We start from the raw sequence: 115,343 nt of genomic DNA on the forward strand, positions 1-115,343 counted from the left end.
CATAAAGCGAATATAATTGTTTTTATCAAACAAAGTTTCCTAGAGGAAACTTTAACAGGTAATCGAAAAAAATGGAGGTTGCAAACATCATGGCTAATTCGAAGGGACTGACAAAATCCGCTTCTCATTTATTAAGAGGAGATACTAAAGGAATGAAACGATTGCTGCCTTTTTTAGGACCGGCTTTCATTGCTGCTGTCGCATATATTGACCCTGGTAATTACGCTACAAATATAGCAGCCGGTTCGAAATATGGATACACATTGCTATGGGTCATTTTTGCTTCTAATTTAATGGCTGCACTAATCCAAACGATGTCAGCTAAATTAGGAATAGCGACAGGAAAAAATCTTGCTGAGGTATCCCGTGAGCGATTTTCAAAAAAGACCTCGATCTTATTATGGATACAAGCAGAGATTGTTATTATGGCTACAGACTTAGCTGAATTTATCGGCGCTGCTCTCGGCCTATATTTACTATTTGATCTTCCACTTATAATGTCTGCAATTATTGCTGCTATAGGTTCATTTGCTATTTTAGAAATTCAAAGAAGAGGCGTACGTACATTAGAGGCAGTTATTACAGGAATGATATTGGTTGTTGTGATTGCTTTTGGTATTCAAGTGTTCTTTGCACAACCTGATAGTACCGCTATTCTATCTGGACTTTTTACGCCTAAATTTGAAAATGTAGACAGTATATTAATTTCTGCTGGAATGCTTGGGGCAACCGTTATGCCACATGCTATTTATTTACATTCTGCTTTAACACAAAATAGAATTGTCGGGAAAAACGATGTAGAACGGAAGAAAATTTTTCGTTTTGAGTTAGTTGATGTCATGATAGCAATGCTCATTGCTGGTGCAATTAATGCTAGTATGTTAATCGTAGCTGCTGCTCTTTTTCATAAAAATGGTTTATATGTCGAGGATTTAGATGTGGCATTTAACCAATTTAGCGTATTACTCGGTCCTTCTATCGCGGTATTTTTCGGTATTGGATTATTATCGGCAGGACTTTCAAGTTCTTCTGTTGGTACAATGACAGGTGATGTCGTTATGCAAGGTTTTATCAAAAGGAGAATTCCAATTTACTTAAGACGAATTATTACGATGATTCCGCCGTTAGCCATTATTATGATGGGGGTTAACCCATCTAAAGCTCTAGTAATGAGCCAAGTGGTTCTTTCGTTTGGAATCGCATTTGCTTTAGTACCGTTAATTATGTTTACGAGCAATAAAAAAATTATGGGGAATCTTACAAACTATAGATTGACGACGATAATTGCTTGGATTGTGGCAATATTAATTATTTGTCTAAATTTATTCTTGCTTTACTCTACTGTGATTGGATAATTATTATAGCAATGACCTTATCTAAATTGAAACCGTCCATGCCACGTCAAAAGAGCAGTTTCCAAAATTATTTGGGATCTGCTCTTTTTAATTTGACGCATAATTACATTTTTAGTTTCAGAGTAAATCCCTAAAAAAACAGCAGCATTCTATCAAGAAATGCTGCTACGCGCTTACATTATTTTAAACCATGAATAAATTCTGCCATTGCATCAATACTACCCTCTGGAATTAATCCACCTGGCATTGGGCCTTTACCATTTTTAATGATGTCTTTGACTTCATCCACTGATAAATGTTCGCCTACCCCAGCTAATTTTGGACCCACTCCACCTTCATAGTTTCCTCCGTGGCAACCGATGCAACTTTTGGTTTTATACAGTTCCTCTGGTGAAGCAGCAACTTGCTCCCCTGTCTTTTCGCCGCCGCCTTCTTTTTCCTTAGCAATGTTTTTTGCATCACCAAGCCCCTTGAAAGAAAGCATGAACATCAAGCCAATTCCAAGAACCATAATAAGAATAAATGGAATAACTGGATTGCGTTTCATACAATTACCTCCCTATGTATTACTATTCTGTCCATATTAAATAAATATACAAGCATCTTTAGTTTACTAGAAAAAAGAAATAAGGAAAAGACCTAATCAAGAATAACTTATATAATTTCTTATTTTAGTCAAAATTATCCTGCCTTTCGTTAAATATTTGTAAACTTTTAGAAAAAAAAGCTTTGTTGAATATATTTTCTTTTTAAAAAATACTGTATAATTTAGCTATGAAGTAAATAATGGTTGTTAATCCCAAAAATCCCGAAACTAGGAAATAAATCAAATTTAGCTTTTTACCTAAAACAAGCCAAATTAAACAATTTACAATTAATAGGATATATAGAACGATTACTTGTTCAGAAGCTATGAAGTCGGCTGTTCGAATTGTTGCTAACAATAAAACAATTGCAGAACCAATGAGCGGAAAATGATAATAAAATTTCTTCTTATAAAAAAATATAGTACAGCTAATGAGAGCAAAAAGTAAAAAATAGGTCAGACCCATTTGCAAACCAACCGCCAATTGAGTAAAATAATTCAAAAATAGAGTTAAAAGTAAAAGGAGTCCGACGATACTATACAGATAATTTGTTGTTTTCGTTAGGTTGGTACAAGACTTCACTTCTTCACCACCGCTGTAAAGAGCTAATAAATAATCACAGTATTGATCTGGAAGCAGTCTATTCTTTTTCCAGTAAATAATTTCTTGTATAATAACTTTCTTTCGCATCTCGTTCATGGATCCACATCCTAAAACAATCGTTTATTTGCTATATCGTCAAAATGAATTCATTCTTTAGCGCCTTTATATACTAGAAGACAAAAAATAGGGCCAGACCCTCTATCTATTATATATCGTTTAGATGATACATTAAACGGTATAAATAGTGTTAGGTCAGACCCTAGGTTTTAAAAAATCTACTTGAAGGGATATCTTATTCTAAGAAATCTTTCAAACGTTTGCTTCGACTTGGGTGTCGTAGTTTACGTAGCGCCTTAGCTTCAATTTGACGAATACGTTCTCGCGTAACGCCAAATACTTTACCAACTTCTTCAAGTGTGCGTGTACGGCCATCATCAAGACCAAAACGAAGTCGTAATACATTTTCTTCACGGTCTGTGAGTGTATCAAGAACATCCTCAAGTTGTTCTTTCAATAACTCATAGGCAGCATGCTCAGAAGGAGATGTAGCATCTTGATCTTCAATGAAGTCGCCTAAATGTGAGTCGTCTTCCTCACCAATTGGCGTTTCTAGTGATACTGGTTCTTGCGCTATTTTTAAGATTTCACGAACTTTCTCAGGAGTCAAATCCATATCTTCAGCAATTTCTTCAGGAGAAGGTTCGCGACCAAGATCTTGAAGCAATTGTCTTTGAACTCGAATTAACTTATTGATCGTCTCGACCATATGCACAGGAATCCGAATCGTACGAGCTTGGTCAGCAATGGCACGAGTAATCGCTTGACGGATCCACCAAGTTGCATATGTACTAAATTTGAATCCTTTACGGTAATCAAATTTCTCAACGGCTTTTATCAGACCCATGTTTCCTTCTTGAATAAGGTCTAGGAACAGCATTCCTCGGCCTACATAGCGTTTAGCAATACTTACAACAAGTCGGAGGTTAGCTTCAGCTAAACGACGTTTCGCTTCTTCATCGCCTTCCTCGATACGCTCGGCAAGGGAAACTTCTTCTTCCGCAGATAACAAATCCACTCGGCCGATTTCTTTCAAATACATCCGGACCGGGTCGTTTATTTTCACTCCAGGAGGTACACTTAGATCATTTAAATCAAACTCTTCTTCTTTTTCCAATTCTTGAACATTTGGATCGTCCTCGTCTTCTTCCTCACCATCAGTAAGTATTTCGACGCCATGCTCACCTAAAAATTCGTAGAACTCATCCATATGATCTGAATCTAGTTCAAAGCTTCCGAGTCGTGCTGCAATCTTCTCAAGGGATAAAGACCCTTTCTTCTTACCTAACTCAAGCAGTTGTTCTTTCACCTGATCAAGATTCAAGTCATTATTGTCAACCTCTTTGGAACGTGCTGATTTTTCAGCCATTTGTTCCCCTCCTTCCAAGACTTACACCCGTAACCAACTATAATAATTTTCGTAATTGAATAATTTCCATACCAATCTCTGCCGCTTTAAGATAGTCACTACGGCGTTCTGCTTCTTTTCGCTCTGCTTCTTTTTCTTTTATCATTAACATCTTTTCATATTTCAACACTTGATTTAGATAATCTGTCAGTTCTTTATCGGTAACTTCCTCATTCACTGGCATCATTTCTATTTCAGAAACAATTCTTCTCAAGTTTTGATCAGGCAAGTATGTTAAGAAAAAACTCGCATCTGGCTCGTGCCCATCTTCATAAAATGCATATAAATACGTAATGATCGCTTGATGTTCATCCACATGAAAAACGGTTGTTCCGAGCAGTGCTTGAATTTTTGCTGTGACTTCCCTGCTTTTTAACATATGGGCAATCATCATTCGTTCAGCGTTATAATGAGCGGGTCTAAGCTTTCGCTCATATTGTAAAGAATTCATTTTAGGAGGAGCAGGCGAAGTGATATTCCCTTTCTTTTTCTCCGAGAAAAAAACTTGCCTTTGCTGCTGCTCTAACGCATCTAGTGATAAGGAGAATTCAGAAGATAGTTGACGCAAATAATGATCTCTTTCAACCGGATTTGCAAGCCGTGAAATCTCCTGTAATATATCTTCAATATATTGAATGCGATCTCCTTCATAATTTAAGTTTTTTCCTTTACGGAGGAAAAGCATTTTAAAAGCCATATGTGTCAAACTGGCCCCTATTACTTCAGAATTAAAGCTTTTTTCGCCATATTTCTTTATGTAGTCATCGGGGTCGAGTTGATCTGGCATGACCGCTACCTTCACTTGAAATCCACTTTGAAGAAGCATATTTAGTGACCTGTTTGCCGCGTTCATTCCAGCTGCGTCTGAATCATAGCATATCAAAACATGGTCCGTATTCCGCTTAAGCATTTGAATATGCTGTTCAGTCAAGGAAGTTCCCATTGTTGCTACCGATTGTTCAACACCTGCACGGACAGCAGAGATACAATCAGCAAAACCTTCAAATATGACAACTTGTTCTTTCTTCCGAATATGTGGCCTTGCAGCATGAAAATTATACAAAACCTGGCTTTTATTAAATACCGGTGTTTCGGGACTATTTAAATATTTCGGCTCATCAGACCCGAGGGCTCTCCCTGAAAATGCAACCGTATTACTTTGATGATCCATGATCGGAAACATGATTCGATTCCGAAAACGATCAAAGTAGGTGCCATCTCTTTCTCTTAAAATGGTTAAACCTGCTTTTTCTAAAAGCTCCGGCTCATATCCCCTTTTCGTAAGGAATTTATAAACAAAGTCCCACGAATCCAAAGAATAGCCTATTTGGAATTTATCAATGGTTTCTTCCGTAAATCCCCGTTGAAGTAAATATTCTAATGCGTCTTGCCCTTCTTTTGTATTAACAAGGAGATGATGATAGAATTTTTTCAAAAGATCATGTGCTTCAATAATCTGTTTAGATTCAACAGGCATTTGAGGACGGGATGATTCTTGGTTTATTTCGACATCTAACGGGATATTTCCTTTTTCAGCAACCTTTTTGGCGGCTTCGATAAAGCTATAGCCTTCGATATCCATTAAAAAGGTAAATACATTGCCGCCTGCCCCACAGCCAAAGCAATGAAAGATTTGCTTATCTTGTGATACTGAAAAGGAAGGGGTGCTTTCACCATGAAACGGACAAAGGCCGAAATAATTTCGCCCTTGTTTTTTTAGCTGGACGTATTCGCCAATTAAATCGACGATATCCACAGCTTCTCGGATTTGATTTAATTTTTCATCTTCTATTCGGGCATTCGCCATATTTTCACCTTACAATTCGGTGATTGTTCTTAATTCGACATGGATCCGTTAATTCCTGCAAGGTTCGACAAAATCCCCATAAGTTTTTCAACGTATGCTTTTCTGTCTTCCTTTGTAAACGATTTAGGTCCTTTTGTATGCTTACCTTGCCTGCGAAGCTTGGCAGATTGATAACGCATATCAAGAAGTGACATAATTTTATCTTCTGTATATTCCTTCCCACGAGGAGATAATACATAAACTCGTTTAGCGAGCAGAGTTCCGGCTAATCCAATATCAGCAGTAATCACAATATCACCTTTTTTTACGGAATTTGCAATTTGAAGATCTGCTGCTTCTTTGTCTGCATCTACATAGATCCATTCGCCTTCAGGATCATTCATCATATTTTTATATGAAGCGACAAAAACAACTGATACATCGAAAGTTTTAGCACAATGCAATGTTTCAGTTTTTACGGGACATGCGTCAGCATCTACATAAATGATTGGTTTTTCTTTCACCATAGTATTAATTCTACATCTTTCTGCATAATCCTTTTTTTCTCCTTCGATTCTTTGCTGAAAAAGCACATCTGTCGAATTTTATCATGATGAAATCCTTGACATTCTAATATTTATAGTTTATTCCGTATTAATTAACTCTAAACCTAAAAATTCGTTTTTCTCACAATTTTTTATTATAGTACAATTGTTAAAAAGATGCTACCATTTCACCTTAAAATGCTTGGAATCACACAATTGAAATCTTTTTCGAATGGTTAAAATCCGATGTAGGAATAATCGGTGTCAAAATCCTCTTTGTATTCATTACTTTTTTGCAAAAAAAAATTCGCAAACCATAAAAAGGAGCCGCCATTTGACATAGCGGCAAACATATATTTCACTTATTTGCGATTATTTATTATATTAATGATCGTGTTAGCTGTTTCTTCCACCGCTTTATCTGTCACATCAATGATTGGACATTTCAATTTAGAAACGATGCTATCAAAATTCTTAAGCTCTTCTTTAATCCGTTCTATATTGGCATAAATTGCATGATCACCTAACCCTAACGATTTTAAACGTTCTTTACGAATGGTGTTCAGCTTTTCAGGACTGATTTTTAGACCGAAACATCGTTCTGGTGGAACGAGATACAATTCTTCCGGTGGATCAACTTCCGGAACAATTGGCACATTTGCAACTTTAAATCGCTTAAGCGCTAAATATTGTGATAATGGTGTTTTCGATGTTCTTGAGACACCAACAAGGACAATATCGGCTCGAAGAATGCCACGTGGATCACGTCCATCATCATATTTTACCGCAAATTCAATCGCTTCTACTTTTTTGAAGTAGTTGTCATCAAGTCTGCGTACAATCCCCGGCTCATTGAGGGGCGATGTTTCTGCTCTTTGCTGAAGCATGTCCATAAGTGGTCCAATGATATCATATGCTAATACGCTTTCCATTTCAGCCTGTTCTTTCATATATGCCCGAATATCTGGTTTTATGAGTGTATACGCAATAATTGCTTGATTTAATTTAGCAAGGGCAATCACTTCATCCACACCTTGTTCATCTTCAATATACGGAATTCGCTTTATTGAGAAATGATTAGCGGAAAACTGACTGGCTGCTGCTTTGGTGACAAGCTCTGCCGTTTCACCAATTGAATCGGAAACTACAAAAATTATCGAACCTTTCATTTCTAATTATTCCCCCTAAAGTCTCTAATAGCTTTCTTCAGCTAACGAAACGAATGCCTTAGCTATATTCGTTTTCGAGATTCTCCCTACCACTTCTACTCCACTTTCCACTTCTTTTACGACTGGGAGCGCATCAATCTGCTTTTCAATCAATTTCTTAGCAACATCGAACATTAAATCTTCCTTTGTACACATCGTTATGTTCGGCATTCTTGTCATAATAATATTGACAGGTATCGTTGATAATTCTTGCTTTCCGATGCTCGCCCTTAACAAATCTTTACGCGAAAGAACGCCGACAAGTAAAGCATGCTTATCGACAACGAATACCGTACCAACATCTTCAAGAAACATGGTTACAATCGCGTCATAGACCGATATGCTTTCATCAATAACGACTGGAATCGATTGATATTCTTTCACATAAATATTATTTAAACTATCCGTTAGGAGCTGTGTGCTAGATTTACCTGTATAAAAATAACCGACCCTTGGCCTTGCATCGAGAAATCCAGCCATTGTTAATATGGCTAAATCTGGCCTTAATGTAGCTCGCGTCAAATTGAGCCTTTCTGCAATATGTTCCCCAGTAATCGGCCCATTTTCTTTTACAATTTCAACAATCAATTCTTGACGTTTATTTAATTCGATTTTAATCACCACCCTACTGTTTAGCAGAGAAACGTATTAGGCTATACTATTAGTCTTTATTATAACCTATTTAGATGAAAAGAGCACAGAAAACACTATGTAATAAGGGTTAAACATCAAGTCAAGTTTACCAAGCTAGATCAGTTCCGTTTCTTTTCCAGTAAAGTGATACTTCAATCAGTAAGGGTTTAATACGGAATATAAAGATCCAAAATGCCCTTATATCCAAATTAAACCTGTTCCAAAAACAAAGGGTCAGACCCCGCAACAACTACATACTGATTTAGCGTGCGAGGTAAGACCCTTATAAGACATCCTCATTTTTTCGTTTTTATAAGGATAACATTTTATTCATGCTCGCAAAACTTTCTGCTAGCTCACTAATTCCCTTCATGAGCGACAAGCGATTTTCGCGAATAGAATCTTGCTCTGCCATGACCATTGTATGTTCAAAGTATTGATCAATTTCCGGCTGAAGAGACACGAGTAATTGAAAGCGAGTTTCCTCATCAACTGTTTCACCGTATTTAGTAGCAACCGTTTGGTATTTTTCAAATAATGCTGCTTCTTCATTGTTTTCAAATAGCGATGGATCGATCGTTTGTTTCTGTTCACATTTACTTGCGATATTCATTACCCGGCTTATCGCTTCGATATTCTTTTTAAATTCCAAACTGTCTTTTTCTTTTTCTAGCACAAAAGCACGGTTTATTAGAGCTGATACGTTGCCAATCTCGTTTGTCAAAAGTGCATCAATCAAATCATAACGAATGCCTTTTTCAGTTAATAAATGCTTCACACGTGCTTTAAAGAATTGCAACAGATCCGCTAAAATTTCAGCGCTGTCTCGTTTAACAAGTCCGTTTGCTTCCATTTCATCTAAAGCGTATGTGAGTATTTTCTCTAGTGACACCGACCACTTTTTCTCTAATAAAATTTGAACAACACCGCTAGCTTGCCTGCGTAATGCATATGGATCTTGGGAGCCCGTTGGAATGACGCCAATCGCAAAGAACGAAACGATTGTATCAATCTTTTCAGCGACACTTAATACTGCTCCAATTGACGATGGAGGAACGCTGTCCTCTGCATGTCTAGGCATATAATGCTCATTAATTGCAGCCGCTACTTCTTTTGGTTCTCCTTTTAATAATGCATATTTCTCGCCCATATAGCCTTGTAATTCAGGAAATTCGTAAACCATGTTACTCACTAAATCAAATTTGGCAATTTCCGCTGCACGTAAGGCAAGTTCTTTCTGATCGAAAAGTTCTACCTGATCGACAAGTATTCCTGTGAGCTTCTGAACACGAGCAGTTTTTTCAGCCAATGTGCCAATTTCTTCATGGTATACTATTGATTTCAATTTTTCTAAAGCAGTTGCAATCTCTTTTTTCTTATCTTCGCGATAGAAGAAATCTGCATCAGATAAACGTGCACGCAAGACTTTTTCATTCCCCTTTGAAACATTGTCAAGATGGTCTGCGTTTCCATTACGAACGGTCACGAAATGGGGCAGCAATTTGCCGTCTTTACTTTTAACAGGGAAATAGCGTTGATGTTCTTTCATCGAAGTAATCAACACTTCTTGTGGAAGCTCCAAGAATTCTTCTTCAAAATTCCCGAATAAAGCAGTAGGATACTCCACTAAGTTATTAACCTCTTCAAGTAGGTCTGCGTCAACAGGGATTTGCCAACCGTTCCCTTCTTCAAGCTTTTGAATTTGATCGAGAATCAACTGCTTCCGTTTTTTCGGTTCAGCAATGACAAATTGTTGTTCTAGTACTTTTTCATATTGATCAGGTGTGATGACTTCTACAGTTTCTCCAAGAAAACGATGTCCTTTTGTCACGCGGCCTGTTTCTACTCCCGCAATATCAAATGGGATTACTTCACCACCGAACAGTGCTACCAGCCATTTAATCGGACGAACAAAGCGAAGTTCTTGATCTGCCCAACGCATATTTTTAGGAAATGAAAGACTGGTGATGATCTCCTTCAATTCTGTTAATAATTGAAGAGTCGGTTGTCCTTTAATAAACTTATTAACATGAACATACTCCACACCATTAATCTCTTTAAAATAAATATCATCGACCGTCATTCCTTGACCTTTTGTAAATCCAATTGCTGCCTTTGACCAATTTCCTTCTGCATCTTGGGCAATTTTCTTAGCAGGACCTTTTGCTTCTTCCTCAATATCGGCTTGAGCCGTTGCCACATCTTGGATGTAAAAGGCTAAACGACGAGGTGTTGAGAATATAGAGACCTCTCCAAAAGGAATCGCTTTTTTTGTTAACCATTTTTGCACTTTATCAGACAATTGTTCCATCGACGCTGTAACAAATCTTGCAGGCATTTCTTCTAATCCAATTTCCACTAATAAATCTTGCTTACTCATGGCTTAGTTCTCTCCTTTCTGCTTTAAAATTGGGAAACCTAATTTTTCACGTTCATCATAGAAGGTTTTCGCGACTTTACGAGCTAAATTTCGACAGCGTGCAATATAACCCGTTCTTTCTGTAACAGAAATAGCTCCTTTGGCATCGAGCAAATTAAACACATGAGAACATTTCAATACATAATCATAAGCCGGGTGTACAAGTCCTGCTTCCATTTGCGCGTGTGCTTCTTTTTCATACATCGTAAATAATTGGAAAAGCATTTCAAGATTAGACGTTTCAAATGTATATTTGGAATGTTCATATTCCGGCTGACCGTATATATCACGAACGGTAAAGCCGTTTGTCCATTCAAGATCAAAGACATTTTCTTTTTCTTGAATATAAGATGCCAATCGTTCAATTCCATATGTGATTTCGACAGAAACCGGTTTGCATTCTAATCCACCGACTTGCTGGAAATAAGTAAATTGAGTGATTTCCATGCCATCCAACCAAACTTCCCAGCCTAATCCGGCACAGCCGAGTGATGGATTTTCCCAGTTATCTTCTACAAATCGAATATCATGCTGAAGTGGATCAATTCCAAGTGCTTTTAGGGAATCTAAATACAACTCTTGAATATTATCTGGTGATGGTTTCATGATCACTTGAAATTGGTGATGCTGATAAAGACGGTTAGGATTCTCACCATAGCGTCCATCTGCAGGACGTCTTGATGGCTCCACGTAAGCCACATTCCACGGCTCAGGCCCGATTGCCCGCAGGAATGTGTATGGGCTCATCGTCCCCGCCCCTTTCTCGACATCGTATGCTTGCATTAAAATACAGCCTTGCTCTGACCAATGCTTTTGCAGCGTTAAAATCATATTTTGGATATTCATACTGCTCCTCCATTTACATATTATTTTTTAACAAAACTCTTATGGTGTTAAATCTAAAAACCGTTTACTTTGAAGGTTCCATCCTGTAGCACGCTAACTCGCCTAATCAAAAAGGTGGCGGTGCGGAGCTGGATTTTGGACTACTTTCTTAATAAAGGAAGTGTATCTACATTAGTAGACTGGCTGTTTCAGAAGTCGCGAAGCCTAAGTCCACATGTCCTTCATACATAAATACAAAAAACTCCCGTCTCTATGCCTATAGCATAGGGACGAGAGTTTACCCGCGGTTCCACCCTAATTGCCGTGTACATACACGACCTCTTTTATCTGCAAATGCAGCTAATATGCTCAGAAACGCCTTCCTTGAAAGTCCATAGCCTGGCTCACACCGTCCCAGGTTCGCTTTTTTTAGGTTGTTCAAAAGTCTGATAAAAAGCTTGTGAATTTCTCAGCTCTCTTTATCCTCCTATTTGAACTCACACTTATATGGAGAAAATCAAGTACTCCTTTTCTTCAACGCATTAAATTCGATTATGTTTTGAATTTTAACGAAGAGTTGCTCGGTTGTCAATATTTCTAAAATAGTTCTTTCATCGAATCCATCTGTTTTAAAAACTTCTTCGACTTTAAATGCAATCCAGAATATTCATCATAATATGCATCTATGATCGTCTGCAATTCTTTCTTCGTCTCTTGCTTAACAGATATATTCCCAAGTCGTGATAAATCGAAAAAATAAAATAAGCGCAGCAATTTAACAGTTGCAGCCGAAATTTTCATATGAAACGGATCTTTTCCGACACAGCGGTGACAAAGAAATCCCCCTTCTCGTATCGAAAAAGAGAATTCACCTTCACTATTGCCGCAACTGGCACATTGATTGAGTGTAGGACTAAGTCCATTCACTTGCAACATCTTCATTTCGAAAATGAATTTGAGAATTTCAGCATCATAGCCTTCATTTATGTAGTGTAGCGATTGATAGAGCAGTTCAAATAGAAACGGATTAGCCTTACGATCATCCACGCTTCGATCCAATAATTCTACCATATAAGATGCATAAGCTGTTGCGAAGATATCCTCTCTTATTTGCCGCATCGAATCGATTGTCTCACCTTGCTGAAGGCTCCCAAGACCACTCGAAGGAGTAAACACAAAATACCCATAATAAAAAAGCTGGGTGGCGGCAGCGAGTCTGTTATTAGGCTTTTTGGCTCCTCTTGCCATTACGCCTATCTTACCGAATTCCCGAGTGTATAGGGTAATAATTTTATTATTCTCGCCATAATCTGTCCGCCGTATAACAATGCCTTCACATTTTTGTATCAAGCAATGCTCACCACCTTTCATACAAACCTGTATGGCATTATACGCCACCATTTACCATGAAGGATCAATCTATACCTAATCACATCAGTGACGGTGCGGAGCCTTTAAAATAAGTATACCCTCTAGGTAGGTTGGCTATATTAATAAATCTCGAAGCCCTGACAAAGAGCGTTGGCATACCGCAATTTATCCGTAATGCTTTTTACATTACCAAAAAAGCGCAAAGAACGCCTGACTCCCACGAGCCATGGCGCCTTTAGCTATTGAACATGTATATTTAGAATGCAAGACAAACATCAGGTAACAGGAAAATCAATTTCAGCTATCTCTTCGTCATCCTCGGCTCGACTGCGTTTTTCCACCTCTAATTCTTTAAAAAGAAGATAGGTATCAATATTACCGGTTTGACTAAACATTCCCCAGGTAAATTCTAACATCGTAAAGCCCACCTTTCGTGAGTAGCATGATTCTTTTTTTCTGACCTATTTATATCTTGACCCTTTAATCCATTTTCATAAGACGTAAATATTGTTAATTAATATTCATCTTCGTTAAATCCATAATCACGTAGTTGGGACATTTTATTGCGCCAATCTTTTTGAACTTTCACCCATAGTTCTAAGAACACTTTGGAACCTAACAGATTTTCAATATCAACACGCGCACGACTGCCTACTTCTTTCAGCATTTTCCCTTGCTTGCCAATGACGATCCCTTTTTGTGAGTCTCGTTCAACAACAATCGTTGCCATAACATTTATCGTTTCACTATTATCCATCTTTTTGATCGAATCAATTACAACGGCAACAGAATGCGGAATTTCTTCTCGTGTTAAGTGAAGTACTTTTTCACGAATTAATTCAGAAATGATAAAGCGCTCAGGATGATCCGTCACTTGATCTGCTGGATAAAATTGCGGACCTTCTGGCAAATGTTTCTTAATCTGTTCGAGTAATGTTTCGACGTTATTTCCTTCTAAGGCAGAAATCGGCACAACGCCTGTGAATGGGTATAGCGCTTGATATTTTTCAATCAGTGGCAACAGCTCATCCGGATGCAGTTGATCGATTTTATTTACAACTAGAAATACCGGCGTTTTAACATTTTTTAATTTCTCAATAATAAATTCATCGCCGCGGCCATATCCTTCAACAGCATTAATCATGAAAAGGATTAAGTCCACTTCCTTCAGCGTGTTCGTTGCAACCTTCATCATAAAGTCGCCTAACTTATGCTTCGGTTTATGAATACCAGGTGTATCGATGAAAATCATTTGTGAATCATTTTGCGTTAAAACACCTTGAACTTTATTTCTAGTCGTTTGCGGCTTATCGCTCATAATGGCAATCTTTTGTCCGATTACTCGGTTTAGGAACGTACTCTTCCCTACATTTGGTCTGCCGATGATTGAAATAAAGCCTGATTTATACCCTTTTTCTTGCGTATCTTCAAATAATTTATCCATTCAAATCCTCCGGTGTAAATGCTCCTGGCAGCAATTCTTCTACTGTTAGTTCTTGTATATCCCCATTTAGGTTCGTTAAAACCACTTTCATATCTTTTGGACATAATTCAGCAATCACTTGTCTGCATGCCCCACATGGTGGCACAGGTCTTTTAGTGTCTGCCACAACTGCAATCGCAGCGAACTTCGTATCTCCTTCTGAAACGGCTTTAAAAATAGCTGTACGTTCGGCACAGTTGGTCATGGAGTAAGCAGCATTTTCAATATTACAACCATGATACACTTTACCATCCGTAGTCAGCAATGCCGCACCTACATTAAATTTGGAATACGGTGTGTACGCTTTTTCCCTTGCTAATTTCGCTTCAGTGATTAGTTGAGAAGTTTTCATTTATAGTCTTCCTTTCAAACATGGAGTCATTTATTCAATACATAAAAGTAGCTCGATTTTTAAGCGACTATTTTCGGCAAAAAGATGATGATTCCTATAATGACAGAGAATATAGCATATATCAAAACGGCCCCTGCTGCAAAATCTTTTGCTTCTTTTGCCAATGGATGAATTTGATCTGTAGCCAAATCGATGGCCCTTTCAATGCTTGAATTCACCATTTCTAACGTAATCGTGCCGGAAATCGCGAGCAAGATGAACAGCCATTCGATTCCAGACAAAGAAAAGTAAAAGCCAAAACAGATGACAATAAGAGCAGTAACTACATGAATCTTCATATTACGTTCTGATTTAATCGCTTGAATAATACCGGAAAAAGCGTAACCAAAACTCTTATTCAATGGTGACTTTGGCTTAGTCTCTTTTAAGCCCATATGCTTCTAGAATGTCCGTTTGACGCGAGAACATTTCCTTTTCGTCTTCTTCGTTCATATGGTCATAGCCTAACAAATGCAAAAAACCATGCAACGCAAGAAACCCAAGCTCCCTATCGAAAGAATGACCATACTCCAAAGCTTGTTCTTTTGTTTTTTCAATCGAGATGATGATATCGCCTAGTACTCTTGGTAGATTGTCACCGACGATTTCCACCTCATCTTCCCCCATCTCTTCAAGCGCAAAGGAAATCACATCTGTAGCGTAATCTTTATTACGATATTCAGAATTGATTTCACGAATCCTTTCGTTACTTACAAATGTAACAGATAATTCGCTACCTACTTCAATTCCTTCTTTGCTTGCAGCAAATTGAATCACTTTCCCAACAAGTTCAACTGCCGCTTCGCTCACTTCATTTGTCTCATCCAAAAAATCGATGTCAATTGTCATACATTCACCTTCTGTTCAGTTTTATTCATTTCGGGATATTCTATTCTTGAGTGAAAGATACCGTGTAAAGACTCACAAAGAGCCTCTCTCACTACATTTAATTCGCGCATTGTAATATTACATTCATCAAATTGATTGTCATTCAAACGATCGGTAATGATCGCACGAACGAGCGCTTCTATTTTCTCCTGAGTCGGATGATTCATCGATCTGACTGCAGCTTCTACGCTATCGGCAATGCCGATGATGGCAACCTCTTTAGATTGTGATTTTGGACCTGGATATCGATAGGTTTCCTCAAGTGTTGACTCGTCTTCTTTTAGGGCCTTGTGATAAAAAAATTTCAGCAATGTCGTGCCATGATGTTGTTCTGCTATATCAATAATTTCCTGGGGAAACTTATGCTTCCTAAGCATCGCTGCTCCATCGACAGCATGGGCAATGATGATATTCTTACTCGTCTCAGGCGGCAACCTATCGTGCGGATTCTCACTATTCATTTGATTTTCGATGAAAAAATGCGGCCGTTTCGTTTTCCCAATATCATGATAATAACATCCTACTCTTGCAAGCAACCCATTTGCCCCAATCGCTTCACAAGCCGACTCTGCCAAATTCGCAACCATCACACTATGATGATATGTACCTGGTGCTTCCGTCAATATTTTCCGTATTAGAGGATGATTTGGATTAGCAAGTTCAAGTAATTTAATAGACGATAATATGCCAAAACCAGCTTCAAAAAATGGCAGTAAACCAATTGTTAATACAGCTGATCCTAAAGCAGATACGATGGCAGCTAGCGAATAAATCATAAACTCCATCTTCGTATAGTTGCCATTTGTAATAGACGTAATCGCAAACACGAGCATAATATTAATGACCGACGAAACGAGCCCAGCCTGTAAAATTTTCATTTGGAAGTTTTTTCGAGACATGATAACGATTGCGGCAATGCCACTAAATAATATGTATAACCCAACTGTATAATTCAGATTACCAGGAGTATCTGCATTAAATATAATCGAGCCAAACGCGCCAAGCATAATCATAATCGCTGCGGCAAATCGCTCATTTAGCAAGATTTTCAATAGCATAGCTGCCAGGGCAGCCGGAAAGAAATAGCCGATTTCCCCGTACTTTAGATCACCAAGCAAACTGAATATTTTCATCGTTCCGATACTCAAAATAAACACAAGGGCAAAAATCAACATTTGATTGGTTTTGCTTATCTCAAGATTATTGGAATGATAAAAATAATAATAAAATCCCGCTAGAGAAATGAACACAAGAAGAAATAATCCAGCAAACGGATAAATCGTATTTTCATTATTAAGAAAACCTGCTAGTTCAAGTTGTCGATATACTTCCCGATCTACAAGTTGTCCTTCTTCAACAATGATTTGTCCTTGCAGAATTTTTACAGGTTCAACGGTTTCGACTGCCTTCCGTCGTTGATCCTCCGTTTTATCTCTATCAAAGAAATAGTTCTGGATAATTGCATTTCGTGCTAAAGAAACGGATGCAGACTTTAGCTCTGAACTAATACTAGCATATCTTAGCTCTTCTTCAGCCCTTTTCTTCGCGTTTTCAACATCATTTGCGGCAATTTTTGCACTCATGACATTGTTAACCGCGGTAATTGTCAAGTCCTTCGTAATATTCAACTCATCTTCGTCGGCATTGACAAGCGAACTCAGCACGCTGTCACCAATTTCACGACTCACATCTTCTGTTAGTTTTTCCTTAAGTAAGGCTAATTGGTCCTCTACGGTAACCGGATTCGGTTTTCCAGTTTCACTTTTTCCGATCGGTTCTTCTGCTTCTTTTTTTACTTCTAAAGCAGAATCGAAAATAGATGAAATTAAATCTACTTTATTTTGGGCATATTCCTTTTTTAACGTATATACATCTGATACTTGCTTTGTTGCTTCATCTTTTTCTTGTTCAGTTTTATATGTATCTTCAACGGTTTTTGTGGCTCGGATCGTTTGTTCAGATGGCTGAAACAATTGGATATTAATCTTTTCAGGTTTTACATTTGAAAACATAATAAAGCAGCAATACACACCGATTAGTACAAACAACAAAACCCGGACAAATCTATTGCCTAATAGTTCTCTTAATTTACGCACATAGTCTTGAACTCGTTTCAAAAATCGCCCCTCCTATTTTGTTTTTCATCCTAATTATATACACCTAAGAATTGGCAGTTGCTATTATGTAAAATCATAACAGTTTTCATTCTTCATTTCATCCACTTCTCATTGATTACGTCAGAAAATTGATCTTTTTTCCTTTTACCAGTATCGGTTATTGACAAAGAGTTAAACTCCTTTTAAAAATTTAACGCGAATAAATGTACGAGAGTCTTGAGCGATCTTAAGCTAGGTCTTTAGATGATCTGAGACACAAAGAAGAGTCAGACCTCGTATCACCTATACATAGTAAATCGTATAGATTGTACAAGTTCTAACCCTCATGTAATCCTTATTTATCCCGCTAACGGGCAGTAACCCCCACTGATTAAAGTTTCTACTTTACTCTTCAACCGTATCATAGGCGGAGATAATTTTCGCAACTAGTGGATGACGGACTACGTCACTCTGTTCAAGATAGATGAAAGAAAGACCCTTCACATCCTTCAATATCCCTACTACTGAAATTAAGCCGGACTTCACTCCTTTTGGGAGATCAATCTGTGACCTGTCCCCCGTTATGACCATTTTTGACCCAAAGCCAAGTCTAGTTAAGAACATTTTCATTTGTGCCTGAGTCGTGTTTTGAGCCTCATCAAGAATGACAAATGCATCATCTAGAGTTCTCCCCCTCATATAGGCAAGTGGGGCAATCTCGATTGTACCGCGTTCCATCATTCTTTGCGTCTGTTCCACGCCAAGCATATCATGGAGAGCGTCATACAATGGCCTTAAGTATGGGTCAACCTTTTCCTTCAAGTCGCCGGGAAGAAAACCTAAGCTTTCGCCAGCTTCAACTGCAGGACGAGTTAAAACAATTCGCTTTACCTTCCCGTTTTTCAATGCATTGATGGCCATCACAACAGCTAAGTATGTTTTACCGGTACCCGCAGGACCAATCCCGAAAACAAGATCATGTTTCTTAATCGAATGGATGTAATGACGCTGTCCAAGCGTTTTAACACGGATGGATTTTCCTTTCGCATTTTTGCCAACTTCTTCTTCATATAAATCGGCGAAGTATTCAAGTGTTCCTTTTTTGGCAAGCTCGAGTGCATAGATTACATCTCGTCCACTTATATGAATGCCTTTTCGAATAATAACAAGTAGAGATCGTAAAACGTCTTCACAAAGCACAGCACGGTCAAGTTCGCCTGCAATCGTAATACCTTCACCACGTGTAATCACGGAAACTTGCAGTTCTTCTTCAAGTATCTTAATATGTACATCCCCATTACCAAACAGCGCTTGCGCTTCATGGGGAGATTCAAGCCTTACGTTAATCGCTTTTATATCTTCTGACATTCGTTAGTCTCCTTGAATAATTGGTTTCCCAATCGCAATGTTTTCGATAACTTGATAATGTATTGATAGTTTTACTTTACCATTGTCTATGCCTAGGTGCAAAACTTTTTCGCCAATGATTTCTCCATCTTCTGGGAGTTCTTTTTCTAAGCTTACTTTTGCCATTTTTTTCGCTTCTTTCATAGCTTCACTCTTTGTATATTCCCGAATCAAATCTTCTTTACTTCTTAACGTTTCCGTTTTATAGGATATTGGTAATTTCCATTGTAAAAAAAGGAAAGGCCTTGATGTTGTTTCGGTTTCGTATGCTGGATAATCCGGGTTCTTAAATCCCCAAATAGGGATAGAAAGATCGCCGATAGAAATATAGTGTTTTGTTGATTCATCGCCATTAAAAACAGAAAAATTCGTTTTTAGAGGAACTTCGACTGTTGCCTTATACCAAGTTTCCCCGAAAACTTCTCCAATTGCGGGTACCAATTGTGGCTGATCCTCTTTGCCAATTAGACCTGATACGAGTAACTGCCCTTTTGTAACATAATCATTAATACTAACAATAGGCTTCCCTTTTTCAACGAGCATTTTCTTAATAACGGCTTTTTTCTTCGCAACCAAATGCTGTGGCGAATATGTTTTCACTTCTTCCGGTGTCTCTTTCTCAACGACCCGGAAGTGATAGGTTGTACCTTTTAAATCTACACCTACCCACGTTAACACGTCTATTTTATCTCCTAACCGGCGCTGAATCTCATCCACGTCAAGCAGTAAGAACTGCAGCTTTCCTTTTTTTATCCCCATCTTATCTAATTCTTTACGAATCGCATGCTCTGTATCTGGACTTGCTTCGTGCACTTCTATTCCCCAAACCATATTAGATAATACGAAAATCGTAATCAGAAAAGCCAAAAATCCGATGACGAAGCCGCTATTTTTGATCAGTCTTTTAAGAAAAAAGGGACCTCCGCTTCCTTTTATAAAAGTAACTTTACATTCATTTTTTCGAACGGCTTTCCGCAGATTCGAAATCTCCTTTACATCCATACAAAAGATAAGAATACCAGGAGCAGTTCTCCTGATATCCCATACCGAAACCCCTTGTCTAATCAGTTCATTTATTAACCGCTCCGTTCCTTTCCCACTCGCTTTAACCTCTACAAATCCTGTGTACAAGTTTGTCCATTGATTCTTCATGGTTCTCCTCCCAAGCTTACTCGTTAATATACGAAACCTGATCAATTTTACCTTCTAGCATAATTTCTTCGGGCAAAATCGTTTTGATCACAAATGAACGTCCTTTAACGAGTAGCTGCCCATTTTTTAAAAGAAGCCGGACTTCTGTATCTGTAAAGTTTAGTAAGCCTCTATGATTTTCAATATAAATATGTAATTGACCAATCATCGTAATTCTTGGCAGGTCCATCATGACATCTTGCGGCAGATCCATTGTTTTAACAAGAAGTCTTCTAAATCGCTGCCCCCATTTTTGTGCCATAAAAAAGAACCCCCTTTCATCTCAATGTATGAAATGAATGGGGGTTCTAGCACCATTATTTTACACTCCTATATACTTACTTACGTCGTCCCAAACGACGTCTATTCTTAGCTCTTGGAGGACCAAGCACTTCAGCCATAATAATGCCATCAAGTACCTTCTGCTGACTAATGGTAAAGTTCGTTTGGTAAACTGGGCTGCTATCATCAGAAATCTCTTTCCTCACGGCTAAATCCTCTTTAAGTTGAATTTGTCGCTTTCGCTCAGCTTCCTGTTGTTTAAGCTCTTGCTCTTTTAGCCAGACTTCTGCATTTGGCTTTGTATCAGTTTCAATTTCAAGAGTATCAGGGCGCGATGGCTCCATCGCCTTCTTAGCTTCCTCATAAAATTGGCGAATCGTTTTCGACTGATCATGCTTAGGCAGATTTTGTTCACGCACCGGCTTCTGGTTAATAGGTGTAGTAGGTGTTCCCGTACTCTTAGGGTCACGCTGGGTTGCTTTCTTTTTACTAAACATACTAGAAATTATCCCAAAAATAATGGCGATAACCCAGATGTTCCCAAAGATCCAATCAAAGAGGGATTCCATAGTAAGCCTCCCTTCCCAATGTCTTACTTGTCATTATCCTTAGGTCCTTTAGACATTTTGCCAATGGAACCACGCATACCTGTATCTGCTTCAATATTTTGGATGTTCATGTAATCCATCACACCAAGATTGCCTGACTTCAATGCATCAGCCATTGCCAATGGAACTTCTGCCTCCGCTTCAACAACCTTCGCTCTCATTTCTTGTACGCGAGCAACCATTTCTTGTTCTTCTGCAACAGCCATCGCACGACGTTCTTCTGCTTTTGCTTGTGCGATTTTCTTATCTGCTTCCGCTTGGTCTGTTTGCAAAATCGCTCCAATGTTTTTCCCGATATCCACATCCATAATATCAATCGAGAGAATTTCAAATGCAGTACCAGCATCTAACCCTTTTGATAATACGGTACGGGAGATCAAATCAGGATTTTCAAGTACATCTGTATGGCTTTTGGAGCTACCAATCGTTGCGACAATCCCTTCACCGACACGAGCGATGATCGTTTCTTCACCAGCTCCCCCGACAAGACGTTCAATATTTGCACGCACTGTGATTCTTGCTTTCGCTTTTACTTCGATCCCGTTGATCGCTACACCTGAAATATAAGGAGTTTCAATCACCTTTGGATTAACGCTCATTTGTACTGCTTCTAATACATCACGGCCGGCTAGATCAATCGCCGCGCCTCTTTCAAAAGGAAGAGTAATGTTCGCTCGTTCTGCTGCAATTAACGCATTCACAACACGATCGACGTTCCCTCCTGCTAAGTAGTGACTTTCCAGTTGGTTCGTCTGTACGCTGAGGCCTGCTTTATGTGCTTTAATTAGTGGATTGACCACACGACTTGGAATAACTCGGCGTAACCTCATCCCAATTAATGTAAATATGCTGACTCTTACCCCAGCAGCTAATGCTGAAATCCAAAGTGTAACAGGGACAAATGTAAAAAATACTGACAGTACGATAATAATCGCTATCGCAGCCAAAATAATAAAAATAATATTTGCGTCCAAACTATTCATCCTTTCAAAAATAAAATGACAATCATTTAAATTTCACGAACGACAATTCGTGATCCTTCTGCTTTTACAACTTTAACTTTAGAGTTTTTAGAAATAAAGCTTCCTTCTGAAACAACATCTAAACGTTCACCGTTAATCTCAGCCGTTCCTGAAGGTCTCAAATCAACTAGAGTAATTCCTTCCATTCCAACCAATTCAATCCTGCTCACATTTGATATATAGCCTTGCTCAGAGCTCGTTGAGTCTTTCAACACAATTTTTCTAAAAAATTTCATCTCTTTTCCAAACACCTTTACAAGTAGGATAAACACAAGTATAGATACTGCCAATGCAACTAGTAGAGAAATCCCTAATTGGACCGGACTGTTAGATGCCAAGAACAGACTGACGATGACCACTGCCATACCAAGTGCACCAACGATCCCACCAGGGATAAACAATTCGAGGATACATAATAAAACTCCTGCGATAAATAAAACTAAAACTTCATAGCCTGCAAGCCCTGCTACGAAATGGCCGTAAAAATAGAGCAATAAGGCAATAAGTCCAGTTGTACCAGGGATACCAAAGCCTGGGGTAAATAACTCCATCACAATCCCAATGCCAGCAATCAATAACAGTACTGGAATAACAAATGGATTAGTCAGAAAGCGGGCAATTTTTTCGGCGATGCTCTCATCAATGGACTGTATGCTAGCATCTTCTACGCCAAGAAACTTATATAACTCACTTTTGGTACTCACTGTTCCTTCACTATAACCCGCTTTTTTTGCTTGCCCAGCTGTGAACGTTAAGAGTTTGCCTTTTCCTGCATCATATTCAGGTAGATTAATATCTACGTCAGCCATCGCTTGTGCATAGATAGGATCACGACCATTTTGTTCAGCTGCTGTTTTCATTGCAGCAACCCAAGCTGATTGAGCCTTGAGACTCGCTGCATTACCTGCTGCATCAATAACAGCTGCTGATCCCATTGTCGCATTAGGCGCCATATAGATTTTATCTGTATTGAGCGAGATATAAGCGCCTGCCGATAGTGCTCGGTTATTCACATAAGCCACTGTCGCAACGGGCGTATTTTGCATACGTTTCCCAATCCTGGTCGCCGAATTAACCGCTCCCCCTGGTGTATCTACTTCGAAAATTACGACTTTAGCTCCGTTTTCCTCAGCAGTTGTCAATGCCCGATCAATAAATGCATACAAACCATCCTCTACCGTATCTTTAATCGGAACGAGATAAACAATCCCATCCTCAGCTTTTACGTTAGTAGGCTGAATGATCAACAAACTTGTTACTACTAAGAATAATAATCCAATTAGTACGGAACGCCATATTCTCAAAGGAGATGCCTCCTTTCTTTAATTTTTTCTTCTCCTCTTTATTACGTATGTATTGCCCAAAGGTTTCAGAATCTTTACAGCTATTTTGAGTATCGCCCATCAAGCTAAAATCAGCAAGGATAATCCCTTATAAAGTGAAACTTCCTTCAGTGGGGGTATTCCCTCATCTCCCACTGATGGTTAGTCCCGTTCTAGTGTCGCTAATTTCTCCGTTCCACTTCGATAAAGCGACGCTACGAACCCGAAATTGAATCACAAACTTAAGTACGCCGCTTCCTGCGACAACGTCTGTGTGACCCACATCCTTTGGTGTGGGCCTCAACTATACCTTTATTTTCACTGTATCTCACCAATCGGGCTTTTACAGGGGTTTGTTCCCCACCTCATCTACTTTGTTCCTCACAAGCTTGAGCTCGGGTCTTATTGCCTGGAATGCAGGACAAACTTATGTAATGCTTATACATTCATGAAGATATTGCATTTCTGTGCGCAAACAAAAAGCCATAGGCGCAATGCCTATGGCTTTGGGTTTTTGAGTTTAAGATAGATGTTGTTGCACTAACTTATTTACAAGAGAACCATCTGCTTTGCCTTTTACTTTCGGCATAAGCGCTCCCATTACTCGGCCCATATCTGTTTTAGATGATGCGTTGACTTCTTCGATTGTATTTTTTACAATCTCTGAAATCTCTTCTTCTGAAAGTTGCTCCGGCATATATGCCTCAACGTAATCTATTTCGGTACGGACTTTATCCACGAGATCGATACGACCTGCATTTTCAAACTCTTGGAGGGAGTCTTTGCGTTGTTTTAATTCGCGAGAGAGCACTGTCAATTCTTCATCATCTGTTAATACTTCGCGCTTTTTCAACTCTTCGTTTTGAAGAGAAGATTTAAGCATACGAATAACAGATAGTTTGTCCTTTTCTTTGTTCTTCATCGCTTGTTTCATATCATTATTTAAACGCTCGAGAAGACTCATCTTTCCACCCTCTCTTAGAATTTACGTTTTCTTGCAGCTTCAGACTTTTTCTTACGTTTTACACTTGGCTTTTCATAAAATTCACGCTTCCTAGCTTCCTGAAGCGATCCTGCTTTAGATACAGTACGTTTGAAACGACGAAGAGCATCTTCAAGCGATTCGTTTTTACGAACGACGGTTTTAGACATCTCTTTCCCTCCCTCCGAAAACAACACACTAACTCAAGTTGTCAACATGTTATACATGTACTAAACCATTATAATATATGCCACTAATCAGGTCAACTGGTTAATTCAAACTAATTGTCGTTTACTGCGATATATTTTGAATATTTTTATGAAAAAATTATACATTCCATACATATTGTATCAAACAAGCATGTCCTATGGAACTTATCCATACAATTTAGCAGAGGTGAGCTACGTGAAGGATTTAGTCTTATTCGGATTGTTTATTATCATTTTTCTTACTGGTATGTTTGTTTTGCGAATCGGCTTATTTAATTTGTCTGGAGAAAAATTAAAAACCGTGCTTGGAAAAATAACGAATCGGCCTTGGAAAGGATTCTTGGCAGGCATCCTTTCTACAGGAATACTCCAGAGTAGCTCAGCGGTCATGGTCATGACAGTCGGACTGGTTTCTTCAGGAAGCATCGCGTTTCGGCAAACGATCGGCATTATTCTTGGCACGAATATTGGATCCACCTTCACAACAGAGTTCATGACCTTCTCACTTGACTCATATATTATTCCAGGTGTTATTAGTGGGGCATTATTTTGGTTACTCCCATCGACACTTGCAAGGAGTTTGGGAACGGCATTAATTGGGATAAGCTCTATCTTTGCAGCTATGAGCGGCTTTAAATTTCTATCATCCTCATTAGCCAATTATCCATTTACCAAGCATTTGCTCGCCGAAATGGACAGTCATCTTTTTATTGCACTCTTAACAGGAATTATCATGACAGCCATCATTCACTCAAGCTCAGCGACCATCGGCATTACGATGAGTTTTTTGGCAGGTGGGGATATGGCTTTAGCAAGCGCAATCGCGATTATGCTTGGTTCAAATGTTGGAACGTGCATAACCGGTTGGATGGCAAGCATCGGCTCTGGTAAGGATGCATCCCTTACCGCGTACGCACATATTTGGTTGAATTTACTAGGGGTTTTGCTATTTATACCACTAATCCATTATTTAGGAACATTCGCACAAGCGTTAACTTCTTCAAAGGACATGCAGCTTGCTCATGCAAGCGTTTTGTTTAATGTCTTCACATCACTCGCCGTGTTGCCTTTCTCAAAGCAATTTGCGAGCTTTGTTTTAAAAATTCATACGAAAAAAACGCATAAATTCTGAGATTCGACGTATAAATTTTCAATTAGTCGCATAGCCCGGAACTAGACGAATCTTTTTACCAAGCTTTTGCCCAAAACGAAAGGGTCTGGCTCCACATCTATACAATATAGTGTGTGAAGTCAGACCCTTTGCTATGGATACTAAGTTATTTCGACTTAATAATCAGAATCAGCCGTTAAACCATTCACAATCGCAATCCCTGCACTTGCACCAATTCTAGTTGCTCCTGCTTCGATTACTTTTACTGCATCTTCCGTATTACGAACACCGCCTGACGCTTTAACACCGATCGTTGGACCCACTGTTTTTCTCATAAGTGCAATATCCTCAGGAGTCGCTCCGCCTGTTGAGAAGCCAGTTGACGTTTTCACGTAATCAGCCCCCGCTTTTACAGCAAGTTCACATGCACGGATTTTTTCTTCTTCTGTCAATAAAGACGTTTCAATAATGACTTTGGATAATGCTTTTCCTTTTGAACTTTCGACAACCGCACGAATATCTCGTTCTACTAATTCATCATCTTTATCTTTTAAGGCGCCGATATTAATCACCATATCTACTTCGTTTGCACCATTTTCAATGGCATTCTTCGTTTCAAATGCTTTCGTTTCAGGAGTATTTGCTCCTAAAGGGAAGCCGATTACTGTACAAACGACTACATCAGAACCTGCAAGCAATTCACTCGCATATGCAACCCAAGTAGGGTTAACGCACACTGATGCGAAGTGGTGCTCACTTGCTTCCTCACATAATTGTTTAACTTGTGCCTTCGTTGCATCTGCTTTTAATAACGTATGATCAATTAATTTTGCGATATTTTGTGTCATATATAAAATCTCCCTTCAAAACTAAGACGATTAGTTGTACGTACCTCTTTATCATATCATGTTTAATTGAATATGACGAGAAATAAGAAATAAACTTACATGTTTGAACTCATAGTTATTATTGTGTGCAAGTATCTGGATATTTATAAAAATAAAGAAGGGCCATACCCCACAACAACTAAATTCAGTATAAGTTAAGTGTATGACACACTACCTACTGATTTAGAGTGCGAGGTCAGACCCTTATTAGACACCCACTGCCCTTGGTTAGCCTACAATTCCAGCTGCTGCTTCAGAATCTTTCACAACTGTCACAAACTGTCCTTCATTATATGGGTAACCTGATTTTGTAATTTTCACTTTCACAATTTCGCCAACCATTTCTTCAGTAGCTTGGAAGACAACTTTTAAATAGTTATCTGTATAGCCTACGTATAAGCCGCTTTTTGGATCCTCTTTGTAAAGCTCCTCTGGAATAACTTCTAGCACTTCCCCTTCAAAAAGAGAAGCATATTCTTTTGAAAGTTGCTCAGAAAGCGAGATTAAACGGTGTACACGTTCATTCTTCACTTCTTCATCCACTTGATCTGCCATTCTAGCAGCTGGAGTGCCTGTTCGTTTAGAATACGGGAATACGTGCAATTCAGAGAATTTATGGTCTTTAATAAAATTATATGTTTCCATGAATTCTTCTTCCGTTTCACCTGGGAAGCCGACAATTACATCGGAAGTAACCGCTAGACCCGGTAAAGCTTGACGTAGCTTCACTAAACGATCTGCATAAAATTCCATGGAATATTTTCTTCTCATCCGTTTAAGAACGGTATCAGATCCAGATTGAATTGGAATGTGTAGGTGACGTACGACTTTATCGGAATTCGTCAACACCTCAATAACTTCATCGGTAATTTGGCTTGCCTCAATCGAAGAAATTCTGATTCGTTTTAATCCAACGATTTGCGTTTCTAAATCTCTAAGCAATCTCGCTAAATTATAATCTTTCATATCTTCACCATAGCCACCTGTATGAATACCAGTCAAAACTATTTCTTTGTAACCAGCGTCTACTAGTTGTTGCGCTTGATGAAGCACTTCTTTCGGGTCACGGGAACGCATTAAACCGCGAGCCCAAGGAATGATACAAAATGTACAGAAGTTGTTACATCCTTCTTGAATCTTCAAAGAAGCTCGTGTGCGATCGGTAAATGCCGGTACATCAAGTTCTTCGTATACACGGGATTTCATGATGTTACCAACACCATTAATCGGTTGTCTTTCTTGTTTGAATTGCTCAATATAGCCTAGCATCTTCGACCGGTCTTGCGTACCAACTACGATATCAACACCAGGAATAGCCATAATTTCAGCAGGTGACGTTTGAGCATAACACCCTGTTACAGCTATAACCGCATCAGGGTTTTTACGAATCGCCCGGCGAATAACTTGACGACTTTTTTTATCACCCGTATTTGTAACTGTACATGTATTGATTACATATACATCTGCATTCGTTTCATATTCAACACGTTCATAGCCATCGTTTTTAAATAATTGCCAAATGGCTTCCGTTTCATAATGGTTTACTTTACATCCTAATGTATGAAAAGCGACAGTTGTCATCTTCTTCACCTCAATAATTCTAATTGATAGGAAACAGCAGCCAATGCATAAAGTGGCGCTGTTTCAGTTCGTAATATTCTTGGTCCAAGGCCACAGAGAGTAAATCCTGCTTCAGTTAGTTGAGTGACTTCTCGCTCTGTTAAACCACCTTCTGGTCCGAATACAAAGAGCATGGATTGCCCTGTTTTCATGTTTTGCAAAGCAGAAACAAGAGCACCCTTCTCTCCCTGTTTTGCTGACTCTTCAAATGCAACCATTTTCACATCATACTCATCGGCATGCTTGATGAGACTTCCTAAGTTCAGTGGTTCTGTTACATGAGGAAGTACTGTGCGATGCGACTGCTCCGCCGCTTCCTTGGCAATTTTCTGCAGGCGTTCAATCTTTTTCCCAGCCTTTTTTTCGTCCCATTTTACCACCGAACGAGCCGCAATGAAAGGGATAAACTCATGCGCACCCATTTCCGTTCCTTTTTGGACGATTACTTCCAGTTTATCCCCTTTAGGCAGACCGCTCGCAATTGCAAGTTTAATCGGCAGTTCTTTATCTTCTTTTAACCATTCAACAACAGTAGCTCGTACAGCTTCACTTGTCACGTCTACAATCTCAGCCAATGCCGCTTCTCCATCCGGCTTAACTGCAATCAACTGGTCTGCAATGCTCATTCTCATTACCCTTGTCATGTGATGAAAATCCGCCCCAGTGATTTGAATCGTTCCTTCTACAAACGCATCCGCTTCTAAGAAATATCGTTGCAAACAAACACCTACTTTCATACAAAACGCCACCATTTACTTTGAAGGCTTCATCCTGAAGCACGCTACACTAGCATAATCACAATGGTAGCGGTGCTGGATTTGGGAGTATAATCTTAATAATGGAAGGATAACTACATAGTAGATTGGCTAAATTAGTAAGTCGCAAAGCCTAAGTCCCCATGTCCTTCATACAAAACAGGTGGCAACTGCTTTTGCCACCTTCATGATCTCTTTAGTATGCAACATTTTATCCCGCATTAACGGGCAGTAACACCCACCTCTCTAGGCTTAGAGGAATCGAAGAAGCGTAGGTGGGGGATAACTGCCCGTAAAAGCCAGATTGGTTCAACTATCAATCAGAGGGGGATGAAGCCCCCCCTCTGATTGAAGTTTCACTTTATTGGTTTCTTTTGGCGATAAACGCGACCCAATCTTCCATTAAAAGCGTCTCTTCAATTGTGAAACCTGCCGCAATTATCGCATCTTTTACTTCTTGTTTTTTCGGTTGAATAATTCCGGATGAAATAAAATAGCCTCCTGGTTTTACAACTTTTGCCACATCGTCGGTAAAGCGAAGGATAACTTCAGCTAAAATATTCGCTACGACCACATCTGTTTGTTCTTTGATCCCATCTAGTAAATTGCCTTGTGAAACAGTTACTCGTTCTTGAACTTTATTAAGTTTCACATTGATGTTCGCTGAACGGACTGCAACCTCATCTAAATCAAGACCCTGAACGTTTTTTGCATCAAGTAAAGCAGCAGCAATACTTAGAACACCAGAACCCGTACCTACATCCACCACGACATCTCCAGGCTTTACAGTACGCTCTAATGCTTGAATGCACATAACTGTCGTCGGATGGGTTCCTGTTCCAAAGGCCATTCCTGGATCTAATTCAATAATCAGCTCATCACTGTTCACTGGTGTATAGTCTTCCCAAGTTGGCACTATGGTAAAACGTTCGGAAATCTTAACAGGATGATAGTATTTCTTCCAGGCAGTCGCCCACTCTTCTTCATTCACTTCACTAATTGAAATGGCATTTAAGCCTAGATCAATATCAAAAACTAATAGATTATTAATGGATTCTTTAATCGCATCAACTGTCTCACCTAAGAAACTATTCACAGGAATATATGCTTTAACGACAACGCCTTCTTCGGGATAATCGGCAGGGTTGAGCTGGTAGATTTCTCCAAAGACGTTTTCTCGTTCTTTCAACAGTTCCAAAGGATCTTCAATAACAACTCCACTCGCACCCGCCTCATGTAGTATATTGGAAACAGGTTCGACCGCTTCATTCGTTGTATGGATTGCAATTTCAGACCATTTCATTTCTACCAACTCCCCTAATCAATTAATCACCTTTAAATGCGCGTTTTACTTTAGCAAAAAAACCATCTTCTTGTTCATCTGGAGCATTCTGCCCACTGATTTCAGAGAATTCACGGAGTAATTGCTTTTGTTTTTCAGTAAGTTTTCTCGGTGTTACTAGTAAAATAACTACATGCTGATCACCTTGACCATAGCCACGTACATTTTGAACACCTTTTCCTTTCAGACGGAAACGAGTACCTGTTTGTGTACCTGCTGGAACTTTCAGCTTCACTTTTCCGTGGACAGTAGGAACTTCGATTTCATCTCCCAATGCCGCTTGAGTAAATGTAATCGGCATTTCACAATAAATATCATCGCCTTCACGCTCAAAAAATTCATGTTCACGTACTCGGAACACTACATATAAGTCTCCAGCTGGACCGCCATTGAATCCTGGCTCACCTTGACCTGTAACGCGAAGTTGTTGACCGTCATCAATTCCTGCTGGAACTTTAACTTCAATCTTTTTACGTTTTTGAACTTTTCCAGTACCACTACATGTTGAACATTTTTCAGGAATGATTTTCCCTGTTCCTTGACAATGATGACAAGTACGACGGTTAACTATGCGGCCAAATGCTGTATTTTGCTCGACGTTCAATTGACCAGTACCATGACAATGTGAACAAGTGTTTACCTTTGTTCCTGGTTTAGCTCCCGAACCAGAACATGTGTCACATGTTTCTTCACGAGGAATTTCGATTACAGTCTCTTTACCAAACACTGCTTCTTCAAACGAAAGAGTCATCGTGTATTGTAAATCTGCTCCTTGTCTTGGGGCGTTCGGATCTCTTCTTCTTCCACCACCGCCACCAAAGAACGTACTGAAAATGTCTTCAAAACCACCAAAGCCGCCAAAGTCCTGACCACCAAAACCTTGATTCGGATCTGTGTGTCCAAATTGATCATAATGGGCTTTCTTCTGATCATCACTTAAAACTTCATACGCTTCTGTAATCTCTTTAAATTTATCAGCAGCGTCTTCTGCTTTATTAATATCTGGATGATATTGTTTAGAAAGCTTACGATATGCTTTTTTCACTTCATCTTTAGAAGCACCTTTGGAAACCCCAAGTACCTCATAATAATCTCGTTTACTCATTCCTCTTTCTCACTCCCGATCCTTTTCACATAAAGATTATTCTAACATTCATCGAAGATATAGTGCAATAAGAAAAGCTGAAGCACCTCTTAAAGAAGGCCGACTAAGATCGCCACTTCCTGTGGCAACGTCGGCATGACCCACTTCCTGTGGGCCTAAGAAAAAGGGGGTTGACGCATGATGGCGCGCTTTTGGCCATCTTGTGGCAATCAACTTTTTCACAGGAAACTAGGTGCTGAAGCTAGACAATAAGAAAAACGTAAGCGCCTTGGGCAGCTCGCGAAGAAAACGAGGATTGACGCATGATGGCATGCTCTTCGCCATCTTGTGGCAATCAACGTTTTCTAAAGCGAGCTAGGCGCTGTAGTTAGAAAATAAGAAAAACGTGCGTATTCATGGAAATCCAACCAAATCCACCGCATAAAGGAACGTAGTAAACATCCCAGCTTTTTTAAGCCTGCGCTGACAAATCTTATCTCAAAAAAGCCAAAGCCAAGATAACCTGACTTTGACTTTTCTTCAGAGAGTTGGCACTTTGTTAATCCATCGCCATATCTCGTTTATTATTTTTTATCGTCGTCTACTTCTGTGAATTCAGCGTCCACTACATCATCATTTGATGGTTGTGCTTGACCTTCTGCACCTTGAGCAGCTTGTTGTGCTTTTGCAGCTTCTTCATAAAGTTTCATTGTTAAAGCCTGAACGATTTCATTAAGCGCGTCTTTTTTCGTACGAATTTCTTCTAATTCGTTTTTCTCAATCGCAGCTTTCAGTTCGTCTTTCGCTTCGTTTGCTTTTGCAACTTCCGCTTCATCGACTTTACCTTCAAGTTCTTTTAACGTTTTTTCCGTTTGGAAAACAAGTTGATCTGCTTCGTTGCGAAGTTCAACTTCTTCTTTACGTTGTTTATCTGCATCAGCATTTTCTTCTGCTTCACGTACCATACGATCGATTTCTTCATCAGATAGACCTGAAGATGATTTAATTGTGATCGCTTGTTCTTTGTTTGTACCAAGGTCTTTCGCACGAACGTTTACGATACCGTTTTTGTCAATATCAAACGTTACTTCAACTTGTGGAATTCCACGTGGTGCTGGTGGAATGTCGCTTAATTGGAAACGACCAAGCGTTTTGTTATCCGCAGACATTGGACGCTCACCTTGAAGAACATGGATATCTACCGCTGTTTGATTATCAGCAGCCGTTGAGAATACTTGTGATTTACTTGTCGGAATTGTTGTATTACGGTCAATCAATTTCGTAAATACGCCGCCCATTGTTTCGATACCAAGAGAAAGTGGAGTTACGTCAAGTAGAACAACGTCTTTCACATCTCCAGTCAGAACGCCACCTTGAATTGCTGCACCCATTGCTACTACTTCATCCGGGTTTACACCTTTTGATGGTTCTTGACCTAATTCTTTTTTGATTGCTTCAACAACAGCAGGAATACGTGTTGATCCACCAACAAGAATGACTTTGTCAATTTCAGATGCAGAAAGTCCTGAATCTTTCAATGCTTGACGAGTTGGTCCCATTGTGCGCTCTACAAGTCCAGCTGTGATTTCATCAAATTTTGCTCTTGTTATCGTAACGTCTAAGTGAAGCGGGCCTGCTTCTCCAGCTGTAATAAATGGCAATGAAACTTGAGTAGACGTAACACCAGAAAGGTCTTTTTTCGCTTTTTCAGCTGCGTCTTTCAAACGTTGTAGCGCCATCTTATCTTTTCCTAAGTCAATGCCGTTTTCTTTTTTAAATTCAGCGACTAAATAGTCAATAACCGCTTGGTCGAAATCATCTCCACCAAGTTTGTTATCACCAGCCGTTGCTTTTACTTCGAAAACGCCGTCTCCCAATTCCATAACAGAAACGTCGAACGTACCGCCACCAAGGTCAAAAACAAGAATCGTTTGATCTTGATCTGTTTTATCTAAACCGTAAGCTAAAGCTGCAGCAGTTGGTTCGTTAATAATACGTTCTACTTCAAGACCAGCGATTTGACCAGCATCTTTTGTCGCTTGACGTTCTGCATCATTAAAGTATGCAGGAACCGTGATAACTGCTTTCGTTACTTTTTCACCAAGGTATTCTTCTGCATATGATTTCAAGTATTGAAGAATAATAGCTGAAACTTCTTGAGGTGAATAATCTTTACCTTCAATTGTTTCTTTGTGATCTGTTCCCATATGACGTTTAACAGAGATAATTGTATTAGGGTTAGTAATTGCTTGACGTTTTGCTACTTCCCCAACTTGTCTTTCACCATTTTTAAAAGCAACAACAGATGGTGTTGTACGATTTCCTTCCGGATTCGGAATTACTTTCGGTTCTCCACCTTCAAGTACAGATACACATGAGTTCGTTGTTCCTAAGTCAATACCAATTATTTTACTCATAGTCACTTACCTCCTGCTATTTATGTAGTATTATTCGCTTACTTTGACCATTGACGGACGAATGACTCTATCCTTCAATTTATAGCCTTTTTGGAATTCTTCCACAACAATATTTGATTCAACGCTATCATCTTGTACTTGCATAACAGCTTGATGCATATGTGGATCAAATTCTTTTCCTACAGCTTCAATCGCTTCTACGCCTTCTTTTTTCAATGCCTCTACAATACCTTTGTAGATCATATCCATTCCGGCAATTACCGATTTGGTTTCTTCATTATCGCTTTCGATTTTCATCGCTCTTTCAAAATTATCTAGAGACTGAATTAAATCGCCAGCAAGGCTTTGAGCTCTATATTTCAATGCAGCTTCCATATCAAGCTTCGCACGTCTTCTTGAATTATCAAAATCAGCTTGTAAACGTAAATATTTATTATCCATTTCTTCTAGCTTTGCTTCCAATTCTTCAATTTTCGCAGTAGCCGTTTGAAGTTCGTCCATAGGAGTAACAGCTTCTTCATTCGCCTGCTCAACTTGAACATCTTCTTCAGCAAAAATAGCTTCAACAGTTTCTTCGTTTACTGGCTGTTCATTCTTTCTCTCTTCTGTCACAATCTCACCTCCTAAAAATGGGTGCTTTATATATGTAAGACATAGAGAACGGCAGAATTACTTCCTGCGCATCCCCAAATATTGCCTTTACTAATAATTTTGATACAGCTTTGTAAGCAGAGCTGTCATATCTTTTGAGAAAAATTCCAGCAAACTGATTACGCGTGAGTATTCCATTCTTGTCGGTCCAAGAATCGCAATCGTGCCTACTTGTTGCTCCCCGACAGAATACGTCGCGGTAATCAAACTGCAATCTTCGAGTAATACATTATTGTTTTCTCTGCCGATTTTCACGTGAATACCAGCTGGATTTTGCTTCATAATTTCATAAAGTCCCTGTTCTTGGTCAATCAATGAAAGCAGTGAAGATACTTTATCAATATCATGAAACTCAGGTTGCTTCAACATATTCGTTTTGCCACCAAAAAATAATTTTGGCGGGTTAGAGATATCTAGTGTTTCTGCAAGAGATGACACGAGCGTACCATAATTTTGAATATGCTGACTAAGCAAGACAGCTACTTCTTTATAAATCTTATCACGTAGTTCAGCAAGAGGGACCCCAACAAGTCGATCATTTAAAATATTCGCCATTTTCTCGATTTCATTCATATCAAAAGACGGTGGAAGCGAAATCACCTTATTCTCAACATGTCCAGTGTCAGTAATAATAATCGCAATCGCCGTTTCTTTAGTAAGCGAGATAATTTGAATCTTCTTTAGCTTGTTATCTTTGACTTTTGGGCCTAAAACGATAGATGTGTAATTCGTTAGTTCTGAAAGAATTTTGGCCGATTTTTGAACGATTTTCTCAAGTTCATAAATCCGATCTGCAAAAATCGAGCGTATAATACGCCGATCATCTGTTTTTATTCTTTCCGGTGCTAACAAATGATCTACATAATATCTATACCCTTTTTCAGAAGGAATTCGCCCTGAAGAGGTATGTGTTTTTTCTAAAAAACCAAATTCCTCTAAATCCGACATCTCATTTCGAATGGTCGCAGAACTAAAGGTAATTCCTTCTTTTTTCGACAAACTCCGCGATCCAATTGGTTGGGCATTTCGAATAAAGTCATCAATAATAGCTTGAAGGATTAATAATTGACGATCAGTTATCATCTATGATCCCCCCTGTTAGCACTCTGTACTTGTGAGTGCTAATATACTAATAAATTATCAAAAGCGCGTAGTGATGTCAACGGTTAAGACCTAGAACTTTCTTCATTTTTTTGAGAATGTATTTCATTTTTCTAAACCTAGGAATTCCTGGAATACTTCATTACCAAGTAGTTTACCTTGCTTCGTTAATCGGACGAACCCGTCCTTCTCGAAAAGCAAGCCTTTACCTATATGCTTTTCGAGCGGTTTTGCAAAAACATCTGTCATTTCCACCCGAAATTTATCGAAAAATCCAGAGTAAGAAACTCCGGCAGTTTTTCTTAACCCTAAAAACATTTCCTCTTCCATTTGTTCATGAATGGGGACAAGATGATTTTCTAGGACAGGTAGCTCGTTATCTACAAGCGGTGCCATATACTTCTTCACAGGTCCATGATTAGCAATTCGTCGGCCCGCCGTATAGCCATGGGCGCCAGCACCGATGCCATAATACTCATCATTATTCCAGTATGTTAGGTTATGGCGACTTTCATAGCCTACTTTGGCAAAATTGCTGATTTCATATTGATAGAGACCATGTCGATCCATCGTTTCCATGAGCAACTCATACATCCTTGCTTCTAAATCTTGAGGTGGCAAGTTTAGTTTTCCTTTTTGCATCAAATTATAAAAAACCGTTTTTGGCTCCACTATGAGCGAATAACTAGAATAATGGGGCAAATCAAGCGCAAGCGCTGTATCAAGCGTTTCAATGAAATCAGCCATTGTTTGACCTGGAAGCCCATAAATTAAGTCGATGCTTATATTTGTAAAGCCAACTGATTGTGCTTTTTCAATCGTTTCATACACTTCTTTCGCTCGGTGTGTCCGACCAATTCTCTTTAATAACTCATCATTAAAGCTCTGTACCCCAAAACTAAGTCGATTTACACCTGATTGAAACATGATATCCAATTTTTCACGAGAGAGATCACCAGGATTCGCTTCAAAGGAATATTCTGCTCCTGCATTCATTGGCATCCAGTCAGAAATTGAATCACAAAGGTAAGCAAGCTGTTTTTCGTCTAAAGATGTCGGAGTTCCACCACCGACAAAAATAGTATCAAGCCCTGCTGTTGGATACTTATCAAGCTGTAATTGCATTTCTCTTGTCATCATCGCTAAATAATCATCAACCGGCTGCCCTTTTAAAAAAACTTTATTGAAATCACAATAGTGGCAAATATGCTCACAAAACGGGATATGGATATAAGCGCTTTTTATCATATTGTTCACAACCTTTGTTATTTATCCTTTTTTGTACTACAGGATAGGTCCTTCCTGGTAAATGGTGACGTTTTAACGCCATATTTGTTTCGTATAAAGTGAAACTTCCATCAGCGGGGGTCCTTGTCCTTCATCCCCCACTGATGGTTAGTCCCGTTCTACTGTCGCTAAGAGATCGTAGCACACACTTCGATCAATCGACAGTACGAACCCGATTGGGCTTTTACGGGCAATTTTTGTCCCCCACCTACCATCTTTGTCCCTAATAGGCTTGAGGTGGGGGGGCTTGACTTTCCGTTAATGCGGGATAAAAAATCAAAAAGAGGCTAGACACCGAAAATACCATGGCCTACCCTCTTTTTGAATCTCACTTTATTTTTTTGGCGTTGTGTCGTCCATTTTTAGTACAGCCATAAATGCTTCTTGAGGCACTTCAACAGATCCAACTTGCTTCATCCGTTTTTTACCTTCTTTTTGCTTATCAAGAAGCTTACGTTTACGTGAAATGTCACCGCCATAACATTTTGCAAGAACGTTTTTCCGCATCGCACTTATCGTAGAACGAGCAACGATTTTTTGACCGATTGCCGCTTGGATCGGTACTTCAAATTGCTGCCTTGGGATTAGCTTCTTTAATTTTTCAACAATGACTTTCCCGCGGTCATAAGCAAAATCATTGTGAACGATAAAGCTTAATGCATCCACAGTCTCTGCATTCAATAGAATATCCATCTTCACTAGTTTAGACGGTTTATAGCCGATTAATTCATAATCAAATGAAGCATAGCCTCTCGTATTTGATTTCAATTGATCAAAGAAATCATAAACAATTTCAGAAAGTGGAATTTCATAATTGATGCTGACACGCGTTTCATCTAAATACTGCATGTCGATGAAATTCCCTCGTTTGTTTTGACAAAGCTCCATAATAGCGCCGACAAATTCCGTTGGAGCCATCATCGATGCTTTAACATAAGGTTCTTCAACATGCTCAATTTTTTGTGCTTCCGGCATATTAGACGGGTTATCAATTTTTAGCTGTGTACCATCTGTCATAATGACATCATAAATAACGCTTGGCGCTGTCGTAATTAAATCGATTTTAAATTCACGTTCAATCCGTTCTTGAATAATTTCCATATGTAGTAGTCCTAAAAAACCACATCGGAAACCAAACCCGAGTGCTTGTGATGACTCAGGTTCAAACTGCAAAGCGGAATCATTTAATTCAAGCTTTTCAAGAGCGTCACGCAAGTCATTAAATTTCGACGAATCAATTGGATATAGTCCGCAATACACCATTGGATTAAGTTTTCGGTAACCAGGTAGCGCTTCAGTCGCACCATTTTTGGCATTCGTAATCGTATCCCCGACACGTGTATCCCCAACATGTTTAATAGATGCTGATAAAAAGCCAACATCGCCGACATTAAGTTCATCAACAAGTTGAGCTTTCGGTGAGAAGACCCCAACTTCTGTGACATCGAACTCCTTGCCAGTCGCCATCATTTTTACTCGATCGCCTACTTTAACTGAACCGTCAATCACACGGATATAAGCAACAACACCGCGATACGCATCATACACGGAGTCAAAGATAAGCGCTTTTAAAGGAGCATCTGGATCTCCTTGTGGTGCTGGAACTAATTCAACAACCTGTTCTAGAATATCCTCAATTCCAATACCAGCTTTAGCAGAAGCAAGAACTGCATCTGATGCATCCAGGCCGATGACTTCTTCAATTTCATTTCTTACCCGTTCAGGATCAGCACTCGGAAGATCAATTTTATTAATAACAGGAATAATTTCAAGATCATTATCTAATGCCAAATACACATTAGCTAGCGTCTGCGCTTCAATTCCTTGCGCAGCATCAACTACGAGCACAGCACCTTCACATGCTGCTAAGCTTCGAGAAACTTCATACGTAAAGTCGACGTGTCCCGGTGTGTCGATTAAATGGAAAATATACTCTTCTCCATCTTTCGCTAGATACTTTAATTGTACAGCATTCAATTTAATCGTAATTCCACGTTCACGCTCTAAATCCATTGAATCGAGCAGCTGATTCTTCATTTCACGTTGCTGCAAGGCATTCGTCTTTTCTAAAATCCGATCTGCCAACGTCGATTTCCCATGGTCAATATGAGCAATGATGGAAAAATTTCTAATTTTAGATTGTCTTTTTAATTTTTCTTCTCTATTCATCGCGTTCACTCCTACTTCTCGACACAAATGCACTGTTTTACATTATAACAAGAGAAAAAGCAAGATTCAAGAAAAAGCGGAAGGTGCCTGCTTATGTTCGAGCCGATGGCGTCTGGAGCTGGACAGTAGGAAAAGTGGAAGTGCCTTGGTCAGCTTGCGAAGAAAATAGGGATTGACCTTGGGAGGCGCCCTTTGCCTCTTGAGGGCAATCAACTTTTTCACAGCAAGCTAGGCACTGGAGCTGGACAGCAGGAAAAGCGGAAGTGCCTTGGTCAGCTTGCGAAGAAAATAGGGATTGACCTTGGGAGGCGCCCTTTGCCTCTTGAGGGCAATCAACTTTTTCACAGCAAGCTAGGCACTGGAGCTGGACAGCAGGAAAAGCGGAAGTGCCTTGGTCAGCTTGCGAAGAAAATAGGGATTGACCTTGGGAGGCGCCCTTTGCCTCTTGAGGGCAATCATCTTTTTCACAGCAAGCTAGGCACTGGAGCTGGACAGTAAGAAAAGCGGAAGTGCCTTGGTCAGCTCCGGCACGCAAATCTCAATTCTCGCTCGCAAAGTGTACATTCTGGCACGAAAACCTTCCATTTTGGCGCGAAAATAAGCTATTCCCGCTCACAAATTTGATTTCAGCGCGTAAAGCTTGAAAAAGAAGTATTGATGTACGTAATCAGACCGCTGTTTCCACCATGATGCACAGCTTTTGTATCATTTGGTTACTTTTTTATAAAATTTGGATGGATTGTTTAATAAATATTAGCGTCACTTCCTATTCTCCATAAAAAAACCAAGTTCAGAAAAAATCTTCACTTGGTTTCTTAGCGATTTATTAGAGATCCGAAATGAATTGAAACGCTTGTTTAAAAACACTAGAAACAGCGTCACTTATTCCTTTTCCTACCGATGAGAAAAAATTATAGGCTTTCATTTCTTCAAGTTTTTCTTTTTTCTTGGCTAAATCATGGCTCGTGACTGTTTCTCCAAGAATAGATGCTTGAATGTCTCCTTTATCCGATTCCGTAACTGTGAAAGCATTATAGAGGGAGGAATCATCATACCCTTTCATTTTTTGCATACCTGTACTCGCTTGTTGCATGCCAAGCAACACGCCAAAAAATAAAACGAGGACTAGGACGAAGCATTTCAAAGAAAATCGAAGCACTTATGACACTCCTCTCTATTATTTTTTCTCCGTAACCGGTCCTTGAACTTCCTTCGCATCCCAGTAGAATTCACTAAAAACATTGGCAAATGCATCTATAGTTGAATACATTTCTTCAAATGTATTGTCAACGCCACCTACTTCAATTAACATCGCATTTGCAGAGAGGTCTTGATTATAGACACCATTGTTCCCTTTGCCACCTTGTTTCAAAACTCCCCTTGATAATCCGGGATACTTTTTCTCGATGGCATGATGAAGCTTTGTAGCTAACTCAATATTTTTCTCGGGGTTAAGATTATTCGAACCTATGACAAAGGCTATTTTGGCGTATTGTTTCCCGTTAATCGTAATGGTTGTATTCTTTTTTCTTTTAGAATCACGATGAATATCGATTAAATAATCCAAATCTTGATTATTTTCCATCGCACTAACAGCAACTGACCGTGATTCCTGATAAGACTTAGTATATTTCAGTCCTTTTTTGTTTAAGTTAGCCTGTATATCTGTTGTTTCCAGGGAAGAGCCGATCCCGTTACTTTCCAAATCTTGAAGCAGTTTCTTTCCAAGCTTCGTTATGTTGATTTGTGAATGATAGGCTAGGTTCGGTGATGTAACACCTTTTAAGTAAGGTAAAAATGACTCCCTATTGTGCGAATGATAAATATACACAACCTTTTTTCCATCCGTCGTCACCGCTGGTGTTTGTACAGGATCTTTGGTCGGTTCTACGATCCCTTCTAAATTCTGTATGGCTGCTTCTCGTTCATCATTTAGAACATCATTTGGCGGCGAGGATTCATACGGCATATTCGTATAATTCGTTCCTTCTCCTGCCACTAGAATCTCACTATCAAAAATTGAAAATCCCGGAAGTTCTCGCCCTAGAAGACTTCGCGGATCATCTAATGATATGTTTGCTGATAGTTTTAATACTTGCTCCGTGATTTTTGGACTCGACTTCCCCTCAGGTAGTGCTGAAAAAAAATAATGATTTTCATTTGCTAGTAATGAATACAACATTTTCCCTGAAAACTGATCAGTCATTGCATTCACAGATTCTGAGGAAATTCGGTATTCAGGACGTAAAGACGTCATAACTCCAATAACTGAAAATAGCAAAACCATCATGACGAGAACGGACAAAAACGCTTTAATAATTGTAGCTCCGTGGACAACTGTGATTATTCCGCCTGATCGGTCTCTTTTCATTTTTCCACCCTCTCTATTGCTTGTCTCCTATAAATATGACTTTAATAGAAAGAGTAGAACTATCAGTTGAAAAGCATGTTTTGATGAAGGACGTAGGATCGAGGCTTTGAGACTTATTAATATAGCCAATCTAATTAGCAGGTATACTGATCTTCTCTAGAAAGCATCCATAATCGGCTCCGCATCGCCACCGTTATGATTAGGTGAGTGTAGCGTGCTTCATGACCTATCCTTCATAGTAAATAGTGGCGTTTTAAAGCCATAATAGTTTTCTATCTAGTATAGTAACCAGTGTTTTCTTGATTAATTGATCCATGCAACGCCGCATTCAACCCATTTGCAATCAGGTTGGCCATGTCCTCGATAAACACATCTACTTCTTTTGGCGTCACCATAAGATTATGCCCAATTGGTGATAACACCTCATAAATCAACTTTTTTTTCTCGTCTTCCGGTAGTGTCCCAACGATGCCAAGAAAGGTTTGGCGCTGCGATTCGTCAGGTAAGTCCTCTTCTGTCAGCTTCTTCTTTTTCCCAAAACTGAAGCCCGCTGGTGCCAGCGCTCTCGATGGTTTCTCCCCTTCTCTCAACTCTTTCCCAAAATGCTTTAATATATAATCGATCGTGTCACTTGTAATCGAAACCGCATCTACAACAGTCGGAACGCCGATTGCAATTACAGGAATGCCAAGTGTATCCTGACTTAATTCTTTTCGCTTGTTGCCTACACCGGAACCTGGATGAATGCCGGTATCAGTAATTTGAATAGTAGAGTTTACTCTCTCAATTGAACTTGCGGCCAGCGCATCTATGACAATTAGAAAGTCCGGTTTACTTTTATCAATCACGCCTTGAATAATATCGCTCGTTTCAATCCCAGTAATCCCCATGACACCAGGAGCCACACCGCTTACAGGACGAAATCCTTCCTCAACAGATTCAGGCTGTAATTCGAACAGATGTCTCGTAATAACTAGATTCTCAACTACAGCAGGTCCTAGTGCATCAGGCGTTACATTCCAATTTCCAAGGCCAACTACGAGACAACTGCTATCTTTGGAAATTTTTTTTGCCTGTAAAAATTGTGCTAACTCTTCTGCAAACACCTTCTCTACCATTTGCTGTGTTTCAGTATTTTGTTGGCGAATCCCTTGCACTTCAATGGTTAAATAACTACCTTTTTTCTTGCCTATTTGCTCGGCACCTTTTTCGGTCACCTCTACAAGAGAAATTTTTAAATCACTTTTATTTTTTTCCTTAATGATCACTCCTTCTATTTTTGAAATATTTTTCTCACTTGAAACACCTTTATGAGCCGCAGCTAATGCAGTAGCTTCCACTGCAAGATCCGTTCTTATCGAAAACTGGCTTAAATCCAAATTCTTTTCCATATTGACCTCCATATATGAAACGGTATTTTTCTTTGACGATTTGTCTAATTTTCAAGCTTTGTGGCTAGCTTCCTTTGAAATTCTTAGGGAAATTCCACTTTTCTTATTACCATTCTGCTGATATTTCTTTTTTCTTATTCATTTTTTTGGTACAATGTTTATAACGAGATAAAGTTTGCTTTTAAGCCAATTATTCCTTTTGAAGAGTATTGCATTATGGGATGCATTCTGATAAAATATCACTTGTGCTATTTAAGTATAGAACTGATAAGTCGAGTTCATATAATCTCGATTTCTTATGTAGGAGGTGAACGGAATGCCAAATATTAAATCTGCTATTAAACGCGTAAAAATTAACAACTCTAAACGTGTTCAAAACGCTACTGTAAAATCTACAATGCGTACAACAATTAAAAACGCTGAAGTTGCTCTTGCTGGTGACAATGTTGAAACTGCAAAAGAAACTCTTTTACTAGCTGCTAAAAAATTAGACAAAGCTGCATCTAAAGGATTAATCCATAAAAATGCGGCAGCCCGTAAAAAATCTCGTTTAGCGAAAAGACTTAATGCTCTAAACGCTTAATCGATTGTTTTACAGGGAAAAAGGTGTCCGTTTATACGGACACCTTTTTTAATTCCAATAAAGTGAAACTTCTATCAGTGGAGTTTTTTCCCCCACCTATTTTTTCTTGATTTTCCCCACAATAATTGATGCAGGGGTGCTACAGTCTGTTTAACCGGGATAAATTACCCCATCTTTAGCATTAACAGTTCAAGCGTAATGGCTTTATCACTTTGCCCTGTCTTCATTTTATAATCCGCTTCAGCGAGTTCATGCATAATTGTCATCAATTCGCTTTCACCAAATTTCCCGGTTTTTTCAAGGGCCAGTTTCACTCGATACGGGTGTATCTTCATGGAAGCTGCGATTTTTTGCTGACTGTATCCTTGTCTTGCCAATTCCTTTACTTGATACAGAAGGCGTACTTGCCCGGCCATTACACTCAGGATTTTAATTGGCTCTTCATTTTGGCGCAGTAAATCATGAAAAATAGTAATCGCACTTTCAATTTTCCGCTGCAGTAAATGATCTACTAATGTAAAAATATTTTGTTCCAGTGATTTCGCTACTAATTTTTCAACGATCGCTGTATCAATCCTTGTTTCTTCCCCTACATACATGGCCATTTTATCTAGTTCATTCGTTAACATCATTAAATTAGTTCCAGCTAATTCAAGCAATAGGTCAATTGCTTGTTCGTCTATTTGAATGTGAGATGCCGCTGCTCTATCTTTGATCCATACTTTTAGTTCATGCTCGTTTAACTTCTTCGCTTCAACAACACAAGCCTTGCGTTTCAGTTCTTTCGTAATCTTCTTCCGTTCATCTAGTTTTTCATACGGTGCCGCAATAACTAATACGGAATAAGGAACAGGATCAGCTAAATATGCTTCCAATCGTTTCACATCGTGCTCTACTTTTTGCTTCTTATCACCCGCTGTCAAAAAGAAAGGGTTTTGAACAAAAACAAGGCGACGCTCACCGATAAACGGCAGTGTTTCCGCATCTTCTAACGCTGTTTCTATCGGTGTTTCTTCAAGATCATATTGCGAAAAATTGAAATCAATTTCATCGCCGTGAAGAGCATGCTGCATTAATAGCTGCTTCGTTTCGTTAATCAAATACGACTCTGTTCCGACCAATAAGTAAATTGGCGCAAATTGCTTTTTCTTAATATTTTTCCAAACATCTACTACCAAGGAATACCGCCTCTTTTTATGTAATCTCCCTCTTATCGTATAGATAACAAGACATTTTGACAAGCTATTAACAGTGTATTTTTCCCCGTACTTTAGGGAATTGGTCTCGTTGTGACCAATTCCCTATTTTATATAAACGCCGTCAAGGAAGTTCCCGGGTTTAACTTACTCGAAAGCGGTATTTTATTCTTGATAATAGTCAAGCGATTTGCTGTGCTTTGTACATTTATTTTAGCCCCGTAAGGCAAAACTATTTGTGACAACTCTTGTCAGTATAGGAAGTTGATTTTCGCAAATAACACGTATTACTCCATGGCTATTCTTACTAGCCGCTCACCTACATGACTAATGAAAATCGGCAGTAACTATTTCATGAATTAACAGATTATATAAAGTGGTGTCCTAGATTTTTTATTTGTAATCGCTTATACTATTAGAGAAATAGGAGGGGTATAAAATGAATGAATTTGAAAAAAATGTGCAGTCGAAACGAAACGACATAGGCGACTCCGCGGTGGGATTCATCGTTTCATTCGTATTTTTTGCCGTTATTTTCGGAATTGCTGTAACAGTTCAGGTTATCGGTTCTTAATCTGCTCTACCTACAGCTCTCCAAAAAGGGAACAAAGGGGACTGCGTTTAGCAGTTCTTTTTCTGTTGAAAAGGGGTGAGGCTTCGCAAGATCAGCTCCGAACCACCAGCTCCATAAGGTGATCCAGTTTATAGAACCTGAACCTATTTCATCGTTTTAGTTGGGCATAGGCGCTCATCAATATTTTATTGAAAATATATTCTTTTTTCTTAGTTACTCCATCCTATGGTAACGACGTGGAAAAGGTTCCATTTCCTTTTTTATCATACTGATATGATATAGCTCCTTTTAGATCTGTTCTGTAGACAGATACCCCTGCTTTACTCAATATTTCTAGCACTTGTTGATGCGGATGACCATATCGATTGTTCACTCCAGCAGAAATAATAGCGATTTTCGGCTGAAGGCTGTCAATGAACGCTTCACTTGATGAGGTTTTACTTCCATGATGACCGACTTTTAATATGTCTGCTGATAGATCAGGATATACCTGTATCAATTCTTGCTCCCCTTGCTCACCTAAGTCACCAGTAAACAACCAGCTTCCTCCTCCTATTTCCGCATATAATACAATCGATGATTCATTTGTGTCCTCCTCGTACTGGTATGGATTCAACACATAAAATCTCGCATCCCCTACCGACCAGTGATCTCCGCGTTTTACAGAGGAAATCTCTATCCCCAACTTAATAGCAGTTTGTATAAACACCTGATCTTTATATATTTCCTCACTCCCACCACCAATAATAATTTTCTTCACATCGATATGTTTAACAATATCATCTGCACTGCCAATATGATCGGCATCTGGATGAGTCAAAATAAGCAAATCGAGCGTATGAATCCCTTTGCTCTTTAAAAAAGGGATAACGATGTCTTCACCAGTTGAATATGTTTTTCGTCTCACTTTCCACACCTCTTGTTCAAAAGAAAGACTACCGCCTGTGTCAATTAAGAAATTCCCTTTATTAAACGGAAGCTTAATAAAAATAGAATCACCTTGTCCAATATCAATAAAGGTCACTTCACCGAACGGAGACAGCTTTTGAATATTATATTGCAAGACAAGTAAGAGAATCAGTAGGAGAGATAAAATCTTTGTTTTTCGGTGATCCCCTAAATCCCACGATGCCAACAGCAGAAAAATCACGACAACAAGTAACAAATGAATTGGGAATGTAGGCTTGCCAAAGCTTATATATGCAAATGGCAGATCTGCTGTAAACCCTGCTACTGTATTACATAGAACAAAGCTTTTATTTAGAAAAAATAGCAACAAATCACCAATCTGATTTGTTAGCAGATGGATAAGCAGAACTAGTATCGCAAACGGCAAAAGGATGACAGAATAGATTGGAATAAAAATCACATTCAACAGCACACCGATTAACGAAAACTCAAAAAAGTGAAAGAGTAATATAGGAATAGCTGCTAGCTGACACAGAATACTTGTCACAAGTAGTGCTATGAATTGATTTGAAAATCGTCCCATGATGCTAAGCGACATAATAATAGCAAAGGCAACAGAAAAGGACAGCTGGAAGCCAATATTGTAGAGATGGTTCGGATTAAATAGTAAGAGGAGCAAATAAATAATGGAAATCGTCTCAGTAGCAGAAATAGATTTTTTAAAAAAAGCGAGGAAAAAGAATAGCATCGCCATAAAGCATGAACGAAGGACGGAAGGACTTGCACCGGAGAGGATGATATAAATCGGCAAAAACAGAAACATGACAAGGGACATCTTTTCTCGTGTTACACCAGCCCGAATACCAATGAAAAAAATCACGCCTGTTAAAAAACTAACGTGCAACCCTGAAATGGCTAATAAGTGAACGATGCCTAAACGCTGATAGTCTTTTAGCTCTTCTTCATCAATCAGCTTCTGATCTCCAAAAATGAGAGCATTCACATACCCGCGTGATGATTCAGGAAAATGTATGTTCACATAGGAGATCCCCTTATTCCTAAAATCCTGAATCGCTTGCTTTATACTGTGCTTGTTAGACATACATTTCGCAAATTGAATCGAATCCGCTTTAAGAACCCAATGAATACCTTGCCTTTTTAAATACAGTCGATAATCAAAGCTATTAAAATTACGCTTCCCACTTGGTATTTCAAGGACACCCATGGCAGGGCATGACATAGCAATTTTCAAATGATTTTGCAAGTTTATTTTCTCAGACTCAGAAGAAATCTTATACTTTAGCTGAAGTTTTTCGTTATTATCGGTTCTAACAAAACCTTTCAGCAGATCTCCATCAATGTCGAATGAATCCGTAAAAATAATCGTGAAATTTGTTTCCTTACCTGAAAGTTCCGTACGATTGTTTTTCTCAGAAATAGTCGTACTGAAGCCAAACAACAGCAGGACAACGAGATGAAGCACTAAGATTTTACTGGGGATTTTAAAAAAAAGGAAACCATAATAGAGGAGCGCGCAAATAAGCCATTCCCACCCGAAATAAGGGAATACGGTTACGCCAAATGTGGCAGACACGCAAGCAAATATGAGTTGTTTCGTCATAAGACCTCCTCCAACTTAGAAGGAGAGGACTAAAAAGGGGTCTACTTTCATTCAAAACTAAAATGAAGTTAAAACGCCACCATTTATTATGAAGGATATATCTTGTAGCACACTACACTCAGCTAATCTTAATGGTGGAGGTGCGGAGCTGGAATTTTGGATGCTTTCTCGAAAAATCAGTATACCTGATTAATAGATTGGCTATATTAGTAAGTCGCGAAGCCCCTTCCCCATAACTTCTTGATTCGTTATGAAATCTACCCCTTTTTAGTTTTAAGTCACACTCCATCTGTTTTTAATAGAAATAGTCGTTCTGCCTGTTGCTGAAGTTCATTCACCTGTTCAATCGAACCGCCTGCTTCTGACAATGCAGTTAATAAATCAGCAACAAGATTTTGTTTTTCCTGACCTTTTAGGTCAATAATTTCCTCTGTTAATACCTGTTCAACTCTCACACCCGCCTGCTCGAAAAGCTCAATTGCATAAGGATGGTTTTTATAATTTTCAGCATAATATACCGCTTTAATTCCCGCTTGGATTAATGATTTACAACATTGCAAACAAGGGAAATGGGTGACATAAATTTCAGCGCCTTCAGTCGGTACACCGAACTTCGCACATTGTAAAACCGCATTCATCTCCGCATGGATCGTCCTGACACAATGATTGTCAATTACATAGCAGCCATCATCGATGCAATGCGTACCGCCTGCAATTGAACCATTATACCCACCGGCAATAATTCGTTTATCTCGAACGATCGTTGCACCAACCGCTAATCTTGTACATGTACTTCTTAATGCTAATAATTGACTTTGCGCCATAAAATATTGATTCCAACTTATTCGTTTCAAAATACATTCCCCTTTTTTTAGTAATGAGAAGTTCAAGATGTATAAGACACTATTCTTCCCGTAACCAGTAACACGTGCAGAATAGAGAACCAGCGCTTTCATATCATTTAAAAGGCTTTTTACTGAACTTGTCTACATTTTACCTTCTCTTCCCCAATTTGAATAGCTGATTATTTTACCTTTATTGAATCCTTTAATTTTTCAAACGTTTTGTCGCCGATGCCCGATATCTTTTTTAAATCTTCCACACTGTGAAATTTTCCGTTTTTTTCACGATAGTCGATGATACTAAGCGCTTTAGACGGACCAACGCCCGTTAATGTTTCCAACTCCGCTTGTGTAGCAGTATTCAGATTGATTTTTCCGTCGGACGAACTTCCTGATGAAGACACCGATCCTATTGTTTCTACACTTTCGTCACCCACTCTTGGTACCAGGATGACCATTTGATCTTCTACGACTTGCGCTAAGTTCACTTGATCTTTATCTGCTTCTTTCGCAAAGTCCCCTGCATCTGCAATAAGATCTATCACTCGATCACCAGCTTCAGCGATATAGACACCCGGACGGTTAACCGCACCCTTCACATCTACTTTTATGATTGCAACCTTCTCTGCTTCTTGTTGCTGCTCTAGCGGTTCATCAAATGCACTGCTCCCATCAGAAAAAATGTCTGTTACCTTCGGTTCCGGTGCTGAAATTTGAAAATAAGCAAAACCGAGTAATAAAGCAAGCCCCACTGCTATTCCTATGATTATTTTCTTTCTTCCTTGAACGTTCATTGAAATCACCCTTCATTTTAATTTTCGTCATAACCAAGCAACTAGCATCATAGAGTTTTTAGAGAAGTTCCTTTTAGTAGGAGGTGGCAAATTTTGAAAATAGGTGTAATCGGAACGGGAAATATGGGGACTGTTTTACTTGAATCATGGCTGGAAGCTAAAGCAATCAAAGAAGAAGATCTCATCATTACAAACCGCACTCTCAAAAAAGCACTCGCTATCCAGTTTCAATATAAAGGTGTAACCGTGGTGAATACCGCGGCTGATGTCGCAAAGCATGCTGATGCCATTTTTGTCTGTGTGAAGCCTTTGGAAGTTTTAGCGGTACTTCAAACCATCAAGCCTTATATAAACCAAGACAAGTGTGTGATTGCAATTACAAGTCCAATCTCAGTCGATCAGCTTGAATCTCAGTTGGATTGTTCTTGTGCCCGCTTCATCCCAAGCATTACAAATCGCGCTCTTTCTGGTGTATCATTACTCAGCTTCGGAAAGGAATGTCAAAGCATTTGGAAACAAGCTATTACTGAATTAGCAAAAAGTATGTCAGAGCCAGTGATTATTGAAAATGAAATAACACGGGCTGCTTCTGACATTGTGAGCTGTGGGCCGGCATTTTTCACGTATTTAGCAAGAAGATTTATTGATGGTGCTGTTCAAACAACAAAAATAGACGAAGAAACAGCAAGTATCTTAACAGAAAATATGTTAATCGGCTTAGGAGAATTACTGAAGAAAGGTACCTATACTTTACCAACACTGCAAGAGAAAGTCATTGTAAAAGGCGGAATTACTGGTGAAGGAATGAAAATACTTGAAGCAGAAACAGGGGAAATGTTCGAGCATCTTTTTATAGCGACAAATGAGAAGTTTACAGAGGACATCGAAGAAGTGGAAAAACAATTTAGGGCTCCTTATTAATATTCGTAATGAAATGCAAAAATCCTTTTCTTTTTTTAATTATTTTAAAGAAAGCTCTTTTCAACTTGCCTGTTGATTGCAACGAGAAGCGTACGCCTACCGCTCCATTCAACATTGTGCAAAATCAACAGTAAGCTTTAACATACCCCAAAAGAAAAATAGGGTCAGACTAAAAACATCTACTATTATCGTTTAAATGACATGTACTTGACATACTAAACGATTGATAGAGTGTTACGTCAGACCCTTTTCATTTCTTATTTCTTCTTTGCTACAAAGAGAATCCGCTCGGTTTTATTGTGAATGGGCTCATCTTCTAAGTCTGATAACAGCTCGAGCACTTCAAAACCACACTCGACAAGCTTCTCTTGATAGAAAGACACCGGGTATGTGCGTTGATAATGGTATTCGTCAAAGCGATCATACAAGCCATTTTCGGGATCTCGGACAAAGAAGCTTAGATCGTGTTCAACACTATAGGGCTCCACTCCTGCATAACATTCCCAAATATATGAAACATCTTCATCGCTTATCGCAAACGTCTGATTTTGAAACACTTGCTCGATTTTATAGATGGAATGGATATCAAATAAAAACAAGCCATCCTGTTTCAGATGAGCATGAACTGAATCAAAAGTTTTTTGTACATCCGCTTCGTCTCGAAGATAATTTAAAGAGTCACAAAAAAGGGTTACACAATCATAAACGCCGAGCCCTTCTAGCTGAGCCATATCTTGTTGATAGAATGCAATAGAGCGTCCTAATAAGTCTGCTTTCTCATGGGCAATTGCAAGCATTTCCTCTGATAAATCTACGCCTGCAACTTGATAGCCTAGCTTTGCCAGTTCTATGGTAAATTCGCCCGTACCACATGCAAGATCAAGCACTTTTTGGCCATCACAGCCGTACTGGTTCATTTTTGCAAGAAGGAGTTCAAGCCATTTTTCATAAGGAGCATCTTTCATCAGTTCATCATACACATAGGCGAAGCGTTCATAACTCATTGGCTTAATTCGCTTTGCAAGTTCTCGATTGGAGCATCTCCCCATAAACGTTCAAGATTGTAGTACCCTCTTTCATCACGATGGAATACGTGGGCAATTACATCCCCTAAATCAACAAGAATCCACTTTGCTTCATCAAAGCCCTCCATACGTCTTACTTGAATGCCGTTTTCTTCTGCTTTTTCTTTCATTTCACGAGCAATCGCTTGAACTTGCTTATCAGAATTACCATGGCAAATCAAGAAATAATCAGCAATTAAGGAAATTCCCTTCATATTTAAAGCAAGAATGTCCTCTGCACGTTTATCATCAGCAGCCTTTGCTGCCATTACTAATAGTTCTCTTTCAGTCATCGAATCTTCTCCTTATAGTGGGTGTTCCAAAAGACTGAACACTCACTTATGTTGTAAAATTAAATCATTATAAAAATGAAACGTATCCGGATACACCGCTTGATTATTTTTTATTAAAAATGCAAGAGTATTGGATACTGCTAAGATTATCGCTGAATCCAAGTTTTCTTTCGCCAACTGCCGTACTTCTTCAACACCAGGGAAAGAACGCCCCGGTTCAATATAATCCGCTAAAAAGACAACCTTGTCAAGTAGCGTCATGTTCACCCCGCCAGAAGTATGGTAGGCAATTGCAGCTAACACTTCCGGGTCGATAATTCCCACTTCTTTTCGAACAAGGTAGGCACCGACCGGAGCGTGAAGTAGCTCTTCTCCATATTCAAGTAAATCAGCAGGCATTTTCTCAGAGATGACGATATCCTTCATTTCTTCTATTGGGCGGAATTTCGCATAATCATGAAATATCGCAGCAAGTTCAGCTTTTTTCACATCTGCTCCGTACTGTTTAGCAAGATCAATCGCCGTTTCCGTCACACCGACTGTATGCACATATCTTCGTTCTGTCAGCTGTTTCTTTACGATTTCGAGCGCTTCCTCACGTTTCATAGGACCCATTTCCTTTCATATATTCCCATACTTGATCAGGAACTAAATAACGAATGGTTTTCCCTTGCTTGACCCGTTCTCTGATTAAAGAGGATGAAATAAGCATTTCAGGAATATCTACCATCACAACAGGATAATGGGTAGAAACCTCATATCCCGGCCGCTTAACACCAACAAAAGTAATAAGTTCAATTAACTCATCAATTCGATGCCAGTTTGGTAAATATTCAATCATATCTGCGCCAATGATAAAGTAAAATTCTGTATTCGGCTCACGGTCTAAGAGGACTTGTATCGTATCAAATGTATAAGACGTACCTTTTCGTTCTAACTCGATCGTTTCCAGTAAAAATGACGGGTTAGAGTCAATCGCAAGCTTGAGCATTGCAACACGATCATCATCCGGGACATCTTCTGTTTTTATTTTATGCGGTGGTGTGTAATTGGGCATAAATCTAATTTCATCCAGTTGTAATGCATCTAGCACCTCATTCGCAATAATCAGGTGGGCAATATGCGGCGGGTTAAATGTCCCCCCAAGGATTCCGACCTTTTTCATATTCAAGGTAGCTTGATTTGTTTATTTTCTCTAGATTCTTTATACAATACAATCGTGTTTCCAATGATTTGTACAAGTTCTGCGCGTGCTCCCTTTGATAGCGCCAAACCTACGTCATCACGATCTTCTTCACAGTTTTGTAGAACGCTCACTTTAATTAGTTCCCGTACTTCTAACGCCTCTCCGATCTGTATAATCAGATTGTCATTGACGCCACCTTTCCCAACTTGAAAAATTGGATTAAGATGATGTGCCTTTGCACGTAAAAATCGTTTTTGTTTACCTGTAAGCATTTATTTGCCTCCTAATGTAGTTCGCATGATGTTTTTCATTCTTGATGTATCCGGAGTAATCCCTGTCCAGATTTGAAAAGCTAAAGCAGCCTGGTAGACCAACATGTCTAAGCCGTTTTGAATATCGCAACCTTTTTGCTTCGCTTCTTTTAAAAGCTTTGTTTCCAGTGGGTTATAAATAATGTCACTAACAAACGTACCTTCTGATAAATTGTGAATGCTAATTGGCATTGCATCCAGATCGGGACTCATCCCTTTCGATGTCGTTTGAATAATTACATCATAATCGGCTAACTTCTCTTCTGCCTGTATGAGCGTAAGAGCGACTGATTGTTTCTCAAAAGGACAATCCGCTATTAAGTTTTCCGCCTTTTCTATCGTTCGATTCGTTATATCAACAGAGACGGTACCGGCAGAAAGCAATGTAAAGTAAATCGCACGCGCTGCGCCACCAGCTCCTACAACCAAAATTTTCTTTTCTGTTAGATTCGAGATTTGATCAGATAACGCCTTATAAAAACCCATTGCATCTGTATTATACCCTATATACTTGCCATCCTGATAAGAAACGGTATTAACTGCACCAATTGTAGCAGCAAGTTCATCAACTTCATCAAGATAAGGTATAATGGTCGTTTTATGTGGAATGGTGACATTAAAACCTGCAATACCGATTGCTTTCATTCCTTTTACCGCATCGCTCAAGTTTTCTGGCGTTATATGAAATGGATGATAGATACAATCTAGTTTTTGATGCGTAAATGCATCGTTTTGAATCGCTGGTGATATCGAATGCGCAATCGGGTCCCCTATAACTCCATAGACTTTTTTCATCCTTTTTCCTCTCGTTCTCTCTAGTTTATCTAACTAAAATAAAGTGAAACTTCAATCAGTGGAGGTTTTCTTCATCCCCACTGATTGTTAGTCCCGTTCTAGTGTCGCAAATACCTTCGCACATCGAACGTAAAGCTAAGTACGCCACTTCCTGTGGCAACGTCTCGGTAAGCTTCACTGTATCTTACGATTCGGGCTTTTAAGGGCTGTTAACCCTCACCTACGCTTCTTTGATTTCTCTATGCTTTGAGGTGGGGGTTTTACTTTTTTGTAATTCGGGATAATTTCTTATAATGCCCCTGTTATATTAACGATTTTCGTAAAATCACATTTACGCCCTTCGGTACATGCGCCACGACTCTTGCACCTGGCTCATTCACCGTTACCCAGCCAAGACCTGAGAAGACAATGTCTATTTTCTCTTCTTTGATTGAAAATTCATGCGCGACTAACTCAGGAAAATCAGCCATACCTTCTCTGCGAGGCGGTGTTAAAAGTTCACCTGCATGATTTTTATATAATTCATCCGCTTTTTCAAGCTTTGTCCGATGAATATTTAATTCATTGGACAAATGGCATGTGAAAGAACGACGACCGCCTGATACATAATCCAGTCGAGCTAACCCACCAAAAAATAATGTTTGCTCTTCATTAAGCTGATAAATTTTCGGTTTGATTTCTTTTTTCGGTGTAATGTATTTTAAATCACGTTTATCGACATAATGTGCCATTTGATGATGATTAATGATGCCTGGTGTATCAATCAATGCTTTTTCATCATCAAGCGGAATTTCTATAATATCAAGCGTCGTTCCAGGGAAATGTGAAGTCGTAATCACATCATCTTCCCCGCTCACTTGTTTGATTAACCGATTGATAAAGGTAGATTTACCAACGTTTGTACAGCCAACAACATATACATCTTTACCATTCCGATAATGTTCGATCGCGGATGCTGCTTCTTGGATCTGCTTACCTTTCTCAGCACTAACCAATAAAACGTCTACCGGATTTAAACCAAGCTCTCTACTAGATTCCTTCATCCAGTGAATCAATCGATTATGCTTCACTGATTTTGGTAGCAAATCGACTTTATTGCCAATCAATAGGACATCATTAGACCCAACGAAACGGTGCAATCCTGGCAGCCAACTGCCATTAAAATCAAAAATATCCACGATCTTCACGATTAATGAATCGGTTTGACCTACTTGATTCAAGATTTTTAAGAAGTCATCATCTGTCAAAGAAACATCCTGAACTTCATTATAATGTTTTAATTTAAAGCAGCGCTGACAAATGATTGATTCTTTTTCCAATGCTGACTTAGGTGTGTATCCCAAAGCTTTAGGGTCTTCGGTTTGTACTTTCACACCACAACCGATACAAGCTATTTCTTCATCGTGTATTAATTCTGATCGTCCCATTCTATCAATCCTTTTCTTCTAAAAGATGCTAAAATCCGTCTTTCAATTTTACGATTAAATTTCGTCCAGAATCCATCTGTCTGTACAACCGGCACGACTAGAATCGTATGAAAGCCGCCTCTATTACCGCCCAATACATCTGTCATCAACTGATCGCCGATTACAACGGCCTCTTCTCGTTTAATGCCCATTTGCTTAACAGCTCTGTTAAAAGCTCTTCTCATCGGCTTACGTGCAAGAGAAATAAACGGAATCTGAAGTGGTTCGGAAAATGACTTTACTCTCGTTTCATTATTATTTGAAACTATGGTAACTAAAATTCCATGATTTCGCATGGATTCAAACCACTCAATTAATTTAGGGGTTGCAGAAGGTCTATCCCATTCTACAAGGGTATTATCTAGATCTGTAATAATTCCCTTCACGCCCTTTTTCTTCAAGTCTTCAGGCTTTATCTCAAAAATGCTTTTCACATGTTCATTTGGTAAAAATAAATTAAGCATGATTCACCTCAATAATCTCTCTTGAATTACTATTCAACCCTTTTACTACAAATAAAACATACATCTTCACTTCTATAGTCTTGCCGTAAAGTTCCATCATAATATAAAAAAGCAGCTCTGGAAAGCAGCAAAGCTAATGAATTTCTTAATTGCATAACCATTTGTTGCCGTTTGTCTCCTAATATTTTAATGACTATTCCCAAAAACATTTCGACAAAATCTTCATTGACTTTAATTGTGGATAAAGTTATACACATTATCCCCTAAGATTAGCAGACCAAACAACCATTTATAAACAAAGTGCCCACAACTTATCCACGTACATTGTGGATAACCAGAACGATTGTTCTCGATTACTATTTCTGGTAAGGTATGAATATACCAACTTTAACTTACCACTATATGCCAATGAAATAATTTTATGCAGAAATTACTCCCATTACAGTGAAGCTTACCGATGCATATAAAGGCTGAGTGGGTTAACGCTCGAAGTCAGGAAACAGAGGTATTGTACCTTGGCTTATGTGCATTTGTATCGGGTGGCGTAGCGTCGCTTTCGAATCGTTAAAAAACAACCATGAGCATCTGATCCCAACTAAAATGATAAACAAGGTTCAAGTTTTCACATTGTATCACCTGATGATGGTGGAGGTGCTAAGCTAATTTTGCAAAGACTCGTCCCTTTTCCACAAAAGATTTAGTGATACTAGAACGGGACTAGCCCAGTGGGGAAGATAGCCCCCACTAATAGACGTTCCACTAGCAAAAAATTGGAGGTGACCTGCCTTAAGGCATGCCAATGAATAAACTATCAGATGATTTATTAATCGAAGCTTATTTCAAAGCCATAAAATTGAAGTTAAGTGCAGACTTCATCAACTTAATCGAAACAGAAATTCAACGAAGGTCATTAACCGACAGAATTAGAGGGTCGTTAGCATAATAGATACAGAGGATGTCCCTAAAGGGTTTGATCTCACACTCTATACTCCGTTATAGTGTCAAATACACTTTATTAACGATCTATTGTAGATGTAGAATCCTTCCCTTTTGTTATGGAGCATCCTCTTATTAGCCCTTTAACGTCCCAATTCGTTCTCCGACTTTTACTTCTTTTGGTACATTCAAATCTTCCCGTTTTCTAAAGCTTCCTTTTTCAAACAGCAGCACGACTGTTGATCCAAAACTGAAATATGCAAATTCCTGGCCTTTTTTCAATTGATTAGCTTCATCAGTTATGACGATTGAGTTCACAAACATCGCACCAACCTTGACGATGGCTACATGTGCTGATTGATGCTGAATTTCAGTGATGTTACGATAATTTTTAGATAAAGGAGCGCGGCCATATTTCATACCTAGCTGATTCACTGGATATGACTTCTCCCCTTTCATCCACCGTTTCGTCACTTTTCCTGAGATAGGCATATGTATACGATGATAATGACTGGGACTTAAATAAAGAACGGCAAAGCTGCCACCCACATATTTTTCGAAAACAGCCGTGTCATCCAGCATTTCCTCGATTGAATACGTCTTTCCTTTGACCACAATTTCTTTATTCTCCGTAATTAAACCATACTCACTAAAGACGCCATCGACAGGACTTACGACAGAATCGGGATCAGAATCAATTACTCTTACGCCTTCTTTCAGTCTTCGCGTAAATAAATCATGTAAAGTTGGATAAGATGTAACATTCTTTTCACTTTCCTGTTGGTTAATTTGAAAGATTTTCACATAGGAAGGGATCACAGCATGGCTCTTTTTAGATTGACTAAACTTTCGCAAAGCACTTGAAGTTAATCTTCCATTTGTTAACTCAATAAAAAGACGATATAAAGATTGATACAAACAAAACACACCACCATTTGTTAATAAATAGAAACTTTTCTTGCATAAATTGTATCCGCAGTCATATGATTATATAATCAATTTAAAAATCCAGGAAGGGAGTGTAACAATTGTTTTTCCTACACGCTTTGGATCTTACTTTAAAAAAATTAAAAGCACAAACGGCCAATATTATTACCCTTCTAAATTTATCGCTTGGCGGATATGCAATTATAGCTGTTTTAACAAATCAATTGAATCTTAGTCTTCTATTAATCTTTCTCGCCGCACTCGCTGATCGTTTCGATGGAATGATTGCAAGAAAATTTAATATTGAATCGGCGTTAGGAAAACAGCTCGACTCGATGTGTGATATTATCTCATTTGGCGTCGCCCCAGCCTTACTTCTATATCAGGGAATTATCTTTGAATTTGGCGCACCAGGCAGTTTCTTCACCGTTTTTTATATTGGCTGCGGGGCATTTAGGTTAGCCCGTTTTAATATTAGTGAAAACAATGGCTTTTTTACCGGATTGCCGATTACCGTAGCTGGATGTTTCTTGACATTAAGCTTCCTCGCCATACCATTCGCTCCGTCTGTATTTTTCTTATTCTTCATGATTATATTATCTTTACTCATGATCAGTCCATTTAAACTTAAAAAAGTGTGAACAAAAGCGCAAGCGCCTTGACGAAATTGGCGGCTTGCGCTAGACATCAAAATGTAAGGTTTGGAGTCAGACTCTTCATTATGCTTGTTTCACCAACAGATCCGTCAATTCAAAAAATTCCTCAATATCTTTCAAACATGTGCCAACGGCATCCTCCCAGAATTCACGCCTCGCTATGTCTACGCCTAAATGTTTGCTTGCCAATTCTTCAACTCGCATTGAACCCGTATCTTTTAGCAGAGCGATATACTTCGCTTCAAACCCTTTTCCTTCTTTTTGCGCTTTCGCATAAATACCTAGCGAGAATAAATATCCGAATGTGTAAGGGAAATTATAAAACGGAACACCCGTAATATAAAAATGAAGCTTAGATGCCCAGAATGTCGGATGGTATTCACTTAATGCCTCTCCATACGCTTCTTTTTGAGCTTCCATCATCAATTCATTCAATTTACCACTGCTGACCATTCCTTGTTTTCGTTCTTCATAAAACCGTGTTTCAAATAAAAAACGAGCATGAATATTCATTAACAACGCAATCGTCCGCTGAATTTTGTCTTCCAAAAGGGAGATTCGTTCGCTTTCTGACGAGGCTTCTTTAACAGAAGCGTCTGCGACAATCATTTCAGCAAATGTAGAAGCCGTTTCCGCAACATTCATCGCATAAGCCCGGTTTAAGGTATGGGTATCTTTAAGTGCATAAGAATGAAAGGCATGCCCTAATTCATGTGCTAAAGTGGATACATTAGATGGTGTTCCCGAATACGTCATGAAGATCCGGGATTGGCCTGACACTGGAAAACCTGTACAAAATCCACCTGGACGCTTATTCGGACGATCTTGTGCTTCAATCCATCCATCTTCAAATGCCTTTTTCGTAAAGCTCTCTAACTCACTGCCAAATTTACTAAAATGCTTCAGGATAAATTCAGCACCTTCCTGATAACTCATGACACTCGTTTTTGTAGAAGTTGTAATCGGGGCTTCCAAGTCAGACCAGCTTAATTTTTCGACCCCTAGTAATTCTGCTTTTCGATTAAGAAATCGGACAAGCGGCTCTTTATGTTCGGCAATTACAGACCACATACTGTCCAATGTTTCCTCAGACATCCGATTGATTTCCAAAGGTTCTTTAATTACGTCCTTCCATCCTCGCTTTTCATACACACTTAAGCGGAATCCAGCTAGGTGATTTAATGTTTTAGCCAACACATCACTATGCTCTTCCCAAGCATGTTCCCAGGCAGTAAAAATCCGATTGCGTACATCTTGATCAGGATCGGAAAATTTATTAGCTGCTTGCCCTACAGATAATTGCTTCACTTCTCCATTTTCTTCAAATGGGATGTGAATTGTAGCGACAATCGTATCATACAGCTGACTCCAGCCATGGTATCCGTCCACCGATAGTGCATTAATTAATGATTCCTCATCAACCGAAAGCTTCTCCATCGCACGCTCTCTGCGTTCATTCAATATGTATTTTAATTCTTTTAACGGTTCTTTTTTTAATACGTTTTGGAAAAACTCTTCATCCAATGCTACAAGTTTCTGATCAAACTTCGTTAAGGCATTTTGGAAAGTAGCGCTTTGTTTCGTTATTTGGCCTCGTAATTCATTCGCTTTCTTATCTTTGACATCTTGTGCTTCTAAACAACTAACAAACGCTCCGACTTGGCGAATTTTTTTACCAGATTGTTCAAATAATTCCATAGCACTTTCTAGTAAATGCTGATCCTGTTCTACTGATTTCACTTTCCAACCACTTACTAGCGTATCAAATTCACCAATCTCTATTCGTAATTGATCTAAAAAAGCAGCAAATTCCTGTGATGCACTTCCCCCTTTAAAAAACACATCTAAATCCCAAGTTATCGGATATGCCATTGATTATTAGCCTCCTTCTTTTGCTCCTTTCATTATAGTTAATTTTTCAGAATTTTTCTAACCAAAAGTGCAATTATGTCATTTTATTACATAATTATATAAGTAGTACCAATATTAACTCGTACCTTTTTAAAGAAAATTGTCTAATTTTTTTTCTAGCATTCATGAAAAATCGTGGTATGATTGGTATAATTAAAGGAAAAGGGGGTGGGTTACAGTGAAAAGATTATCCGTACTCATACTCGCCTTGATTTTACTCGGAAGCATTCAACATTCTGCCGTTAGCAAAATCCACGGAGGACTCACAGGACCCAGCCTTTTCACACACAAGCATTTCAAAATGGTTGAAGAAGATACAACCATAATAGCCGAACTTCAGAGTGAAGAAATGCAGTTTATACCTGATTTCAGCTTAATGGATTTTGCTGCAGTCGTACTACTCATACTAGCAATGTTTCTCTATAGCATATCCTTTATTAAGCTCGTACGACGGTACATCCTACACGGCCCCGTCTTTTACAAATCGAATTATCTCATTTTAACTCCTTCATTTTTTATTAAATAAAATAAAAAAAGAGGGAGTGGCCAAAATGGTATTTCGTTTCATTATGATAGCTCTATTTTCATTGACAGCATCTAGATTATTCCTTTATCAAGGTACTGAAATCTACCATGCCATCGTTGAAATGTTTAAACCTAAAGCATAAAGTGTCGATTATACTAAAAAACAGAGCGTGAAGCATTTGCTTTACGCTCTGTTTTTTTGTACGAAGGACATACGAGGCTTCGTACCGGAACCATTGTGTTTAGGTGAGTGTAGCATGCTACAGGATAAATCCTTCATAGTAGATGGTGGCGTTTTAATGCCATATTAGTTTTATACGAAATCTTAGATAAATATTTATCCTTACCCGCCTCGTCGTTTTTCCTTTTCTGCCCGGTAAAACTCATGAAACATTTTCATCAATGCCCGCTTTTCAATTCGTGATACATAACTTCTTGAAATATTCAGTTCTTTGGCAATTTCCCGCTGAGTTTTTTCCTTTTTCAAATCCAAGCCAAATCGACCGACAATTACTTCTTTTTCACGTTCATCCAGAATATCGATATACTTTTTCACCTTTTCAATTTCCATATTCAACTGAATCGTGTCGATCACATCTTCTGACTCAGACTTCAGTACATCTATTAAACTAATTTCATTCCCTTCTTTATCCTGGCCGATTGGATCATGCAGAGATACATCTTTTTTCGTCTTCTTAGTAGCTCGTAAATGCATGAGTATCTCATTCTCAATACACCGAGCTGCATACGTCGCAAGCTTCGTTCCTTTTCCATCAGAATAGCTTTCGATTGCTTTGATTAAACCAATCGTGCCAATCGAAATTAGGTCTTCCGTATCTTCGCCCGTATTTTCAAATTTTTTGACAATATGAGCAACGAGTCGTAGGTTATGCTCAATTAGCTTATTACGAGCCTCAGCATCCCCTGTTGCCATAAGCTTTAAGTATTTGCGCTCATCACCCGCTGATAACGGTTGAGGAAATGCATTATTCTTTACGTATGATACGAGCAAATAAAACTCTTTTACCATATAACCTAATGCAGTTAAGATATCCGGCATTTTTCACACCTCCAGAGTTTCTACTCATTCGCCTATATTTAATGCTTATGCAAGAAGGGACGTCTTTGTGTCTGTACACCTTAATTTCACTTATGTTACAGCATTCAACCTACTTTCATTTCTATCGGATGAACTAGAAGAAAAAGGAATTCGTGAAACACTTAATCCTTTGCTCTAAATGCATCTTTGGATATAATATTGCCCGCTTCATTATCTAACTTCTAGGATGAAATAATAATGTTGTGATTTTTAAGTCGGTGATTATGACCTTTGTTTCAGTACTCACTTCCATGACAGCATTTTGGTGCAAGGTCGATTCATCCTAGGAATTATCAAGCACATCCCTATTTCTATTGCCTTAATCCTTCATCCACTCTAGGCCTCTACGATACTTGAATAGAGGAAAAATAACAAAAATATTTCAAAATCATCATAGTACTCAAAAAACAAAGCCCAAATTTCAGGATATTTTATTCAAGGTCATCACCACTTTTTTATTAAAACTTCATAATGAAAAAATATCAGAAAATTGAGTTTTTAAAGAGTTAAAAAATGAACAGGGTAGAGTATAAGGGTTGTTCAAAAAATGCTTTGGAGGTTTTATTATGAATACCGCTTACGAAGAATGTATCAAAGCTTGTCTGGAATGCATGGACGCGATGGGTTTTATTTATTATTCTAATTATATTAGCTGCAAACTTCGATATCCAAAATCTACATGCTTCCTTATGGCCAGGAGAACCGTGCAATAAGTGGGTTTTCCTTCATCCTCCACTGTGGTTAGTCCCGTTCTAGCGTCGCTAATATCATCGTTCTACTTCGATAAAGCGACCTAACCAACCAAGGTTCAATGAATCACAGACTAATTACGCCGCTTCCTTTAGTCTTTCGTCTGTGTGACCCACATCCTGTGGGCGCAATCTTACTTTTGAAAAGCACAAAGGTAAAGGATCACTGTATCCCACCATTCGGGCTTTTCACGGAAAGTTTGACCCCATAGGGTCTTGACTTTCCGTTAATGCGGGATAAATAGTAGGATTCGCCTCAGATTTCTCAATTTGTGATAATGGGCAAAATCCCATACATCTTGGCTTTACTATGCATACAGTATAGGGGAAAATTCTATCCTACTTGGAGGTGATCTTATGGGTTATGGATTTCCAGGTGGCGGGTTCGGTTATGGTCCATATCCTCCGTACGGACCTGGGTTTGGATGCGGAAGCTTTGGTCCAGTCTATGCGCTATTCATCGTTCTTTTTATTCTGTTGTTAATCTTCGGATTTTGGTGGTTTATTAGCTGCGGACCTATTGTGTGTTAAGATAATAAAGGGGCTGTCCCATAACGATAAGGGGCACCCCCACATCTACAATTCACGCTTATGTAACTAACACATTAGTCGGTGAATAGAATGTGAGCACGCCCTCTTTTTCTTTATCTATCATTTTAAGAAATTCAATCAGAGTCCACTGTTCCTTCTGTTGCGATGACTACCCCAATAATAGTAATGACAACAAGCACCATTACAATTGAAAACATGGCTTACACTCCTTTTAACTGCCTCATTTAAAGGTACCATGTTTCCCATTATCATAACGTTGAATAATTTGAACAAATTTCATCAAAACGATGGCAATTTTGTGAATGTTTCTACAGGCAATTGAATCTTAGTTTTGCAATGCTTGTTTTAAGTCGTCTATTAAATCTTCAGCATCTTCAATGCCAACAGAGATACGAATTAGTCCGTCTGTAATTTTTAATTCTGCCCGTCGATCAGCTGGAATGGAGGCATGAGTCATAAGGGCTGGTATGGATATTAAACTTTCCACGGCACCTAGACTTTCAGCGAGAGTAAAGTACTTCACTTTACTTAATACATCTGCCGCTTTCTCGGCACTTCCAACATCAAAAGATACCATGCCGCCAAAACCGCGTGCTTGCTTCTTCGCAATTTCATGGTTCGGGTGGCTTTCGATACCTGGGTAATACACTTTTGATACCATTTCATGTTCAAGCAAGAAGTTGACGATTTGTTTTGTATTCTTTTCCGTTTCTTCCATGCGGAGACCCAGTGTTTTAATGCCGCGAATTAATAACCATGAGTCTTGCGGGCCTAGGACGCCCCCAGTTGAGTTTTGTACAAAGTGAAGTTCATCACCAAGCTTCTCATCATTCACAACGGCAAGACCTGCTACAACGTCACTATGCCCTCCAATATATTTCGTCGCACTATGAAGCACAATATCTGCCCCAAGTGTAATTGGATTTTGCCAATATGGTGTGCTAAAGGTATTGTCTACAATCGTAAGCAAGCCATGTTTCTTGGCGATGTTTGCTGCCCCTTCAATATCTGTAATTTTCAAAGTAGGGTTAGTTGGCGTTTCTAAAAATAAAGCTTTTGTATTCTCTTTGATATTTTTTTCAATAGACTGTAAATCACTTGTATTGATGAATGTTGCCTCTAATCCAAAACGATTTAATACCTTTGTGATGACACGGTAGCTGCCACCATACACATCATCGGTAATCAGCACATGATCCCCTTGTTTAAACAGCATCATAACTGCTGTCATTGCTGCCATCCCTGAACCGAATGCAAATCCTCGTTTTCCTTCCTCTAAATCACTTATTAATTCTTCTAGGGCATGTCGAGTTGGATTGCCTGTACGGGAATATTCATAACCGCGATGATTTCCTGGGCCATCTTGTTTGTATGTGCTCACTTGATAGATGGGAACAGAAACCGCTCCTGTTACTTCATCACCAAAAATTCCGCCGTGAATTAACTGTGTCTTTTTTTTCATCTTACTCTCCCCCTTGGTAGATTTGTTTACTTAAGTAACGTTCACTCGAATCTGGAAATATAACGACAATATTTGTTCCCGGTACTGCCTTTCTCGCTTCTTGCAATGCCGCATAAAAAGCAGAGCCAGATGAGCTGCCGACTAAAAGACCTTCTTTAAGGGCTAACTCTTTCACTAGTGCGAAAGCGTCTTCATCAGGTACTGTGTAAATTTCATGAAAATAGCTCTCATCCATGTAAGACGGCAAAAACTCCATCCCAATTCCTTCTGTTTTATGCGGACCAGATTCACCGCCATTCAAGATCGAGCCTTCCGGTTCAACAATGACTGTTTTAACATGTGGATTTTGCTCTCTTAAATAACGGGCTGTTCCCATGAATGTTCCACCTGTTCCTGCACCTGCAACAAAGATGTCCGCATTTCCATCAAGCTGTTCCCAAATTTCTGGGCCTAGTGTTTTATAGTAAGCAGCTGGATTGGATGGATTTGCAAATTGCTGTGGACAATAAGAATTCGGAATCTCTTTTAGCAGTTCTTGCGCTTTCTTGATAGCTCCCAGCATACCTTCTTCCGTAGGTGTATTTACAACCTTAGCGCCTAAAGCACGCATCAATTCCTGCTTCTCTGCGCTGAATTTTTCCGGCACACAAAAAATGACCTCAATACCTTTGTTGATTGCGGCTAACGCCAGTCCAATCCCTGTATTTCCAGCCGTCGGTTCAATCAAGGTACCGCCTAAAACTAATTCGCCGCTCTTTAGGGCAGCATCTAGTAATTCGCGACCAAGACGATCCTTTACACTTCCACCTGGATTAAAAAACTCAAGCTTTGCAAAAATTCGGACACCTTTTGGTAATGAAAATTGAGTAATCTCTAATATCGGTGTTTGACCGATTAATTCATGAATCCCACGATAGACTTTCATTATTTCTCCCCCTCCTATTATCTCTCATATTTTAGGAGTATTTTAAAATGTGAAGAGTGCGTTGAACGAAACCATTCTTTCGTCCAACGAATCTCCACGTAGCTAACTTAGGCTTTTTTCCTTAACTCACTTTCAGGCGATCAATCATTTTGATAATCAGTTGGCTTGAGTTTAGTGCTGCTGTTTCCAAAAATTGTTCAAATGAAAGGTTCGATTCTTTTCCAGCAATATCAGAAAGAGAACGGATAATCACAAATGGGGTGCCAAATTGGTGAGCAACCTGTGCGATCGCAGCAGCTTCCATTTCTACTGCATAAAGATTGTCAAACTTTGTGCGAACAAAGTCAACACGAACAGGGTCGTTCATAAACGAGTCACCCGTTACGATTAAACCACTTGCAACTTGGATATCCGTGATTTCTTTCGCCGCCGCTTCGGCAATCGCAAACAGCTTCTCATTCGGGATGAAGGCTGCTGGCAATTGTGGAACCTGACCATATTCATAGCCAAAAATCGTTACGTCAACGTCATGATGGCGTACTTCTGTGGAAATGACAACATCCCCAACATTTAATGATGGTTCATACCCACCTGCAGAACCTGTATTAATAACCGCATCCGGTTTAAATTTTTCTAATAATATTGTTGTTGACATGGCTGCATTTACTTTTCCAATTCCTGATTTTAGTAAAATGACTTGAACGCCGTTTAATGTGCCCGTATTAAATTCACTGCCGGCAATCGTCATTTGTTCAAGGTTTTCCATTTTATCTCTTAAGATCGTTACTTCTTCTTCCATTGCTCCAATTATTGCTACTTTCATTCCTGTACCTCTTTCTATAATTTTTCAGCCTCCATAATCCAGACAAACGAGTTGCACTTATCGAATGATACAGTAAAGCCATTTTCTTTTAATAAATCTTCTAAAAACGGGATCGTTGTATAAAATTCAGTGGATAGATCGTTTGCTAAACTATGAAACCCAGACGCTTTTGCATCAAGAATCGCTTGTTCGTGGTGTTCCTTTGTGAGATACATTGTATCCGCAAACACTATTTTACCACCACTTTTTAATAATTGGCTATAGATTGCGATCGCTTTCGCCTTCTCATCGTCATTTAAGTGGTGAAACGCATAAGTACTTACAATTGAATTCACTTGCTCTGGTTTGGGAAATTCAAAAAAATCACCATCTACTATTGCCGTGCGATTTTGCAATTTGAAAGTGGCCTTCTCTCTCATTGCAGGTGAAGGCTCCACAGCTGTTACCGTTAAGCCCGCATTCAACAATCTTTCTGTCAAATTACCCGTACCGACCCCGAATTCAATCGTGTGACCATGCGCTCTACTAACTACACTATCTAAAATCCGCTCGTAGTTCGAAAACACTTCACGGTATTCCAAATTATGACCATCTACAGTATCATCATAGGATTTCGACCATTCTTCAAACAGCTCGATAAATTCTCTTCCCATTTTTATCACCTTTTTATTTTAATTATTCCTATGAGCATAGTATGTTTTTATTTTAAAACTGTTCTTAATCTACCACATCTTCCCCTTTCCTTCAAGTAGTAGATTTCCCTGCGATTTATAGTTTAAACGTGATAAAATGGCTCTATAACCTAAGTATATGGAGGCATAACCATGAATTTTCAACTAGATTTCATACAGGATAAAGTCGAGTTTTTTGAAGCGGATACGATTAAAAATCTTGAAAAGCAAATCCAAACACAAATTGAAGTAAATAAAGCCATTCTCCTAGAAGTACACTCCGTTTCTCACCAAATGCATATCAAAGATGGCCATCGTTTTTACAGTGCTGTCGTGCATTTTAAAGTGAAAAAATAAGAAGTATAAAAAAAGAAAGGATCTGCCCTCGCAACTACATGTAAAAATTACTGTAGTGTACGAGGTCAGACCCATTTACGGCAGCCTCTTCGCTTGCTGTTAAATCATTTTTTTTCCACATTCACCGGTTTCCAGCCAGAGCCTTCAACCCACTCAATGTTGACACGGTAAACTTGCTTCGTATCCTTCGCAGAAACTGTTCCAACCGCTTTACCAGGCGCACCACCATTTCCGAGCCACAAGATAGTCATATTATCTGTAGAGATACCAGCTCCTTGTGCAACGGCTTGTTCCATCTCTGCCCAGTTCGTGGATCCTTTATCAAAATTTGTGATTTCGGCTTTGGAAGTTTGCGGAGTTCCTACCGATTCCGCTAAATCACTCGTTTCGGTATTCTCGTCATTTTCGTCTTCAGATCCCAAAATGACCTTTGAATCATCTTGACCAGGATCCTCAGTTCCCTGCTCTGCATCAGTCCCGTCTTGATCTTCGGAAGTTGAAGAATCATCAGTCTTAGATGCAGTATCCTGATCCTTATCCTTCACTTCGCTAGTCTTAGTATCACTTTCCTCCGTTTGTTTTGGCGTATCTTCTTTAATCGTCGTAGACGCTTGTTTCGTTTCGTCTTTACTAAATAAAATTGATGCTCCGACTATTAGGATTAACACGATAACAACGGTTATGGAAATATTATATATACGATTCGTTTTTCTTTGTTTGTCTTTAGTTGATGAACGCCCACCCGTATGAATAGGTCCAGAATTTCTTTTCAATGTACTTCCTCCTCATTATTCAATACAAGGTCTATTTTAACACGTTCCTGAATCAGTTTGAAGTGAATACTATCCCAAACATTTACCCTTCTTTCGAACTATTTTCATGATTCATTGTATAAATTGCTTTGACCATCTCTGCAAAAACAGCGACCATACCACTCGTATTTTCTGTTGTATCCAAGTTTACCGCAACTAATGCATATTTCGGATTTTCATAAGGAAAGTAGCCCGCAAACCATTTGTTCAGCTTACCTTCTGTAATATTTATTTGCGCGGTTCCCGATTTTCCGGCAACGGTATAAGGCAAATCCTTCAATGAAGCACCCGTTCCCTTTGGTTCATTTACGACACTTCTTAATAATTCTTGAAGCTTCATTGCGGTGTATGGCGAGATGGTATTTTGATCGATTTCTTTTTTAGGGAATTCAATCGCCGAGGTCCCATTATTGAACTCGACCTTTTTTACCGCTTTCACCATTTGTTTTTCACCACCTCTAGCAATTGTCGCCATCATATTTGCGACAGCAAGTGGCGTCACTTGAACATTTAGTTGGCCGATCGCTGTTTTGGCGATCATTTTCGGATCTTTCTTTAATTCCTCCTGATCTTTCCAAATAGTTCCTGATTGCTCACCATACAGTTGTTTAAAAGCTGAATGATATAAATTCCCTTGCCAACCAGAATACTGAGTGATTGCAAGTTTATCAGCATAGGTTTCAAAGAAATTAGCATCCTTTTTGGCTATTTCTTGAGACACTTCCGCAAATGCTCGGTTACAACTTTGCGAAAAGCTGTTTTGAAAATTCAACATGCCGAGCGGTCTTTGTTTTTCTTCCTTGCCATCTATTGTTTGATTACAGTCGAACATCCGCTGCGGTGGTGCTGACTCATAATCAATTGCTGCTGCTGCTATAATGGTTTTGAAGACAGAACCCGGAACATGTTGGGTGAACATATGATTGATGGCTCCTGATCCATTAGGCTGCATCTTATCTAAGACAGGACGAGAAACACTTGCTAAGATTTCACTTTTCTCAATATCGAGTAAAATGAGCCCTCCCTTTTTAATTTGATAATTATCGACGATTTTTTCCGCCGTTTCTTGTAGTTCTTTATCTAATGTTGTGATGACTTTAACAGGGTATAGCGGGTTTGCAGGTTCGACATATTTCACATCAACCCCAAACATCGGCCCGCCATTCGCATCGACATGGAACACAAGTTTCGACTCACCACTTGATAAGAGAAACTCATCAAATGTTCGCTGTAACCCTTTGTCCCCTACTCTTGTGTCAGGCAAAAGCTCTAAGTCAGGATATCTTTCTTTTGGCAATGAAGAGTATTGTACGGTCAAACCAAGCAGTTGACCAGCTGGCATCGTTTGCGAATTGAATTTCTGTTTTACAGCGAATACACCTGGAATTTTTAGATTATTGATTGCTTTTGATTGATACTCATTTAATTCAAGCGGCTGATTACCACCAAAAGCAAATGGTTTCTTCTGATTCAAAATTTCCTGGCGTAGCTGATCTTCTCGAATGCCGAGGATTGACGCAACTTCATCTGCAGGCCATTCCATCTTTTTTAAAAAAGGAAATAAAACAAGCACTTGCTTTTCCTCATGGGTTAAAGGTTCTCCATCACGATCATAAAACTTGCCGCGGCCATCATCAACGGTTAATACTTGTGACCTCTGCTTCACACTCGCTTCAATTAAATTTACTTGATGTTTCGAAAACGACTCCGTGTTCCACAGCTGAATATCGACTAATCTCCCTATCAGAACGAATAACAACATCATCATAAACACACCCAGCCATTTTAATCGTCGTATTTTCATCATAAACACCTCATCTATATTTTGGACGAGGTCCCCATTTTTCAAACAATTATACATGCATTTTTTAAAAGAGTTATGATACAGTAGGAAAAGAAGTTTTCTTAAGGGGGCGGATAGATGAGAAAATTGACATTGGCCGATGCGGTTAAACTGAAAAGCGTCCTATCCAAGCGTATTCAGGAATTAGAAGTAGAAATGGATCTCACTGCATTTGTCGAAATTGAAAAAGGGACAGCAATGCCCTATCAAGTACGTACTCTTGATGTCGTGGAAAAAGAACTTGAGGAAGTCCGCGGTGATTTTCGTTTACTTGATAAATTGATGTACAAAGCAAACTATAAAAATGAGATTTCCTTTGGCGAGCAATCTTTGACAATTGTAGAAGCAATAGAGCTTGCCACCCAATTGCGAGCTCAAGCACGTAAATACAAACAATACGGCACCTCTTCTAAAGAGGAGCTGATCCATTCATATAGTGATACCATCACTTTAGTCAAAGTGGCAACATTCGATCCGGAACATTACCGTGTAAAGGGGATTGAAACGGAGAGACAAGCAAATCGCCTATCAAATGCAATTAACGCAAAGAATTATCAAGTAGAGCTTGATTTTGACAGTGATAAATATTTTTAAACCTTGAAGTGGTGAGACTCCGCTTCAAGGTGCAGAAGGAGCCTCTTTATTTGTGGTGACAGATGTCACGTTTGAAAATGGCTAAACCAATTACCAATTTCTCGTTCCATCTTTACTGTTAACCAATCACCACCTATTGCAATGGATCTAAGAATTTTAGTTTTATATCCTGCTCCTTCTGTATTCCCCAGTTGATCTATTCGACTGGGGGATTTTAAATTAGAGGATACATTCGGAGATTGAAGCATATTTCCACCGGTGGTTACTACCCTAGTCGCAAAATCCATACAAAACTAATGTGGCATTACAACGCCACTATTTACTATGAAAGATATTAAGACAGCTACACTCACCTAATCGCAATGGTGGCAGTGCGGAGCCAGATTTTGAAGTATTTTCTTAATAAAGGAAGTATATCTACAAAGTAGATTGTCTATATTAGTAAGTCGCGAAGCCTCGTCCCCATGTCCTTCATACAAAAAGGGTCTGACCTAAAAGCCACTACTGGTGCAGTGTACAAGGTCAGACCCTTTCAATTACTTAACGCTAATAATTTTCACAGTGATGTCGCCGCCTGGTGTGTTAACGGTTACCGTTTCACCAAGTTTTTTACCCATTAAGCTTTTGGCGATTGGAGAATCATTTGAGATTTTGCCTTCAAACGGGTCTGCTTCTGCACTACCTACGATTGAATATGTTTCTTCATCACCGTCTGGAAGCTCAACGAATGTTACCGTCTTACCTAAACCTACAGTGTCAGAACTTGTACCATCTTCTACGATGATTTTCGCGTTGCGAATCATATTTTCAATTGTAGTAATTTTCCCCTCAACAAATGCTTGTTCTTCTTTCGCAGAATCGTACTCAGAGTTCTCAGAAAGATCACCGAAGCTACGAGCGATTTTGATTCTTTCTACCACTTCTTTGCGCTTTACCGCTTTTAAATATTCAAGTTCTTGCCCTAATTTCTCTTTACCTTCTTTTGTCATTGGAAATACTTTTTCAACTGCCAAAACCTTCACTCCTTCAAAATTCTTCACGATGCACATAGCATGGTGACTGTTTATGTAGTACAATCTACACTTTTCTAGCTGTAACAAACATCTGGCAAAAATAAATAAAAAACAAGCAACAATATATAAGCGCGAGTCCTTTTATAAAAAGGGCGCGCTTTGTACGTATTTTATTTTTTATCTAATTTAGCCAGTTGTATAAACGTTTAGACTTTGTTTAGTACCTATTTTTACGTAAGTCTAAACTAGGTAAGAAATAATTGTTTCTTTTCTTTATCTATGCCATGTTATTACAAAAATGACTTTTGTTCAAGGATTGTTTGTATTTTTGTTACCATTAAATCGATTGCGACGTGATTATGGCCGCCTTCTGGAATGATAATATCAGCATATCGCTTCGTTGGCTCAATGAATTGATTGTGCATCGGACGGACTACATTAATGTATTGGTCCATTACCGAATCAATGGAACGGCCTCGCTCTTTGATATCGCGGGACATTCTGCGAAGAATTCGTAAATCGGCATCCGTATCTACAAATAGTTTCATATCCATTAAATTTCGTAAGCGCTCATCTTCAAGAATCAGAATGCCTTCCAAAATAATGACATCTCTAGGCTCGACATGGATAATCTCTTCCGAACGAGTATGATTATTATAATCATAAATTGGTTTCTCGATCGATTCATATCCTAAGAGCTTGTAGATATGATCAATTAATAAATCATTATCAAATGCAAGCGGATGATCATAATTCGTTTTCAGCCGTTCCTCAAACGGGAGATCCGTTTGATCCTTATAATAATAATCTTGTTCTAGCAAAAGAATCGAATGCCCTTTAAAACTTTCATATATCGCTCGAGTTACGCTCGTTTTTCCTGATCCAGAGCCACCGGCTACCCCGATTACAACTGGTTTCTTTTCCATGTTCGTTAGTTCCCCTTTCGCATCATGTTGTTGGCAAATCAGGTTTACCCTTATTTCTTCGGATAAATCTTAGAAAGATGTTTGCTAGCACCAACGTTTATTTCTGGCCGTCTCACACAGACCAAACGGGTATCTTTGAATTTCCATTAGTCACCTAGTTCCAAAGACTGATGCTAATCATCATTTCCATTCCTGTATGCTGTATCATCTGAGAACTAACCCGGCGAACTCAGAAAGCTCGTCTTTTCGCTATAGTGCCCGAACAATCACTGTTTATACCTTTATATACTTCCATTTTCCGTAATAAAGTAAAACTTCAGTCAGTGGGAGGTTCTTCATCCCCTCTGATTGTTAGTCGGTTCTAGCGCAAATATCTCCGCGCAGCGTAGGTAAATCGACTCTACGAACTAAGGTTCAATCAATCACAGATTAAGTACGCAACGTCCTTTAGTCTTTCTTCTGTGTGACCCACATCCTGTGATAGTCCGATAAGCCGAAACTAGATTAGGCAGTCATCTCCCATCTACGCTTCTTCGATTTCTCTAAGCCTTAAGGTAGTGGTTTCGACCTTTCCGTTAATGCGGAATAAAGTTCTTAATTATCCGAGTTCACCGAGCTATTCTTATTGACTGTTAAAGAATTAGCTAGTTCATTTACCCATACAAACTTGAATGATCATTGATATTCTGAGTAGTTTATTTTCGTGTACCTTTATGTTTACTAATAGCGACGCCATCACCAATCGGTAAAATGACTGTATCGTAATTAAGGTGTTCGTGGAGCCAGACGTTATACTCTTTGATTTTCCGTACGAGACTTCGAATTCGCCGCAGCTCAATGTCTTCTTCAGGCACTGCTACTAAACCTTTAAACAGCACATTGTCTGTTACAATAATGCCGCCATCATTCAAATATGGCTCATATAACTCGAAGAATTTCCTATATTGCCCTTTTGCCGCATCAATAAAAATCACATCAAAAGTCCCGTATGTGCTAATCGATTCTGCAACTTCAAGTGCATCGCCTTCGATTAACATTACCCGATCTTGTGCGCAAGCTTTACTAATGTTTTCCTTAGCCACACTAATCCGCTCTTCATCACGTTCTATTGTGACAATTTTCACATCCGGTAATGCTTCAGCCATGCGCAGCGCTGAGTATCCGATTGCTGCACCCACTTCCAAAATGGCCTGCGGGTTTTTTAGCCTTAAAATTTGCAGCAATGTTTCCATACCTTCCGGCTCCATAATCGGCACATTATGTAACCTTGCATACTCTTCCATTTCCGCAACCAATCCATCTCGTTTCGGAATCAGTGACTGAAGATATTCATCTATGCTCATGTTTTTTCCTCCTACGAAAAGCGCAAGCACCTTGTCACGAAAGAAGGCGTCATGCGCTACCACTTACATTCATTAAAGAGTTTCACTCTATAGAAAAGCATAAGTACCATACTTAATTAAGAAATTGAACGATTTAAACAACAAAGCGCCTCTTGATCACTTATACTTCTTTACTCAAGAAAAACCCGGCACCTAGCCGAGGCTCATACGATTTAGAACAAAATTAGTCTTGCCTAAAATTGCACTTTGACTATTTTACCACAAAAAGAGGGAGAATGTGAATATCTCTCCCTCTTTTGATGTGATATTATTTTTTATTTGTAATAAATTTAGCTTTATTTTGATTATGTTGATCCAAAGTCTTAGCAAAAACTACTTCTCCTGTACTTGTTGCCAAGAAATACAAATAGTCGGATGTTGCTGGATTCAAAGCAGCTTCAATCGACGTAGTCCCCGCATTGGCGATTGGTCCAGGCGTTAAACCTTTATTTTTATACGTATTATAAGGGGAATTCACTTCTAAATCTTTATAAAAGACTTTGTCTTGATGCTGACCTTTTGCATAAAGGACAGTTGGATCCGTCTGCAGTGGCATATCAATTTTCATTCTGTTAAAGAAAACAGAAGAAATCATATCACGATCCACTTTCGCTGTCGCTTCTTCCTCGATTAAAGAGGCAAGTGTCAACAGTTTATGATTGCTAAATTGTTTTTCATTCATTTCATCTTTGTACTCGGCAAGAACTCCGTCTGTCTTTTTCAACATTTCTGTGACAATTAACTCAAGACTTGGCTTTTCTTCATAAAAATCGTAAGTAGCTGGAAATAAATACCCTTCTAATGGATATAGGATGTTTTTTCCAAAAATTTCATCAGTTAACAAATCCGGATACTTTGCTCGCAATTTATTAATAAAATTTTTATCATTCAACTGTTTGAACACGTCTTCGGGATCCTTATCGGTCTTTTCTGCAATAATATGGGCAATTTGGATAAGTTGCTTTCCTTCTGGAATCGTTATTTTCAATTGGGCTTCCATTACAACTTTCCCCGTTTTCAAACTTTTTATGATTTCTGGTAAAGTCATAGAAGGCGCGAGCTTATAGCTACCAGCTTGAAAACCAGATTCGTTTTTAAATTTAATATAATACTTGAAGATTTTGGCATTTTTAATAATTCCTTGATCTGCAAGAATTGTCGATATATTGCCAACAGAAGAACCAATTGGAATTTCTACCTCTTGTATTTTTTGATTATCCGGGTCAGCAGGTTTTAGGGCAGATTGCACATACAAATAGCCACCTATGCCCACACAAGCGGCCACTACCACAATCACCAACATGACAATCATAATAATTTTTCGCACGATTCTCGCTTCACCTTGCTGTTCGAGCATTCTCTCTCGAATATACTGTATTTTTGTTTTATCCTTCTGATCCATTTATATTCCCCCTCTAAGCAAACTGCTTATAACGGTTTTGCCGTCTTTCTTTGTAAAACGCATACTCCGACTTATTATACTAAAATTCGCTAATAAATACAGAATTTTATCTTAAAATATTATACAAAACAAGTACGACACCATTTTCTCTGGAGGTCCATCCTGTAGCATGCTATACTCGCCTATTCACAATGGTCGCGGTGCGTAACTGGAATTTCCCGTACTTTCTTAATAAAGGGAAATATATCTACATAGTAGATTTATATTATTAAGTCGTGAAGCTCGTCCCCAAGTCCATTATACAAAACCGAATGCCGTTAAAACGCCTCCATTTACCTTGAAGGATTATCCTGTAGCACGCTACACTCACCTAATCACAATGGTGGCGGTGCGGAGCCAGGATTTAGCGTACTTCCTTAATAAAGGAAGTACATCTGCATAGTAGATTATCCTTATTAGTTAGTCGCGTAGCGTAGCCCCATGTCCTTAAAGAAAAAAAGGCTGTCCCATAACGAAAGGGTCCGACCTCAATCTCTATAGATCGTTTATATGTCAATTACACGTCATATAAACGATCTATAGGAGATGTGTGGTTGGACCCTTTTAGGACACCCTTTTTAGCTACGTATTAACGTTCAACTAAATCAGTCTTCGTCGCCTTCTTCATCAAGGAATGTAGAAAGCATTTCTTCGATTAAATCCCACTCTTCTTCTGTTTCAACAGGGGATAATTCGCCGTCTTTATTATCTTCGCTTGGTACGAAAGAAGAAGCATGAATTTCAATTTCTTCATCTTCATCATCTTCAGCTGAGATTGGGTAGTAAAGGACATATGATTTGTTAAATTGCTCAGAATCAAATGTGAATAATACCTCGCAAAGCTGTTCGTTTCCGTTTTCATCTACAATTGTAATGTTGTTTTCACCGTGTTCCATTAGTTTTGCACCTCTTTATTAATTTGTTTGACTATCTAAAAAGCCTTGAAGAATCATAACGGCAGCCATTTTGTCAATGACCTGCTTTCGTTTACTTCTGCTCACATCTGCTTCAAGCAAAACACGCTCCGCAGCCATTGTACTAAGCCGTTCGTCCCAAAGGCGAGTTGGCAGCTTGAACTTATCTTCGAGGCGCTTGGCGAATGCTTGACTCGCTTCTCCTCTTGGTCCTATCGTTCCATTCATGTTTTTCGGAAATCCGATAACAATTGCAGAAACCTCGTACTCTTCAATAAGTTGTCCAAGTCGTTTTAAGCCAAAGTCCTTTTGGGCTTCATTAATCTTAATTGTTTCTATACCTTGTGCGGTCCAACCCATTGCGTCGCTAATTGCAACGCCAAGCGTTTTTGAACCTAAATCGAGCCCCATTGTCCGCATTAACGACCCTCACGATGTTGTTTTAAATATGATTTTACCAATTCCTCAATAATCTCGTCACGCTCAAGCTTCCGAATGATATTCCTCGCATCCTGATGGCGCGGAATATAGGCTGGATCACCAGAAAGCAAGTAGCCTACGATTTGGTTAATTGGGTTATAGCCTTTTTCCTGAAGTGCACCGTAGACTTGGAATAATACCTCTTGCACATCTCTCTCAAAGGGCTCTTCCGGAAAGTTGAATTTCATGGTTTTATCAAACGAACTCATGTCCTGCACTCCTCTTCAACGTTCCATATTTCCGAACGGGTTTCCATGGATACATTCATTGTACACTAGTAAGATTTATATTGAAATGGATTTTACCCATTCTTCCACAAAACTTAGCGCTTCATTCAATTTTGCTGGATTTTTTCCTCCAGCTTGTGCCATATCCGGACGACCACCGCCGCCGCCACCACAAATTGCTGCTACTTCTTTTAACAATTTACCAGCATGGTAGCCTTGATCAATATAATCCTTCGTCACAGCTGCAATCAAGTTAACCTTATCACCTTGAGCTGAACCTAACACGATAATAACGGATTCTAGCTTCTGTTTCAATTCATCTGCCATTGTTCTAAGATTATTCATATCTGTCGCTTGAACATTTGCCGTAAGAATTTTAACGCCATTAACTTCTTTTACTTGTGAAACAAGGTTTCCTGCTTCAATATTGCCAAGTTTAGTAGCTAAGCTCTCGTTTTCACGTTGCAGCTCTTTTACTTCTGCTAAAACAGTTTCGATTCGAGCTGGAACTTCTTTCAAATTCGTTTTTAATTTAGCAGCAGCTTCTTTTAAAACACCAATTTGATCAGCCATTAGTTTATAAGCGCCCGCTCCAGTGACCGCTTCAATACGACGTGTTCCTGCGCCAATTCCACTTTCAGAAATGATTTTAAACAAGCCGATAACAGCTGTGTTTGGTACATGGCATCCTCCGCAAAGCTCTAAGCTGTAATCGCCAACTTGTACGACACGAACAATTTTTCCGTATTTCTCGCCGAACAATGCCATTGCACCCATCTCTTTTGCTTCATCGATGTTTTTGTATTCAATGTTTACAGCGATGCTTTTCCAAATCTTTTCATTTACAATTGCCTCTATTTGTTCTAGCTCTTCCGCTGTGATTTGCCCAAAATGAGAGAAGTCAAAACGAAGACGGTCCGGTTCTACTAGTGACCCTGCTTGGTTTACATGAGTTCCTAGTACATCTTTTAGCGCTTGATGCAATAAGTGAGTCGCAGTGTGATTTTTAATAATTTGGCTGCGATTATCGGCATCTACGACGGTAACCACACTTGCATCTTGTGTTAACATTCCAGCTTCTACCGTCACTCTGTGTAGATTTTGACCATTCGGTGCTTTTTGAACGTCTAACACATTCAATTTTACGTCTTCGTTAACGATAATCCCTTTATCAGCAATTTGTCCGCCGCTTTCCGCATAGAAACTCGTTTGACTTAAGATGACTTGAACTTCTTCACCTTCATGCGCTTCAGTGATGAGGTTACCTTCTTTAACAATCGCAAGCACACGACCTTCAGTTTCTAGCTCATCATAACCGACAAATTTGCTCTCTGCTTTAATGTCGCCAAGTGCTCCACCTTGGATTTGCATGGAATCGACATCTTGGCGTGCAGAGCGCGCACGTTCGCGTTGAGCTTCCATTTCTGTATCAAAGCCAGCTTGATCGACCGTCATTCCTTGTTCCTCTGCATATTCTTCTGTTAATTCAACTGGGAATCCATATGTATCATAAAGACGGAATACGTCAGCACCTGGGATGACTGTGCTGCCAGAATTCTTCGCTTTCTCAATCACATCAGCAAGAATAGATAAGCCATCATGCAATGTCTCATGGAAACGTTCTTCTTCATTTTTCACGACTTTCGCAATGAATTCCGCTTTATCTTTCACTTCCGGATAAAAATCATACATAATTTCACCGACGACTGGCACTAGTTCAAACATGAATGGACGGTTAATATTAATTTGTTTCGCATAACGTACAGCACGGCGCAGTAAGCGGCGTAATACATATCCACGTCCCTCGTTCGAAGGAAGCGCTCCATCACCAACAGCAAATGCTACAGTACGAATATGGTCGGCAATGACTTTGAATGCAACATCTTTTTCTACATCTGTACGGTATTTCACATCAGAAATTTCTTCAACAGCACGGATAATCGGCATAAACAAATCTGTATCATAATTCGTTGGAACGTCTTGTACAACTGAAGCCATACGTTCAAGGCCCATACCGGTATCAATATTTTTCTTTGGAAGCGGTGTGTAACTTCCATCTGGATTATGATTAAATTGAGAGAACACTAAGTTCCATACTTCAAGATGGCGTTCGTTTTCTCCACCCGGATAAAGTTCAGGATCATTCGGATCGTCTCCATATTCAGGTCCACGGTCATAGAAAATCTCTGTATTCGGGCCACTTGGACCTTCGCCGATATCCCAGAAATTTTCTTTAAGACGGATAATTCGGTCAGCTGGAATGCCGATTTTTTTATTCCAAAGTTCAAACGCCTCTTCATCTTCAGGATGGATCGTCACGGCTAATTTTTCTGGATCAAAACCAATCCATTTCTCATCGGTCAAGAATTCCCATGCCCATGTAATCGCTTCTTCTTTGAAATATTCACCGATAGAGAAGTTCCCGAGCATTTCAAAAAAAGTATGGTGACGTGCAGTTTTTCCTACGTTTTCAATATCATTCGTCCGAATTGCTTTTTGTGCATTTGTAATCCGTGGATTTTCTGGAATCACACGACCATCAAAATACTTTTTCAAAGTAGCTACACCTGAATTAATCCAAAGCAATGTTGGATCTTCATGCGGCACAAGGGATGCACTTGGTTCAACCGAATGGCCTTTTTCTTTAAAGAAATCTAAATACAATTGACGGATTTGTGCTCCAGTTAAGTTCTTCATAGCTATTTCCTCCTTATTTTTCAAAAGTATCTTAGTAGTACTTTGTACTATAAAAACACCTTATTCTCCCAATTTTTAAACACAAAAAAACCCTAATCCCTGACAGGGACGAGAGTTTGCTCGCGGTACCACCCTGATTATGAGTGCAATATTTGCCACTCATCACCTCAATCAATGCCTTAACGCGGCAGACGGCAGGAATTAACTGCACTCCGGACTAGCTTTCCACTGTTCTTTATTCTGACGTCCCTTCCAGCCATGGGGACTGCCTCTCTGTAAGAAGAGCTACAGTGTACTTGTTCCTTCAACGAGTTCTTGTGTAAAAATAAAGCATATGTAATGGATTATATTCACAAGAATTTCATTTGTCAATGGACACCGCCATTTTTAATCCGTTGATGGGATATTTTTAAAGTGACTCCGTGCATGAATGAACGACACTTTCACGACTGCGAGAATGGGAACAGCAATAATTAACCCAATCACACCTCCGACTTCTCCACCAACCAATAGTGCAAACATAATAAAGATTGGGTGCATATGCAAGCTTTTTCCGATAATAAGCGGTGAAAGAATATTGCCCTCTAAAAATTGTAGCACCAAGACAATCACAACGACGATAATAATCATTTTCACAGATATGGCAGCCGCAATCAATGCCGCCGGAATCGCACCAAAAACCGGACCAAAGTACGGGATAATATTAGTAATCCCAATAAGCGCACCTAATAGCAATGGATATTTCATCCCGACAATCCAAAACAGCAGTGAAGAGATCCCTCCAATTGCAGCACAGACAATAATTTGGCCACGAATATAGCCTCCTAAAGAAACATCGACATCTTTTAAAAATGCAATCCCTTGACTGCGCCATTTTCGCGGTGTTAGATATCGCGTCATTTTTTTCAATGCATCATAATCTTTCACAATATAAAAGGCAATAAAAGGGATTAGCGCAATCAACAAGAAAAAATCAAACAGCTTCATCATATAATTCATGATCGTATCCATCAACGACTCTAGCCTGCCTTCGATCTTTAGAATTGTAGCATCTAAACGCTCATGAATACCAAACGGCCAATTCTCTGTCTTACGGCCAATCCAGTCTGTCCAATTTCGATATTGCTCTGCAGCTGCCGGCGCATTTTCAGTCAGCTCCCGGATTTGTTCAGTCATAATTGGTATCCCTTTGTAGACAGCAAAACCAATCCCACCAAAGAACAATAAATAGATAATGACAACGGAAAGCCCTCGCTTCATCCCCTTTTTATGCAAAAGCTCTACAACCGGATGCAACAGATAACTAATAAACGCAGCAATTAAAAAGGGAATAAGCACCTTTATCAAAACACTTATAATCGGTGCCCACATTGGCTTTAGCTTCATAAAAATATATAAAACAATAAATAATAGCAACAAAAATCCTAGTCGATAAAACCACTTCATTCTAATGTCCATACACCTCACCTCACAATTAGTAGTTTTCGTGAGGTGAGCAGGAAATATGTATGGGGGATTTTTTTTCGGTTTAACGTGTACGTACTAAGCGGTTATTTAAATGATTCATATATTTCTATACCGTTTAATGGAACGCTACTTTTTTTCAATGTAAACCGCGTTCGATCCAGATCCATTTGAAAATATCCCCCCTTGACAATAAGATGAGTGATTTTACCTTGTACGTGAAGACTTCGAACTTTAGGACCATTTGTAACAATTCTATCCCCACTATTGGCCATTTACTTCTAATTCACATAAAAAAACACACAGTTTCAAAAAAACTGTGTGTTTTATCCACGGTGCTTCCTATTAAAGCATCGATTTTAATTTCTTTCGCATCTTTTTCGTGTATTTTTTCATCATACCGGTACTATTACCAAGGAAGTTTCTAGAACGTCTCCTCATTGTTGCACCTCAATTCTTTAGTTTACATACTCAAACGGCGATCATCTTCTTCAAACAAGTCGTCTAACGAACTTAAACTTCCGTCCTCCTCGACTTGATGGGTATTAATGATCCCTTTCATTACACTCATTTCAATGAAACAATTCCAACAATAGAACTGATTTACACCGATTTTACCTACATCTTTACTGTTACAATTCGGGCATTTAATTTCCAAAATGGACACCTACCTCTTCATAGACCGAAATGATATTTCAACATTTCATTCGCTACGATTATGCCCATTTTTTCCATAAAATATACCCTTGAACAAAGAAAACCTTTCCGAACATCTTTAGTATTTGTCTTAAGACATACAAAGATGAGCTGAAAGGTTTTCCATGTTTGGTTACATAAAATCATAAGGTGTAACGTGTTCCATGCCGATCATTGGGTCGACGTTCATGAGGATTTCGAAAGGCTCGGCAGCCACTCCAGTCTCCATTTCTATTTCAGAATCTTCCGTTTCAGATGCTTGTAGTTTTTGCATCAAGGTCGTTTTACGCTTCATTTCATTATTTCGTTCAATTCCTTGACGAAAGGCGTCTTCTTCCCCGCACAAAATTAAGAAATTTTTACTTCTAGTAATCGCCGTGTATAATAGATTTCGCCGCAGCATTCGGTAATAGCTTTTAACAACCGGTAATATCACGATTGGAAATTCGCTTCCTTGTGATTTATGGATCGAGCAGCAATAAGCATGGGTAATTTGATTCAAATCTTGCCGCGTATAGACTACTTCTATTCCATCAAAAGAAATGACTAACTTATCAACATTATCCGTATTTTCCTTAGCAAAAAGGACTGAGACAATTTCGCCCATATCACCGTTATAGACGCCTTCTTCAGGTTGATTGACAAGTTGCAATACTTTGTCACCACTTCGGTAAGCGACATCGCCAAATTTCAACTCCCGTTTTTTCGCATCAGCATTGCCATTGAACACTTCTTGAAGCATTTTGTTTAGATTATCAATCCCAGCCGGCCCGCGGTACATCGGGGCAAGCACTTGAATATCTCTTGATGTGAAGCCTTTTTTACGAGCATTCGCTACGACTTTTTCAACAACTTGGGCGATTTGACCCGTGCCACAGCGAATGAAGGAACGGTCGCTTTGCTGCCTACTGAAACTCTCCGGCAATTTTCCCCGTTTAATTTCATGGGCAAGTTCAATAATCGAAGAACCATCTGCCTGGCGGTATATTTGCTCAAGACCAACCATTGGGACCGACTGTGATGCCAGTAAATCCTTTAACACTTGACCTGGACCAACCGATGGGAGTTGGTCTTCATCACCAACGAGAATAAGCTGTATATGTTCAGGCAATGCCTTTAACAGCTGATGGGCAAGCCATGTATCTACCATAGACATTTCATCAATGATCACAATTCGCCCTTCGATCGGGTTCTCTTCATCATGAGAAAATCCTTCACTGCCATTCCAACCGAGAAGTCGGTGTATGGTTACTGCCGGCAGACCGGTGGATTCTGCCATACGCTTTGCCGCTCGCCCAGTCGGTGCTGCCAAGACAAACGGAAACGGTTCGGTTTCTTTTTTATAGTCGTTAATATCCATAGACACACCATGAAGCTCTGCATAAAGCTCAACAATTCCTTTAATAACCGTCGTTTTCCCCGTTCCTGGTCCACCTGTCAAAATCAACATCGGAGACTGAAGCGCCGTCTGAATCGCTTCCTTCTGAGCAGGGGCATAATCGACGCCAATCCGCTCCTCTAATTCCCCAAGCGCAAGTAAAAATTCAGATTCAGGAAATTGGTCTTCATACTCGGTTTGCGATAAAATTCGCTTTATATTCGTAACAATTCCTTTTTCTGAGAAATATAAAGATGGAGGATAAATCCGACGCTCTTCGACTTTGATTTTCCCTTCTTCTTCAAGCTTTACAATTTCCGCGGAAATGGCAGTAAACTCAATTTCATCCCGTTTATTTTCTTCAAGCATAAGCTTAACTGCTTCTAGTAACTCTTCAGCCTCCATATACACATGACCATCTTGAAGACACTGGGCATCTAGCGTATACAAGCAAGCTGCTTTAATTCGATCAGGATGCCCCCCTGAAATCCCGAGCTGAAACCCAAGTTCATCTGCTCGTCCGAAACCGATTCCTTCAATATCCTCGACAAGCTGATAAGGATTTTTTTGTAAAATCGATAGCGTATCATGTTGGTACGTTTGATAAATTTTCATCGAAAGTTGTGGTCCAAATCCATATTGATTCAAACCAATCATGACTTGTTCCAACCCTTGATGTTCAATCAAGGTATCGTAGAAGCTTTTCGCTTTTTCAGAAGATAATTTCGGAACGGTATCCAAGAGGGACGGGTTAGCAAGTATTTTCGAAATGGCATTCTCACCAAGTGAATCGACTATGCTTTCCGCTGTTCTTTTCCCAATCCCTTTAAATAAATCACTAGATAAATAAGCGACGATTCCTTCTTTCGACTGTGGCATATCTTTTCTGAAATGCTCGACATGAAACTGCATGCCAAACCGTGGATGATCTTTCATCGTGCCATAAAAAACATACGTTTCCTGCTCATGAATTCGTGGGAAATACCCTGTTACAACAGCTTCATTTTCATCGTAATCCAAATTCGTTTCATCGAGGCGAATCCGCACGACAGAATACAAATTTGACTCGTTATGAAAAATTGTCACTAAATGCCGACCTTTCATAAATTTCTTTTCTTCTGAAAAAAGATCCAACGCATCCTGCTGGCTCATACGGTTCCCCCTTCCCAAAACGATGTTATTCTTCGTTCAGCGTTTCCATCAGTTTTTTTCCATGAGCTGCTAGCATATGGTCAGGCTGCACTTCCAATGCTTTCTCGAAATATTCCATTGCCTTGGCAGCATCTTCTTTATAGCCACCAAATGCAACGCCAAGATTATAGTAGGCATCAGCATGCTCTGGATTCTGTTCAATCACAATGGTTAATTCTTTTATCAGCTCATCGTACAATTCCGCATTAGCCAGGCAAAGCGCATATTGAAAACGTGCATCGACATCATCGGGATTCAATTCAACGGCACGCTGTAAGTACGGCATTGCAAGCTTCCCTTGTTCAAGCTGCATCAACGTCATGCCTAGCATAAAATACGCATCACTTGTTTCCAGCCCGGTACGAAGCGCCTTTTCAAACATATCCTTTGCTTCGATTAACTTGTCCATTTCAAAATACAGATTTCCTAGCGAATAATAAGCAGCTCCAGCTTCTTCATCCAGTTCAAGTGCTTTTTTATAAAAATTCTCTGCTTTCGCTGTTTCGCCAACCGCTGTTAAAACATTGCCAAAATTTATGTATGCTACAGGCTCATTCGGGTTTTCCTCAATCGCCTCAGAAAAAATCTTCACCGCTTCTTCATATTTACCTTCTTGCATATATTGGATTCCTTGTTGGTTTTTATCCACCTTGTTCACTCTCCATTTAATCTATAGAAAAAAGAGATTGTCCAAAAGAGTCTAACCCTTTACATTTGGGACAACCATTTAAGTTTCATTCTTTAGAAGTATACCATAAAGACATTGGCTCATCATTAGTTGTGCGCAGGATTGCTTTATTCGTTTAATCCTGCATTTTTCGAATCGGATTTGTGATTTGCGCGCCGGAAATCAATTTTGCGAGCGGGATTTACGATTTGCTTGCCGGAGCCAAGTTTGTCTTCCCTAGACTAAAAAACTAATTCATCGACCTGCATAGTTCTTGCAGATCGCTGAAACCGGAAAAAATCCCCAGCCAAATTACGGCTAGGGATTATCATTATCCGACATAAGTCAGTTTTTTATTATTTTTAAACACTTCATCAATTGTACCGCCACCAAGGCACACTTCGCCATCATAAAAAACAACAGCTTGTCCAGGTGTGATCGCGCGGACTGGCTCAGCAAAGATGACTTCAACATCGCCATTTTCAAGCACTTTCACATTCACTTTACTGTCGGTTTGACGGTAACGGAATTTAGCTGTACAGCTAAATTCGGCAGCAGGTGCATGTTCTGCAACCCAGCTCATATTGACCGCTTTAAGTGAGTCCGAATATAGTACATCATTTTCGAAGCCTTGTTCGACGTACAAAATATTTCGTTTCAAATCTTTTCCAACCGCAAACCAAGGCTCACCACTACCGCCAATGCCAAGTCCGTGGCGTTGACCAATTGTATGATACATGAGACCTTCATGCTTGCCCATCACTTTTCCATCTAACGTTTCCATATTACCAGGCTGTGCTGGTAAATAGTTGCTTAAGAAGTCTTTGAAATTACGCTCACCAATAAAACAAATTCCAGTTGAATCCTTCTTCGTCGCTGTAGCAAGTCCAGCTTCTTTGGCAATTTCCCGTACTTCTTTTTTATCAATGTGACCGAGTGGGAACATGACCTTTTCCAACTGACTTTGCGTTAACTGGTTCAAGAAATATGTTTGATCTTTATTCTCATCTATTCCGCGAAGCATTTTGTATTCGCCGTCACGGTAAGCAACCTGTGCATAATGACCGGTTGCTAAATAATCGGCACCTAGGCTGACTGCATGTTCAAGAAATGCTTTGAACTTAATTTCCTTGTTACACATAACGTCCGGATTCGGTGTCCGACCTGCTCGATATTCATCTAAAAAGTACGTAAACACTTTGTCCCAATATTGCTTTTCAAAGTTTACAGCATAATAAGGAATGCCAATTTGATTACATACTGCAATTACATCATTATAATCATCTGTTGCGGTACAAACGCCATTTTCATCTGTATCATCCCAGTTCTTCATGAAAATCCCGACTACATCATAGCCTTGCCTTTTCAATAGTAGGGCAGCAACAGATGAATCAACGCCACCCGACATACCGACTACGACACGCGTGTCTTTAGGTGCTTTATTCATTATGTTTCACCTCTTACTTAATCCTTTATTTTAACAATCTGTTGATTATCTTAACCGTTTCCTGTGCCGCTTGTCTCACATCTTGCTCAGAATTGTTTAAGCCAAAACTAAAGCGAATCGAGTTCTTCGTCCGTTCAGAACCTTTGCCAAACATGGAAACGAGGACATGAGAAGGATCGATGGACCCTGCAGTACAAGCAGATCCACTTGAAACGGCAATTCCTGCCAAATCCAAATTCACAAGCATGGACTCCACATTTGTTCCAGGAAAACTAATATTTAACACATGTGGCAATGATGATTCACGAGACCCATTCACGATATAGTCCACACCAGAATCGTTAAAAATATCTAAAATCACTTTTTTATAACTTGCATACAACTCACTTTTCTCCACCAATGTGCTTTGAGTAATTTGAACAGCTTCCGCAAAACCGGCAATCGCTGGGACACTTTCCGTTCCAGCACGACGCTTCCGCTCTTGCTCGCCACCGTACAAATACGGCTGATGCTTAATGCCGTCTCGGATGTAGAGAAAACCGATACCTTTAGGACCATTAATTTTATGAGCGCTAACAGAAAGTAAATCAACATGAAGTTCATTCACATCGATTTTTACCAAACCGTACACTTGTACTGCATCTGTATGGAAAAATGCTTGATGGTGTTGAAGGAGTTCACCGATTTGCTGAATCGGTTGTATCGTCCCGACCTCATTATTACCAAACATGACGGAAACGAGGATTGTATCATCACGAAGTGCAGATCGCACATCATCAACAGAAACAAGCCCTTCTTCATTAACAGGTAAATAGGTTACATCAAAACCAGATTTCTCTAAAAAATGGCATGTATGCAAGACTGCATGATGTTCAATTTCTGTCGTAATAATATGCTTGCCTTGATTTTGATACGCGTTCGCAATTCCAATTAACGCCGTGTTATCACTTTCCGTACCACCACTTGTAAAAATGATTTCATTCGGCAACGCACCTATACTCCGGGCCATTATTGCACGGGATTCATCCAACACTTGTCGTGACGCGCGGCCGTACGAGTGAATACTTGATGGGTTCCCGTACTCATCCTTCATGACAGCTAACATCCGATCAATCACACGCGGATGCATCGGTGACGTAGCTGCATGATCTAAATACACATTCTTCACGTTAGTTCCTCCGTTATATTAACAGAATAAATTTGCTGGGCGATTTATTCTAAAATTTTCACACATGGGCATATTCTATAATTTTATTTAGTTATAAGCAAAACTAATATGGCGTTAAAACGCCACCATTTACTATGAAGGATCCATCCTGTAGCACGCTACACACACCTAATCTCAATGGTGGTTGTGCGGAGCTAGAATTTTGGATGCTGTCTCGATAAATCAGTATACCTGATAAATCGATTGGCTATATTTGTAAGTCAAGAAAGCCTAAGTTCCTATGTCCTTCATACAAAAAAAGAAAAAAGGCGTCAAACTCCACAACTACAATTTTAGAAGATTGTGCTTAAACACCTTCTAGGTAGTATAATCTAAGGAGTTAGACCCTTGTTTATTCTTCACCGTTTAATCCCGCATTAACGATCAGTAAGACTCCGACCTCAAGGATTCAGGTATAAATGGGTAAATCTAGGTGGGGGACAACTGCCCATTAAAGCCCAATCGGGTTCGTACTGTCGATTGATCGAAGCTAGAGCGAAGATCTTAACGACAGTAGAACGGGACTAACAATCAGCGGGGGAGAAGCCCGTCACTGATTGAAGTTTCACTTGATAGGATTAAATATAAAACATATACGAATCATGTTCACTATCATCTTTATAATTCGCTAGATCCTCAAGTGTCGTACTATCTAGGACATCCTTTACTGCATCACGAATCCGAACCCATAGTTGGCGTTTAATTGGCTCTTCGTCCTCAATACCTTCAACAGGGGTAATCGGACCTTCCAATACGCGGATGATGTCACCAGACGTAATTTCTTTCGGTTCTTTCGTTAGAATATACCCGCCATATGCTCCACGAATACTGCGCACTAAGCCAGCATTTCTAAGCGGGGCGATCAGTTGTTCTAAATAATGCTCTGATAAATTATGCGTCTGTGCAATCGACTTAAGCGATGTCGGGCTCTTCCCCTCGCCATACTGCTTTGCCAATTCAATCATAATGGTTAAGCCATAGCGGCCTTTTGTCGAGATTCTCATCGTTTACCCACCTTCATGTTTTCCTTCAAACTATATCGTATCGAATTAATTCCGATTTAACTGTTTTAATATTGCTAACTGATGGAAATTCTTTTTTACGCTTTAAAAATTATAGCATAATCCTAAGTGAAATGCATAATAGTGCACGTTTAAAAAGGAGGATAAAAGAGCCGAGAAGTTCTTAACAGCGATCTTCATTAACCTTTCGCATATGCACTAACGTTAAGGACCTAACTTTTTGAACAACCTCAAATAGCCTATTTACGTTCTTTTTCATGAAAAATATGATACCTTTATCTTACACAATAGCTATAGGAGCGATGACGATGTCCATAAAACCACTTGCATTTAGGATGCGCCCCCGTTCTATCGAGGAAGTGATGGGGCAGGAGCATCTCGTAAATGAAGGAAAAATTATCAATCGAATGGTCAAAGCAAAACAGCTTTCTTCGATGATCTTATACGGCCCGCCCGGGGTTGGAAAAACATCGATTGCTAGTGCGATTGCTGGCAGTACCCAATTCGCCTTTCGTACGTTGAACGCGGTAACAAATAATAAAAAAGATATGGAAATTGTCGCTGCCGAAGCAAAAATGTCAGGGAAAGTCATTCTTCTATTAGATGAAGTGCATCGACTCGACAAAGCGAAACAAGATTTCCTGTTACCGTATCTTGAAAATGGCATGATCACGTTAATTGGAGCGACAACAAGTAACCCGTATCATGCAATCAACCCAGCCATTCGGAGTCGTTGTCAAATCTTCGAACTAAAAGCACTTGAACCCGCTGATATTGTTACGGCATTGAAACGTGCGATCGAGGACGATGAGCGAGGACTTGGGAAATTTACGACAGATGTAAGTGAGGAAGCACTCCTTCATTTGGCAACCGCCTCAAATGGCGACGTAAGAAGCGCATTGAACGCCTTGGAGCTAGCGGTCATCTCAACAGAGCCTGACATGGATGGGACGATTACAATCACAGTGGAAATCGCAGAGGAATGTATCCAAAAAAAACACTTTTCCCACGACAAAGATGGCGATGCTCATTATGACGTAATTTCAGCCTTTCAAAAATCTATTCGTGGTAGTGACGTGAATGCCGCCCTTCATTATTTAGGTCGTTTAATTGAAGCAGGTGATTTAGTAAGCATTGCCCGCAGACTTGTCGTCATTGCCTATGAAGATGTCGGTCTCGCTAATCCGCAAGCTGGACCACGTGCATTAGCAGCAGTTGAAGCTGCCGAACGCCTCGGCTTTCCTGAAGCCCGCATTCCGCTAGCTAATTCTGTCATCGAGCTTTGCTTATCACCTAAATCAAACACAGCCATGACAGCGATTGACGCAGCGCTGGCTGATATTCGTGCCGGAAGCACTGGTGATATACCTGACCATGTGAAGGACGCCCATTACAAAGGGGCTAAGGAACTCGGACGCGGCGTTGAATACCTCTATCCACATAATTATGAAAGCGGATGGGTAAAACAGCAATATTTGCCGAATAAACTCGCTAACAAAAAATATTATCAGCCTAAAACGAGCGGCAAATTCGAACAAGCTCTTGCAGCTGTCTATGATAAAATTGAAAAAAACTCCAAGCCTAGTCCTACACGGAAATAAAGGCTTGGTGTTTTTTAACATTATGCACCTAGAATAAATAGAATTAGAGTGACAGAGCCCATTTCACATGATCTAACCCATTTATTACGCTTTCCCCCGAAACTTCATCTTGCTTAACGGAATAAATAAACGGAATCTCAGACTTATCGAGCCGGAAAGCAAATTTGCGTGCCGGATTGGTTTCATTACGTGCCAGCCTGAAGCTTTTGCGTGCCGGATTGGAGGTTTGCGTGCCGGAGCACAGCTAAACAGGACAAGAGATGAATCTTGAAACTAAGACGCCGACTCCATACACCAATCTCTTACCGCCAGAAAGATTTTCGTAGCAAAAACCCCCGAATTATACTCATTAGGGGGTACACAAATTAAGCTGCTACATCTCGTTTTACAAAAGCCCAGAATGCAACGACAAGGAAGATGATGTAATACACGAGCAATACAATGAGCGAAAACGATAAGGTCATGCCTTCAACCATCAGTGTCCCAGAGCCAAAGTACGGGAGCAAATTCGTGTTGGCGAACAGTAGATATTTTGCCCAATCAAAGAATCCCGCAATGATGGATGTTACGATACTACCCATTAATAAAAGGAAGATGGAAAGTCCGATAGCAAGAGAACTGTTACGGAAAGCTGCCGAAATCATGAACGCCATCGTCGTAAAAATTAGTAATCCAACCGAACTCAATGCGTATTGCGACAGTAAAAACGGAATTTGCGCACGTTCTACAATTTGACCATCTAAATAAGCTAAATGCGGCTGGTTCTGTTCAAATCCAAAGAATGCAGCACCTAAAATAAAGCTTAGAACAAATAAAATGGCTAGCATAAATAGAGCATATAAAAGGACCGTTATGTATTTACTCAACAAAATCTTCGCTCTACTAATCGGGCGAATGAGCAATAGTTTGATCGTTCCCCAGCTGAATTCACTTGCCACGATTCCCGCCGCGATAATGATTGTAAACAAGGCGACAATATCGACTAATCCCATCATCCCATTCATAAACGTCCAAACATTATAAGACGTCACTTTTGGCATATCATGCGAAATGCGGTACTCATTCTCAGCGATTATTCTTTCAATCTCCTTTTTATAAGGACCTGGTGTTGATTTGAGCTCTTCCTTTAAGTCTTTATTTTCTTCTTCCAGCGCTGCCTGCCAATTTCCATTATCGTCAATCACATTGTCCTGGCTATTTACAAACGTGATTCCAATCGCCGCAACCACTACTATGATCGCAAGGATGCCAATCATGATGAAACTTGATTTTCGTTTAAAAATCTTGACCCATTCGTTTGCGAGCAATCCCATTAAGCAATCCCTCCTTTTTCACTTGTGATTTCAAGGAATTTCTCTTCAAGAGACTGATTGATTTGTTTTACTTCATAAATATCACAATTGTTTTCAACGAGTCGTTTTACTAGTTTAGGAACATCAATAGACGCGCCTTCCACATGAAGTAGTTGCTTCGCCACTTTCACTTCTACACCCTCAAAAGCATTTTGTAACAGATTGAACGCTTGATCAACCGGCTTTGCCGAAATAAGATAGGAAATATTTCCATCATTCACCATATCATTTACAAGTTGTACGTCGACCATACGGCCATTTTGAATAATGCCAATCCGATCACACATCATTTCCATTTCAGATAACAAGTGACTCGATACTACCACGGCCATGTCTTCCTCACGAGCTAGTCGTTTCAAGTAATCACGAATTTCCCTGATACCAGCTGGATCAAGTCCATTCGTTGGTTCATCCAAAATCAATACTTTTGGTCGATGAAGCAAGGCTTGGGCGATCCCCAGTCGCTGCCGCATCCCTAATGAGTACGTTTTTACTTTCTCTTTCATTCGATTTTGCAACCCAACAAGCTCAGCAACCTCATCAATCCGCTCCATTGTTACCCCTTTTGTCATCCTTGCATAATGCTTTAAATTATCATAACCAGACATAAATTTATACATTTCAGGATTCTCAACAATGGCGCCCACTTTAGCGATCGCTTCTTCATAATTACTTTTTACACTATGTCCATCTATGAAAATATCACCAGACGTTATTTTCATTAACCCAACAAGCATCCGAATTGTCGTTGTTTTTCCAGCGCCATTTGGCCCAAGAAAACCGAATATCTCTCCTGCGTGCACATCAAAACTAAGATTATCAATAATCGTCTTACTGCCTATTTTCTTCGAGACGTTATTTAACGAGACTACTATCAAATTAAACCCTCTCCTTTTCTTTCTTCAGACATCTTCTAACTAATTATCATTGGAGGAAATACTTTTAAATTTTAACATTATTTTACTAATATGTCACTTCAAGTTCGTTTAACATTTACGATTCTACCACTTTGAAATACTATCAAAATCTAGTAAATTTCTATATAATTACTTTTAGGTCCCATTATAAAAAAACAGGAAGGAAGTACTAGATGAAACGTCAAAAGAAAACGAAGAAGAAAAAGAGCTGGCTGAAGATTATCAGTATTACCCTTCTCATTTTTCTAGCAGCAGGGGGTGCTTATGCATACTCGGTATATCATTCCCTCACAAACGCTGTTAATACGATGCATACGCCGATAGAAGATCGTCCTATTTCTGAAAAACGACAAAAAGAAATCGCCTATGCTCAAAAAGAACCATTTTCCGTCCTCATACTAGGTGTTGATGAACGTGATGGAGACAGTGGACGGTCTGATACGATGATCGTTTTAACCGTGAATCCAGATACAAATTCCGTGAAAATGTTAAGTATTCCACGGGATACTCGAACGGATATTATCGGCAAAAATAAAGTGGACAAGATTAACCATGCCTACGCATTTGGCGGCGTGAAAATGTCAATGGATACAGTCGAGAACTTCCTTGATATCCCATTAGATTATTACGTAAAAATCAATATGGAAGGTTTTCAGGATATCGTAGATTCAGTGGGCGGCGTTGAAGTAAACAATGACTTAGACTTTAGCTATGGAGGAGATCACTTCCCAATCGGCAAGATCAAACTAGATGGAGCAGAAGCTTTAAACTTCTCTCGAATGAGATATGAAGATCCACGCGGTGACTTCGGACGTCAATACAGACAACGTGAAATCATTCAAGGAGTCATTAATAAAGGGGCAAGCTTTGCTACTTTAACAAACTACTCAACTATTTTTGATGCATTGAGCAAAAACATCGAAACAAACCTAACATTCTCTCAAATGAATGACATCCAGAAACACTATCGCACTGCAGCGAAAAAGGTAGAACAAATGGAGATGAAGAGCACAGGTAAACGAATCGATGGAATCTATTATGGATTTGTAAGTAACGAAGAAAAACAAAGAATCCATGATGAACTAAAAGCACATTTAGAGTTAAAATAATGAATGTTGTCTAAAAGGGTCAGACCAAGCACTCTCCACACAGTTTTTAGATGTTGCTGGGTCTGACCCCCTTTTAAGATTGTTTGACAAAATACGAGTCGATGCAAAAAATTTGTAGGAATTTATCTTGTTTATGTGCGCGTAATTCGCGGTATACTTTTACTAAAGGAGAAAGTTTTTTTCTTTCTAAAAATAAAAATAGGAGTCGATCGTAATGAAAATAAAAGCTGGCAGTTGGACTATGCTTTCCTCACAAGACAAAATGTTCATCCTAAAAGCAATTAGCAATCGCACAAAGAAAGCGATGTAATCCTCTTACGGTCTTTAAAGGACATGGGGCGGGGCTTTGCGACTTATTAATAAGCCTTCTTCTTTTCAAGAATACTTATTTTATTAAAGTACCTAAATCCGGCTTCGCACCGCCATCATTGTGATTAGGTAAGTATAGCGTACTAAATATTAATCCTTCATGATAAATGGTTACGTTTTAACGCCATGTAGATTTTGAATGAAAAAGGAGAAATTATGATATTTTATTTAGCTAAAATCGATAATCCCACAGTATAAGCCACTCTCCTTTTTCCTTCACGACATAACAGTTTTGCTGCATCGTAAAAATACCAAACTGAGAATGAAACGTTACGTCAACAGGTACCTCATAAGCCTCAGCAAACACTTCACCGTCTTTATTCATTCTCCAGCCTTTCTTTTTCTTCCCTTTACCAATTTCAAAAGAAAAAGTTTCAACGTTCATATGCTGCATAAAAACATGGGAACGAGTTTGAATATAAGTAGCTTTTGGAAACCGAATCTTCATATCAGGGTGAAACAATGTCCATGACTGATCAAAGCTCCCCTCTGCTTCATACGTATAAAAATCACGAACCACTTTTTCAGGACCACTAGGAATGATAAGCATAACAAAAAGGACGATGCCGATTATAATAACTGCGATAACCAGTGGTAAAAACAGTTTTTTATTCCTTCTTTTTCTCATAACGCCCACCTACCATTTCCTAAAACAAGCTCTTCTTCATATGTATGTCAGGCTATGAAATAGTTATGTCATATTCGGTTGGGATTAAAAATATACTTAGTACATCCCCCAACCATAACATTCGCTTAATTATCCAAATTCTAGTAACATATCAATATGTAGAAAAAGAAGGAGGACTTATAGATGGACAAAGCTTTAGTAATACCATGTCCTCAAGGTAAGGATAAAATATGGACACGTGATTTCATAATACTTTGTATCGCTAACTTCTTTATTTTTCTCGGCTTTCAAATGACATTACCGACCATTCCGCTCTTTGTTGAATACTTAGGGGGAAATGATCAAATAATTGGCATTGTGGTTGGGATTTTTACATTTTCCGCATTGATTGTCCGCCCATATGCAGGACAAAATCTTGAAACAAAAGGAAGAAAATTGGTTTTTTTATTCGGACTTTCTATATTCGTTGTAACAGTTGGAGCATTTGGATACATGGCTAGCATCTTCATGCTATTCGCTTTAAGGGTTGCCCAAGGAATAGGTTGGGGGTTCTCTTCTACTGCTTCTGGAACGATTGCATCAGACATCATTCCTGCAAGCAGACGTGGTGAAGGCATGGGCTTTTACGGCTTGTCTGGAAATCTAGCTCTAGCAATTGGACCATCTCTCGGTCTAGTATTAGCAGGTAAACTATCATTTCAAACACTTTTCCTTTTATGTGGAGCATTAGGCCTAGGATCCGTTGCACTAGCTACTGCAATCCGTTACAAAAAAGGCGACAAACCCGCTGTCAAAACAACATCCCGTACTTTTGATATTTATGAAAAAACAGCCTTGCAGCCATCGACTTTATTATTTTTCATCACCGTCACATTCGGTGGGATTGCCACGTTTCTCCCACTCTATTCAATGAAACAAGGAGTCACAGGGATTCAATGGTATTTCCTTATCTATGCGATTGCCCTTTTATTCACACGTCTTTACGCAGGAAAACTATACGATACAAGAGGTCACAAATTCATTTATATTCCATCGGCTCTGTGTATTTTCATCGCTATGCTGCTGCTCGCATGGCTGCCAAATAACATCGTGCTCTACACAGCAGCCATATTCTACGGTCTCGGCTTTGGAACGGTCCAACCAGCACTCCAAGCATGGTCCATTGAAAAGGCGGCACAACATCGAAAAGGAATGGCCAACGCAACCTTCTTCTCCTTCTTCGATCTTGGCGTTGGAATTGGCGCCATCACATTCGGACAAATCGGCTACCTATTCGGCTATCGAAGCATCTATTTAACATCTGCTCTTTCTATTTTTATCTCGATGATTATATATTTATACTTTTTGAAGAAAAATGAACGATCGCTCGTGTAGGCAACAATGAATCTAGGAGAATGTGAAAAGACATTGCTAGAATATCTTGATGAAGGTATATCTTGTTTGCCTAGTTTGCAACCAAGAGTTGTACAGTGACAAAAAAGTTGTTTAATTTACAATAAAGTCGTTTAAAAAATAATAAAGTTGTTGAAAGAATGCGAGTCATTCTTTCAACAATCGGCCAGATTGTGGAGTAAATAAACAAGTGCGCTTTAAACTTTCTGAAAATTATGGGAGGAGATAAAAACGGTGAACAATGTTTTATTATAATTGAATTGCTCCTATAATAAAAAAGAGCGCGCGCTGTATTTAATTGGAAGGATCGAAGAAATGATTGCAAATCAACAATTAGTTATAAACAATCTTGCAGAAAAAATAAGAATATTTACTCATGCGGTTAATGGAAAGCTTATCAACGAAGAAGATTTCGTTTTGGCGAATACAGAAATACCCACTGATACATTCAATGTACTTTTGCCGAAATCTTCACATATAAAAAATGCATTTAATATTAGAAGTAGCATCGAAAATATGTCTCTTAAAGAATATCCCTTTAGTACGTGGATTGACTCCCGGTATTTGAACGCTGGCTGGCAAGACCTGATGCAAGAATACGACCTAAAAGAAGCAGAACGTAATGTAATGATGAAACTTGAAAATACTCTTAATGTCGGTCAAAGAAAGTCCCATCAGCTTATGATTACTCATGTGAGAAATTTTGAAGAACTTAAGGAATATAAAGAGGTTTTTATAAGCCTATTTGAAGGTACACCCGAAAAAGATGCGTTAGAAAATTATTTTAATAAGTTTTCTTATAAATTTAGGTTCTGAAATTCAAATGTTTATTGGACGCGTCGGTGAAATAACTATATCTACTGGTTTACTAATAGATAGCAAAGAAAGTTATGGTATTTATGATGTTATGACAAAAGAAACACATAGAAGTAAAGGATATGGCAGTGAAATGTTTCAATACCTTCTTACTCAAACTAAAGATAAACAAAAACCCGTTGTCTTACAAGCATCAAAGGATGGGGAAAATATCTATAAGCGCTTTGGGTTTATAGATGTCGGAGAAATGGTTGTATTTGAATAAGGAGATTTCTTATTAAGCTAAAAGGGAGCGTTAGTTTAACAAGAATTAAACAACTTTAATATCCTTTTAAGCACCATAATTCTTTTAGTCCAATTCCGTTTTAAACAACTTTTAAAAGCCTTATTACATTTAATTGTAGTAAGTCTCTTGTTTATTATGGAGAAATAAACAACTTTATTATCTCTCTACAAGAGTCTGTTACATAGCAATGGAAAGAGCCTGTTATGAAAAAATTTGATCATAACAGGCCATATTTAATGTAGGTTTGTAATAAAGATTGATTAAAATAGATTTAATTATTTAACTTAATCATATAATATTTATAATAAATCGTCGGGTAAATACCTAAAACATATGCACCCAGTTATCTCAATAAGTAAACGAATTAAATGTATAAAAAATAGGCCATAATGGCTAACAGGATTAATGACAGACACGATTCTTCACTAAAGCATTCAGATCAATTCTTTGATGGTTGAGTCAACCCGAATAAACCCACGATAAGAGTTAATCCAGCCACCATTGGAGTGATTCCAAAGAAACTTAGTTCAAATGTCCAAAAAACATTCGGCAAAAATGGTGCATTTGGAAAAAAGGTGGTTACGATTGGCGAATAAAACGAAATAATAAGACACGGGACTGTTACACACAGAATTAATGGTTTATTCATTTTAAACAACCACTTTTGTATAAAAAGTAGAGAAATATAAGCACCTAATAAAAATGGTGCAATTGAATAAAACCAAAAAAGAGGCAATATATGATAGGTTTCACTAGCCTTTTGTTGTAGAGATTGTTCAAAATGAAACCCCATAAATAATAATCCCAATAAACCTACAACCCAGAATAATTTCCAGAACCATATTGACCACTTTGGAAGCATCAGAACACCTCTTTTGAGCAAAAATTTTTAGATACATCTTCTATGTATATGAGTCCATTTCTTTGAATGTGTCTATTATTCCTTTTAAATTTCAACTACCCTGCTCCCCGTTCGTTCTAAGAAAAACTCTCTTAAAAATATAAACCAGCTCAATCATTTAATGATCTAACCGTTACAGAACTGTATCCATCTCTTCTTTAATTTTTTTAGTTGTTTTCTATTTTTTTCAAATTACCCCGGTATTTAAGTATCCAAAAATCTATCTCCAACAATAATCGGGTAAACTCCTTATACTCAATGTGTGCTTCTTTGACATTGTCAGTGTGTGATACAATTTCTTATTGATAATATTAACCTTGCTCATTTAAATGAATGACGTTTGAAACCTCGGCTGCACATAAATTGGCTAAAAATCTTTTTAACAATAATATTTTAGCCAATTGAATAAGAAAAAGGTTGTCATGAACACCCCCATTACATTAGAAAGAAATGAATGGTACTGCTATTTGGATTCACACAATACGGCAGATTGATTAAGGAAGAGTCACTGTAAAACTTTTAAATTCGATATCAGCTCCTTTTAAAGGATTGAATTCAGTTATCGTATCATTGCCTTGTGCGTCAATTTTCACACTGCTTCCTCCTATCGGTTGAGTAAGATAAGGAGTAATTGTCAACTTTTTCACATTATCACCAATTGGATCAATTAGACGAGTACCAGTCAAATGTTCCTTTCCTGCCATGATTTCGACTTTGCTTCCACCAGAATGAGATACAAGTTCATTACCTTTCTCATCGATTACTTTGAAGTCAAGCACACCGGATAAATAGCCTGGTTTTTCTGACTGCGCACTAAAGGTAAATAGCAAACCGGCTGGACTTACTTGTAAATCTGTAACAGTGAGATCTATACCACCTGCTTTCTGAGTATGATGAATCGCAACTGACTGGACATTTTCTTGAGCACTAACCGGGGTTGAGAAATCCCACTGCTTGCCATCCTTTCCATTAAACTTTAGCCCTAGCGTAAAAGCTTCTGGCAATTCTTCAAATGCATCAATATTAGCAATACCTATTCGATGAGTCTTTGATATTTCGGTTTCTTTATAGTCGCCAGCGTGTGAAAAGCTTTTCCCATTCACCGTGAAAGATGGTCCTGAGGATAAATAGAATTCTCCCAACGGCTTTTCTGATTCAATTGAAAATCCAATCGTAAACCGTGTCTTATCATAGAAAACTTCATGAAGTGTAATGGAAGTGCCATCTACTGTTTTCGTCATGCCGACTAGATCTGCTAAACCTTGCTTGCTTACTTGCTCTAAACCTCGATCTCCAGACTCACTAAATATCGTTCCGATAATTGGAATTTGTGAAACGATAATAGCCATAACGGGTGAGATGGTTGCCGAACTGAGAAACAAACCGAACACAACAACTGCAGCGCCTACACTATATAATATTTTCTTTCTGATGGAACTATTTCTTTTTGGCACTCTCCCCTGAACTGTGTTCAAAATAATAGCATCCAACTTATCAACCGGCACGTGAATATTATCTATTTCTTCTTTAAATGAACGAATTTTGTCTGTCATCACAATAAGCCCCTTTCATTTTTTTCTTTAACATCAATAATCCACGGCGAATATTCGTCTTCACCGTACCTTCAGGACAGTTGAGAAACGTAGCAATTTGGTTCACTGTATAATCTTCATAGAAACGAAGCAGCAGGACCGTTTTGTACTTCTCCTCGATTTCATTCATTGCTTGAAGTAAATCAAGTTGATCCTCGCGATGTAAGTGCTCCACCCCGCTCATATTTTCTAGCATTTCATGACTAATCGAAACAATCTTTTGTTTCTTTTTCAATGTTGCGATTGCTGTGTTAATTAAAATCCGCGTCATCCATGTAGAGAAATAATCGTTGTTTTCCAATGTTCCGATAGACGAAAAAGCTTTATAGATGCTTTCTTGAAACACTTCAAGCGCATCTTCTTCATTTCGCATATACACATAGGCCATTTTGTACAATTTTTCTTTTTCTTCATGAATTAATGTTTGAAATGCCTCGGCATCTCCTTGTTTGGCGCGGTTTACTACCTTAGATTTTGGCTTCACTTTAGACAACCTCCTTTTCTCTTCTCCACTATTAGAGAAAATGAAATAACAAAACGATTCAAATTTGATAAATTTTTTTATTGGTCACCCAGACTGAAATGGAAGCCGATCGGATTGAGACACTATATTGAAGTTCCTGAAAAATAATATTTTCTTTAACCACTGAATCAGAAACAGTAATAAACATGCAGTTCATGATATAATAATCATAAACAATCGCATACAAAAACAAAATTCCGAAAATTAAATCTCTTTAGGGGTCGATAAAAGATGACAGTGGATAGTAAAAATTCAATGAGTAAAGAACAAACTATTTTTAATCACATTGGCACTAAAATCAACACAGAAGATAGAGAAGTTAATATAGTTGCTAGATTAGAAGAACCACTTATCGTAGTTTTGGGAAATGTTTTGAGTGACGAAGAATGCGACGAGCTTATTAGATTGTCAAAAGACAAAATGCATCGCTCTAAAATCGGAGTTAGCCACGAAGTAAATGAGATAAGAACAAGTAATAGTATGTTTTTTCAAGAAAATGAAAATGACATCATTACCAAAATTGAAAAAAGAATATCATCTATTATGAATATACCCATTGAACATGGGGAAGGTATTCAAATTCTTCAATATACTCCTGGCCAAGAATATAAAGCTCATTTTGATTTTTTTACTTCTGCAAGTAACGCAACAATAAATAATAGAATTAGCACGATTGTCATGTACTTAAATGATGTGGAACATGGAGGAGAAACTTTTTTTCCTAAACTAAATTTTTCAGTATCCCCCCAAAAAGGAATGGCCGTGTATTTCGAATATTTCTATAACGATCAAAACCTAAATGAACTAACATTACATGGTGGAGCGCCAGTTATAACTGGAGAAAAATGGGTTGCAACACAATGGATGAGAAGACAAAAATAGTATATTCTAAGACGAACACAACTTCTAAAAAATCATTAGATCTTAACTTAATCGTGTCAACAAGACAATACTAGTATCAAGTAAACCCTATTAGCACATAAATTGTCCCCTATGTAACGTATAAAAAAATGCTGTGCCGAAAATGATACAGGGGGCATATTCTTTAATTTCCAATAATAGTATAATCACTTGTCAAATTCCCATCTATTGGAATTTAATTACTTTCAATATTTTTTGAGCTTTTTTAACTTTCACGGGAGCAATATAAGAAAAAGTACTTTTATATATTCAATCGGTTTCTTTCATTATCAAAAACTCTCTTATAAATGCACTTACACACATTGAACAGTCAATAACTGAGAGTAGCATACCCCATATTCGTGGTTATTTATTTTTAATTTCTTCTAATAGAGAAATAACCTTTTCATTCTGTTCAATTATAGTTTGATTTTGTTTCCTAAATTTTGCGAAATCAAACAAATAGACGATTAAAATTGCTGGACAAAGGAGGGAGAACTAAAATAATTTCAAACATCCCCTCACCTCCAAATCTCTAATCCATTCTAAATTATACCATTTTCCAATTCAACTAAAACGCTTAAATTAGCAACACTACAATCTATCAATCTATTCCCCTCAAAAAATTTCTCAACTTTGAAAGTAGCTTTTGTTCCTTCTACAAAAACATTCAACTAAATACTAAAAATGCAGCTCTTAAATGACTATCCCATCGGTGCGATAAAAATTTCTCCGAACAATAATTAAGGAGATTATTGTCTAACAAAATGAAACAAACCAGTCTGAATATGACCGGTTTGTCTCGTTTAAATTACACCATCTATTTTATCTCTCCGATATCATGACTTTGTAATTGCAGTCCTATCTTTATTGAACTTTTTGTTATCTCTCGCATCCCGTTTCTTTTCCAATATGGTTTGCCCTTTTTGTTAACTTATGTTTTTCACCGAAAAGAACAGCCATAGCAGATAAGTAAGTTTCTTATTTTTTATTAACACTCGCAAATAAAGAATATGTTTAATTTCATTTTTCAGTTAATGGGCTACTTTCTTTTTGGAATATCCCGTAATAACCAAACATGTAATAAACGCAACTATTGTAACGATGATAGCGAAAAATAATCCAATAGCTCTCATGAAAGTATCTTCTCCGGGATAAGATGGTTTTAGTGTCACGAACCAATAAACGAATACTAAAGTTAAGAAAATATAAAAACTGCTTCCGACAGCTCCCATCTTTAAGCGGTTGCTTTTCGTACCTTGCCAAGCCTTATTTATTACGATCCATAAAAAGATACTTCCTATTACAGCAAAAACCATCACAAGTATATGAAGAAATGGAATAAAGAAAAACATCAACATATACAGCACAAGACAAGTTGAAGATAATAGAACGGCATTCATGACGAATAAGAATATTCCAGATAACCAATGATTTTGAAACCACATAGTATTTTTTAGTTTATGTACTAGCTTGTTATTTCCAAAACTGTCTATTATTGGATGTTTAAACAATATAACAAGTGACACTCCAAGAATCCCGATCAATAAGATCAATGACATACTATCCCACCTAAAAATTAATCTGTAAAAGTTCTTGTTTTTGAATTGACAGTCCAAAGCTTACATATGTCTTCTAATGTTGAAAATCTAACGGCTTTTTCCTTTCCATTTTTTAATATAGAAACCTTAGCCATCGTAATAGCAATTCTCTCCGTAAGTTCTGTTACTCTCATTTTTCTTTTTGCTAACATCACATCAATATGACCGTCTCACACTGTCAAATCATTCTCTAAGTGCACTTCTTTTAACAGTTGATGATCAGCAGAGAATATAATTATTATCAATATAATAATACCACATTTATTGATTTACAATATTTTTTTATTAAATAACGTTGTATTTTTATTGAGCTAACTATCTCCAATAAAGTGGGTACACAAAAATAGCTAGCTATAAAGGGCAGCTATTTTCGGTGAAGAGCAAACCTACTATATGTTGCCTTCATGAGTGCCCGTTCATCACGAGACAAGATCATTGAATAGCATTTTGGAACAAATACTCATGGAAAGGATTCTCCGGTTTCATATTACTTGAAGGAAATTCATAAATCCTGTCGAATGTTGATTTAAGTACTGCCAATTAGTTAAGAGTAGAGTGCTACTGTATGTTCAATAATTTCATTTCACAATAAAATTGCACAATTATTACTCGTAGAATACAAATATAAATTATTTAAAAACGTCATTTTTTAGGAGGTTTGAAAGAATGGATAATCTTGAGTTAAAAGTTGGGATTCTATTTTCATTGACTGGTACGACAAGTATTACTGAACAAGGATTACACCAAGCTAGTTTATTAGCTATTCGCCATATTAATGAAAGTGGGGGAATTAACGGAAAAAAACTAGTTCCGATTGTCGAAGATGTTGCTTCAGATCCTTATTTAGCTGCCCGAAAAGCCGAAAAGCTCATCACTTCAGACAAAGTAGCAGCCATTGTTGGGCTCTATACTTCTGGCTGTAGAAAAATAGTGATCCCTGTTCTGGAAAAGCATAACGCCCTGCTATTTTATCCTACTTTTTACGAAGGTTCGGAACAACATCCGAATGTCATTTATTGTGGATCCTTGCCCAATCAGCAATTGCTTGATTTTATCCCATGGCTCATCCAAAATGTTGGAAAATCATTTTACTTACTTGGCTCCGATTATATCTATCCTTTGGAAACGAACCGTCATATTCGCCAGTTGATTCAAACCAATGGTGGTACTATATATGGAGCAAAATATGTAGCGTTGGGGCATCAGAACTTTGCTAAGACAATTAATGAAATTCGCGGAATGAATCCAGATATCATCTTCTCGACTTTGGTAGGAGATAGTGCACTCAGCTTTTACCAACAACACGAGCAACACGGACTACATCAGCCGATTGCCAGTACCGTTTCGGCTGAAACGGAAATTGCAGCCCTTCATCCCTACAAGGCCATTGGCCATTATTCTTGTTTTCCATACTTCAGTTCTATCGACAGCGACAGTAACAATAAGTTCATTACTGAATACCGACGAACATATGGCACCGATGTAATTAGTTCTATGATCGAAAGCGCTTATAATAGTGTCTTATTACTAGCAGAAGCCTTGAAAAGGACCGATACAATTTCAACCGACTCCATTCGCGGCGCTTTGTCCGGACTTTCACTTGAAACTCCGCAAGGAAAAGTCATGTACGATGTTGCGACTCAACATTTTTGGCTGAATTCTAGGATTGGAAAGGTTAATGAAACCGGTCAGTTCACTATTATATGGGAGTCTGGTAAGCCCATCGAACCCATTCCGTTTCTGGAACATAATCTATCGGATTCAACTCTGGATTTCAATCCCATTGATGACACCTTCCATTTGAAGTCTAAAATCATGCAGCATGATTCTCTATTGACCATGTTGAAAAAATCTCTATCAGCCCTGCCTGTTCCATTTGGTTATTTTGATGAAGACGGTGTTATGCTAGAAATCTTCAACTCATCTTTGATTCATACTCAACTTCATGAATTGAAGCCTGGGGCCAACGGTTATCGTGGATCCTTAGGCAAAAGTGGTATTGGTCTTGCACTGCGGAAATACTCAACTTCTTATGAAGAGACTAGAGAACTAAGGACAGGAGACACCCAATATGGGACGACGACAGTAGGTTTCCCCATCATCGGAAACTCCGGTGTCCGGAAAGGTGTATTAGCTGTATGGATTACTGATACTGGCCCTGAATCTACCGAACTCCTGCTCAAAAGTATAGCGAGCATCGTCCATGTATGCGCCAATATGGCAGATATCGAAGAGGAACAACGTACTATATCTGATGTACTACATGGAGTATCCGCTCAACTTACGAAGAGTCTATTTGTCATAAAAGAAGGAAGAGTTCTGTTTCAAAACCAAACGGCCGATACACTATTCAAACGCAAACGAGATTTGGTCAACTCCGTCCTGCTAGAGATCTCTTCAGAACAAGAAGAAAGTATAGAAAACTTTGTTCGGACTTTAAGGCGGGAGGATTCAGACGAAAGCTATGAAGTTAAAGTGATCTATAAAAACTCTATGCACTTCATATATTTTAAATTGCTCCCCCGCCAGATGAACCGTTTTTCGTTAAAAGAGAGGCGGAACTTAACTACCAATGATTTAATTGGCTCGAACGAATTGTTTTTGCAAACAATAGGATATGCCCGTTCCGCTGCAAAAACTAAGGCCAATGTCCTTTTGCTAGGAGAAAGTGGAACCGGGAAAGAGATGTTCGCCCGGGCTATTCATAATGAAAGCAAACGAAAGGAAAAACCATTTATTGCGATAAACTGCGCTTCCATTTCAAAAGAACTAATCAATTCTGAACTGTTCGGATATGAGGATGGAGCGTTCACAGGAGCCAAAAAAGGAGGGAATGCAGGTAAATTCGAAATTGCAAACGGAGGAACACTTTTTCTCGATGAGATTGGGGATATGCCTATTGATCTTCAATCAACATTATTGAGGGTATTGCAAGAGAAGGAAGTTGTTCGAGTCGGTGGCTATAAACCCATCCCCGTAGATGTTCGAATTATTGCCGCAACGAACAAAAATCTATTTCAGGAAATTGCCTATAATGGCTCTTTTCGGAGCGACTTATATTATCGCTTGAATGTTTTTACAATCGAACTGATACCGCTACGCAAAAGAACCGAAGATATTATCAAATTGAGCAGCTATTATTTGGAGGAACTTAGTGCTGATTTGGGGCAGCCGAGGAAGGAACTTTCAACGGAAGCCGCCGAGCTAATAAGAAAATACAACTGGCCAGGAAATATTCGGGAGCTGAACAATGTTATAGAAAGAGCATTTTATTTGGCCGAGGATTCTCCGTTTATTATGGTAGATCACTTACCTCAATTTATTATTCATAATTCTAATGCCTTGGGAGTTAATACACGGGATCTATTAATTGAGTCTCTTCCTGATGGGGCGAATATTGAAGCTTTCAAACAAAAAAGCGATGAGCACGAACGGCAAGTTTACATTCAAACTTTAATGAATCATAAGTGGAATATTTCAAAAACGGCAAAACAACTAGGAATTTCTCGCACAACCTTGTATCGTAAACTTAAAGAGCATAACATTCAAGCTAGAAAAGTTAAATTATAATCGCTAAGTATTTCCATTCTCAATACCACATTAGGCTCCTATTTTTAAAGTCAGCCGATTGGCTGACTTTAATTCGTTCACTTCATTCCGTTCGCTTATCTAGTCTACCGTTACGAAGAAGTCTTTTACAGAAGCCACTTCAACGGTCGTTCCTTAATTCATCGTGGTATCAAGACTTGTAATGAATGGCTATCACATCTTTTTAGCAAGGCTGACAGGTCGACCTGGCTCCAGAAAACGAGGTAGAGAGCTCAATTCTTCAATCGTTTCCTGGAGCTTGAGCTAAAATGAGTCAAAAATAAACAGAGTTAATTGACAAAGTCATATTAAAAACTACGCCTAAAAAATCAGAAGTTAGTAAACTCGCATTACTGTATCCAAAGTTTAAACAATCCTTCTGTTACACCTAAATTGTACATGTAATAAATTCCAAACACTGTACTAACCACTCCAGTAATTTGGGTAAATATTTTATTCAGACTTAACTTTGTGGCACTGAAAACAAATGGAATTCCAATAATCGTAGTAAAGAAAAGCATACCAACGACTGTTCCAATACCAAATATAAGGATATAAATAGCTCCTTCCCAAACATCCTGTACTGTACTCATAGTTAATAGAACCATTGCACCACTTCCTGCAAGGCCATGAACTAAGCCAATCAACGAGGATTTTAGATAGGAAACTTTTTTTTGATGATGTTTATGCTCATGTTGACCACTATGTACATGAGAATGAACATGTTTATGTTCTTCTCTATTATGTTCATGCTCGTGTATATGGATATTTTTAAAAGAAAGGAAAGTTGTAACGCCAAGATAAACAAGCATAATACCTACTAAAAATTCTAATGACATAGCCCATTCTTCCGGTATTTCACCTTTCATAAAAATGAGAATAATTCCAACTATAAATAATGTTGCAGTGTGACCTATCCCCCAAAACACTCCTGCTAATGAGGAACGTAATAACTTCTTACTTTGACTAGCTATTGTCGATACAGCGATTATGTGGTCTGGCTCAATTGCATGTTTGATTCCAAGTACAAATCCCAAAGCTAGAATGGATAGAAAACTTACCCCCATTAATATACCTCCCCGTATACCGTTACATAGATATGTAGAACTGTATCACCTCCAATAAGATTGTACAGGTAGCTATTGATGGATGTCGAAACTACAATTATTATTCATTCAAAGAAGGCTTATTCTTACATGCAGACAGGCAATATGTTATGCCTGTCCGCCAAACATACATTAAGACCCTGATTGCAGCTCAGAAACCTCGGACGATACAGAAGACTTTGTGGACAAATACGCAACTATGAAAAGTAGAATTGTGAGTATCGTTACACTCCATGTTGTTTTTGGCCCCACTGCATCCCACTGACCAATTAAAGTAAGAAAAGCAGGAATCGTTGCAGTAATCCAAGCTTGAATAAGGGTTACCCATCCAGTAAAGATAGCAATATTCTTCTTTGAAGCGAGTAATAAGTAGAACAATGTCCAGAGAAACGCCCACATCAACCAGATAACACCAAATTTCACATCATTGAAATGGATAAAGCTTACACTCGCATAACCTACTGCAAGGATAGCTACCCATAAGGAGTACCAACCTACGCCTGAGGAATTATAGTTTTTAAGATTCGTAATTCCTACATAGAGGTACGTAAAACCAAATAAAAAAATACCAGAGGCATTAAAAATGACCCAAGAATCCCCATTTGCTGTGAAAATTAAATAGAGAGGGGAGATCACCTGTATAGCACCGACAAAGAGATTAAACACTCCAGCACTTTTGCCGTCAATTTTACCAAACAGCATTAAACTGTTGACAAATAATACAGCACCGACATACATTAGTCCAACCGAGTTCACTTTTTAACCTCCTTTAAGAATCCAGGAACAGGTAGATTAAATGGTTTCCTTTATAATTACTTTTCAGAATATAGCGCTCTCCCTTTTTCCATATAACACCAAAACGATTCACCATTTTTAAGTCATCTATAACGAGCGTAAATGAATGTTTGAGTCATTTACGCTCGTTTTTTACTTTGGCCATTTTTTCCTCAAAGTCAAGTGTTTCAAAATCGTTAAATTTAACTTTAAACCGATAACTATTTTGGCGATATTTGATAATCCTATTGACTCTTTAAAGAAAGATCCTCTAGAAGAACTTGCTTCTTGATCCAACTCATGACTTCATCTAGGCCTTCTTCTGTTACCATATTAGTGAACAAATATGGCCGATCCCCTCTCATACGTTTAGTGTCTCGATCCATCATCTCCAAGTCTGCACCAACGTAAGGAGCAAGATCAATCTTGTTAATGACCAGCAAATCAGAACGAGTAATTCCTGGACCACCTTTGCGTGGGATTTTATCACCTTCAGCCACATCGATAACATATATGAAAGCATCGACTAGCTCTGGACTGAAAATGGCCGACAAGTTATCACCCCCGCTCTCTACTAAAATAAGCTCGACATCTGGAAAACGCTCAACAAGATCGTCAATCGCTTCTAAATTCATAGAAGCATCCTCCCGAATCGCTGTATGAGGGCATCCTCCCGTTTCGACTCCAACGATCCGTTCTGCAGGGAGAACTCCTGAACGAACCAGAAATTCCGCGTCTTCTTTTGTATAAATATCGTTTGTGACGACGGCCATGCTGTAATCCTTCGCCATGTGTTTGGTCAAACGCTCGGCAAGTGCCGTTTTACCTGAACCAACTGGTCCTGCAATACCTACTCTGACATATCCCATTTTACATACCTCCGTTAAAAGTTTATTGTTTACTGCTCATCAAACTTTGATCTACATGACCATGATCGTGGTCATGGTGGTGATGTCCGCCTCCCTTTGGAATAGGTTGGAAGCGTCTGCATTGTGTCTCATAATGTACATGCAGCTTGTTCAATAGCACTTCCGTCGGGTCGTCTATTAGTAGAACAATTTCCCCGCTATCCGTCACTTCAAGAGGCAAGTGTCTATTTCCTAATTCATAGGCGATCAACCCAAGCTCTTTGGTTGATTCAGAGAACACGACCAAAACATCACAAGGCTGAAGGGATACAAGAACTGTCCCTTCCTCCTCCCTTGTTAGAATATCTCCATGGCGAAGTGAAGTCTGTGGCTGCAGTGGCAAGGAAATGCCTATTTCTCTGCCGCGATTCGTCTTCTTGCGAAGAATTCGTTTAGCGCATTCATCCCATGTCAATTCAACAGTCTCAAATCCACGTAACTCCTCGTTCCCATTAGAAAGCCCGTCTTCAAATATATTCCCTACTATTTGATTGCAAATCATTACACATCATCCTTTCTTATCTAAGAAAATAAAGTCGGCTCATCGGTACTTCCTCCAACGGTTCACACGTTATCAATTCTCCATCTACTTCTACACGGTACGTCTCAGGATCCACTTTAATATCAGGACAATAATCGTTCCGTATCATATCTTTTTTACTAAGATTTCTCGTATTTCGAACTGGTACAAACTTCTCTGCGGATGCTGGGAGCTGATCGGCGATTCCATTATCGATAGCTGCTTGGTTAACAAAAATATAAGAAAGTTTATTCGGATTACTTCCAAAAGATCCGTACTGCGGCCGATACAGCACTGGTTGACAAGTCATGAGCGAAGCGTTAGGCTCTCCCATCGTGGACCATGCGATGAAACCACCTTTAATAATTGTCTCTGGCTTTACACCGAATAATGTATGCCGCCAAAGGACTATATCTGCTAGCTTGCCAGGTTCCAAAGAACCGACATAATCTTTAATACCAAATACGGTAGCAGGATTAATTGTATATTTGGCCAAATAACGAAGCACACGAGTGTTGTCATTATCTCCTTGCTCCTCAGATAATGCACCCCGCTGAAGTTTCATTTTGGAAGCAAGTTGCCACACACGCAAAATGGTCTCTCCAATTCGTCCCATACCTTGAGAGTCGGAACCCATTATACTGATAGCCCCCATATCGTGAAGAACGTCTTCCGCAGCTATCGTTTCTGCTCGAACACGAGAATCTGCAAATGCTACATCCTCAGGTACTGCTGGATTCAAATGATGACAAACCATAATCATATCCTGATGCTCATCTACCGTATTAACTGTATACGGATTTGTCGGATTAGTGGAGGATGGAATGATATGCGGATAGCCTGCCGCCTTTAGTATATCTGGTGCGTGCCCTCCGCCTGCTCCCTCAATGTGATAGGCATGGATTGTACGGCCATCGATCGCTTCCAGTGTATCATCTACGAAGCCAGACTCGTTTAGCGTGTCTGTATGGATTTGAACTTGAAAATCCATTTCATCTGCTACTTGAAGGCATGTATCAATGACTGACAATGTGCTTCCCCAGTCCTCATGAATTTTAAGTCCAATCGCCCCTCCTTTAATTTGTTCGATCAATGCCGCTTTGTCGCTCGAATTTCCTTTACCAAGCATACCCATGTTCATAGGAAACGCTTCAAAGGCATTAATCATTCGTTGGATATTAAAAGCACCGGGTGCTTCGATGCCTACAGTCTTCGGACCTGTTCCTCCCCCAAGCATGGTCGTGAGTCCGCTGCTGAGTGCTTCTTCAACTAATTGAGCTGAGTCAAAGTGTACATGAGTGTCGATTCCTCCAGGTGTCGCTATCATTCCGGGATCAGCAGAAATGATATCAGTACCAGGACCAACGATTAGACCGGGAGTAATATCCATCGTGTTAGGATTTCCAGCCTTTCCGATACCAACAATTTTGCCTTCCTTGATACCAATATCGCCTTTAACAATCCCTTGAATAGGGTCCATTATGATCACATTTGTAATGACAAAATCTAGTGCACCTTCACTATTCGGAATTGATGATTGCCCCATCCCCTCCCGCAATGTCTTACCGCCCCCGAACACTGCTTCGTCTCCATAGTTTGGAGCATTATAATCCTTCTCAATTTCAATCCAAAGATTTGTATCTGCGAGTGAGACTTTATCTCCAACAGTTGGACCGAATAATTCACCGTAATGCTTTCTGCTTATTTCCATCGTTATCCCCTTTTCATTAAAAGTAATATGTTCACAAGCTCAATCATATTTTTAAGTATGATAACCAGAAAATTCTGTTTATTCAGGAGCAAATTGCACCTTTTTTTTGCACCATTATAATTTTTCTGTCTATTATTTGACTGATTTTAATTACATCGAAATCAGAAAGTGCTTTATTCTTTGCCAATTCATACATAACTAGTCGATCTTCATCTATACTCTTCTTTAAATCTAGTATATTGTTTAAAACCATTAACCTGTCCCTCTCTACTCCGCTACTTATTAAATTTTATTAATCTAAAAACTAAGCAAACCTCAGAAACTTACAAAAAGATTTATAATCCATTGTTCTGCTTTTATAAAAACCAGAAATCAACACTATTCTAAAATCACAGCCAAAAGTTAAATGGCTTTAATTCCCGGTACATGTAGGATTAGGGTCTGTTTTTTCACTTTGGCCATGGTGTTTACTTGTTTTAGTATTATTCTTCATTTTTTCATATAACCTTTTTCTACAGCTGTTTTAAAAGCGTTTTCTCTAATGCTTTGATCTTCCATAGAACCCATCGTCAACCCATTAAAACCAAATATATTCTTTTTCCCTCCAAAGTCGACTAACTGAACGGTCTTTTCTTCACCAGGTTCAAACCGAATAGCCGTGCCAGACAATATATCCAGATGCATACCAAATGCCTTTTCACGGTCAAATTGCAAGGCTTTGTTCACTTCAAAAAAGTGAAAGTGGCATCCTACCTGAATAGGACGGTCACCACAATGCTGAACTCGAATCACCTCTCTTCGAGACCCTGGACGCAGCTTAATAGGCTCACCCTCGTAACGAATTTCTCCTATATTTCCATTAATTTTAGTCATTCTGTCACCTCCTAAAATATTAAACAGTTTGGTTCACTTTCTCAGATCTTGGCGAAGTAAAAATTGAATCATCCAATGTAAAGTAGTTTTGATTCCCTATTTCCGATCTTGTCGGGAGACGAATTGGGTCATGTACAGTGATTAATTTTGATCCGTCTAAAAACATTCCTTCTACTTGTATGATTGGGATTAGCTCTCTCACTCCAGGTAAGACATCTTCTTGTGACAATATTTGCGTGCCAAAAGAAATAATATCCGCCAACAGCTTGTTCGCTGTAACGGCCTGTTCCATAAGCTCGTCGCTTATAATTGCCACCGCTTCTGGATAATTGAGTTTCAATCCATTTTTCAATCTTCTTCTTGCTAATTCAGCTGTAGTGAATACTAGCAGCCTTTCATTTTCCCTTGGAGTTAAATGCATTTTTTCCTCCACCACCTATTCATTTTTTATGACATGCAAACCCTTGTATATAAGGTTTCATGTTCCATTGAAGCGATCTCAAGACCAGGAAAAAAACTATTTACGTTCTCGATCGTAAATTCCTCTTCTATTATCGGATAATTTTCTAATTGTTTTCCAAGTCTGTAGAGTACAAGCTGCGACTCATTTTGGCCAAGTGGCATAATTCGGGTCGCCACGGATACCAAAGATACCATTCCAGAAAACAAATACGTCTGCACAGTCTCCCTTAGAGGTAAAGACAGTTTCGCTGCCACTACGCCATAGCCTATCGCGTAGTGATACTGCAAAGAATTGTTCAACAAGTTTCCATAAAAAGAAGTTTCATTGCCTGCCTGTAGATTTTTCACACCAAGCAATAGCGATCTCCCTGTTTTCATACTAGCCTCGAATAACTCCTTGGCAGGTTTTGTAGCCGTATACAATTGCTGAAGCTCAGCCAATCTAGCTGAATCATCCTGTAAAGTAGCCTCATACGCTTCTTTAACAAATACAGCGTCTAAACGAATATTTGCTTCAAGTATGGTTTGCAAAATACTTTCAACTTCTGTCGCTGTATTGATTCGATAGTTCTGAATGTAGGTTTCAAGCCCATAAGAGTGGTTAAAGCTACCTGTCGGAAATGTTCCTCCAGATAGTTGCAACCATGTAAGTAAACTTGATGTTTGCTTATTTCCGGATATAAGGCAACTCCCCTTTCAACATCAGCGGTCTCATAAAAGACCAAACGTCATTAAACAACTCTGTCATTTCTTCGTAATTCGAACTAAGTACTTTCATCGTAATGACACCGCTTGGATGCAGTGAACATCCTGCACGAACACTCAATCTGTCCTTTGTTGATAGATACTCCTGAAGCCGTCTAATACTATCGGCCTTTCCTTGACCGGCATATAAGTACAAGGTCCCCCAATGTGAATATCCTTCTAAATAACCGAGGCGCGCGAATTGCTCCCGTTCCATGTTCAACCTAAATTGTTCCCAAATCGCAAGCTTTCCCCCAATATATAAATGTAACCGATTCGAGAGACTTCTGAATTCGAACGACTCTCCCGTGCTTTTACGACCACTGGAATACATTTCGCAGTAAGCTAGTACAGATTTTGGATGTACATCAATCCGAGTTTGTGTCTCTAGTTCCGATTGCCGAAACAATGTGATCGCTTCGGGGAAACATTCCAAGCTGGCATTCTCTCCTACATGAAAGTGTTGGTTTATAAAAGCCTTACCTTCTGGCATTTGATAGATTTTGGAAGTCGAGGCGTTCGTCAAATAAAGACGGGCACAATCTTCCACACTTATGGAATAATCCGCACGATCCCCGGCCAACATCCCACCTGCTGTATCGAAAACATACACGAACGCAGTCCCCATATCGTCCATATAAAATGGGCGCATTACCTTCAAAGGGAATCTGTAATTCATCCGGGAAATATAACTTTTTTCATTCTGGTCAACCTTAATACCGAGTTCCAACATACCCTCCTGCATTTGCTACCTCCTTTCGCTACCACCCGCTTTAAGATGACAGATGCTCAATTTTCTCTTGTCATCTTAAAGCGGGACGTCTGCTGCATATATTCCGTTATTCTTCTCCAGCTCTATTTAGATTATAGGCGTTATCAATCTTATCCTGATGGAGCAGCGTTTTAAGGCCCATAAATCTTGTGACAATCACTCCCTCTCAATCTAATTAGTCATTTCGCGGCCAACCCTAGGTAATGATTTATCGTCCTTATCTTTTTATAAATGCAATTATCGTGCCAAATTTATAGATTATTCAATCATTTACACAAAATATTAAGAATACAATCATATAGTTAGTTGGTATCGAGCCGTTTTTCTTCAATCTCACAACCATAAAAATTCATTATGTGACTTTAAATGAACGTTTTTTTTACATTATAAATTTATGGAATACTGTATCATAATTGTCCAGTTGTCCACATTTGTATTGGACAACTGAACACTTGAGTGAGTTTTTTGTCGTATCTGATCATTCATGTAAATAAAAAACGCCATGCCTAATTTGGTTGATTTAACCAAAGGCATGACGTTTTGTGCTCATCTTACTAAAGTTAATGGCTATTGGGTCTGACCCTACAAGAACTAAATACAGTAAAAGAATATTCATTAAACACTACATACTGATACAGAGCGCAAGGTCAAACTATCAAAGATAATCGATGTTACCCTTCTTGAATTATTTGAGTATGGTATGAATAGTATTGTTTAAAGAAAGTAATTGCTCCCCGGGCATCCTGAATGTTCAATTTTCTGCATAAATTAGCTAATGCCAATAGTTTATAAGTCACGAACTTTTGCTTATTCGTAGCAAGTACATAATAAATGAGAGTTTTTATGACAGAGGGTGGTAGCTTCATTTCGTTCAACTTACGGAGAATATCTGATCGAGAACGAATGGATGGCATGTACTCCTGGATTTCATTAAACACTTCCTCTGTTGAATGTGCTTCCAAAAATCGGGCTAGTTGCCTTTCCTTTGCTTCTATAAGCTTACTATCAACACGCATTTCCT

The 115,343-nt window shown here is 38.9% G+C and carries 108 protein-coding genes and 2 pseudogenes; 18 read left to right on the forward strand and 92 right to left on the reverse strand.

From position 1 onward, the window contains the following. The first annotated feature begins 89 nt into the window (after positions 1–89). Positions 90–1,355 (forward strand): Nramp family divalent metal transporter, encoded by a 1,266-nt coding sequence (locus V179_RS0112890; protein WP_028391830.1) that lies wholly within the window; start codon positions 90–92, stop codon positions 1,353–1,355. Between the two features lie 178 nt (positions 1,356–1,533). On the opposite strand, the gene cccA is transcribed toward V179_RS0112890, so the two are convergent. From cccA to rpsU, 24 genes are all read right to left on the reverse strand, one after another. After that, the gene (gene cccA / locus V179_RS0112895; protein WP_028391831.1) at positions 1,534–1,902 is read right to left on the reverse strand and encodes a cytochrome c550; all 369 of its coding nucleotides are present in this window, start codon (positions 1,900–1,902) and stop codon (positions 1,534–1,536) included. A gap of 202 nt (positions 1,903–2,104) precedes the next feature. Then, the gene (locus tag V179_RS0112900; RefSeq protein WP_028391832.1) at positions 2,105–2,641 is read right to left on the reverse strand and encodes a hypothetical protein; all 537 of its coding nucleotides are present in this window, start codon (positions 2,639–2,641) and stop codon (positions 2,105–2,107) included. 196 nt (positions 2,642–2,837) lie between these two features. Continuing rightward, a complete protein-coding gene (gene rpoD / locus V179_RS0112905) occupies positions 2,838–3,971 on the reverse strand; it encodes an RNA polymerase sigma factor RpoD (protein ID WP_028391833.1) in 1,134 nt (377 codons plus the stop codon). A gap of 37 nt (positions 3,972–4,008) precedes the next feature. Then, on the reverse strand, positions 4,009–5,817 hold the full coding sequence (dnaG, locus tag V179_RS0112910; RefSeq protein WP_028391834.1) for a DNA primase: 1,809 nt from the start codon (positions 5,815–5,817) through the stop codon (positions 4,009–4,011). Between the two features lie 29 nt (positions 5,818–5,846). Continuing rightward, positions 5,847–6,323 carry a YaiI/YqxD family protein gene (locus V179_RS0112915; protein ID WP_034301617.1) on the reverse strand — a complete coding sequence of 159 codons (477 nt, stop codon included), beginning with the start codon at positions 6,321–6,323 and terminating at the stop codon, positions 5,847–5,849. Between the two features lie 380 nt (positions 6,324–6,703). Beyond that, a complete protein-coding gene (locus V179_RS0112920) occupies positions 6,704–7,510 on the reverse strand; it encodes a pyruvate, water dikinase regulatory protein (RefSeq protein ID WP_028391836.1) in 807 nt (268 codons plus the stop codon). 24 nt (positions 7,511–7,534) lie between these two features. Continuing rightward, positions 7,535–8,173, reverse strand: a complete 639-nt coding sequence (locus V179_RS0112925) for a helix-turn-helix transcriptional regulator (RefSeq protein ID WP_028391837.1) — start codon at positions 8,171–8,173, stop codon at positions 7,535–7,537. Positions 8,174–8,492: 319 nt separating this feature from the next. Next, the gene (gene glyS, locus V179_RS0112930) at positions 8,493–10,562 is read right to left on the reverse strand and encodes a glycine--tRNA ligase subunit beta (protein WP_028391838.1); all 2,070 of its coding nucleotides are present in this window, start codon (positions 10,560–10,562) and stop codon (positions 8,493–8,495) included. A 3-nt stretch (positions 10,563–10,565) separates the two neighbouring features. Further along, the gene (gene glyQ, locus V179_RS0112935) at positions 10,566–11,447 is read right to left on the reverse strand and encodes a glycine--tRNA ligase subunit alpha (RefSeq protein WP_028391839.1); all 882 of its coding nucleotides are present in this window, start codon (positions 11,445–11,447) and stop codon (positions 10,566–10,568) included. A 576-nt stretch (positions 11,448–12,023) separates the two neighbouring features. Then, the gene (gene recO / locus V179_RS0112940) at positions 12,024–12,776 is read right to left on the reverse strand and encodes a DNA repair protein RecO (protein ID WP_028391840.1); all 753 of its coding nucleotides are present in this window, start codon (positions 12,774–12,776) and stop codon (positions 12,024–12,026) included. A gap of 296 nt (positions 12,777–13,072) precedes the next feature. Continuing rightward, the gene (locus V179_RS30070; RefSeq protein WP_084552340.1) at positions 13,073–13,213 is read right to left on the reverse strand and encodes a YqzL family protein; all 141 of its coding nucleotides are present in this window, start codon (positions 13,211–13,213) and stop codon (positions 13,073–13,075) included. 98 nt (positions 13,214–13,311) lie between these two features. Further along, positions 13,312–14,241, reverse strand: a complete 930-nt coding sequence (era, locus tag V179_RS0112950) for a GTPase Era (protein ID WP_028391841.1) — start codon at positions 14,239–14,241, stop codon at positions 13,312–13,314. Further along, on the reverse strand, positions 14,234–14,632 hold the full coding sequence (locus V179_RS0112955) for a cytidine deaminase (RefSeq protein ID WP_028391842.1): 399 nt from the start codon (positions 14,630–14,632) through the stop codon (positions 14,234–14,236). The genes era and V179_RS0112955 overlap by 8 nt, the downstream gene beginning before the upstream one ends. Positions 14,633–14,691: 59 nt before the next feature. Next, positions 14,692–15,066 carry a diacylglycerol kinase family protein gene (locus tag V179_RS0112960; RefSeq protein ID WP_051404947.1) on the reverse strand — a complete coding sequence of 125 codons (375 nt, stop codon included), beginning with the start codon at positions 15,064–15,066 and terminating at the stop codon, positions 14,692–14,694. After that, positions 15,047–15,520 (reverse strand): rRNA maturation RNase YbeY, encoded by a 474-nt coding sequence (gene ybeY, locus V179_RS0112965; protein ID WP_028391844.1) that lies wholly within the window; start codon positions 15,518–15,520, stop codon positions 15,047–15,049. The genes V179_RS0112960 and ybeY overlap by 20 nt, the downstream gene beginning before the upstream one ends. Then, a complete protein-coding gene (locus V179_RS0112970; RefSeq protein ID WP_028391845.1) occupies positions 15,517–17,676 on the reverse strand; it encodes an HD family phosphohydrolase in 2,160 nt (719 codons plus the stop codon). Before V179_RS0112970 ends, ybeY begins: the two co-directional genes overlap by 4 nt. 384 nt (positions 17,677–18,060) lie before the next feature. Beyond that, positions 18,061–19,023 carry a PhoH family protein gene (locus V179_RS0112975; RefSeq protein WP_028391846.1) on the reverse strand — a complete coding sequence of 321 codons (963 nt, stop codon included), beginning with the start codon at positions 19,021–19,023 and terminating at the stop codon, positions 18,061–18,063. A 3-nt stretch (positions 19,024–19,026) separates the two neighbouring features. Further along, on the reverse strand, positions 19,027–20,214 hold the full coding sequence (yqfD, locus tag V179_RS0112980; RefSeq protein WP_028391847.1) for a sporulation protein YqfD: 1,188 nt from the start codon (positions 20,212–20,214) through the stop codon (positions 19,027–19,029). A 16-nt stretch (positions 20,215–20,230) separates the two neighbouring features. Next, positions 20,231–20,515, reverse strand: a complete 285-nt coding sequence (gene yqfC / locus V179_RS0112985; protein WP_028391848.1) for a sporulation protein YqfC — start codon at positions 20,513–20,515, stop codon at positions 20,231–20,233. Between the two features lie 76 nt (positions 20,516–20,591). Further along, positions 20,592–21,104 carry a hypothetical protein gene (locus V179_RS0112990; RefSeq protein WP_028391849.1) on the reverse strand — a complete coding sequence of 171 codons (513 nt, stop codon included), beginning with the start codon at positions 21,102–21,104 and terminating at the stop codon, positions 20,592–20,594. 23 nt (positions 21,105–21,127) lie between these two features. Continuing rightward, positions 21,128–22,126, reverse strand: a complete 999-nt coding sequence (gene floA / locus V179_RS0112995) for a flotillin-like protein FloA (RefSeq protein ID WP_084552342.1) — start codon at positions 22,124–22,126, stop codon at positions 21,128–21,130. A gap of 26 nt (positions 22,127–22,152) precedes the next feature. Further along, complete coding sequence (locus V179_RS0113000; RefSeq protein ID WP_028391851.1) at positions 22,153–23,469, reverse strand: NfeD family protein; 1,317 nt, start codon at positions 23,467–23,469, stop codon at positions 22,153–22,155. Between the two features lie 538 nt (positions 23,470–24,007). Next, positions 24,008–24,451, reverse strand: coding sequence for a GatB/YqeY domain-containing protein (locus V179_RS0113005; protein ID WP_028391852.1), 444 nt, complete (start codon positions 24,449–24,451; stop codon positions 24,008–24,010). Between the two features lie 14 nt (positions 24,452–24,465). After that, the gene (gene rpsU / locus V179_RS0113010; RefSeq protein WP_028391853.1) at positions 24,466–24,639 is read right to left on the reverse strand and encodes a 30S ribosomal protein S21; all 174 of its coding nucleotides are present in this window, start codon (positions 24,637–24,639) and stop codon (positions 24,466–24,468) included. A gap of 148 nt (positions 24,640–24,787) precedes the next feature. Here rpsU and V179_RS0113015 point away from each other — a divergent pair, with 148 nt between their 5' ends. Next, complete coding sequence (locus V179_RS0113015; protein WP_326929545.1) at positions 24,788–25,810, forward strand: Na/Pi symporter; 1,023 nt, start codon at positions 24,788–24,790, stop codon at positions 25,808–25,810. A 155-nt stretch (positions 25,811–25,965) separates the two neighbouring features. Here the strand turns inward: V179_RS0113015 and deoC are convergent, their stop codons facing one another. The 10 genes from deoC to lepA form a co-directional block, all read right to left on the reverse strand. Further along, on the reverse strand, positions 25,966–26,637 hold the full coding sequence (deoC, locus tag V179_RS0113020; protein WP_028391855.1) for a deoxyribose-phosphate aldolase: 672 nt from the start codon (positions 26,635–26,637) through the stop codon (positions 25,966–25,968). Positions 26,638–26,904: 267 nt separating this feature from the next. Continuing rightward, entirely contained in the window at positions 26,905–28,257 is a 1,353-nt protein-coding gene (mtaB, locus tag V179_RS0113025; RefSeq protein WP_028391856.1) for a tRNA (N(6)-L-threonylcarbamoyladenosine(37)-C(2))-methylthiotransferase MtaB, read from the reverse strand. 5 nt (positions 28,258–28,262) lie between these two features. Beyond that, positions 28,263–29,015 carry a 16S rRNA (uracil(1498)-N(3))-methyltransferase gene (locus tag V179_RS0113030; protein ID WP_028391857.1) on the reverse strand — a complete coding sequence of 251 codons (753 nt, stop codon included), beginning with the start codon at positions 29,013–29,015 and terminating at the stop codon, positions 28,263–28,265. A 397-nt stretch (positions 29,016–29,412) separates the two neighbouring features. Next, positions 29,413–30,354: a 50S ribosomal protein L11 methyltransferase gene (prmA, locus tag V179_RS0113035; protein WP_028391858.1), complete on the reverse strand. Its 942-nt coding sequence runs from the start codon at positions 30,352–30,354 to the stop codon at positions 29,413–29,415. A 22-nt stretch (positions 30,355–30,376) separates the two neighbouring features. Continuing rightward, a complete protein-coding gene (gene dnaJ, locus V179_RS0113040) occupies positions 30,377–31,498 on the reverse strand; it encodes a molecular chaperone DnaJ (RefSeq protein WP_028391859.1) in 1,122 nt (373 codons plus the stop codon). Positions 31,499–32,061: 563 nt separating this feature from the next. Next, complete coding sequence (gene dnaK, locus V179_RS0113045) at positions 32,062–33,894, reverse strand: molecular chaperone DnaK (protein WP_028391860.1); 1,833 nt, start codon at positions 33,892–33,894, stop codon at positions 32,062–32,064. Between the two features lie 30 nt (positions 33,895–33,924). Beyond that, entirely contained in the window at positions 33,925–34,506 is a 582-nt protein-coding gene (gene grpE, locus V179_RS0113050; protein WP_376766714.1) for a nucleotide exchange factor GrpE, read from the reverse strand. Positions 34,507–34,596: 90 nt separating this feature from the next. Further along, entirely contained in the window at positions 34,597–35,628 is a 1,032-nt protein-coding gene (gene hrcA / locus V179_RS0113055; RefSeq protein WP_028391862.1) for a heat-inducible transcriptional repressor HrcA, read from the reverse strand. 123 nt (positions 35,629–35,751) lie between these two features. Then, complete coding sequence (gene hemW, locus V179_RS0113060) at positions 35,752–36,894, reverse strand: radical SAM family heme chaperone HemW (RefSeq protein ID WP_028391863.1); 1,143 nt, start codon at positions 36,892–36,894, stop codon at positions 35,752–35,754. A gap of 372 nt (positions 36,895–37,266) precedes the next feature. Continuing rightward, a complete protein-coding gene (gene lepA, locus V179_RS0113065; RefSeq protein WP_028391864.1) occupies positions 37,267–39,102 on the reverse strand; it encodes a translation elongation factor 4 in 1,836 nt (611 codons plus the stop codon). Between the two features lie 192 nt (positions 39,103–39,294). On the opposite strand from lepA, the gene V179_RS0113070 reads away from it, so the two are divergent. Next, on the forward strand, positions 39,295–39,600 hold the full coding sequence (locus V179_RS0113070; protein ID WP_028391865.1) for a hypothetical protein: 306 nt from the start codon (positions 39,295–39,297) through the stop codon (positions 39,598–39,600). A gap of 328 nt (positions 39,601–39,928) precedes the next feature. Here the strand turns inward: V179_RS0113070 and V179_RS0113075 are convergent, their stop codons facing one another. From V179_RS0113075 to gpr, 3 genes are all read right to left on the reverse strand, one after another. Continuing rightward, entirely contained in the window at positions 39,929–40,261 is a 333-nt protein-coding gene (locus V179_RS0113075; RefSeq protein WP_028391866.1) for a YqxA family protein, read from the reverse strand. 18 nt (positions 40,262–40,279) lie between these two features. After that, positions 40,280–41,473, reverse strand: a complete 1,194-nt coding sequence (gene spoIIP, locus V179_RS0113080) for a stage II sporulation protein P (protein ID WP_028391867.1) — start codon at positions 41,471–41,473, stop codon at positions 40,280–40,282. A gap of 272 nt (positions 41,474–41,745) precedes the next feature. Next, the gene (gene gpr / locus V179_RS0113085; protein WP_028391868.1) at positions 41,746–42,864 is read right to left on the reverse strand and encodes a GPR endopeptidase; all 1,119 of its coding nucleotides are present in this window, start codon (positions 42,862–42,864) and stop codon (positions 41,746–41,748) included. A gap of 316 nt (positions 42,865–43,180) precedes the next feature. Between gpr and rpsT the strand changes: the two genes are divergently transcribed. After that, a complete protein-coding gene (rpsT, locus tag V179_RS0113090; protein WP_028391869.1) occupies positions 43,181–43,447 on the forward strand; it encodes a 30S ribosomal protein S20 in 267 nt (88 codons plus the stop codon). Between the two features lie 164 nt (positions 43,448–43,611). Here rpsT and holA read toward each other — a convergent pair whose 3' ends face one another. Next, complete coding sequence (gene holA / locus V179_RS0113095) at positions 43,612–44,625, reverse strand: DNA polymerase III subunit delta (RefSeq protein ID WP_028391870.1); 1,014 nt, start codon at positions 44,623–44,625, stop codon at positions 43,612–43,614. Between the two features lie 457 nt (positions 44,626–45,082). Here holA and V179_RS30075 point away from each other — a divergent pair, with 457 nt between their 5' ends. Further along, the gene (locus tag V179_RS30075; RefSeq protein ID WP_028391871.1) at positions 45,083–45,217 is read left to right on the forward strand and encodes a YqzM family protein; all 135 of its coding nucleotides are present in this window, start codon (positions 45,083–45,085) and stop codon (positions 45,215–45,217) included. Between the two features lie 223 nt (positions 45,218–45,440). Here the strand turns inward: V179_RS30075 and V179_RS0113105 are convergent, their stop codons facing one another. From V179_RS0113105 to V179_RS0113115, 3 genes are all read right to left on the reverse strand, one after another. Further along, positions 45,441–47,747, reverse strand: coding sequence for a DNA internalization-related competence protein ComEC/Rec2 (locus V179_RS0113105; protein ID WP_028391872.1), 2,307 nt, complete (start codon positions 47,745–47,747; stop codon positions 45,441–45,443). A gap of 278 nt (positions 47,748–48,025) precedes the next feature. After that, the gene (locus V179_RS0113110) at positions 48,026–48,601 is read right to left on the reverse strand and encodes a ComE operon protein 2 (protein WP_028391873.1); all 576 of its coding nucleotides are present in this window, start codon (positions 48,599–48,601) and stop codon (positions 48,026–48,028) included. A 170-nt stretch (positions 48,602–48,771) separates the two neighbouring features. Then, positions 48,772–49,383, reverse strand: a complete 612-nt coding sequence (locus tag V179_RS0113115; protein ID WP_028391874.1) for a helix-hairpin-helix domain-containing protein — start codon at positions 49,381–49,383, stop codon at positions 48,772–48,774. A 93-nt stretch (positions 49,384–49,476) separates the two neighbouring features. On the opposite strand from V179_RS0113115, the gene comER reads away from it, so the two are divergent. After that, positions 49,477–50,304, forward strand: a complete 828-nt coding sequence (comER, locus tag V179_RS0113120; RefSeq protein WP_028391875.1) for a late competence protein ComER — start codon at positions 49,477–49,479, stop codon at positions 50,302–50,304. Between the two features lie 257 nt (positions 50,305–50,561). On the opposite strand, the gene V179_RS0113125 is transcribed toward comER, so the two are convergent. From V179_RS0113125 to V179_RS0113160, 8 genes are all read right to left on the reverse strand, one after another. After that, positions 50,562–51,308 (reverse strand): class I SAM-dependent DNA methyltransferase, encoded by a 747-nt coding sequence (locus V179_RS0113125; protein ID WP_028391876.1) that lies wholly within the window; start codon positions 51,306–51,308, stop codon positions 50,562–50,564. After that, the gene (rsfS, locus tag V179_RS0113130) at positions 51,305–51,661 is read right to left on the reverse strand and encodes a ribosome silencing factor (protein ID WP_028391877.1); all 357 of its coding nucleotides are present in this window, start codon (positions 51,659–51,661) and stop codon (positions 51,305–51,307) included. The genes V179_RS0113125 and rsfS overlap by 4 nt, the downstream gene beginning before the upstream one ends. A 42-nt stretch (positions 51,662–51,703) precedes the next feature. Then, positions 51,704–52,267 carry a bis(5'-nucleosyl)-tetraphosphatase (symmetrical) YqeK gene (gene yqeK / locus V179_RS0113135; RefSeq protein ID WP_028391878.1) on the reverse strand — a complete coding sequence of 188 codons (564 nt, stop codon included), beginning with the start codon at positions 52,265–52,267 and terminating at the stop codon, positions 51,704–51,706. After that, on the reverse strand, positions 52,257–52,826 hold the full coding sequence (locus V179_RS0113140; protein WP_028391879.1) for a nicotinate-nucleotide adenylyltransferase: 570 nt from the start codon (positions 52,824–52,826) through the stop codon (positions 52,257–52,259). The genes yqeK and V179_RS0113140 overlap by 11 nt, the downstream gene beginning before the upstream one ends. A gap of 2 nt (positions 52,827–52,828) precedes the next feature. Next, positions 52,829–53,119 (reverse strand): ribosome assembly RNA-binding protein YhbY, encoded by a 291-nt coding sequence (yhbY, locus tag V179_RS0113145; protein WP_028391880.1) that lies wholly within the window; start codon positions 53,117–53,119, stop codon positions 52,829–52,831. Further along, complete coding sequence (aroE, locus tag V179_RS0113150; protein WP_028391881.1) at positions 53,120–53,953, reverse strand: shikimate dehydrogenase; 834 nt, start codon at positions 53,951–53,953, stop codon at positions 53,120–53,122. It lies immediately after the preceding gene. Positions 53,954–54,255: 302 nt separating this feature from the next. After that, a complete protein-coding gene (yqeH, locus tag V179_RS0113155) occupies positions 54,256–55,380 on the reverse strand; it encodes a ribosome biogenesis GTPase YqeH (protein WP_220478487.1) in 1,125 nt (374 codons plus the stop codon). Then, positions 55,362–55,883, reverse strand: a complete 522-nt coding sequence (locus V179_RS0113160; protein WP_028391883.1) for a YqeG family HAD IIIA-type phosphatase — start codon at positions 55,881–55,883, stop codon at positions 55,362–55,364. The genes yqeH and V179_RS0113160 overlap by 19 nt, the downstream gene beginning before the upstream one ends. A 799-nt stretch (positions 55,884–56,682) precedes the next feature. Between V179_RS0113160 and sda the strand changes: the two genes are divergently transcribed. Continuing rightward, positions 56,683–56,826, forward strand: a complete 144-nt coding sequence (gene sda / locus V179_RS0113170; protein ID WP_028391885.1) for a sporulation histidine kinase inhibitor Sda — start codon at positions 56,683–56,685, stop codon at positions 56,824–56,826. 128 nt (positions 56,827–56,954) lie between these two features. Here the strand turns inward: sda and V179_RS0113175 are convergent, their stop codons facing one another. Beyond that, complete coding sequence (locus tag V179_RS0113175) at positions 56,955–57,737, reverse strand: phosphatidylserine decarboxylase (RefSeq protein ID WP_028391886.1); 783 nt, start codon at positions 57,735–57,737, stop codon at positions 56,955–56,957. Between the two features lie 110 nt (positions 57,738–57,847). Here V179_RS0113175 and pssA point away from each other — a divergent pair, with 110 nt between their 5' ends. Beyond that, on the forward strand, positions 57,848–58,387 hold the full coding sequence (gene pssA, locus V179_RS0113180) for a CDP-diacylglycerol--serine O-phosphatidyltransferase (protein ID WP_028391887.1): 540 nt from the start codon (positions 57,848–57,850) through the stop codon (positions 58,385–58,387). A gap of 78 nt (positions 58,388–58,465) precedes the next feature. Here the strand turns inward: pssA and V179_RS0113185 are convergent, their stop codons facing one another. Further along, on the reverse strand, positions 58,466–60,274 hold the full coding sequence (locus V179_RS0113185; protein WP_028391888.1) for a M3 family oligoendopeptidase: 1,809 nt from the start codon (positions 60,272–60,274) through the stop codon (positions 58,466–58,468). A gap of 217 nt (positions 60,275–60,491) precedes the next feature. Here V179_RS0113185 and V179_RS0113190 point away from each other — a divergent pair, with 217 nt between their 5' ends. Further along, complete coding sequence (locus tag V179_RS0113190) at positions 60,492–60,839, forward strand: hypothetical protein (RefSeq protein ID WP_028391889.1); 348 nt, start codon at positions 60,492–60,494, stop codon at positions 60,837–60,839. Positions 60,840–61,181: 342 nt separating this feature from the next. Here the strand turns inward: V179_RS0113190 and sigK are convergent, their stop codons facing one another. Next, positions 61,182–61,898: an RNA polymerase sporulation sigma factor SigK gene (sigK, locus tag V179_RS0113200; protein ID WP_028391890.1), complete on the reverse strand. Its 717-nt coding sequence runs from the start codon at positions 61,896–61,898 to the stop codon at positions 61,182–61,184. A 1,145-nt stretch (positions 61,899–63,043) separates the two neighbouring features. Between sigK and V179_RS30715 the strand changes: the two genes are divergently transcribed. Next, entirely contained in the window at positions 63,044–63,217 is a 174-nt protein-coding gene (locus V179_RS30715; protein WP_152534731.1) for a sporulation protein YjcZ, read from the forward strand. A 346-nt stretch (positions 63,218–63,563) separates the two neighbouring features. Here the strand turns inward: V179_RS30715 and V179_RS0113215 are convergent, their stop codons facing one another. The 4 genes from V179_RS0113215 to V179_RS0113230 all read right to left on the reverse strand — a co-directional run bounded on the left by V179_RS0113215 (position 63,564) and on the right by V179_RS0113230 (position 67,101). Further along, positions 63,564–64,700 (reverse strand): bifunctional cystathionine gamma-lyase/homocysteine desulfhydrase, encoded by a 1,137-nt coding sequence (locus V179_RS0113215; protein WP_028391891.1) that lies wholly within the window; start codon positions 64,698–64,700, stop codon positions 63,564–63,566. A gap of 1 nt (position 64,701) precedes the next feature. Then, positions 64,702–65,625, reverse strand: coding sequence for a PLP-dependent cysteine synthase family protein (locus V179_RS0113220; RefSeq protein ID WP_028391892.1), 924 nt, complete (start codon positions 65,623–65,625; stop codon positions 64,702–64,704). A gap of 121 nt (positions 65,626–65,746) precedes the next feature. After that, positions 65,747–66,448 carry a 5'-methylthioadenosine/S-adenosylhomocysteine nucleosidase gene (gene mtnN, locus V179_RS0113225; protein ID WP_028391893.1) on the reverse strand — a complete coding sequence of 234 codons (702 nt, stop codon included), beginning with the start codon at positions 66,446–66,448 and terminating at the stop codon, positions 65,747–65,749. Positions 66,449–66,462: 14 nt separating this feature from the next. Further along, entirely contained in the window at positions 66,463–67,101 is a 639-nt protein-coding gene (locus V179_RS0113230; protein ID WP_028391894.1) for a class I SAM-dependent DNA methyltransferase, read from the reverse strand. A 171-nt stretch (positions 67,102–67,272) separates the two neighbouring features. Here V179_RS0113230 and V179_RS0113235 point away from each other — a divergent pair, with 171 nt between their 5' ends. Then, on the forward strand, positions 67,273–67,476 hold the full coding sequence (locus tag V179_RS0113235) for a DUF2536 family protein (protein ID WP_028391895.1): 204 nt from the start codon (positions 67,273–67,275) through the stop codon (positions 67,474–67,476). 104 nt (positions 67,477–67,580) lie between these two features. Here the strand turns inward: V179_RS0113235 and V179_RS0113240 are convergent, their stop codons facing one another. Next, complete coding sequence (locus tag V179_RS0113240) at positions 67,581–68,249, reverse strand: YrrS family protein (RefSeq protein WP_051404948.1); 669 nt, start codon at positions 68,247–68,249, stop codon at positions 67,581–67,583. 82 nt (positions 68,250–68,331) lie between these two features. Then, positions 68,332–70,092 carry a peptidoglycan D,D-transpeptidase FtsI family protein gene (locus tag V179_RS0113245; RefSeq protein ID WP_326929546.1) on the reverse strand — a complete coding sequence of 587 codons (1,761 nt, stop codon included), beginning with the start codon at positions 70,090–70,092 and terminating at the stop codon, positions 68,332–68,334. A 117-nt stretch (positions 70,093–70,209) separates the two neighbouring features. Here V179_RS0113245 and V179_RS0113250 point away from each other — a divergent pair, with 117 nt between their 5' ends. Beyond that, complete coding sequence (locus tag V179_RS0113250) at positions 70,210–70,725, forward strand: hypothetical protein (protein WP_028391898.1); 516 nt, start codon at positions 70,210–70,212, stop codon at positions 70,723–70,725. 536 nt (positions 70,726–71,261) lie between these two features. Here the strand turns inward: V179_RS0113250 and greA are convergent. The 15 genes from greA to cymR all read right to left on the reverse strand — a co-directional run bounded on the left by greA (position 71,262) and on the right by cymR (position 88,859). Beyond that, on the reverse strand, positions 71,262–71,738 hold the full coding sequence (gene greA, locus V179_RS0113260; protein ID WP_028391900.1) for a transcription elongation factor GreA: 477 nt from the start codon (positions 71,736–71,738) through the stop codon (positions 71,262–71,264). A 290-nt stretch (positions 71,739–72,028) separates the two neighbouring features. Then, the gene (udk, locus tag V179_RS0113265) at positions 72,029–72,664 is read right to left on the reverse strand and encodes a uridine kinase (RefSeq protein ID WP_028391901.1); all 636 of its coding nucleotides are present in this window, start codon (positions 72,662–72,664) and stop codon (positions 72,029–72,031) included. A 695-nt stretch (positions 72,665–73,359) separates the two neighbouring features. Beyond that, entirely contained in the window at positions 73,360–74,007 is a 648-nt protein-coding gene (locus tag V179_RS0113270) for an O-methyltransferase (RefSeq protein ID WP_028391902.1), read from the reverse strand. Between the two features lie 307 nt (positions 74,008–74,314). Then, a complete protein-coding gene (gene mltG, locus V179_RS0113275; RefSeq protein ID WP_028391903.1) occupies positions 74,315–75,448 on the reverse strand; it encodes an endolytic transglycosylase MltG in 1,134 nt (377 codons plus the stop codon). A gap of 644 nt (positions 75,449–76,092) precedes the next feature. Then, complete coding sequence (locus V179_RS0113280) at positions 76,093–76,383, reverse strand: DUF1292 domain-containing protein (RefSeq protein ID WP_028391904.1); 291 nt, start codon at positions 76,381–76,383, stop codon at positions 76,093–76,095. 18 nt (positions 76,384–76,401) lie between these two features. Next, positions 76,402–76,821, reverse strand: a complete 420-nt coding sequence (gene ruvX / locus V179_RS0113285; RefSeq protein WP_028391905.1) for a Holliday junction resolvase RuvX — start codon at positions 76,819–76,821, stop codon at positions 76,402–76,404. After that, positions 76,821–77,090 (reverse strand): IreB family regulatory phosphoprotein, encoded by a 270-nt coding sequence (locus tag V179_RS0113290; protein ID WP_028391906.1) that lies wholly within the window; start codon positions 77,088–77,090, stop codon positions 76,821–76,823. Before V179_RS0113290 ends, ruvX begins: the two co-directional genes overlap by 1 nt. 75 nt (positions 77,091–77,165) lie before the next feature. Then, positions 77,166–79,805: an alanine--tRNA ligase gene (gene alaS, locus V179_RS0113295; RefSeq protein WP_028391907.1), complete on the reverse strand. Its 2,640-nt coding sequence runs from the start codon at positions 79,803–79,805 to the stop codon at positions 77,166–77,168. Positions 79,806–80,192: 387 nt separating this feature from the next. Beyond that, positions 80,193–81,263, reverse strand: coding sequence for an AI-2E family transporter (locus V179_RS0113300; protein ID WP_028391908.1), 1,071 nt, complete (start codon positions 81,261–81,263; stop codon positions 80,193–80,195). A 469-nt stretch (positions 81,264–81,732) separates the two neighbouring features. Further along, on the reverse strand, positions 81,733–81,921 hold the full coding sequence (locus V179_RS0113305; protein ID WP_028391909.1) for a hypothetical protein: 189 nt from the start codon (positions 81,919–81,921) through the stop codon (positions 81,733–81,735). Between the two features lie 177 nt (positions 81,922–82,098). After that, positions 82,099–84,495: an SF1B family DNA helicase RecD2 gene (gene recD2 / locus V179_RS0113310; RefSeq protein ID WP_028391910.1), complete on the reverse strand. Its 2,397-nt coding sequence runs from the start codon at positions 84,493–84,495 to the stop codon at positions 82,099–82,101. Between the two features lie 25 nt (positions 84,496–84,520). Further along, positions 84,521–85,183 (reverse strand): tetratricopeptide repeat protein, encoded by a 663-nt coding sequence (locus tag V179_RS0113315; RefSeq protein ID WP_028391911.1) that lies wholly within the window; start codon positions 85,181–85,183, stop codon positions 84,521–84,523. 349 nt (positions 85,184–85,532) lie between these two features. Further along, positions 85,533–86,648 carry a tRNA 2-thiouridine(34) synthase MnmA gene (gene mnmA / locus V179_RS0113320; RefSeq protein ID WP_028391912.1) on the reverse strand — a complete coding sequence of 372 codons (1,116 nt, stop codon included), beginning with the start codon at positions 86,646–86,648 and terminating at the stop codon, positions 85,533–85,535. Between the two features lie 25 nt (positions 86,649–86,673). Continuing rightward, positions 86,674–87,816 carry a cysteine desulfurase family protein gene (locus V179_RS0113325; RefSeq protein ID WP_028391913.1) on the reverse strand — a complete coding sequence of 381 codons (1,143 nt, stop codon included), beginning with the start codon at positions 87,814–87,816 and terminating at the stop codon, positions 86,674–86,676. Between the two features lie 617 nt (positions 87,817–88,433). After that, the gene (gene cymR, locus V179_RS0113330; RefSeq protein ID WP_028391914.1) at positions 88,434–88,859 is read right to left on the reverse strand and encodes a cysteine metabolism transcriptional regulator CymR; all 426 of its coding nucleotides are present in this window, start codon (positions 88,857–88,859) and stop codon (positions 88,434–88,436) included. Positions 88,860–89,185: 326 nt separating this feature from the next. On the opposite strand from cymR, the gene V179_RS0113335 reads away from it, so the two are divergent. Next, positions 89,186–90,478 (forward strand): replication-associated recombination protein A, encoded by a 1,293-nt coding sequence (locus tag V179_RS0113335; protein WP_028391915.1) that lies wholly within the window; start codon positions 89,186–89,188, stop codon positions 90,476–90,478. Positions 90,479–90,843: 365 nt separating this feature from the next. Here V179_RS0113335 and V179_RS0113340 read toward each other — a convergent pair whose 3' ends face one another. Both V179_RS0113340 and V179_RS0113345 read right to left on the reverse strand, forming a co-directional pair. Then, a complete protein-coding gene (locus V179_RS0113340; RefSeq protein ID WP_028391916.1) occupies positions 90,844–91,791 on the reverse strand; it encodes an ABC transporter permease in 948 nt (315 codons plus the stop codon). Further along, positions 91,791–92,708, reverse strand: a complete 918-nt coding sequence (locus tag V179_RS0113345) for an ABC transporter ATP-binding protein (protein ID WP_028391917.1) — start codon at positions 92,706–92,708, stop codon at positions 91,791–91,793. The genes V179_RS0113340 and V179_RS0113345 overlap by 1 nt, the downstream gene beginning before the upstream one ends. A gap of 212 nt (positions 92,709–92,920) precedes the next feature. On the opposite strand from V179_RS0113345, the gene tagU reads away from it, so the two are divergent. Next, positions 92,921–93,856 carry a polyisoprenyl-teichoic acid--peptidoglycan teichoic acid transferase TagU gene (gene tagU / locus V179_RS0113350; protein ID WP_028391918.1) on the forward strand — a complete coding sequence of 312 codons (936 nt, stop codon included), beginning with the start codon at positions 92,921–92,923 and terminating at the stop codon, positions 93,854–93,856. Between the two features lie 541 nt (positions 93,857–94,397). Here tagU and V179_RS0113360 read toward each other — a convergent pair. Continuing rightward, positions 94,398–94,853, reverse strand: a complete 456-nt coding sequence (locus V179_RS0113360) for a hypothetical protein (RefSeq protein WP_028391919.1) — start codon at positions 94,851–94,853, stop codon at positions 94,398–94,400. Positions 94,854–95,036: 183 nt separating this feature from the next. On the opposite strand from V179_RS0113360, the gene V179_RS0113365 reads away from it, so the two are divergent. Both V179_RS0113365 and V179_RS27885 read left to right on the forward strand, forming a co-directional pair. Next, positions 95,037–96,227: an MFS transporter gene (locus tag V179_RS0113365; RefSeq protein ID WP_028391920.1), complete on the forward strand. Its 1,191-nt coding sequence runs from the start codon at positions 95,037–95,039 to the stop codon at positions 96,225–96,227. A 333-nt stretch (positions 96,228–96,560) separates the two neighbouring features. Then, positions 96,561–97,326: pseudogene (locus V179_RS27885) on the forward strand (GNAT family N-acetyltransferase). Positions 97,327–97,786: 460 nt separating this feature from the next. Here the strand turns inward: V179_RS27885 and V179_RS0113375 are convergent. The 3 genes from V179_RS0113375 to V179_RS0113385 form a co-directional block, all read right to left on the reverse strand. Further along, positions 97,787–98,209 (reverse strand): hypothetical protein, encoded by a 423-nt coding sequence (locus V179_RS0113375; RefSeq protein ID WP_028391921.1) that lies wholly within the window; start codon positions 98,207–98,209, stop codon positions 97,787–97,789. Positions 98,210–98,742: 533 nt separating this feature from the next. Then, on the reverse strand, positions 98,743–99,801 hold the full coding sequence (locus V179_RS0113380; protein ID WP_028391922.1) for a DUF4179 domain-containing protein: 1,059 nt from the start codon (positions 99,799–99,801) through the stop codon (positions 98,743–98,745). Further along, entirely contained in the window at positions 99,776–100,324 is a 549-nt protein-coding gene (locus V179_RS0113385; RefSeq protein ID WP_028391923.1) for a sigma-70 family RNA polymerase sigma factor, read from the reverse strand. Before V179_RS0113385 ends, V179_RS0113380 begins: the two co-directional genes overlap by 26 nt. Before the next feature lie 270 nt (positions 100,325–100,594). Here V179_RS0113385 and V179_RS0113390 point away from each other — a divergent pair, with 270 nt between their 5' ends. Further along, on the forward strand, positions 100,595–101,245 hold the full coding sequence (locus V179_RS0113390) for a 2OG-Fe(II) oxygenase (RefSeq protein ID WP_028391924.1): 651 nt from the start codon (positions 100,595–100,597) through the stop codon (positions 101,243–101,245). A 1,052-nt stretch (positions 101,246–102,297) separates the two neighbouring features. On the opposite strand, the gene V179_RS0113395 is transcribed toward V179_RS0113390, so the two are convergent. Continuing rightward, positions 102,298–102,825, reverse strand: coding sequence for a hypothetical protein (locus V179_RS0113395; protein WP_028392655.1), 528 nt, complete (start codon positions 102,823–102,825; stop codon positions 102,298–102,300). 17 nt (positions 102,826–102,842) lie between these two features. Continuing rightward, positions 102,843–103,016 carry a helix-turn-helix domain-containing protein gene (locus V179_RS30080; RefSeq protein WP_084552420.1) on the reverse strand — a complete coding sequence of 58 codons (174 nt, stop codon included), beginning with the start codon at positions 103,014–103,016 and terminating at the stop codon, positions 102,843–102,845. A gap of 514 nt (positions 103,017–103,530) precedes the next feature. On the opposite strand from V179_RS30080, the gene V179_RS0113405 reads away from it, so the two are divergent. Continuing rightward, positions 103,531–106,434 (forward strand): transporter substrate-binding protein, encoded by a 2,904-nt coding sequence (locus V179_RS0113405; RefSeq protein WP_028391925.1) that lies wholly within the window; start codon positions 103,531–103,533, stop codon positions 106,432–106,434. A 368-nt stretch (positions 106,435–106,802) separates the two neighbouring features. Here V179_RS0113405 and V179_RS0113410 read toward each other — a convergent pair whose 3' ends face one another. The 11 genes and pseudogenes from V179_RS0113410 to V179_RS0113460 form a co-directional block, all read right to left on the reverse strand. After that, positions 106,803–107,519, reverse strand: coding sequence for a HoxN/HupN/NixA family nickel/cobalt transporter (locus V179_RS0113410; RefSeq protein WP_028391926.1), 717 nt, complete (start codon positions 107,517–107,519; stop codon positions 106,803–106,805). Positions 107,520–107,690: 171 nt separating this feature from the next. Further along, the gene (locus V179_RS0113415; protein ID WP_028391927.1) at positions 107,691–108,314 is read right to left on the reverse strand and encodes an AmiS/UreI family transporter; all 624 of its coding nucleotides are present in this window, start codon (positions 108,312–108,314) and stop codon (positions 107,691–107,693) included. 263 nt (positions 108,315–108,577) lie between these two features. Further along, complete coding sequence (gene ureG, locus V179_RS0113420; protein ID WP_028391928.1) at positions 108,578–109,201, reverse strand: urease accessory protein UreG; 624 nt, start codon at positions 109,199–109,201, stop codon at positions 108,578–108,580. A 22-nt stretch (positions 109,202–109,223) separates the two neighbouring features. Continuing rightward, entirely contained in the window at positions 109,224–109,742 is a 519-nt protein-coding gene (locus V179_RS29140) for an urease accessory protein UreE (protein WP_051404949.1), read from the reverse strand. Between the two features lie 16 nt (positions 109,743–109,758). Further along, a complete protein-coding gene (gene ureC, locus V179_RS0113430) occupies positions 109,759–111,477 on the reverse strand; it encodes an urease subunit alpha (protein ID WP_200868686.1) in 1,719 nt (572 codons plus the stop codon). Positions 111,478–111,553: 76 nt separating this feature from the next. Next, positions 111,554–111,724 (reverse strand): aspartyl-phosphate phosphatase Spo0E family protein, encoded by a 171-nt coding sequence (locus V179_RS30085; RefSeq protein ID WP_084552343.1) that lies wholly within the window; start codon positions 111,722–111,724, stop codon positions 111,554–111,556. A gap of 236 nt (positions 111,725–111,960) precedes the next feature. Then, entirely contained in the window at positions 111,961–112,344 is a 384-nt protein-coding gene (locus V179_RS0113440) for an urease subunit beta (RefSeq protein ID WP_028391930.1), read from the reverse strand. A gap of 118 nt (positions 112,345–112,462) precedes the next feature. Next, a pseudogene (locus V179_RS0113445) lies at positions 112,463–112,765 on the reverse strand (urease subunit gamma); the annotation flags it as partial. A 26-nt stretch (positions 112,766–112,791) separates the two neighbouring features. Next, positions 112,792–113,448, reverse strand: a complete 657-nt coding sequence (locus tag V179_RS0113450; RefSeq protein WP_028391932.1) for an urease accessory protein UreF — start codon at positions 113,446–113,448, stop codon at positions 112,792–112,794. A gap of 25 nt (positions 113,449–113,473) precedes the next feature. Next, positions 113,474–114,295, reverse strand: coding sequence for an urease accessory protein UreD (locus V179_RS0113455; RefSeq protein WP_028391933.1), 822 nt, complete (start codon positions 114,293–114,295; stop codon positions 113,474–113,476). 698 nt (positions 114,296–114,993) lie between these two features. Beyond that, on the reverse strand, positions 114,994–115,338 hold the full coding sequence (locus V179_RS0113460) for a hypothetical protein (protein ID WP_028391934.1): 345 nt from the start codon (positions 115,336–115,338) through the stop codon (positions 114,994–114,996). Between the last annotated feature and the right edge of the window lie 5 nt (positions 115,339–115,343).

Source organism: Bacillus cihuensis (genome assembly GCF_000504145.1).
GTDB lineage: Bacteria > Bacillota > Bacilli > Bacillales > DSM-1321 > Peribacillus > Peribacillus huizhouensis.

Excerpts from the sequence above, each read along its gene's own strand:
- V179_RS0112890 (WP_028391830.1), top strand. The coding sequence starts at position 90 with ATGGCTAATTCGAAGGGACTGACAAAATCCGCTTCTCATTTATTAAGA.
- cccA (WP_028391831.1), bottom strand. The coding sequence starts at position 1,902 with ATGAAACGCAATCCAGTTATTCCATTTATTCTTATTATGGTTCTTGGA.
- V179_RS0112900 (WP_028391832.1), bottom strand. The coding sequence starts at position 2,641 with ATGAACGAGATGCGAAAGAAAGTTATTATACAAGAAATTATTTACTGG.
- rpoD (WP_028391833.1), bottom strand. The coding sequence starts at position 3,971 with ATGGCTGAAAAATCAGCACGTTCCAAAGAGGTTGACAATAATGACTTG.
- dnaG (WP_028391834.1), bottom strand. The coding sequence starts at position 5,817 with ATGGCGAATGCCCGAATAGAAGATGAAAAATTAAATCAAATCCGAGAA.
- V179_RS0112915 (WP_034301617.1), bottom strand. The coding sequence starts at position 6,323 with ATGGTGAAAGAAAAACCAATCATTTATGTAGATGCTGACGCATGTCCC.
- V179_RS0112920 (WP_028391836.1), bottom strand. The coding sequence starts at position 7,510 with ATGAAAGGTTCGATAATTTTTGTAGTTTCCGATTCAATTGGTGAAACG.
- glyS (WP_028391838.1), bottom strand. The coding sequence starts at position 10,562 with ATGAGTAAGCAAGATTTATTAGTGGAAATTGGATTAGAAGAAATGCCT.
- glyQ (WP_028391839.1), bottom strand. The coding sequence starts at position 11,447 with ATGAATATCCAAAATATGATTTTAACGCTGCAAAAGCATTGGTCAGAG.
- V179_RS30070 (WP_084552340.1), bottom strand. The coding sequence starts at position 13,213 with ATGTTAGAATTTACCTGGGGAATGTTTAGTCAAACCGGTAATATTGAT.
- era (WP_028391841.1), bottom strand. The coding sequence starts at position 14,241 with ATGGATAAATTATTTGAAGATACGCAAGAAAAAGGGTATAAATCAGGC.
- V179_RS0112955 (WP_028391842.1), bottom strand. The coding sequence starts at position 14,632 with ATGAAAACTTCTCAACTAATCACTGAAGCGAAATTAGCAAGGGAAAAA.
- V179_RS0112960 (WP_051404947.1), bottom strand. The coding sequence starts at position 15,066 with ATGGGCTTAAAAGAGACTAAGCCAAAGTCACCATTGAATAAGAGTTTT.
- ybeY (WP_028391844.1), bottom strand. The coding sequence starts at position 15,520 with ATGACAATTGACATCGATTTTTTGGATGAGACAAATGAAGTGAGCGAA.
- V179_RS0112975 (WP_028391846.1), bottom strand. The coding sequence starts at position 19,023 with ATGTCAGAAGATATAAAAGCGATTAACGTAAGGCTTGAATCTCCCCAT.
- yqfD (WP_028391847.1), bottom strand. The coding sequence starts at position 20,214 with ATGAAGAATCAATGGACAAACTTGTACACAGGATTTGTAGAGGTTAAA.
- yqfC (WP_028391848.1), bottom strand. The coding sequence starts at position 20,515 with ATGGCACAAAAATGGGGGCAGCGATTTAGAAGACTTCTTGTTAAAACA.
- V179_RS0112990 (WP_028391849.1), bottom strand. The coding sequence starts at position 21,104 with ATGGAATCCCTCTTTGATTGGATCTTTGGGAACATCTGGGTTATCGCC.
- floA (WP_084552342.1), bottom strand. The coding sequence starts at position 22,126 with ATGAATAGTTTGGACGCAAATATTATTTTTATTATTTTGGCTGCGATA.
- V179_RS0113005 (WP_028391852.1), bottom strand. The coding sequence starts at position 24,451 with ATGAGTCTTCTCGAGCGTTTAAATAATGATATGAAACAAGCGATGAAG.
- rpsU (WP_028391853.1), bottom strand. The coding sequence starts at position 24,639 with ATGTCTAAAACCGTCGTTCGTAAAAACGAATCGCTTGAAGATGCTCTT.
- V179_RS0113015 (WP_326929545.1), top strand. The coding sequence starts at position 24,788 with ATGAAAAAATTATACATTCCATACATATTGTATCAAACAAGCATGTCC.
- deoC (WP_028391855.1), bottom strand. The coding sequence starts at position 26,637 with ATGACACAAAATATCGCAAAATTAATTGATCATACGTTATTAAAAGCA.
- mtaB (WP_028391856.1), bottom strand. The coding sequence starts at position 28,257 with ATGACAACTGTCGCTTTTCATACATTAGGATGTAAAGTAAACCATTAT.
- prmA (WP_028391858.1), bottom strand. The coding sequence starts at position 30,354 with ATGAAATGGTCTGAAATTGCAATCCATACAACGAATGAAGCGGTCGAA.
- dnaJ (WP_028391859.1), bottom strand. The coding sequence starts at position 31,498 with ATGAGTAAACGAGATTATTATGAGGTACTTGGGGTTTCCAAAGGTGCT.
- dnaK (WP_028391860.1), bottom strand. The coding sequence starts at position 33,894 with ATGAGTAAAATAATTGGTATTGACTTAGGAACAACGAACTCATGTGTA.
- hrcA (WP_028391862.1), bottom strand. The coding sequence starts at position 35,628 with ATGATAACTGATCGTCAATTATTAATCCTTCAAGCTATTATTGATGAC.
- hemW (WP_028391863.1), bottom strand. The coding sequence starts at position 36,894 with ATGATAAAAAGCGCTTATATCCATATCCCGTTTTGTGAGCATATTTGC.
- lepA (WP_028391864.1), bottom strand. The coding sequence starts at position 39,102 with ATGAATAGAGAAGAAAAATTAAAAAGACAATCTAAAATTAGAAATTTT.
- spoIIP (WP_028391867.1), bottom strand. The coding sequence starts at position 41,473 with ATGAAAAGAGACCGATCAGGCGGAATAATCACAGTTGTCCACGGAGCT.
- gpr (WP_028391868.1), bottom strand. The coding sequence starts at position 42,864 with ATGGAAAAGAATTTGGATTTAAGCCAGTTTTCGATAAGAACGGATCTT.
- rpsT (WP_028391869.1), top strand. The coding sequence starts at position 43,181 with ATGCCAAATATTAAATCTGCTATTAAACGCGTAAAAATTAACAACTCT.
- V179_RS30075 (WP_028391871.1), top strand. The coding sequence starts at position 45,083 with ATGAATGAATTTGAAAAAAATGTGCAGTCGAAACGAAACGACATAGGC.
- V179_RS0113105 (WP_028391872.1), bottom strand. The coding sequence starts at position 47,747 with ATGACGAAACAACTCATATTTGCTTGCGTGTCTGCCACATTTGGCGTA.
- V179_RS0113115 (WP_028391874.1), bottom strand. The coding sequence starts at position 49,383 with ATGAACGTTCAAGGAAGAAAGAAAATAATCATAGGAATAGCAGTGGGG.
- V179_RS0113125 (WP_028391876.1), bottom strand. The coding sequence starts at position 51,308 with ATGAGTTATGAACGCTTCGCCTATGTGTATGATGAACTGATGAAAGAT.
- rsfS (WP_028391877.1), bottom strand. The coding sequence starts at position 51,661 with ATGACTGAAAGAGAACTATTAGTAATGGCAGCAAAGGCTGCTGATGAT.
- yqeK (WP_028391878.1), bottom strand. The coding sequence starts at position 52,267 with ATGAAACGTGAGGAAGCGCTCGAAATCGTAAAGAAACAGCTGACAGAA.
- V179_RS0113140 (WP_028391879.1), bottom strand. The coding sequence starts at position 52,826 with ATGAAAAAGGTCGGAATCCTTGGGGGGACATTTAACCCGCCGCATATT.
- yhbY (WP_028391880.1), bottom strand. The coding sequence starts at position 53,119 with ATGCTTACAGGTAAACAAAAACGATTTTTACGTGCAAAGGCACATCAT.
- aroE (WP_028391881.1), bottom strand. The coding sequence starts at position 53,953 with ATGAAAAAAGTCTATGGAGTTATAGGGGACCCGATTGCGCATTCGATA.
- yqeH (WP_220478487.1), bottom strand. The coding sequence starts at position 55,380 with ATGGGACGATCAGAATTAATACACGATGAAGAAATAGCTTGTATCGGT.
- V179_RS0113160 (WP_028391883.1), bottom strand. The coding sequence starts at position 55,883 with ATGCTTAATTTATTTTTACCAAATGAACATGTGAAAAGCATTTTTGAG.
- sda (WP_028391885.1), top strand. The coding sequence starts at position 56,683 with ATGAATAAACTATCAGATGATTTATTAATCGAAGCTTATTTCAAAGCC.
- V179_RS0113185 (WP_028391888.1), bottom strand. The coding sequence starts at position 60,274 with ATGGCATATCCGATAACTTGGGATTTAGATGTGTTTTTTAAAGGGGGA.
- sigK (WP_028391890.1), bottom strand. The coding sequence starts at position 61,898 with ATGCCGGATATCTTAACTGCATTAGGTTATATGGTAAAAGAGTTTTAT.
- V179_RS30715 (WP_152534731.1), top strand. The coding sequence starts at position 63,044 with ATGGGTTATGGATTTCCAGGTGGCGGGTTCGGTTATGGTCCATATCCT.
- V179_RS0113215 (WP_028391891.1), bottom strand. The coding sequence starts at position 64,700 with ATGAAAAAAAAGACACAGTTAATTCACGGCGGAATTTTTGGTGATGAA.
- V179_RS0113220 (WP_028391892.1), bottom strand. The coding sequence starts at position 65,625 with ATGAAAGTCTATCGTGGGATTCATGAATTAATCGGTCAAACACCGATA.
- mtnN (WP_028391893.1), bottom strand. The coding sequence starts at position 66,448 with ATGAAAGTAGCAATAATTGGAGCAATGGAAGAAGAAGTAACGATCTTA.
- V179_RS0113230 (WP_028391894.1), bottom strand. The coding sequence starts at position 67,101 with ATGGGAAGAGAATTTATCGAGCTGTTTGAAGAATGGTCGAAATCCTAT.
- V179_RS0113235 (WP_028391895.1), top strand. The coding sequence starts at position 67,273 with ATGAATTTTCAACTAGATTTCATACAGGATAAAGTCGAGTTTTTTGAA.
- V179_RS0113245 (WP_326929546.1), bottom strand. The coding sequence starts at position 70,092 with ATGAAAATACGACGATTAAAATGGCTGGGTGTGTTTATGATGATGTTG.
- V179_RS0113250 (WP_028391898.1), top strand. The coding sequence starts at position 70,210 with ATGAGAAAATTGACATTGGCCGATGCGGTTAAACTGAAAAGCGTCCTA.
- udk (WP_028391901.1), bottom strand. The coding sequence starts at position 72,664 with ATGGAAAAGAAACCAGTTGTAATCGGGGTAGCCGGTGGCTCTGGATCA.
- V179_RS0113270 (WP_028391902.1), bottom strand. The coding sequence starts at position 74,007 with ATGAGCATAGATGAATATCTTCAGTCACTGATTCCGAAACGAGATGGA.
- mltG (WP_028391903.1), bottom strand. The coding sequence starts at position 75,448 with ATGGATCAGAAGGATAAAACAAAAATACAGTATATTCGAGAGAGAATG.
- V179_RS0113280 (WP_028391904.1), bottom strand. The coding sequence starts at position 76,383 with ATGGAACACGGTGAAAACAACATTACAATTGTAGATGAAAACGGAAAC.
- ruvX (WP_028391905.1), bottom strand. The coding sequence starts at position 76,821 with ATGCGGACAATGGGGCTCGATTTAGGTTCAAAAACGCTTGGCGTTGCA.
- V179_RS0113290 (WP_028391906.1), bottom strand. The coding sequence starts at position 77,090 with ATGAGTTCGTTTGATAAAACCATGAAATTCAACTTTCCGGAAGAGCCC.
- alaS (WP_028391907.1), bottom strand. The coding sequence starts at position 79,805 with ATGAAGAACTTAACTGGAGCACAAATCCGTCAATTGTATTTAGATTTC.
- V179_RS0113300 (WP_028391908.1), bottom strand. The coding sequence starts at position 81,263 with ATGGACATTAGAATGAAGTGGTTTTATCGACTAGGATTTTTGTTGCTA.
- recD2 (WP_028391910.1), bottom strand. The coding sequence starts at position 84,495 with ATGAGCCAGCAGGATGCGTTGGATCTTTTTTCAGAAGAAAAGAAATTT.
- mnmA (WP_028391912.1), bottom strand. The coding sequence starts at position 86,648 with ATGAATAAAGCACCTAAAGACACGCGTGTCGTAGTCGGTATGTCGGGT.
- cymR (WP_028391914.1), bottom strand. The coding sequence starts at position 88,859 with ATGAGAATCTCGACAAAAGGCCGCTATGGCTTAACCATTATGATTGAA.
- V179_RS0113335 (WP_028391915.1), top strand. The coding sequence starts at position 89,186 with ATGTCCATAAAACCACTTGCATTTAGGATGCGCCCCCGTTCTATCGAG.
- V179_RS0113340 (WP_028391916.1), bottom strand. The coding sequence starts at position 91,791 with ATGGGATTGCTCGCAAACGAATGGGTCAAGATTTTTAAACGAAAATCA.
- tagU (WP_028391918.1), top strand. The coding sequence starts at position 92,921 with ATGAAACGTCAAAAGAAAACGAAGAAGAAAAAGAGCTGGCTGAAGATT.
- V179_RS0113360 (WP_028391919.1), bottom strand. The coding sequence starts at position 94,853 with ATGAGAAAAAGAAGGAATAAAAAACTGTTTTTACCACTGGTTATCGCA.
- V179_RS0113365 (WP_028391920.1), top strand. The coding sequence starts at position 95,037 with ATGGACAAAGCTTTAGTAATACCATGTCCTCAAGGTAAGGATAAAATA.
- V179_RS0113375 (WP_028391921.1), bottom strand. The coding sequence starts at position 98,209 with ATGCTTCCAAAGTGGTCAATATGGTTCTGGAAATTATTCTGGGTTGTA.
- V179_RS0113380 (WP_028391922.1), bottom strand. The coding sequence starts at position 99,801 with ATGACAGACAAAATTCGTTCATTTAAAGAAGAAATAGATAATATTCAC.
- V179_RS0113390 (WP_028391924.1), top strand. The coding sequence starts at position 100,595 with ATGACAGTGGATAGTAAAAATTCAATGAGTAAAGAACAAACTATTTTT.
- V179_RS0113395 (WP_028392655.1), bottom strand. The coding sequence starts at position 102,825 with ATGTCATTGATCTTATTGATCGGGATTCTTGGAGTGTCACTTGTTATA.
- V179_RS30080 (WP_084552420.1), bottom strand. The coding sequence starts at position 103,016 with ATGTTAGCAAAAAGAAAAATGAGAGTAACAGAACTTACGGAGAGAATT.
- V179_RS0113405 (WP_028391925.1), top strand. The coding sequence starts at position 103,531 with ATGGATAATCTTGAGTTAAAAGTTGGGATTCTATTTTCATTGACTGGT.
- V179_RS0113410 (WP_028391926.1), bottom strand. The coding sequence starts at position 107,519 with ATGGGGGTAAGTTTTCTATCCATTCTAGCTTTGGGATTTGTACTTGGA.
- ureG (WP_028391928.1), bottom strand. The coding sequence starts at position 109,201 with ATGGGATATGTCAGAGTAGGTATTGCAGGACCAGTTGGTTCAGGTAAA.
- V179_RS29140 (WP_051404949.1), bottom strand. The coding sequence starts at position 109,742 with ATGATTTGCAATCAAATAGTAGGGAATATATTTGAAGACGGGCTTTCT.
- V179_RS30085 (WP_084552343.1), bottom strand. The coding sequence starts at position 111,724 with ATGGTTTTAAACAATATACTAGATTTAAAGAAGAGTATAGATGAAGAT.
- V179_RS0113440 (WP_028391930.1), bottom strand. The coding sequence starts at position 112,344 with ATGACTAAAATTAATGGAAATATAGGAGAAATTCGTTACGAGGGTGAG.
- V179_RS0113455 (WP_028391933.1), bottom strand. The coding sequence starts at position 114,295 with ATGCAGGAGGGTATGTTGGAACTCGGTATTAAGGTTGACCAGAATGAA.
- V179_RS0113460 (WP_028391934.1), bottom strand. The coding sequence starts at position 115,338 with ATGCGTGTTGATAGTAAGCTTATAGAAGCAAAGGAAAGGCAACTAGCC.